General features: G+C 44.8%; 92 protein-coding genes and 1 tRNA gene (2 of these 93 running past the window's edge). 80 read left to right on the top strand and 13 right to left on the bottom strand.

What is annotated here, in order from left to right; all coding sequences use genetic code 11:
* From M1D71_RS20000 to M1D71_RS19865, 28 genes are all read left to right on the top strand, one after another.
* A protein-coding gene (locus M1D71_RS20000; RefSeq protein ID WP_458123366.1) for a DUF4062 domain-containing protein crosses the window boundary here: on the top strand, positions 1 to 849 show its 3' portion. The gene continues 171 nt to the left of window position 1, outside the view; the window shows 849 of its 1,020 coding nt (coding positions 172–1,020); the start codon falls outside the window, past its left edge; it ends in the stop codon at positions 847 to 849.
* 70 nt (positions 850 to 919) lie between these two features.
* A complete protein-coding gene (locus M1D71_RS19995) occupies positions 920 to 1,828 on the top strand; it encodes an AbiTii domain-containing protein (RefSeq protein ID WP_458123365.1) in 909 nt (302 codons plus the stop codon).
* Between the two features lie 242 nt (positions 1,829 to 2,070).
* A complete protein-coding gene (locus tag M1D71_RS19990; protein ID WP_458123364.1) occupies positions 2,071 to 2,913 on the top strand; it encodes a restriction endonuclease in 843 nt (280 codons plus the stop codon).
* Positions 2,914 to 3,193: 280 nt separating this feature from the next.
* Entirely contained in the window at positions 3,194 to 4,513 is a 1,320-nt protein-coding gene (locus tag M1D71_RS19985) for a phage portal protein (RefSeq protein ID WP_458123363.1), read from the top strand.
* 142 nt (positions 4,514 to 4,655) lie between these two features.
* Positions 4,656 to 5,651, top strand: a complete 996-nt coding sequence (locus tag M1D71_RS19980; protein ID WP_458123362.1) for a 3-oxoacyl-ACP reductase — start codon at positions 4,656 to 4,658, stop codon at positions 5,649 to 5,651.
* Positions 5,652 to 5,654: 3 nt separating this feature from the next.
* The gene (locus tag M1D71_RS19975) at positions 5,655 to 6,656 is read left to right on the top strand and encodes a hypothetical protein (protein ID WP_458123361.1); all 1,002 of its coding nucleotides are present in this window, start codon (positions 5,655 to 5,657) and stop codon (positions 6,654 to 6,656) included.
* Positions 6,657 to 6,708: 52 nt separating this feature from the next.
* Positions 6,709 to 7,131 (top strand): hypothetical protein, encoded by a 423-nt coding sequence (locus M1D71_RS19970; protein ID WP_458123360.1) that lies wholly within the window; start codon positions 6,709 to 6,711, stop codon positions 7,129 to 7,131.
* Positions 7,128 to 7,694: a hypothetical protein gene (locus M1D71_RS19965; RefSeq protein ID WP_458123359.1), complete on the top strand. Its 567-nt coding sequence runs from the start codon at positions 7,128 to 7,130 to the stop codon at positions 7,692 to 7,694. Before M1D71_RS19970 ends, M1D71_RS19965 begins: the two co-directional genes overlap by 4 nt.
* A gap of 10 nt (positions 7,695 to 7,704) precedes the next feature.
* Positions 7,705 to 8,280, top strand: coding sequence for a hypothetical protein (locus M1D71_RS19960; RefSeq protein ID WP_458123358.1), 576 nt, complete (start codon positions 7,705 to 7,707; stop codon positions 8,278 to 8,280).
* Positions 8,277 to 8,855, top strand: coding sequence for a hypothetical protein (locus tag M1D71_RS19955; protein ID WP_458123357.1), 579 nt, complete (start codon positions 8,277 to 8,279; stop codon positions 8,853 to 8,855). Before M1D71_RS19960 ends, M1D71_RS19955 begins: the two co-directional genes overlap by 4 nt.
* Entirely contained in the window at positions 8,852 to 9,286 is a 435-nt protein-coding gene (locus tag M1D71_RS19950; protein ID WP_458123356.1) for a hypothetical protein, read from the top strand. Before M1D71_RS19955 ends, M1D71_RS19950 begins: the two co-directional genes overlap by 4 nt.
* 9 nt (positions 9,287 to 9,295) lie before the next feature.
* Positions 9,296 to 9,502, top strand: coding sequence for a hypothetical protein (locus M1D71_RS19945; protein ID WP_145323030.1), 207 nt, complete (start codon positions 9,296 to 9,298; stop codon positions 9,500 to 9,502).
* A 27-nt stretch (positions 9,503 to 9,529) separates the two neighbouring features.
* A complete protein-coding gene (locus M1D71_RS19940; protein ID WP_127549675.1) occupies positions 9,530 to 10,315 on the top strand; it encodes a hypothetical protein in 786 nt (261 codons plus the stop codon).
* Between the two features lie 80 nt (positions 10,316 to 10,395).
* A complete protein-coding gene (locus M1D71_RS19935; protein ID WP_458123355.1) occupies positions 10,396 to 10,776 on the top strand; it encodes a hypothetical protein in 381 nt (126 codons plus the stop codon).
* The gene (locus tag M1D71_RS19930) at positions 10,715 to 11,065 is read left to right on the top strand and encodes a hypothetical protein (protein ID WP_458127383.1); all 351 of its coding nucleotides are present in this window, start codon (positions 10,715 to 10,717) and stop codon (positions 11,063 to 11,065) included. Before M1D71_RS19935 ends, M1D71_RS19930 begins: the two co-directional genes overlap by 62 nt.
* A 12-nt stretch (positions 11,066 to 11,077) precedes the next feature.
* Positions 11,078 to 17,980 carry an NlpC/P60 family protein gene (locus tag M1D71_RS19925; RefSeq protein WP_458123354.1) on the top strand — a complete coding sequence of 2,301 codons (6,903 nt, stop codon included), beginning with the start codon at positions 11,078 to 11,080 and terminating at the stop codon, positions 17,978 to 17,980.
* Positions 17,980 to 18,537 carry a phage tail domain-containing protein gene (locus tag M1D71_RS19920; RefSeq protein WP_458123353.1) on the top strand — a complete coding sequence of 186 codons (558 nt, stop codon included), beginning with the start codon at positions 17,980 to 17,982 and terminating at the stop codon, positions 18,535 to 18,537. The genes M1D71_RS19925 and M1D71_RS19920 overlap by 1 nt, the downstream gene beginning before the upstream one ends.
* Positions 18,538 to 18,541: 4 nt before the next feature.
* Complete coding sequence (locus tag M1D71_RS19915) at positions 18,542 to 18,979, top strand: phage tail fiber protein (RefSeq protein ID WP_458123352.1); 438 nt, start codon at positions 18,542 to 18,544, stop codon at positions 18,977 to 18,979.
* A 13-nt stretch (positions 18,980 to 18,992) separates the two neighbouring features.
* Entirely contained in the window at positions 18,993 to 20,789 is a 1,797-nt protein-coding gene (locus M1D71_RS19910; protein WP_458123351.1) for a tail fiber protein, read from the top strand.
* A gap of 5 nt (positions 20,790 to 20,794) precedes the next feature.
* Complete coding sequence (locus M1D71_RS19905) at positions 20,795 to 21,130, top strand: hypothetical protein (RefSeq protein WP_458123350.1); 336 nt, start codon at positions 20,795 to 20,797, stop codon at positions 21,128 to 21,130.
* Between the two features lie 58 nt (positions 21,131 to 21,188).
* A complete protein-coding gene (locus M1D71_RS19900) occupies positions 21,189 to 21,320 on the top strand; it encodes a hypothetical protein (protein WP_458123349.1) in 132 nt (43 codons plus the stop codon).
* 107 nt (positions 21,321 to 21,427) lie between these two features.
* Entirely contained in the window at positions 21,428 to 22,396 is a 969-nt protein-coding gene (locus M1D71_RS19895) for a tail fiber protein (RefSeq protein WP_458123348.1), read from the top strand.
* A gap of 11 nt (positions 22,397 to 22,407) precedes the next feature.
* Positions 22,408 to 22,662: a hypothetical protein gene (locus M1D71_RS19890; protein WP_458123347.1), complete on the top strand. Its 255-nt coding sequence runs from the start codon at positions 22,408 to 22,410 to the stop codon at positions 22,660 to 22,662.
* Positions 22,663 to 22,741: 79 nt separating this feature from the next.
* Positions 22,742 to 23,263, top strand: coding sequence for a phage distal tail protein (locus M1D71_RS19885; protein WP_458123346.1), 522 nt, complete (start codon positions 22,742 to 22,744; stop codon positions 23,261 to 23,263).
* A 12-nt stretch (positions 23,264 to 23,275) separates the two neighbouring features.
* Complete coding sequence (locus M1D71_RS19880) at positions 23,276 to 25,477, top strand: phage tail spike protein (RefSeq protein ID WP_458123345.1); 2,202 nt, start codon at positions 23,276 to 23,278, stop codon at positions 25,475 to 25,477.
* A gap of 41 nt (positions 25,478 to 25,518) precedes the next feature.
* Positions 25,519 to 26,073, top strand: coding sequence for a copper amine oxidase (locus M1D71_RS19875; protein WP_458123344.1), 555 nt, complete (start codon positions 25,519 to 25,521; stop codon positions 26,071 to 26,073).
* Positions 26,074 to 26,240: 167 nt separating this feature from the next.
* Positions 26,241 to 26,435, top strand: a complete 195-nt coding sequence (locus M1D71_RS19870; protein WP_458127303.1) for a hypothetical protein — start codon at positions 26,241 to 26,243, stop codon at positions 26,433 to 26,435.
* A gap of 38 nt (positions 26,436 to 26,473) precedes the next feature.
* A complete protein-coding gene (locus tag M1D71_RS19865) occupies positions 26,474 to 26,710 on the top strand; it encodes a hypothetical protein (protein WP_458123343.1) in 237 nt (78 codons plus the stop codon).
* Here the strand turns inward: M1D71_RS19865 and M1D71_RS19860 are convergent.
* Positions 26,683 to 27,234, bottom strand: a complete 552-nt coding sequence (locus tag M1D71_RS19860; RefSeq protein WP_341073445.1) for a DUF2441 domain-containing protein — start codon at positions 27,232 to 27,234, stop codon at positions 26,683 to 26,685. The genes M1D71_RS19865 and M1D71_RS19860 overlap by 28 nt on opposite strands.
* Positions 27,235 to 27,369: 135 nt before the next feature.
* On the opposite strand from M1D71_RS19860, the gene M1D71_RS19855 reads away from it, so the two are divergent.
* The 7 genes from M1D71_RS19855 to M1D71_RS19825 all read left to right on the top strand — a co-directional run bounded on the left by M1D71_RS19855 (position 27,370) and on the right by M1D71_RS19825 (position 32,786).
* Positions 27,370 to 27,660 carry a hypothetical protein gene (locus M1D71_RS19855; protein ID WP_341073444.1) on the top strand — a complete coding sequence of 97 codons (291 nt, stop codon included), beginning with the start codon at positions 27,370 to 27,372 and terminating at the stop codon, positions 27,658 to 27,660.
* Positions 27,661 to 27,663: 3 nt separating this feature from the next.
* Positions 27,664 to 27,933 (top strand): phage holin family protein, encoded by a 270-nt coding sequence (locus M1D71_RS19850; RefSeq protein WP_458123342.1) that lies wholly within the window; start codon positions 27,664 to 27,666, stop codon positions 27,931 to 27,933.
* Positions 27,930 to 28,787 carry an N-acetylmuramoyl-L-alanine amidase gene (locus M1D71_RS19845; RefSeq protein WP_458123341.1) on the top strand — a complete coding sequence of 286 codons (858 nt, stop codon included), beginning with the start codon at positions 27,930 to 27,932 and terminating at the stop codon, positions 28,785 to 28,787. The genes M1D71_RS19850 and M1D71_RS19845 overlap by 4 nt, the downstream gene beginning before the upstream one ends.
* 216 nt (positions 28,788 to 29,003) lie before the next feature.
* Complete coding sequence (locus tag M1D71_RS19840) at positions 29,004 to 30,221, top strand: hypothetical protein (protein ID WP_458123340.1); 1,218 nt, start codon at positions 29,004 to 29,006, stop codon at positions 30,219 to 30,221.
* Positions 30,175 to 30,834: a hypothetical protein gene (locus M1D71_RS19835; protein ID WP_458123339.1), complete on the top strand. Its 660-nt coding sequence runs from the start codon at positions 30,175 to 30,177 to the stop codon at positions 30,832 to 30,834. The genes M1D71_RS19840 and M1D71_RS19835 overlap by 47 nt, the downstream gene beginning before the upstream one ends.
* A 14-nt stretch (positions 30,835 to 30,848) precedes the next feature.
* The gene (locus tag M1D71_RS19830) at positions 30,849 to 31,346 is read left to right on the top strand and encodes an SLATT domain-containing protein (RefSeq protein ID WP_458123338.1); all 498 of its coding nucleotides are present in this window, start codon (positions 30,849 to 30,851) and stop codon (positions 31,344 to 31,346) included.
* A 450-nt stretch (positions 31,347 to 31,796) separates the two neighbouring features.
* Positions 31,797 to 32,786 carry an ETEC_3214 domain-containing protein gene (locus M1D71_RS19825; protein WP_458123337.1) on the top strand — a complete coding sequence of 330 codons (990 nt, stop codon included), beginning with the start codon at positions 31,797 to 31,799 and terminating at the stop codon, positions 32,784 to 32,786.
* Positions 32,787 to 32,898: 112 nt separating this feature from the next.
* Here M1D71_RS19825 and M1D71_RS19820 read toward each other — a convergent pair whose 3' ends face one another.
* The 4 genes from M1D71_RS19820 to M1D71_RS19805 all read right to left on the bottom strand — a co-directional run bounded on the left by M1D71_RS19820 (position 32,899) and on the right by M1D71_RS19805 (position 36,355).
* Positions 32,899 to 33,567: an SOS response-associated peptidase gene (locus tag M1D71_RS19820; RefSeq protein WP_341073433.1), complete on the bottom strand. Its 669-nt coding sequence runs from the start codon at positions 33,565 to 33,567 to the stop codon at positions 32,899 to 32,901.
* A gap of 36 nt (positions 33,568 to 33,603) precedes the next feature.
* Positions 33,604 to 34,461, bottom strand: a complete 858-nt coding sequence (locus M1D71_RS19815; RefSeq protein ID WP_458123336.1) for an ATP-dependent DNA ligase — start codon at positions 34,459 to 34,461, stop codon at positions 33,604 to 33,606.
* Positions 34,462 to 34,623: 162 nt separating this feature from the next.
* A complete protein-coding gene (locus M1D71_RS19810; protein WP_458127302.1) occupies positions 34,624 to 35,697 on the bottom strand; it encodes an undecaprenyldiphospho-muramoylpentapeptide beta-N-acetylglucosaminyltransferase in 1,074 nt (357 codons plus the stop codon).
* A 262-nt stretch (positions 35,698 to 35,959) separates the two neighbouring features.
* Positions 35,960 to 36,355, bottom strand: a complete 396-nt coding sequence (locus M1D71_RS19805; RefSeq protein ID WP_458123335.1) for a VOC family protein — start codon at positions 36,353 to 36,355, stop codon at positions 35,960 to 35,962.
* A 208-nt stretch (positions 36,356 to 36,563) separates the two neighbouring features.
* On the opposite strand from M1D71_RS19805, the gene M1D71_RS19800 reads away from it, so the two are divergent.
* From M1D71_RS19800 to M1D71_RS19790, 3 genes are read left to right on the top strand one after another with little or no spacing between them, the layout of a single operon-like run.
* Entirely contained in the window at positions 36,564 to 36,767 is a 204-nt protein-coding gene (locus M1D71_RS19800) for a hypothetical protein (RefSeq protein ID WP_458123334.1), read from the top strand.
* A gap of 2 nt (positions 36,768 to 36,769) precedes the next feature.
* Positions 36,770 to 37,063 (top strand): hypothetical protein, encoded by a 294-nt coding sequence (locus M1D71_RS19795; RefSeq protein ID WP_458123333.1) that lies wholly within the window; start codon positions 36,770 to 36,772, stop codon positions 37,061 to 37,063.
* A 13-nt stretch (positions 37,064 to 37,076) separates the two neighbouring features.
* On the top strand, positions 37,077 to 37,412 hold the full coding sequence (locus M1D71_RS19790; protein ID WP_145322973.1) for a YolD-like family protein: 336 nt from the start codon (positions 37,077 to 37,079) through the stop codon (positions 37,410 to 37,412).
* Between the two features lie 1,389 nt (positions 37,413 to 38,801).
* On the opposite strand, the gene M1D71_RS19785 is transcribed toward M1D71_RS19790, so the two are convergent.
* Entirely contained in the window at positions 38,802 to 38,975 is a 174-nt protein-coding gene (locus M1D71_RS19785; RefSeq protein ID WP_458123332.1) for a helix-turn-helix domain-containing protein, read from the bottom strand.
* Between the two features lie 418 nt (positions 38,976 to 39,393).
* Here M1D71_RS19785 and M1D71_RS19780 point away from each other — a divergent pair, with 418 nt between their 5' ends.
* The 11 genes from M1D71_RS19780 (at position 39,394) to M1D71_RS19730 (ending at position 85,543) form a co-directional block, all read left to right on the top strand.
* Positions 39,394 to 39,711 carry a PadR family transcriptional regulator gene (locus tag M1D71_RS19780; RefSeq protein ID WP_458123331.1) on the top strand — a complete coding sequence of 106 codons (318 nt, stop codon included), beginning with the start codon at positions 39,394 to 39,396 and terminating at the stop codon, positions 39,709 to 39,711.
* Entirely contained in the window at positions 39,708 to 40,268 is a 561-nt protein-coding gene (locus tag M1D71_RS19775; RefSeq protein WP_458123330.1) for an HAAS signaling domain-containing protein, read from the top strand. The genes M1D71_RS19780 and M1D71_RS19775 overlap by 4 nt, the downstream gene beginning before the upstream one ends.
* On the top strand, positions 40,258 to 41,043 hold the full coding sequence (locus tag M1D71_RS19770; RefSeq protein WP_458123329.1) for a DUF4097 family beta strand repeat-containing protein: 786 nt from the start codon (positions 40,258 to 40,260) through the stop codon (positions 41,041 to 41,043). The genes M1D71_RS19775 and M1D71_RS19770 overlap by 11 nt, the downstream gene beginning before the upstream one ends.
* Positions 41,044 to 41,066: 23 nt before the next feature.
* Entirely contained in the window at positions 41,067 to 41,843 is a 777-nt protein-coding gene (locus M1D71_RS19765; RefSeq protein WP_458123328.1) for an ABC transporter ATP-binding protein, read from the top strand.
* Between the two features lie 2 nt (positions 41,844 to 41,845).
* Positions 41,846 to 44,257 carry an FtsX-like permease family protein gene (locus M1D71_RS19760; protein WP_458123327.1) on the top strand — a complete coding sequence of 804 codons (2,412 nt, stop codon included), beginning with the start codon at positions 41,846 to 41,848 and terminating at the stop codon, positions 44,255 to 44,257.
* A gap of 362 nt (positions 44,258 to 44,619) precedes the next feature.
* Positions 44,620 to 45,843 carry an ACP S-malonyltransferase gene (fabD, locus tag M1D71_RS19755; protein ID WP_458123326.1) on the top strand — a complete coding sequence of 408 codons (1,224 nt, stop codon included), beginning with the start codon at positions 44,620 to 44,622 and terminating at the stop codon, positions 45,841 to 45,843.
* A gap of 55 nt (positions 45,844 to 45,898) precedes the next feature.
* Positions 45,899 to 61,759 carry an amino acid adenylation domain-containing protein gene (locus tag M1D71_RS19750; RefSeq protein ID WP_458123325.1) on the top strand — a complete coding sequence of 5,287 codons (15,861 nt, stop codon included), beginning with the start codon at positions 45,899 to 45,901 and terminating at the stop codon, positions 61,757 to 61,759.
* Between the two features lie 70 nt (positions 61,760 to 61,829).
* Positions 61,830 to 69,605, top strand: coding sequence for an amino acid adenylation domain-containing protein (locus M1D71_RS19745; protein WP_458123324.1), 7,776 nt, complete (start codon positions 61,830 to 61,832; stop codon positions 69,603 to 69,605).
* Between the two features lie 24 nt (positions 69,606 to 69,629).
* Positions 69,630 to 80,690 carry an amino acid adenylation domain-containing protein gene (locus tag M1D71_RS19740; RefSeq protein ID WP_458123323.1) on the top strand — a complete coding sequence of 3,687 codons (11,061 nt, stop codon included), beginning with the start codon at positions 69,630 to 69,632 and terminating at the stop codon, positions 80,688 to 80,690.
* The gene (locus M1D71_RS19735; RefSeq protein ID WP_458123322.1) at positions 80,687 to 81,967 is read left to right on the top strand and encodes an MFS transporter; all 1,281 of its coding nucleotides are present in this window, start codon (positions 80,687 to 80,689) and stop codon (positions 81,965 to 81,967) included. The genes M1D71_RS19740 and M1D71_RS19735 overlap by 4 nt, the downstream gene beginning before the upstream one ends.
* Positions 81,968 to 82,621: 654 nt before the next feature.
* Positions 82,622 to 85,543 (top strand): insulinase family protein, encoded by a 2,922-nt coding sequence (locus M1D71_RS19730; RefSeq protein ID WP_458123321.1) that lies wholly within the window; start codon positions 82,622 to 82,624, stop codon positions 85,541 to 85,543.
* Between the two features lie 155 nt (positions 85,544 to 85,698).
* Here the strand turns inward: M1D71_RS19730 and M1D71_RS19725 are convergent, their stop codons facing one another.
* Positions 85,699 to 86,406: a helix-turn-helix domain-containing protein gene (locus tag M1D71_RS19725; protein WP_458123320.1), complete on the bottom strand. Its 708-nt coding sequence runs from the start codon at positions 86,404 to 86,406 to the stop codon at positions 85,699 to 85,701.
* Between the two features lie 249 nt (positions 86,407 to 86,655).
* Here M1D71_RS19725 and M1D71_RS19720 point away from each other — a divergent pair, with 249 nt between their 5' ends.
* The 5 genes from M1D71_RS19720 to M1D71_RS19700 all read left to right on the top strand — a co-directional run bounded on the left by M1D71_RS19720 (position 86,656) and on the right by M1D71_RS19700 (position 90,212).
* Positions 86,656 to 87,876, top strand: coding sequence for a MalY/PatB family protein (locus tag M1D71_RS19720; protein ID WP_458123319.1), 1,221 nt, complete (start codon positions 86,656 to 86,658; stop codon positions 87,874 to 87,876).
* Positions 87,877 to 88,038: 162 nt separating this feature from the next.
* Positions 88,039 to 88,707: a uracil-DNA glycosylase gene (gene ung, locus M1D71_RS19715; protein ID WP_145322965.1), complete on the top strand. Its 669-nt coding sequence runs from the start codon at positions 88,039 to 88,041 to the stop codon at positions 88,705 to 88,707.
* A gap of 19 nt (positions 88,708 to 88,726) precedes the next feature.
* Positions 88,727 to 89,146: a hypothetical protein gene (locus M1D71_RS19710; RefSeq protein WP_017687369.1), complete on the top strand. Its 420-nt coding sequence runs from the start codon at positions 88,727 to 88,729 to the stop codon at positions 89,144 to 89,146.
* Between the two features lie 232 nt (positions 89,147 to 89,378).
* Entirely contained in the window at positions 89,379 to 89,957 is a 579-nt protein-coding gene (locus tag M1D71_RS19705) for an LOG family protein (RefSeq protein WP_458123318.1), read from the top strand.
* A 126-nt stretch (positions 89,958 to 90,083) separates the two neighbouring features.
* The gene (locus M1D71_RS19700; RefSeq protein ID WP_458123317.1) at positions 90,084 to 90,212 is read left to right on the top strand and encodes a YjcZ family sporulation protein; all 129 of its coding nucleotides are present in this window, start codon (positions 90,084 to 90,086) and stop codon (positions 90,210 to 90,212) included.
* Between the two features lie 216 nt (positions 90,213 to 90,428).
* Here the strand turns inward: M1D71_RS19700 and M1D71_RS19695 are convergent, their stop codons facing one another.
* Positions 90,429 to 90,695 carry a hypothetical protein gene (locus M1D71_RS19695; RefSeq protein WP_458123316.1) on the bottom strand — a complete coding sequence of 89 codons (267 nt, stop codon included), beginning with the start codon at positions 90,693 to 90,695 and terminating at the stop codon, positions 90,429 to 90,431.
* Positions 90,696 to 90,926: 231 nt separating this feature from the next.
* On the opposite strand from M1D71_RS19695, the gene M1D71_RS19690 reads away from it, so the two are divergent.
* The 9 genes from M1D71_RS19690 (at position 90,927) to M1D71_RS19650 (ending at position 99,227) form a co-directional block, all read left to right on the top strand.
* Complete coding sequence (locus tag M1D71_RS19690; protein WP_458123315.1) at positions 90,927 to 91,664, top strand: glycerophosphodiester phosphodiesterase; 738 nt, start codon at positions 90,927 to 90,929, stop codon at positions 91,662 to 91,664.
* A gap of 272 nt (positions 91,665 to 91,936) precedes the next feature.
* Entirely contained in the window at positions 91,937 to 92,992 is a 1,056-nt protein-coding gene (locus M1D71_RS19685) for a FecCD family ABC transporter permease (RefSeq protein WP_458123314.1), read from the top strand.
* A 2-nt stretch (positions 92,993 to 92,994) separates the two neighbouring features.
* The gene (locus tag M1D71_RS19680; protein WP_458123313.1) at positions 92,995 to 94,026 is read left to right on the top strand and encodes a FecCD family ABC transporter permease; all 1,032 of its coding nucleotides are present in this window, start codon (positions 92,995 to 92,997) and stop codon (positions 94,024 to 94,026) included.
* Positions 94,027 to 94,070: 44 nt separating this feature from the next.
* Complete coding sequence (locus M1D71_RS19675) at positions 94,071 to 95,786, top strand: ABC transporter ATP-binding protein (RefSeq protein ID WP_458123312.1); 1,716 nt, start codon at positions 94,071 to 94,073, stop codon at positions 95,784 to 95,786.
* Positions 95,787 to 96,018: 232 nt separating this feature from the next.
* Entirely contained in the window at positions 96,019 to 96,348 is a 330-nt protein-coding gene (locus tag M1D71_RS19670) for a hypothetical protein (protein WP_458123311.1), read from the top strand.
* Positions 96,349 to 96,471: 123 nt separating this feature from the next.
* Positions 96,472 to 97,053, top strand: a complete 582-nt coding sequence (locus M1D71_RS19665; RefSeq protein ID WP_458123310.1) for a DUF3221 domain-containing protein — start codon at positions 96,472 to 96,474, stop codon at positions 97,051 to 97,053.
* A 180-nt stretch (positions 97,054 to 97,233) separates the two neighbouring features.
* On the top strand, positions 97,234 to 98,319 hold the full coding sequence (locus tag M1D71_RS19660; RefSeq protein ID WP_458123309.1) for a DUF3626 domain-containing protein: 1,086 nt from the start codon (positions 97,234 to 97,236) through the stop codon (positions 98,317 to 98,319).
* A gap of 295 nt (positions 98,320 to 98,614) precedes the next feature.
* Positions 98,615 to 98,794 (top strand): ribbon-helix-helix domain-containing protein, encoded by a 180-nt coding sequence (locus M1D71_RS19655; protein WP_017687382.1) that lies wholly within the window; start codon positions 98,615 to 98,617, stop codon positions 98,792 to 98,794.
* Between the two features lie 139 nt (positions 98,795 to 98,933).
* A complete protein-coding gene (locus tag M1D71_RS19650) occupies positions 98,934 to 99,227 on the top strand; it encodes a DUF6809 family protein (protein ID WP_047843715.1) in 294 nt (97 codons plus the stop codon).
* A gap of 224 nt (positions 99,228 to 99,451) precedes the next feature.
* Here M1D71_RS19650 and M1D71_RS19645 read toward each other — a convergent pair whose 3' ends face one another.
* Complete coding sequence (locus tag M1D71_RS19645; protein WP_145322942.1) at positions 99,452 to 100,354, bottom strand: manganese catalase family protein; 903 nt, start codon at positions 100,352 to 100,354, stop codon at positions 99,452 to 99,454.
* Positions 100,355 to 100,860: 506 nt separating this feature from the next.
* Here M1D71_RS19645 and M1D71_RS19640 point away from each other — a divergent pair.
* From M1D71_RS19640 to M1D71_RS19630, 3 genes are all read left to right on the top strand, one after another.
* Complete coding sequence (locus tag M1D71_RS19640) at positions 100,861 to 101,181, top strand: DUF3889 domain-containing protein (RefSeq protein ID WP_458123308.1); 321 nt, start codon at positions 100,861 to 100,863, stop codon at positions 101,179 to 101,181.
* A 197-nt stretch (positions 101,182 to 101,378) separates the two neighbouring features.
* Positions 101,379 to 101,600: a hypothetical protein gene (locus M1D71_RS19635; RefSeq protein ID WP_145322936.1), complete on the top strand. Its 222-nt coding sequence runs from the start codon at positions 101,379 to 101,381 to the stop codon at positions 101,598 to 101,600.
* Positions 101,584 to 101,865 carry a hypothetical protein gene (locus M1D71_RS19630; RefSeq protein ID WP_458123307.1) on the top strand — a complete coding sequence of 94 codons (282 nt, stop codon included), beginning with the start codon at positions 101,584 to 101,586 and terminating at the stop codon, positions 101,863 to 101,865. Before M1D71_RS19635 ends, M1D71_RS19630 begins: the two co-directional genes overlap by 17 nt.
* A gap of 74 nt (positions 101,866 to 101,939) precedes the next feature.
* Here M1D71_RS19630 and M1D71_RS19625 read toward each other — a convergent pair whose 3' ends face one another.
* The 3 genes from M1D71_RS19625 to M1D71_RS19615 form a co-directional block, all read right to left on the bottom strand.
* Positions 101,940 to 102,176: a DUF3892 domain-containing protein gene (locus tag M1D71_RS19625; protein WP_458123306.1), complete on the bottom strand. Its 237-nt coding sequence runs from the start codon at positions 102,174 to 102,176 to the stop codon at positions 101,940 to 101,942.
* A gap of 112 nt (positions 102,177 to 102,288) precedes the next feature.
* Complete coding sequence (locus M1D71_RS19620) at positions 102,289 to 102,732, bottom strand: GNAT family N-acetyltransferase (protein WP_458127301.1); 444 nt, start codon at positions 102,730 to 102,732, stop codon at positions 102,289 to 102,291.
* Between the two features lie 239 nt (positions 102,733 to 102,971).
* On the bottom strand, positions 102,972 to 103,229 hold the full coding sequence (locus M1D71_RS19615; protein WP_458123305.1) for a hypothetical protein: 258 nt from the start codon (positions 103,227 to 103,229) through the stop codon (positions 102,972 to 102,974).
* Positions 103,230 to 103,433: 204 nt separating this feature from the next.
* Here M1D71_RS19615 and M1D71_RS19610 point away from each other — a divergent pair.
* The 13 genes from M1D71_RS19610 (at position 103,434) to M1D71_RS19550 (ending at position 112,926) form a co-directional block, all read left to right on the top strand.
* A tRNA-Val gene (locus tag M1D71_RS19610) sits at positions 103,434 to 103,505 on the top strand.
* Between the two features lie 227 nt (positions 103,506 to 103,732).
* Positions 103,733 to 105,343: a recombinase family protein gene (locus M1D71_RS19605; protein ID WP_458123304.1), complete on the top strand. Its 1,611-nt coding sequence runs from the start codon at positions 103,733 to 103,735 to the stop codon at positions 105,341 to 105,343.
* A 244-nt stretch (positions 105,344 to 105,587) separates the two neighbouring features.
* Positions 105,588 to 105,845: a hypothetical protein gene (locus tag M1D71_RS19600; RefSeq protein ID WP_458123303.1), complete on the top strand. Its 258-nt coding sequence runs from the start codon at positions 105,588 to 105,590 to the stop codon at positions 105,843 to 105,845.
* Between the two features lie 219 nt (positions 105,846 to 106,064).
* A complete protein-coding gene (locus tag M1D71_RS19595) occupies positions 106,065 to 106,652 on the top strand; it encodes a hypothetical protein (protein ID WP_458123302.1) in 588 nt (195 codons plus the stop codon).
* 5 nt (positions 106,653 to 106,657) lie between these two features.
* On the top strand, positions 106,658 to 107,806 hold the full coding sequence (locus M1D71_RS19590; RefSeq protein ID WP_458123301.1) for a M1 family aminopeptidase: 1,149 nt from the start codon (positions 106,658 to 106,660) through the stop codon (positions 107,804 to 107,806).
* Positions 107,807 to 108,144: 338 nt separating this feature from the next.
* Positions 108,145 to 108,402: a hypothetical protein gene (locus tag M1D71_RS19585; RefSeq protein WP_458123300.1), complete on the top strand. Its 258-nt coding sequence runs from the start codon at positions 108,145 to 108,147 to the stop codon at positions 108,400 to 108,402.
* 1 nt (position 108,403) lies between these two features.
* Positions 108,404 to 109,402, top strand: coding sequence for a hypothetical protein (locus M1D71_RS19580; RefSeq protein WP_458123299.1), 999 nt, complete (start codon positions 108,404 to 108,406; stop codon positions 109,400 to 109,402).
* A 2-nt stretch (positions 109,403 to 109,404) separates the two neighbouring features.
* Entirely contained in the window at positions 109,405 to 110,091 is a 687-nt protein-coding gene (locus tag M1D71_RS19575) for a hypothetical protein (protein WP_458123298.1), read from the top strand.
* A 31-nt stretch (positions 110,092 to 110,122) separates the two neighbouring features.
* Entirely contained in the window at positions 110,123 to 110,527 is a 405-nt protein-coding gene (locus M1D71_RS19570; RefSeq protein WP_458123297.1) for a GNAT family N-acetyltransferase, read from the top strand.
* 207 nt (positions 110,528 to 110,734) lie between these two features.
* Complete coding sequence (locus M1D71_RS19565; RefSeq protein WP_458123296.1) at positions 110,735 to 111,154, top strand: organic hydroperoxide resistance protein; 420 nt, start codon at positions 110,735 to 110,737, stop codon at positions 111,152 to 111,154.
* Positions 111,155 to 111,555: 401 nt separating this feature from the next.
* Positions 111,556 to 111,756, top strand: coding sequence for a hypothetical protein (locus M1D71_RS19560; protein ID WP_458123295.1), 201 nt, complete (start codon positions 111,556 to 111,558; stop codon positions 111,754 to 111,756).
* Between the two features lie 199 nt (positions 111,757 to 111,955).
* Positions 111,956 to 112,510: a copper amine oxidase gene (locus M1D71_RS19555; RefSeq protein ID WP_278298976.1), complete on the top strand. Its 555-nt coding sequence runs from the start codon at positions 111,956 to 111,958 to the stop codon at positions 112,508 to 112,510.
* A gap of 98 nt (positions 112,511 to 112,608) precedes the next feature.
* Complete coding sequence (locus M1D71_RS19550; protein WP_036614722.1) at positions 112,609 to 112,926, top strand: DUF1292 domain-containing protein; 318 nt, start codon at positions 112,609 to 112,611, stop codon at positions 112,924 to 112,926.
* A 206-nt stretch (positions 112,927 to 113,132) separates the two neighbouring features.
* On the opposite strand, the gene M1D71_RS19545 is transcribed toward M1D71_RS19550, so the two are convergent.
* On the bottom strand, positions 113,133 to 114,608 hold the full coding sequence (locus M1D71_RS19545; protein WP_458127300.1) for an aminotransferase class I/II-fold pyridoxal phosphate-dependent enzyme: 1,476 nt from the start codon (positions 114,606 to 114,608) through the stop codon (positions 113,133 to 113,135).
* Positions 114,609 to 114,785: 177 nt separating this feature from the next.
* Between M1D71_RS19545 and M1D71_RS19540 the strand changes: the two genes are divergently transcribed.
* Positions 114,786 to 115,343, top strand: the 5' portion of a protein-coding gene (locus M1D71_RS19540; RefSeq protein ID WP_458123294.1) for an MFS transporter. Its footprint extends 735 nt past the window's final position; only the first 558 of its 1,293 coding nucleotides appear in the window; its start codon is at positions 114,786 to 114,788; its stop codon lies beyond the right edge, outside the window.

The raw sequence follows: 115,343 nt of genomic DNA, 5'->3' as shown, positions 1-115,343 counted from the left end.
AGTGATTATTATATCTTAGTACTTGGTGGAAGATACGGTTCTATTGGACCTACTGGGATTAGTTATACCGAAATGGAGTATAGATACGCTCTGGAAATCGGAAAACCTATCATTTCTTTTATTCACAAGAACCCTCAAGAATTGCCTGCCAATAGAACAGAAGCTGAAAAGGAAGGCAGAGAGAAGTTAGCAGACTTTAGGGCGCTGTCACAAGAGAAACTAGTTAGATATTGGACTAATCCATCGGATTTGGGCTCGGTAGTATCAAGAAGTCTAACTAAACTAATAAAATCAAATCCAGCAGTTGGTTGGGTGAGGGCAGACTCAGTGTCAGATGATGGATCTGCTAAAGAAATACTAAGGTTAAAAACTGTGATAGATGATTTACAAGCTGAATTGAAAACAGTTAGAACAACTCCGCCAGTCGGAGTAGAAAACCTGTACCAAGGAAAAGATGAATTTGAGCTGGGATACACGTTTGTAGCAAGGAAAACCCCTAGTAGCGGTATTAGCAGATTGAGCGGAACATTAGAAGTGAGCTGGGACGAAATTTTCTATTATATCGGACCTATACTGTTGAATGAGTCGACTGAAGATGAAATGGCAAGAGCTTTGATTAAGCTTATTATTGATGAAGATGGAAAAAAAATAAGAGAGAGTAGTTCAATTAAAAATACATCAGTAAGTGTTAATTCGACTGACTTCCAAACTATTAAAATTCAATTGAGAGCACTTGGATTAATTGCAATGAGTTCGAAGCAGAGAAGTGTTAAAGATACCTCAACATATTGGATGCTTACGCCCTACGGTGACGAGTATTTAATGTCATTAAGAGCTCTGAAAAAATAAATTTCTGTATATTATAAAACTGAATGGTTGCTATAGTAACCATTATTATAGATTTGGAGTGGTACAAGCGATGTCAATTATATTAGAAATTCAAAAAGAAGCTCTTGATCCATCAATTCCAGTTTCAGTGTTACTAAGAAAATTCTATACAATATCAAGAAAGTTACATCTATCAGAACATGAGAAATGGGCTAATCTAGAGATGAATGGCTATAATCTTGACGGAAGTGTTTTGCCTGAATACAGAATGGTACATGGAGAGATCAAGGCTAAAAATCCTGCAATAGGCTATATACCGGCGTATCTTAGCCAAGGATTGGAGATTTTATCTCAAAGAAAAATATATAGTCCTCTAACTCAAATTGAGGATCAAATTAAATTAGGTGAGAGTGATAATGGAATTCTTGTATATAACTTTCCAACTGAAATTCAAAAGGTTGTGATGAAGGCAACAGGTCATGATTATCAAACTTCTCTCCATTTTCCTATTACTGAGTTACAAAAAATTGTAGCTAAGGTTAGGAATATTATTCTTGAATGGACAATACAGTTGGAGGAAAATGGAGTTTTGGGAGAAGGCATGACATTTAATAACAAGGAAAGAGAGCAAGCATCAAAATCTGGAGATATTATAATAAACACTATAGGGACAATGTATAATTCTCAAATTCAACAAAAGGCAGTAAATTCTTCACAAGAACTTACCTTATCAACAGAAGTTATTTCTCATGAGTTAAGCTCTATTCTTAAAGATATCAAAAAGTTATATGAAGAATTACAAGAGCAAGACACAAAAGAAGAGTTAAAAGCTGATATTGAGTCGCTGGAGGCACAGTTAAAATCACCAAAGCCTAAAAACGGAATAATTAAGGAAGGTTTGAAATCAGTTAGGAATATTGCTGAGGGAGTTACTGGTAGTTTAATTGCGACAGCTTTACAAGGGAATATCACTTCATTTATAAATAAAATTGGTGGATAAAATCCGTAGTAATAGTGAATAGAGTCAATGTTATTATAAATCCATAGAAGTATGATCAAAGAAAGAAGGTAAGGAAACATTTCCTGCCTTCTTTTTATAGGAGCGGATGCCTTTGTGTTTGCATTTGCTGAGATAGGTTAAATCCGGTCTTGCGTTTGGATAATCAGTAAATATTCAGATCAATAGTCCATAATAAATGATATAATCGCCTTATTCATTCATGGAAAAGGTGTGTGGTTAAAGTGACTGATAATCAAAATACTGAATATGAACTGTTTGCTAAAGAAATTTATGAAACATTGCATAAAGCTGAAGGTATAAACACAATTGATGTTAGACATAACATAAAGCTGATGGGTAGCTCTGGGTGTGAACATCAAATAGACGTATATTGGGAATTCGAAATGGTCGGATTAACGCACAGAGTTGCTATTGAATGTAAAAACTATACTAACAATGTTTCGATAGGTAAGATAAGAGATTTTTACGGCGTATTGTCTGATGTAGGGAATATACAAGGGATATTCGTTACAAAGAAGGGGTTTCAAAAAGGTGCAAAGCAATATGCTGATAGTAAAGGTATCAAATTGATTGAATTAAGATTTCCGGAGAGTGGAGATTGGGAAGGAAGGATTAAAGATATACACGTTGATATGACTATGTTGAAACTGGACGTAAAAGACATCTTAGTGAGTCCTGATGTTGACTGGATCAAAGAAAATTTGAATATGAAGAAAGGTGATAAATTTCAGATTTCATTAACAAAGGATACAATAATTCAAGATGAAATTGGAAATAAAGTGAATTCAGTTGATGAACTGTATAAAAAATTACCAAATTCAACTACGGTAGGAACTGGTTATGAATATGAGTATGTTTTTGATAATGGCTTTTTGATAAATGAAGCAGGGGTAAAATTTAAATTAAAAGGTTTTAAATTTATTTACGATGTAATCGTTTCAAGTACCACATCATTTGCGATTGAAGGGGATAAGGTTGCTAAAGCAATTCTGAAGGATGTTAAGTCGGGTGAGATAAGTTTCATTGATGTGAGCGGTAATGTGAAGAAGAGAAATCCGGAGTAAATTAGCATTAATCCAATGATATTATAAATCCATAGAAGTATAACAAAAGAGAGAAGGCAGGAAATTTATCCTGACCTTCTCTCTTTGTTCTATTACAAGTTCAACCATTCAGCTATCTCAAGACCCTTAAAATATTCTTCAATATATTCTAAGAAAGCTGGATAGTCAGTTAGAAACAAGTGCATAAGTTCGTTGTCAGTCATTTTCTTCACCTCCACTCTATAGTATGCGCCATTCTACATTTTTTTATTCCTAGTCTATTATGAAAGGAGGTAAATACTTGGGTATTAGAACATGGTTTATTAGTTGGTTGGAAGCGGGAAGGATGAAAAATGAACCTGATCGAATGACAGAGAGTTATCCTTTCCCATTCGGAGTAATGATGCGTAAAGGCAATAACCAGCCAGCACCTAAACGTACTCCTACAAACTTGCGAAAGCTTTCGGAATCTCCGATACCTAGAAGGGCAATCAATGTCATCAAAAACGGAATTACAAAGCTGAACTGGTCTGTGACAACTATTGATGAGAATGAAAGCGAGAAGTATCGCGAGTTATGCAAGATCATTGAACGATCTCTATTGAAGCCTAACCCAGGTGACACATTCCGTTCGTGGATTGAGCAGCTTGTGGAGGACATGCTTGTTTGCAGTGCGGGTTCATCTGAGATTCTTCGAGCAGGAGATCCACTCAGGCCGTTTAGGATGTATCCTGTTGATTCGTTCTCAGTAGATTTGTATCCGGAATGGGATGGTAAATCGACTTCGTACAGGTATGCTCAGAGGGTTAACGGTCAACATATCCATCTTAAATCTTCTGAACTGATGTATATACGTATGAATCCAAGGAGTAATACGCCATTTGGTCTTTCTCCACTTGAAGTGGTTTGGGAGTCAGCAGAAAGTTTTATTTCTGCTCATCGATCTGCAGGTAGGCAGACTTCAAATGCAGGCAGGCGTAAATTGATCAACTTGGGGAAGAATGCAGATGCCGTAGCAGTAAAAGCATTCCGATCTTATTGGGAAAACGAGGTCATGGGCAGGGGGATTGACCCAATCATTGGTGGTGAGAATCCGGGAGTTCTTGATCTTGGGGCTACTGATGACAAAGCCTTGTTCCTTGAATGGCAGCGTTTCTTGATTGAAATCGTGGCTATCTCCTTTGATATATCTCCCAAAAAGCTTGGACAAACTAAGGATGTTAATAGAAGCACCGCTGATAGCGAGGATGAAGACACAGAGGATACCGTCCAATCTATATCAGAGAATATTATCGAGCATATTAACAATCACATTATCGACGGTATTTTTGGCATGGGTGGCGTGCTTGAATTCAAGTTTCACTATGAAACGTCATTGAAGGATAGGAAGCTTAAAGCTGATATTGATGCAATCTATTTAGATCGTCGAGTCATAACGCCGGATGAGGTTCGTGATGAACAAGCTAAAAAAGCATTGCCGAATGGTCAAGGTGAAGTATTACTTGTTCCAGGCAAGACAACTGTAGTTAATCTGAATGACCTCGCTGGAGGACAACCGCAATCCAAAGAAGAAACCACCAGTAATCCTCCACCAAACACAACCGAAGAGGATGAACCTTAACACCGCTTAAACGAGCTGGTGTTTTTTTATTTTCACAGAGAGATGGTGAGCGAGAACTCCAATTTCGCGGGAGGGGGTGAGAAGTTAAATGCTCAAAACATTGAAATTGAGTAATCAACGGATGCGTGTACAGGACTTTAAATTGTCTGATGAAGGTGGGCATCCGAACAAAGTTCCTTTCAAGTGTGCACTATTTGCTGTCGATCAGCCGAGCGATGGATCACCGCATGGTGCTGGAGGAAAGAAGATCAGAATTTCATCAACCGTATGCGATCAATACCTACAAACGTTTGTAGGTATGGCGCTCAACATTGATTATGTAAACGGAATGGCAGACCACGATCCTCGTTTTAAGGTGGCCTTCATCGAAAAAGCATCACGGAGCATGGATGGATATGCATGGATAGAGGGTTTTATCTATGGCAAAGACTTTCCGGACGTGGTTGCAACCATCCGTTATTACAACGGGCTGGCTAAGGAATACAACTGGAGTGAATATCAATTCGGCGCATCTCTTGAAATGGAAGCATCTGTACAGAATGCATCCGATGACGAGAACGTGCTTGATGTGATGGAGTTCTGCGGCACTGGGGCTGCAATTCTATTCGCTGATGCAGCTGCTTATAAAACAACGAGCTTTGCAGCTCGAAATACAACAAAAGAACAGGGGGATGTCGAAATGACTCCGGAACAAGCGAAAGCGATGGAAGATGCTATGAAGACATTACAAGATAGTATGGCGACGATTACAGCCAGTGTGCAAAGTGTTGTGACAGAGGTCGGGTCTATTAAAACCGAAGTTACAAATATGAAGGCATCGAAGGAAGAGGATGAGCAAAAGACGGCAGAGGAACAAGCCGCTGCTGATCTGAAAGCAGCTCAAGACAAAGCAACTGCATTGGAGAAAGAACTAAAAGAGTTGAAGGCTGCGGCTACACCTCCTGGTGAGCCAGAACGAAAAACAATTAGCGCTACTTCATTGCTCTCGAAATATGGTGCTAACCTTTCTGGAAGCGAAGATGGGACTGATTATAAAACCTTCTGTGCTTCAGTTGATGCCCTGAACCTTTCGTCCTCTGAATCATTCAAATTAAAAATGCAGGCAAAAGCACAATTTGCCCAGAAAGAGAGCGTGTAATATATGAACAGCCGCGTAGGGCAAGCTCAATTCGTTGATATCGCAGCAGCTACTCAATTCCAAGGACCTGGTGCTCTGATTACGGATGATTATCAAAAAGAAATTACAGACATTCTTCGCCGGAAGTCGGTGTTGGATGGACGAATCAATTACGTACCAGCTACAGGTGATATCTCAACGTACTATGAACAAAACACTGTCAACGGTGGGGATTTCATCGACCCTCGTAATCCTTCGGCTACACCAACAAGCAATGAGCGCACGCCTCATGGTGTGAAGATCAAGGCTTTGACGAATCAGGTCAACTTCGGGCATTACGATGTCACTCTCGGACAACAGCAAAATAACTTCCCGGAACTGAAAGCCAAGGATCTCGATGACATGCTAAATGGTATTGCATTGACACATGGTAAAGCACTATGGCGTGGAAATGACACTGCTTTGGCTGTTCCTACCACTCGACAATACATGGGAATTCCAAGTCAGATCACAAATACGTTCATAGTAGGTGTTGGAGCATCAATTGTTGCTGCTATTCGCGCAAAGGTTGCCGCAATGGTAGGAAGTGAGAAATATGAAGTGCTACCGACAGCGATCTACATTCACCCAATCGGTCATTATCATATGACTGAAGAAGTACGTTTGGCTGTAGAAAGCGGAAAAATGTCTGATCCGTTTGGTAAAACAGTTGTGGCGGGTCTTGAGGTTCCCACTATCATGACAGCGGCTGGCTTGTTACCGATCATCCCTGAGCCGTTTATGCCTTCTAAAGCAAACGAGACTAACACAGGCAATACGGATTACGGTATCGCAATTGTTACCGAATCCATGATTGAGTATCACTATGTTGGCGAAAAGGGTATGTTCCTGTTCGAACTTGGAACAACAAGCAACCTGCTGGAACAATACGTTGGTGTGAAATATGGAGCACCGGTTGCTAAAGGTCCAAGTTACGCTCACGCGTACGGAACTATAGAACGTCCTACAATCGCTTCTGTAGGTTAATCAAGTTCAAGGCGGCCCAGAAGGGCCGTCTTACAGAAAGGAGAATGACTTCGTGGCAAAATCGAATTTGGACAGATTGAAGGATGCTATTTCTAATGCTATTGCACTGTTATCCCAAACGAAAGCCGGAGATGATCCGGGGCAGTATCCAATCGCTGCTGTTGAAGCTTTTCAAAGTGCCATTAAAGAAGCTGAATCATTGGTAGCAACTGATGGTGCTGAACCGAGTCAATTCGAAGTTGGAAATAACGTGCTGAATGAAGCACGAGAAGCTTTTATATCCAGTAAGGTTGTTGAACCGCCAAAAGAAGAAATACCGGATGTTGTTGAATTGACTTTGATCGGCACGCCAAGCCAGTGTAAAGGCTCGCATTCTATCCATTTCAACGGAGGGATTGTGACATTCCAGGAAGGAAAGACATTTGTTCCAAACGCACTAGGTAATACGCTCATCAAAGCTGGTTATGCGAAATGAGCCGTTACCTCGAAGTTACTGATATCGATTATGTTCCTGCCGGTGTCAAACTAACAGAACCTTTGATCATTCGTGCATCTGCCATTATTGACGGCAAGTGTAAGCGTGAGATTGGGGTAAAGGCATACACCGAGCGCATACGGCTCACTGATGCGCAACGAGGACACTTGTCCTATTACCCTGTTGTTGATGTGCTCAGCGCAAAAGGAAGACCTACACAGGGTGTTCTCGGGAATTTCTTCGGTTCTCCTAACTTCGAAACCATTGATGATCTAAGTATCATAGATGTGGACAAGGAGATCGGAACTGTCTGGTGTGGACATTCACCTTTTGGATCAGCCTACGAAGAGTTGGAAGTGAGCTACACAAGCGGGTGGGATATCATACCTGATAAAGTGAAGGTAGCTTGCGGGTTGCTCATTGGTCAGATGGCTACCAATCCTAATTCTAATGTGAAGTCGAAGAAGGATTTCGATTACAGCATTGAGTACTTTGGAAATAACATGATCACACCGGAGATTGCCGATTTGTTGTCGGAGTTCGAGCTTCGGTCATTTAGGTAGGTGAAGATAAATGTTCTATGAGTTCTCTCACCGTCACACTGCCTGTACAGTGGACGAAAATGAGGAATCGGTCATTCTGTCTCGTGAAACAAAAGCAACGACTGTAATGGGCAAAGAATACGTGTACAATGGGCTGTTTTCACCAGATTCAATGGTTGAAAGGGGCTCTTTGGTGCGGACGAGTGATTCTTTCTTAGTCCAGACAATCCGAAATACGGTTGATACGGACAAATACTGTTCTTTAATCAAAACGAACGTTACCGCGGAAGTTCAGCGGTACACGCAGGACTTTGATAAGAATGACAATCCAAAGGGCAAACCTGAGTTTACACCCGTTGCCGCGGATATCATTGGTTTCGCTCAACATGTCTCTGCTCAGCTGAGACAAGAAGAACCTGGTCTTCTATCTACAACTTCCCTTGTTCTTCTTTTGCAGACTAGTGTTGATGTCAGGGAACCGAGTGATCCGGCATTGGTAAGTCCAGACCGTATCGTGATTGCTGGTAAGAAATATCAAGTGGATGTGGTGGATCGGATCAAGTATCCGAATCTCCTACATATTCAGTTGTGCGAGGACAGGCGATGATTACCGGGTACGATGCAGAACGTGCAGCGAAGGACTTGGAAAACAAGTTGGCGGTTGAAATCAAAGGTCTGACGAAAATCGTTATGCTTACTGCTAAGACTGGTATCAGATATTACCCTGCTGTCAGAGAGAGTTTGGAAATGCAAATGACTTTGCTGGCGAACCAAATGATTTCAGGAGACATCACTGCTGATTACTGGCAAGCCTGGCTGGAACAGTTCGGTAAAGGATCACTTATGGCTGGACCGAGTCAAAACCCGGGTCTGGTAAGTTACATGAACAGTGAAGCATGGAACAAGCTGAGGTCAAAGGGTAGCCGGGTAGTTGTAGGCCGGGGTAGAGGTACTTACCGAGCTATCGACGGCACAATTAAAAAGTCCAAAGGCGGATACGCAGGTGTAGATTTGGAGGAGTTGGCAGAACGTGGGGACCTTGATCCTTCGTTCAAAGCCACTCCTCCTACTTATTTTATGCGTATTGCTCTTGAATCCAATCGTGATCGGATATTAAACGGGATTAGTCGTGTCATTACCGAGTTTCCATATCATCGTTACTTCAGGGAGGTGAAGGATTGAGCTTAAAATTGTTGGATGCTGTTCAGCATGCGCTGAAAGCTGACACGGAATTAATGGAAATGTTGTCTCTCGAATCCTCTTCACCTTCCAACGAAGTAGTGATGAGGTTTACAAAGGGGATGGAACCAGAAATCACGATCAGCAACGAAACAGTTCCTCATATTTGCCAATATGTGATGCCAGGGCGCTTTTCACGCAATCAGTTGGTGTTCGAGGGTAAATTCTGTCTGGACTTCTATGCAGGGACAGGTTATGCGGCGAAAGAGCTTTTTGAAAGATCATTTCAAGTGCTGCACGATAAACGTATTACAATGCCGGGCTGGGCCACATACCTCTGCGTATTAACGTATGATGCTGATTTTGCAACTGGAATACAAGGTGTCAAAGGGTATAAGGCCATTTTCGACGTGGACTATCTCCGAATGAATTGAGGTGAAAATATGTCTGAACAACAGCGCGAGGAAGTAGAGGGAAAACCTGAAGCTAAGGAAAAAATTCCTGAGCTTAAGAAGCTGACTCAAGAAAAAATTCGACTGGCAAAGAAACTTGGGCTGATAGACGGTCAGAAGCCTATTGAGGGATACAAAGAAACCGAAGATTACAAACGAATTGAAGAGATTGATATGCGGCTCTGGGAGCTTGTCTAATCAACTCTATACCTAAGGAGGATACACATGAGACCATTAGTATTTGACGGTGTTGGTACAGTTGTAGCAACAGATTTGGACGGGAAAGTGAAGTACGTTGAGGACAAGGTATCAAAGCTCACCTTGCAGCTTCAATTTGACTGGCAAGGGGTTATGGGTGGCGATAGTGGATATGCTTTCCACTACACGGCAGGGGATTTGCAAGACAAAGTAAGTATTGAAGTTCCTCGTTATTCTCCTGTGATTGCAGACATGTCTCAGGGTGCCACAACAAAGCGCAGCACTGCGATGGAGTTCGATGAGACGGAACAAGGTATACTGGGAACTGATGGCTACATGATCAAGGCTCCGGCAAAGTACTCAGGTACATTTATCGAAGAAAGTGATGAAGTGCATCTTGTTGATGCTGATACTGATGAGCGTACTCTTTTGACCCGCGCAGCGACTACACCAACAGATCAACAATACACGATCGATGCAACGGGGAAAATCGTATCTTCCGATGCGAATAAAGGAAAGGAAATTCTGGTCAGATATAAATGGACTAGAGAGGGCACAGAAACGGCATTTGATGGAACACGTCGTCCAGCTCCTTTTAAACTTACTCACCGTTTTGAGCTGCTTGATGACAAGTACGGAAAACCTGTTCCGGTCCAAGTGACTATCTTCAAAGCTCTGGGCGGTGGTACATTGGATGTGTCGCAAGAACGTAAAAAGGCAAACACGACTACGATTGACCTTCAAGTAATGGAGCCTGGGCGCTCAGCTGATAATCCAGAAGGCCATGCTATGACAATTAAGTTCGGAATTTAAACCTTAATCTCAACCCTGCCGGTACTCGGCGGGGTTCTTTTTTTGGTAAAAACTATATTTCAATTCAAAGGAGAATGAACATGAGTGAAGTTGAACAAGCAATTGAAACCCAAGAAGAGAAAACGTTGGACCAGACCTTGAACATTGGCAGCACCGTACGTTTGGCTGAGGGACTACAGAAGACAATTAAGGTCGGAACGATCAAGTTGATTCGGGAAGTTCGGCAGCAAGCGAAGAACCTCAAGGGTATTCGCTTTAGCTATGTAATTGGACGGGATGCCATTGAAGCAACGCAAGTTGGTGAGCAGGATATCCCAGCTATTGACTGTCCGGCTATTGAGCAGGCGTATCAAAAAGCCTTCGATCTGATTTTTGTAGAGGGCCTAACGGATGAAGAGTATGAACAAGTGGACATGGAGGGCATCCAGGCTTTGGATAACGTTTTGGATCGATTTCTATAAAGAATCTTTTCCTCCAGATCCTGATTCAGCTGACGATGATGAGGATCTGGGGGATGGTGAAGTAGATCAACCAGGAACGGACTGGATGGGTCTGTGGGCACTCTGTATCAGCAACGGAATATCAGATACAGAGTGGCCTAATATGACCATACCTAAAATCCGAGCACTCATGAATGAAAAACAACGTTCTCGTGAATTCGAAATTGTTCTTCATGGTGGTACGGTCGAAAACAAAAAGCCGAAGAAAGCAAAATACTTATCCGATCTTGGTTTCTTCCAGCCAAGGTAGGAAGGAGGCAATATGGCAGAGGGTACAAATAGAGATGTCGTTGCTGCGCGGATTAATTTAGATACAGGCAAAGTCCTTCAGTCTTTCAAAAATATCGATACTGGAGCGCGAGGAAACGCAGATGCATTTAAGGCCTTGAATGCTGAACTATCAACCGCTGAGAAATCATACAAGAATATAACTTCAGCAATGGATAAAATGGCTTTAAGTTCGGATCAGCGCCGTCAGAAGATAATAGCCGAATATGAAGCTCAACAAAAGCAAAAACTTGCTCAAACTGCTTTGCTCGGTGCAAAGGCTCAACAGATCGAGCAAACTAACCGCTTGATCGATGCTAAAATGCAGGCGCAGCAAGCCTTGATTAAGAGACGAAATCAACAGATCGAACAATCCGAACGCGAGCACCAGCAGAAGATGCAGATTCTGCAAAATCGTTCAGTTAAATCAGGTCAAGAGGCTGCGAAAGCAACCGGTACGGGTACAGACGAGCGCACACGGGAACGTGTCCTGCAAGAAGAACAGAAGATACGCACTGCTCTTACAGAACGGCAAAGGAAAGAAGAAGCTCTCAGGGAGAAAGTGCTAGCGGAGGAACAACGGATTCGGCAAGCGTTGTCCCAAACTGAACAACAGACCAAGCGCATGGGTACCACTATGGATGCTGTCTCTAAAAGCTGGATCGGTAAATTAGGTGACATGGCTACACATGCCGTTGTGTTCAACACAATGTATAAAGCAATGCATGAAGTCACACAGGCAATGCATGAGGGCTTGGTGGACATAGAGTCAAACATGGCCGGATACGTGCAGACCAATGAACACTATTTTGTTCATTTTGAAGATGGTACAAACAAAATGGTTATGGATACTCAAAAGCTAAACCGCGAAACAAAAGCCTTTATCCAAACTGCTCACGAGCTTGGATCTAACATTTTGGATGTCACGGAGTCAGCTCGTCTCTGGGGCCGTATGTACAAAGACGTTAACGTTGTACAAGAGCTAGTACGGCAATCCACAAAGCTATCTACTGTGGACATGGTAGAGCTTGAGGACGCAACCAAGTCTATGGAGTCGGTTATGTCCCAGTATGGGGTCCATATTACGAATGCGAATGAAGCTATGGTTATCGGTAATCGTGTTCTTGATTCCTGGTCCAAGGTAGCTCACGATACGATGGCCCCAGCTCGTGACCTGGGGGCTGCATTCCAACGGACAGGTAAAATCGCTGCGGAAACAGGTGTGTCATTTGACGTGATGAACGGATTGATCTCTGCCGGTGTTCGTAATACGGCGTTGTCTGGGGAAAACCTCGGTAACATGTGGAAAACAGTCCTAGGTACCATTCGAACAGATAAAGCGGTGGATGAGATTGAGCGTCTTGGTGTTAAAACCAAGGAGGTTGTAGACGGGGTTGAACAATGGCGTAAAGCGGAAGATATTCTATTGGATCTCTCGATCCAGGTAACAGACAAGAACTACGACCTGACTCAGTCATATGCAGATATCTCTCGTGGTGTTTATCAATATGCAAAACTGGCCGCGTCACTTAACGTTGGAGATATCTTGCTGGGTACTGCTGCTTCTATTGGCTCATCCGGCTCTACGATGCAGTATTTGACTGTTCAAATGGACACGATCCAGCGTAAGGCAGCTCAGACCAGAACTTCACTGCTTGAAATCTTTAACACAGCTGGCGAAGATGGATTGCGTCAGATGATTAAAGATGTGTTGGATGGAATTGACCAATTGCTAATTGGATTGACAAAAATACCTACAGGTGTCTATGCTGCCGCTGCTGGATTAAGCGGTCTGCTGTTGGCGTACAAAGCCCTTAGCGGACCTATTGCATCCGTTATAGCGGCTATTCAAGTTTTAAATGCTGCTAAAGCGCAACAAACGGTTTCGACGGTTACCAGCACAGCTGCAACAGCTGCTAATTCGGCTGCAAATACTGTGAATATCGTTTCAAGCGAAGGCGTAACCATCTCCACAGTTCAGCAAACTGCTGCAAGAGAAGCGCAAGCTGTAGCGACTACCACGGCAACGGTAGCAACCGGTGCATTGAGCAGGGCGCAGGCGGCGGCTACCGTTACTATGGCGGCAGCAACTGCTGGACTTTCTCTGTTGGTAGGTGCTATTGCTATTTTCGCAATGAAGAGTGGGGAAGCAGAAAAAGCAGAACGTGATCGGATTCAAATGATGAAGGACAATGATTCTGCGAGTCAACAAATGATTAGCCAGTATCAACGGCAGATTGACTTGTTGCCTAAGATGGTCAATGCACACAATTCCTTAAAAGCGATGATTGATGGTGGAACACTATCCACGAGTAAACAGGAGCAAGCAAAACGCCAACTGGAAGAAATATCTAAAGCGCTTGCGATGACTATAGGAAAAGAAGGACTAGCTCAACTTGAAGCTGCTGGGTTTACAGACGAGGCAACTCAAATACAGATCTCTGCTCTTAATACGTTGATTGACAAGCAACGAGAAGCTAGAAAGGCTGTATTGGAAGATCAAAGAAGTGGTCTACAAGACCAAATGAATGAAAATATCGCTGTCATTGAAAAAACGAAGGAGAAGATAGAGTCTCTTGAAAATAGTTTGATCGCAGGCGGCGTAGAATTTATGAAGAACATTTTCAGTTTCAAAAGTGTGGATGAATCATCCAATGAACTGGAGAATTTACAAAATAAACTTGATTCTTTAGAGACGAAAAATCGTGAGTTGGAAGCTTCCATAAGTGATGCAAATGTCCAAATGCAACAAATGACCGTAGAATCTGTCGAAGCCCAAAAGGAAACGGATGCATTAGCGGGGATAAACGGGAAGGCATCTGATACGATTGAAGAATTGACTGAAAAACTGGTTGAGCAGACGAAAGCTTTGAGAGAGTCCGTTCAAGCAAGTATTTCTTCAGTTTCTGAGCTGAACCAAGTTGCAGACACGCTCTCCAAAGGACAATCATTAAGTGCATCTTCTGTGGCAGACTTGATTCTAAAATATCCTGAATTGGCTTCCCAGATCCGGAAGACAACGGATGGATGGATATTTGAAGGACAAATTCTAGAAAAATTGCGACAAGCTAAAATTAAGAAAGCTATCGATGATCTGAAAGCGGAGAGGGATTCAACGCGCAGTGTGGCGCTGGAGAGTTTAAAACGAATCCAATTTTATGGGCAAGAGTTTGAGTCTATCTCAACCTTTGCTGAAGCTCGTGAAAAGATTAAAGACATTGAAAAAGAAATCACCGAAGAGCAGAAGAAGAATGCTTCTGAATTGAATAGCACGCAGCTTATGAATCAAGGCATAGCTAATTTTCTTCAACAAAAGGCCAATGAGCAGCTTGAAGCTAAAAAACAAAAACTTAATGAGTTAAATGATGTCGTTAAAAAGTATGCTGGTCAACTACAGTTGAGTAATGACCAGATCGAAGCCATGACTAAGCTTTTGGAAGATGACACTTACGGGGTAGAAGACAACAACAAGGCCAAGAAAGAAACCGTAGAAATTATGACGGAATTACAGAAGGCGATTGAAGGCTACAATAAGTCCTTGGAAAAATTGGATTCGCAACAGAAAAGAGTTGCGAAGTCGTCCAAAGAATACCTTGATATCCTAGCTCAGAAGCGTACAGCCCTACTGGAGGAACAGAAACTTTACGAACAAGGGTACAATGATCCAACCCAACTCGTGTCCTCTCAAACGGAGATTACGACAGGTGGCGGAACGTCATCAGACATTACAAGAATGCTGTCCACTGCTGTTGACTTGGCAAACTCTGGTGTGATGCGATACAAGAAAATAGGCGGTGAATTTACCGGTTCATTTGATGAATTCAAACAAAGAGCATACTCAGACTGTTCTCAGTTTGTGCAGGAGATGTTTGAAACGATCGGAGTACAGGTACCGCGTACAGCAGCTCAACAAGCCAAATCAGGAACTGCGGTATCAAAGAAAAATCTTCAAGTTGGAGATCTTGTGTTCTTCAATACGAATGGCAAAGATAACTCACATGTTGGTATTTATATGGGTGATAGCAAGTTTATTCAAATGGGGGAATCGGGGTTAAAGGTTTCGGATTTAAATAGCAGCTACTGGGCGCCGAAGTACAACGGAGCAACTCGTATTCCTGGGCTTTCGACAGATGCTGCCTACCCGACATCCACTAGTTCCCAAACAACTTCTGGCGGAGTCGCATATGCCGGTAAATACGCTTCTGAGATTAATGCTGCTGCTAATCAATTTAATGTTGACCCATACCTTGTCGCTGCTGTGATCCAACGCGAATCAACTTTTGGAGCTAAGGGCGTAACCAATGTCATGCAAGTCAATGGCATGAACAATGCGACAGTAAAACAGAGTATTGATGCAGGGACTAAGATGCTCTCCGAGTTACTGAAGAAATCTGGTGGAGATGTCGCCATGGCTCTGGGCGGATACAACATGGGATCGGGAATTATTGATTGGTTCAAAAAGTCTGGTGGATACAATAAAGCTGATATGGCCGCGTATTCAGAGAAATACAAGAAAGTTTATAAAAGCAATGTATACGGAGATGTAGGGTATGTTGATAAAGTATTGGCTGATTATTCTCCACAAAAGTCCAGTACAACTACACAACCTACACAGAAGCAATTGAAGGATGCAAAAAATACCGCTGATAGCGAACTGCTTCGGATTAGTGATGAACTTTATAACATTGATGTTTCAGAACTGGAGAGTAAACTCGGAATCAAAGATATGAAAATCTCTGACAAAGAGTTGTCTTTAAAACAATCCGAAGCACGGCAGAAGAACATGAAGAAAGACTCCCAAGAGTACAAAGCCGAATACGAGCTTCAATTGAAACTCAAAACTGAAATACAGAAACTGATGCAGGAGCAGCGTCAGATGATCGAACAATCCGGGCTGAAATCAGATGAGTTGACTAATAAGCGGCGAAGCCTGACTGAGAAAATTGGGGATGTGCAGTCCGAGAAAGAAGACATGAAGGATCAGTATGCCAGCGACCAATTTGATACCGCACAGGCCAATATGGAAGCGCGTGTTGAACGCATGCGTCAACAAGGCCGTTCCGAGATGGAAATGACCAAGACGCAACTTCAGTTTTATCAGGGACAACTCAAAAATACGGCCCTAACTGAGGAACAGCGTGTTGAATCAGCTAAACAAGTGTATGACTTGACGAACAAGGTTACGGATCTGAAATTTAAAAATTCAACGAATTGGATTGATAAACAAACAAATCAGATGGAACGTCAAGGTAAGTCTGAGGTTGAGATTTATCAAATGCAGGCCGAGGCTTACAACCGGATGCGAAACGATACCACGCTAAAAGCAGAACAACGAGCTGAAGCAGAGAAAATGTATCAAGATACTTCCAAGAAACTGATTTCGTCTAAGTACGAGTACTCGGAAAAGTGGATTAACAAAGAAGCTACGAAGATGGAAATGTCCGGTGCTCAAAAAGTTGACATCATGAAGTGGGAGCTTCAAGAGTTTCTGAAGATGCAAGCTGATAAGACGATGTCTTCTGAACAGCTGTGGGATCTAGAACAGAAAATATATAAGCAGCGTAATGATCTGGATAAGGAGTACTATTCTGCTGCTGAGAAACGAATTAATCACTTGAAGGCGATCGGTGAAATGACTACCGAACAAGAACTTGCCGAGTATATGAAACTTCAAGCTTCTTACCTGGTAGGAAGCGATCAACGGATGGATGCAGATGAGAAGGTCTACGATCTAAAGAAAAAACTTATGGACGAAATGACCAAGGCAGTATCTGAATCGGTAACTAAGCAGAAAAAGCTATTGGACAGCGCTCTGGATGAGGGAATCAAACGTATTCAGGCTGAGAAGGATGCGTTCATCTCAGCTCAAGAAGCCAAAATCAAAGCTATTGATGATCTGATTCAAGCCATGGAGCGAAGTAATGATCAGGATGACTATGAGAGACTGCGAGCAGAGAAAGTTGCTCGTCTTGAAAAGCTCCAGTCTGCTGTTGGTCCAGAAGGTATTGCTGAGCGAAAACAAGTCCAAAAAGACATTGAGGACCTGGATCGTGAACATGGTCGCAAGCTCGCCAAACAAGCGCTTGAGGATCAGAAAACGGCGTTGCAAGAGGAGAAAACAACTCGCGAAAAAGATTTTGACGATAAAGTTCAAGATGCTAAATCTCATTATGATAATCTCTCTTCCGCTTTTGATGAATTTTCTTCGAACAGTGAGCTGTCTGCCGAGAATTTGAAAAACATTCAGATTATGAAGGAGAGCGAGAAGAACGAAACGATACTCGGAATGCTTGATGCATTTGTTTTGGAATATCAGAGCCGTCTTGATCAGATTGCGGCGGCAAGTGCTTCACTTGGAGTGACTGATGTCTCTGGGGGAGCTTTGGCTCCAGGAACCGCCTCGAAGGACTCTGCATATCAAAAGGAAATTGATCTGTACACCTATAACGATAACAAGGATGCTTGGGATGCAGCTAAAGCCCGAGGTGATGCTGAAACCATGCGACTCCTTCAAGAACAAAACGATGCCATTCGTAAGAAGTATGGGATTGATAAAGATACAGGTAAACTCCAGCATTTTAGTGAAGGGGGAATAGTCAAAGGTCCTCGCGGTGCGGCTGTTCCAGTTATTGCGCACGCTGGCGAAGCTATTCTTAATGACCGACAACAGGATTCATTGTTTAATCTCCTAAACCTACGAATGCACAGACTAGACTTTACAATGCCTGAATTCTCAGTTCCTCAAGGTTCAAACGGAGTAAATCCGGAGAGAACCAGTAATCAATTCGTAATTAAATCAGGAGATACTTATATCGCGGACGAATCGGCTGCGAAGGTCTTCTGGAGTGAGCGCGATAATTTGATGCGGAGGATGCAGGCTAGAGGAGGTAAGGGATAATGATCAATGCTACTGCTGATGGGAAGTCCTTTCGTGATATCGGACTTGGCCTGAAGAAGCACAACATCCCGGTATTGCCACCGACGAGGGACTACAGTCTCGAAATTGCAGGGCGGGATGGAGAGATCGATTTTGGTAGCACATATGGCCCAAGAGTAATTAATCTGGAGTGTATCGTTATGGCAGACGATGCTACCCTTGACTATCACAGAAGAGTCGCCCAAGTGGCGGCTCTTTTTAATATCAAAAAAGGGGACATTGTACTCACGTTTGAGGATCTTCCGGGCAGAAGATATATCGGAAGGTATGCTGGGACGATGGATATTGAAAAGATTATTTTTGATGGGGAACTGACAATACCAATCAAAATGGGCAAACATCCCTTTCCGGAAAGCGATGAAAACATGCTGGAAGAAACTATTACTCATTCTCCAGAAAAGATCAAAGTAATTTCTTTGGGGGATGAACGCGCAAGTCCAGTGATTGTTTTAACCAACACAGGTTCCGCAACAATTCAAAAGTTCAAGATTCAGAATGAATACTTGTTAGAGGGGTGATCTGATGAACATTAGTAAATATCTAGCGACCAAACAACTGAATGTATCAGCAAGAGGGGAGAAATTCACTTTCCCAGATAGGCTATATGTCGCTCTTTATAATTCCGATCCTACCTGGAATGATACGGGGCAAGAGGTGTCCGGTGGAGGTTATGCCAGACAAGTGCTCACCTTTGCTGAACCGGCTCAGGTTACTGTCCAAGAGTTTCACCCAGTTACGGGGGTCTTGAGCAATATACAAAAGATGTCCATCAAATCTGCGGCAGATGTAGCTTTTGCAGTAGCGACAGCCAATTGGGGCATAGTTACACACTTTGGACTGCGGGACGCTGTTACAGGCGGTAACCTTTATTATTTCGGGACGCTCGAAACACCACGGAGCATTTTAAATAATGACATTTTCAAGTTTTTAACTGGCCAAGTGGAGATCCGGTTGAACTAAGGGGGTAAATACGATGATTGAAACAATGTATCCGGCAGCAGTCAACAGCAGGCAGACGGAGCTGGCGGAGGCTATTGACGATACTCAGACAAGTTTCACGGTACTGGATGGATCTGTTCTACCACCTGCGCCTAACCTGATCACGCTGGGGACCGATGAATCGGCTGAGACCATTAAGTATGAAGGGTTGAGTGGAAATACACTTACGGTGGTATCCAGAGGGTTTGAGGGTGTGGCTAAATCTTGGGTGGCTGGAACGAAAATGGCGAGATACTTCACCGCTTACGATCACGACACATTCCGAGTGAACATTACTGATCTGGACCAACGACTAGACAACATCCCTGCACCACAGGACGCATCTTTAACAGATAAGGGTATTGTCCAACTGTCTAAGTCAACGACAGGTGACAGGGATACCATAGCGGCTACGGAATCCGCAGTGGGTTCCGTGCAACAGCAAGTTGGTAACTTGGCCGACCTACAAACAACGGACAAGGACAACCTGGTTGATGCGCTCAACGAGGTTTTTCAGTCTGGCGTTGACGGGAAAAATCTCATTGAATCCGCCGTCATCGTCAAAGGGGGAACGGTAGCAGGGACTTCCCCACACTCTTTTATAGAACTTGCGGATGGGATTGGGACGATTGAAACTGCAACGGTGATTAACGGTCAACAAGAAGCAGTTGGTATTTTTAAGAGTAATATTCAGGCTAATGATCCGATTAAAACTCGTTATAACATAGAGCAAAAAAACGTAGCTACGAACTTTGCGAATAATGGTCAATCCGTTCGATTTAGCCCGGATAACAGATACATGGCTGTAAGTGTTATGAGCACCGGAATAACCATGTTCAAGAGAATAGGAGATGAGTATAGTCAAATACCGATTCCATCCATCTCCGAATCCACTAGATATATATCGTTTAGCCAAGATTCTAAATTCTTTGTGGTCCCGAGTCTGGGAGCTGTATCTTTAAGGATTTTTAAAATTGAAGAAGGGGATATGTTCACAGAAATCAAGGGTTTTATTATCCCAAGTGGTCGTTCTAATTACACAGACTTCAGTTCAGATGGTAAGTATTTAGCAGTTTCTTTGCTTGAAGATCCTTACATTGCAATATATAAAATTGAAGGAGATACGTTTACAAAACTAGCAAACCCTAGCGTACTACCGCCGAGCGGTGCTTATGGTATCTCCTTTACCCCAAATGCGGATTATCTTGCTGTAGCCCATGGAGGGAGCAATATTGCAAGTATATACAAGCGCAATGGGGATGTATTTACGAAGCTGGCTAACTTGCCTAGCTTGCCGGGGACCAACAATGGTTATGGATTGACCTTTAGTCACAGCGGTGATCACTTATTTATTGGCACTAGTGCTACTCCCGGACTTCTGTGGTATACACGGAATGGTGATTCATTCACTAAAGTGAACATATCCAGTCAGGCAACTAATGTAATTTATGATATAAGGTGTAGTCAAGATGATAGGTATATGGCTATTGCTATGTATAGCAGTCCATATATGAGTCTTTATGATTTGAAAAACGGCGGTTTTAGCAAGTACCCTAACCCGAGTGTTTTACCTACTGGTATTGGTTATGGAGTTGATTTTAGCCCAGACTCAAACTTTCTAGGGGTTGCTCACGGTGCGCTTCCTGCACTCACACTTTACGATACGCGTGATGGAGTTCATTTAAGTTCAAATGTAAGGAGTTCTATATCAGCTTCAGATATTGGACTAGGTTATGCAAAAGAAAGCGGGATTGCAGGGGAAGCTAAAAAAATAGTGAAGATATGGAGCTGATATAAATGAGTTTTTACATTCAAGTCGAGCAGCAAACTCAGATTATTCGAGACATCATCGAATACCCGTATGAGGGTTATCAAGAGGTAGACATCTCAACGCCGCTCCCGATTGGAATTAACGGAGGATACTATCGCTGGCAGGATGGACAACCTGTGTTGGATCAAGCCCTGAAAGATGAGGTAGACAAAGCCAACAAACCCATTGAATACGTAGAACTGGAACGCAGACTTGCTGCGTCAGAAGCTAGTTATGAGCAATTAGCCTCTGAGAGTAACGCCAATCAGTTAGCTCTCATGGAGCTTCACATGATGTTGCTTGGCGAGATGCCAGATGCGTAATAATCTCGCCAGGCTACTGATCCGTTGGGCTGTAGCACTCATGAGGGGAGGTGACACCATGTTAGCTGTATACGTAATGATGATTCATAAGGGCTTGATCAAGCTGGAGCAAGTGCCAACAGGAAGCCGTGAGAAAGTGGCTGCTGTGTTGGAAGTGGCAGAGATGGACCAAAACGGAAATATCGTGTAATAGGCGTTCCGACATCGGAGCGCTATTTTTATGACTGATTTCAGACCATTTAACAACTTATAAGCTAAATCGTATAGACCTAATAACAACAAAAGGAGGAATTAAACATGCCAATTGAAACGAAACGTTTAAAACTTCCCCTACCTTTGGGGAATGAAAGTGTAAGTCGTGTAGGAATCAATACGATCTTTGAGAAGATCGATGAGGGTGTTGCAACACGGGAAGATGTGGAAGAACTTCGCCAATTGGTCAACGAGATGGACATTCCTGATGCATCATTAACTCAGAAAGGTAAGGTGCAGCTGTCTAGCAAGACAGACGGAATGTCAGAGTCGGTGGCCGCGACAGAGAAAGCCGTTAAAGGAGCATACGACCGTGGCAGCGCTGGAATCACAGCAGCTCAAGTGGCACATGATATCATTAATAACAGAGATGGATTCGGGATAACCACCAGAATCAGCGTAAACAATTATGCAGTGACTCTTACGCCTGCACCAACCGCTCTTGTTGCTGGTTTAAGAGCTACCATCATGATAAATGAAACTAATACAAGCTATGTACATCTCGATGTCAATGGGCTCGGCGGAAGGAATATCTTAAAAACTGATGGGAGCCTCCTAAAAGCCAATGCACTCCGAGCAAACGCTGTATATTCGGTGGTTTACAATGGCGCAAATTTTATCTTACAGGGTGAAGGAGGTGAGTATGGTACAGCGGTAGCTGGTGATGTCAGAGCAGACAAAACAATAGGAACAGAATCTGGTATTGTAACTGGAACCATGCCCGCTGCTTACGGAAAAGTTCAGTCTGAGTTTTTAAGAACAAACGGTCTACCGAATGGCAGCTCTCAAGTCATCCCTGTTCCTGCTGGGAAGATTTATGTAGGTGTAGGAAGTGGGCAGTTCGCTAACTACGGATCTTTCATTCGGTTGATGGTCAATCCAGGTTATGTGTATAGAAACGATGTAGCGGCAACTATCGTATCCGCTCTTAGTGAAACATCAGCAACAATAAGTAATACTACAGGTTCCTACTCGTCTTTTGAATTATCATTATTAACACAATCAATTGTTTAGGAGGGTTTGTTATGTTATTAGAAAAATGGGTAAGAAATCGGTATAATATTGTAACATTTGAAATCGGATTTCCTGAACCGACTGAACATATTATGTGGGGGAATAAGCTAACAGGTACACATTTTAGTGTGTTCTCTCCAATTAAAATATTCTTAAAATTATTTGAAGGAAAAGTAGATATGGATGGATCTGATGAGGAGATTCTACAGCGAATTAAAGACGTGTTTCCAAATAATGAACAAGGATATAACGACTATATCATATAACGAGTGTACCTAGGTGGTTCGCTATTTTTATGCCCTCTGACCACACTAGAGGGCTTTTCATATCAAAGGAGGCGGGGCCGTGTTTAACAGAGGGGCTTTCAACCGTATGGCCTTTAACCGCCAAATATCCGTATTCGTCTTTGGTCGGGCAGTTGCTGACATATCAGGATCTACTGGAGCCGCTGCAACGATGGAAATGACGGGTTCGGCGGTTATGGATGTCAATGCGGGAGCGGCAGGGGATTTTGTCCGTGAAATCTCATTTGCGGCTGTTATGGATGTAGCTGCTGGCACCAAGGCGGATTTCATTCGAGAGATTACCAAACGAGCTGTAATGGATGTTGGTTTTGGAGCAGGCGCTAAAGGCAGTAGGTACCATGTGGAGTTCTTGGAATTCACAGGGCCGTTTAAACCAGGTGATCAAGTTATCATTGATGCTAATACGTATAAGATCACGCAAAACGGAGTGAATGCCTCACACTTGCTTGAAGGTGATTTCTTTGACTTAAATCTTGGAGAAAACAATCTCACATGGACAGACCCTGAAACAGGTAGAAACGTTCTGATTCGTGTTACACATAGAGACAAATTCCTGTACTAATTGAGGTGTGATATGCCTAACCCAACAATGAAAGTATTCGATAAGAACATCCGGCGTGTAGGTACGTTGGTTGATAGTTCAGATATACAAAGAAGAAGACGTATTAACAGTGATTACGAGGTAACATTTATGGTTCCAATGACCTCAGATGATTACCGTGAAAAAATAGCAATTAAAGGCCACGTTCAAGACGAACGTGGCCAATTTTATGTCATTCAGTCCCGGAGTCGGTCCCGTGAAGGTCGTAAACTCATGGCTTCAATCTATTGTAATCATGTCATGTTCAAACTTAACGACTTTAAGTTTCCCTATACTTCATACATCGACGAGGCTTATGGCGTACATCTCAACGAACTAACGGAGTTAATTACAAAAGCTACAGGCGGAAGATTTACATTCGTTATCCACGATACGTTTGATTTACATGACGTTAAGGATTTCGGACGGGGAACATGTCTGGAAGCTTTGAATAAGATTGTCGATATGTATGAATGTGAAGTTGAACCTGATAATTTCGTGATTAACCTCAAGAAGAGAATAGGATCAGACCACGGATTGCAGTACCGGCTTAAGAAGAATATCGTATCCAGCTCATTCAAAGACAAAGGGGAATCTCTTGTTACCCGGATGTTTGCTCAGATGAAAGATGGTAGGACATTCATCGGTATGGATGCGTCCTTACTGACGGATCTCGAAAGAAGCCTATTGTCGAGCATACCAGGAACAATTGTGGATGGTAAACTCACAGTCAACTACCTCATATCACCATTTGCACAGTACTGGGCCAGCGATTCGGTTCCATTTTATGATGGGGAGATCATCGAGCAGGATATTGAAGAAGCAGAGGACTTGCTGAAGGCTACACGTAAGGCGCTACTTGAGCAAGAGGTTGTTTCTCTGGAGGCAACCATATCCACGGCAGACTTGTTCAAAATCGACCACACAGAACCCAAGCCTCATTTGGGTGATGATGTCATGTGTATTGACCCTGATATGGGCATGAACCGATTGAAAGCTCGTATCACTGAACTTACAGAGTATCCATACAGTTTGGACAAGCATGCTGAACCGACGATCTCCAATATCAATTTAAGAGATTACGATGATATTATCAGTGATTTAGAACGAAATAAGAATATCACCAACAACCTATTTTCAAACGGGAAGATCCGGACGGATGTCTTTGAATCATTTGCCAAGCAAGCGGTCATTGACATCAACAACAGCAAGACTGAACTGATCTATCCACCAGAAGGCGGGATACTGGCTCAAGAGAAAACAAACCCATTGGAGCAAGTCAGGCTCACTTCTAAAGGAATTGGGATATCGACAGATGGCTGGAAATCGATACGTGCTGCCATTACAGCCAGAGGCGTTGTAGCTGAGCAAGTAATAGGTCAACTGGGTAACTTTGTCTCCATGTTGATCGGCAATGGTGAGGACATTGTACAGATCAATACAAACGGCATTGCAGCGGGGGCATCGTCATTTAATAGCGCACCCTTCAGACTAAATATGAAGGGCGATTTGATAGCGAATAGCTTAACAGCGAACTATGCCAATATTGAGTACTCCAATTTTAAAAACGGGGCCATCGTTGGTTCCTCAATAAATGTAGGCAACGGGATGTTCACAGTTACCTCGGGAGGGATCATGTCGGCTGTAGGAGCAAACTTCTCTGGATCAATTACAGCTTCCACTATTACAGGAACAAATATCAATGGTGGTACAATTACCGGTGCTTTAATTCGTACTGCTCAATCAGGAAGGCGTGTAGAGCTAGATTCCCAAGGATTGCGCTCTTATGATGCAGGAGGACGTACACGGATTCAGATAGCTACTACTGAGGATGCTACAGCTGCAGCGATTATTTGGAGAGATACTAACGGATCGTCCGTTGGAGAGATAAACTCTTATGAGTCTAGTGGACAGCTTTCTATTATTAGCAACAACTTGTTTCTGGGGTCGAATAATACAGGAAATCCGATTAGACTTTATGGGCGCGTTATTTTTGGAGGTTCAGTTACTGGACTCGTAGTTCCTATTGAGAATGTCTCTGGCTTGCAGTCTTTATTGTTTAATCTCCAATCTGACATAGGGGAGTTGACTAGAAGGTTTAATAACCATAGTCATAGCTTGACGCTTCCCACACATAACCACGGTCTACAAAATGCTACAAATTGGGGAGGAACCTTCCCAACCTCAACTCCGTAATGTATCATAATAGGTAAATTGCACCATTACGGAGGAAGACTATGAAAAAGATTGTATACATTGCTGGTGGTATTCTTATTGGTATTGTTTTTTCGACAGCAGGAGGGGCGTTTGCCGACACCATTAAAAGTGTGGTCGGTAAGAAAGTGACTGGAGAATACAACATTGTAGTGAATAATCAATCGTTGTCAGAAAAAGGGGCAGTAATTGATTCAAAAGCAAACGTACCAGCACGAGCATTATCTGAAGCACTAGGAGCTGAGGTCAAAGTGGAAGGAAGAACAATTTATATTACGTCCGATGGAATCGGAGGCCAAACGAGTAGTGATGCCATATCCGATCACTCATCTAACAAGTATGTAGGTGATACAAGAAGCAGTTTAGAAGAGCTGAAGAAAAGTATTCAAGATAAAATTTTGAGCCCTGCCTATGATGGGAAAAAGAAGTTAGAGGCGCAAATCGCTGAATTGAAATCTTTGAATGCAGATGATGCTACGACAAACTTGGAGAAACAATTGAGTCAGTATAATGCTGATATTAAAAAGTACGAAGCCGAAATAAAACTAATTGATGAAGTATTACTCACTGCTAAATAGAATAAGTCTCTGAGGGTCCGTTATCGACGGGCTCTTTTTTTGTTAGTGTGACTATAAATCCGTAGCCACACCGTAACAAAGATAAAAGATAATAAATCCATGAAGCCCTATTCCTTAATTGGAAGGGGCTTATTTTCGTATAGAGAGGAGGAAAGGTCTTGGCAAAGATGACACATAGACTACAAGTTGAACTGGATTTGAATAAACCGGTTGAAGAATTGACCCAGGTAATCTCTGCGGTTCTTAGCTCGCACCCACTTAATCAAAAAGAGATTCTGACAGCTTTAGATTTGGAGATCGGAAATGCACGGGCAGCGATTGAGATTCAAGAACAAAAAGAGAATACGGAAGCTATTGAATAGGGCAGGAAACATTTCCTGTACAAAGGGAGGTTTTTTGAGTGACAGATGAAGAACGAAAATCATTAAAAACTATGGAGAATGCTAAAGAGGCGGCAGAAAAATTGTTTGCGCACCTCTTCGCTAATTCAGATTATATGTTAAACGTTTCTATTACAAAGAAAGACAAATCATATGACCACGGAGTATATCGATGCGCTATAGGAGATGTCCCTGAGACAGGGATTACCCACCGTCATGAAATATCTCTTCACTCACCTACCATTAGTTCTGAGTAGGGAACTCTTTTTACAACTCTGATCGGAGACTTTATTAATAACTCGTATTGAGGATGATCGGAAGATTTTCCAGTCCAATAGTTCTCGGCATAATAAGCAGAAGTTAAAAACGAAGGTTTATCCATATCAGTTCCAAGCCAAGAAGCATCGAGTTTAACGAAATCGGAGTGTTCGAATTCAACTTCCCATACAGCAAACGATTCTTGATTTCCTAGCTTCTTAAACCAAAATCTAAGTTCTTTCATTGTTTCAGAGGCGAAGAATGATTGAAACCTTGAAGGCATGTGAGCATAATTCAACCTTCGTTCATACTCAAAGATGTTTTCTGTAAAGACATCTTGTATTTCTTCTCTTGTTTGAGGTTGTCGGGCGTAGTATGTATTTCCATGAAACGATAAACCATCAGGGTAACGTTCGTCCATTATTTCTTTTAGAACTCTGGGCTCGATATTAATATCACTCATCAAATTGATAACTTCGTTTTCTTTAAGCCGGTTGTAACGATCTATGTGATATGCAAGCAAAGAATGAACCTCCTTAGATTATGTATGTTACGGGAATTCTACACGAAGGGAAGGTTTTCCTTTTTAAATATTTTATCAGCCTTGGGTTGAGGAGCTACTTTCGTTTAAGCAGTTGAATTTGTAGGGGGAGTCGAAATGGATTGGATAGCAATCCTAGGTATTTTAGGAACGCTCAGCGGACTCATTTTAGGATGGGCAGGTCGATCAAGATCATACAGACAAGATATTATCCAAGAAGCAGGGGCTGATGCCTTGCAACGCGCAGACGTTGATTACATAAAGCGCGGCGTGGATGATATTCGGCTTGAACAAAGAGTCCAGGCACAGCGCGTAGATGCGCTTTCAGAACGGGTGACGCGGGTTGAAGAGTCGGCCAAGCAAGCCCATAAGCGTATTGACCGAAAAGAAGATATTGGAGGCGTATAGAATATGGACTGGAATACAGTGTTTTCATTAATTGATCCTAAGTTGTTTATTGTATTGGTTGCATGCTGGGTCCTTGGTATTGGCATAAAACGTATCCCGAAGATTCCGGACTGGACCATTGTTTTCATCGTGACTGCATTCGCTATTGTTATTACAAGTTGGACGCTTGGCTGGTCTCCCGAATCGCTTATCCAGGGAATATTGGTTGGAGCATTTGCGGTGTTCGGTAACCAGGTGATTAAGCAAGCGAAGAAAGGAACTGAACAGTCATGATCTCAAAGGGAAATTTCTTGCTGCTAGAGTCATCCGAATTTAAAGGGTGGCTCGACAAGCAGAAGATAACAAGGAGCATAGACAAGCTCCAGGTCCATCATACTGTTGCACCTAACTACACTACTCGTCAGGTGGTCAATGGAGTAGCGAAACAGGATGTATGGAAATGTCTTGAGGGAATGAGGACTTTCCATTTATCTCAGGGATGGTCCGGTACAGGGCAGAACATAACTGTACTTGAGGATGGACGTATCGCTATCAGTTTAGATCGGGATCTCAATAAAACGCCTGCTGGAATCAAGGGAGCAAATACAGGAGCTTTGTGTATAGAAATTATCGGAAACTTTGATCAAGGTGGAGACACGATGACAGCAATTCAGAAACAAGCTGTAATCCACCTATATGCTTGTCTCGCACTCAAACTAAACATACCTATTGATACATCCCATATTGTGTATCATGCCTGGTATACGGCATCTGGTGCATGGATCGGAGATTACAAAAAAGGTCAATCTAGCAAGACCTGTCCGGGTACAAACTTTTTCAGGAAGGGGAACACCAAAACGGCGGCAGAAAAAAGTTTTATTCCGGCAATAAAAACGGAAGTTGAACGCATGAAGAAAGGGGATGAAGAACCTGTGACAGCAGAAGAGAAGAAGCAAATGGACGAACTAAAGGTGACTGTTGAATCCCAAGCTAAATGGATTGCTGCTCAGAAGGCCAAGGAAAACATGGAATGTCCTAAATGGGCAGAAGAAGCTTTCGAGTATTACAAGAACTATATTAGTGATAAGACAGGGAGTTACGACTTTTGGCGTCTGTTGGTTGTGAATTTCAGGAAAGAAAAACAATAAAAATATTGCGAAGGCTCTTATTAAAAAAGAGTCTTTCTGATACATAAACTAGTTGACAATGGGAACATATGTTCTTTAATATATCAATAAAGTTAAGAAATCTGATTTTTTTAACGTACACTTCCAAAATTCAACAAAATAACCTAAAATAAAATCAACAATATATTTGACTGTATTGTATTTATTTTAAGTTAGTTGAATTGCAGGGGGATTCGTATGTTGACAGAGAGAACAATTAGGAATATTCATATTCTACATTGGGAACGTTTTTTTAGGGAATTTAATGTTCCTAATAGAACCGTTCGTATTAGGGCAGAGAGTGATAAATATACAAGTATTTTAAAAATTATAGGAGAGGAGCTAGCATCAGATAGTCCTAGTTTCTCAAAAGGAGCACTGGATAGATTTCTATTTGACCAATTGTTCTACGCTATTAGTGATCATCATTACTTGTACCAGACAAAGAGTCTCTTTTATGACAATAATATGGATAAGGATTCAACAGTTAGGCTATTGTTATCTGGCAGTTTACTGAAACTGAATCTAAATTTATTTGATTGGCCGGATGATAATACCCATACGATTAATGCCTGCACAACTAGACTTGAGTTTGATGAAAACGACCTTCTGGATGAGATACATGTCCTGATAAGGGTTGGAGAGATTTCTGGAGAATTTGGAAGGACTAATGTTTTTTGTGGTGTCGTCATATCTGTAAAAAGTAATACAATTATACTAAAGTTCAGACATGGTCAAGTAGTTCATTTGCCAGATAGCCAAATGAAAATCAACAAGGAACTTAAAAAGATATTGAATGGTGAGGGAAGGGACGGAAAACAGTTTGAAAACTTGAACCTACACGTTTCTTCTTTAAATGAATTTGATGTACAATCAACGATCTATAAACTGTTCAAAGACTTAAGTGAAGAAGCTGAAGAGAAACTTAATAATGAGCTTGACAGTTCTGTAGAAAGCAAAATTAGGACTTTTCTTGAACGTGATCTGCATATAGAATCAGAGGAAGAGAGTTTTAGCGAGTATATTGAGCAAATCAAAGCCGTTGTTTTTCAAGACATCAGTAGTAGAATGACGCATACATTATTTAAAAAAGGATGGGTGTTCAAATTTGTATTTAGAGAAGGAGATCACAGTAAGGCTTCATCTAATGCGGAAAAAAGATCACCCGTCTATAGTCACAAATCTTTCTGGCAATTAAAAGAGCTCATTCATTCTATTGAGGAATTGCAGGAAGCTGGCTTCCATTGGAATTTGAATGGCGTTGTAAGTGATAGTGAATTTGTTGACGTGAGATTAGAGTCCAAGAGCGGAACTTTACTAATGCACTATTATTACAATACTAGAAGCGTTAGAAAGGAGAAGGAAAATTATGTTATACGAAAAATTACTGAGCATCTATCAAGCAAAGAATCTTAATCTACAATTTGACGAATTCATGCTCGATAATCTTTTTGAACAAATAAAGTGGAGTATGAAACGAGGAAAAAGAAATCTCAGTCCATATAAATTTGCCAGCATGAGTGGTATTGAAACGAAGGCTGCTGTTACATTCTTTATGTGTTTTTCTGACCAGGAACTAGGAATTTTTGAATTAGAGTTTTTCATCGACTGCAATTCGAACAACTGTCAGGAGAGGATATATCTAACAAAAGAGATGCTAAGCAAACATGATAACATTATATACTGTGAGGGGTGTGCAAAATCTTTTAGTGTAGCAGAGGTATTAGATCAAGTTAAGGTTTACTTTCGTTTGAATGATACAGCGTGTATGTTGTGTAAGCAATCTGCTGTTCCTGACACGAAAAAGGCAGACCCCAATTCAATATATGATATCCTTAATGGGATGTCTGATAATTTAAAGTCGGTCTCCCCTTCATCTTCCAATAAAGCTATCGAGAAGGTGGTTGAAGGGGAGACCTTTGCTGAGTCAGTTTCATTGGAGACTATTGTGGAAATCAATCAGCAGAGCGATGTGCCAGTTCTAAAATATAATTTTTTGAGAGATATTGCAGACTACATTCATAGTTAATAAAGGGAAATTATATGAAAAATGAAAATTTGATTATTGCTGCCAAACTTGCGAAATTACAAGAGTTTATTGAAATTGATATGATTAGTGGAAAAAAATCTGGTATTAAGAATACAAAAAAATCGTTTAAATTCAAATGTATATCAGTTGTCTTATCAAGTTTGATAACTATTACGCTAGGTCTTACTTTGGACGACAAACTTGAATATAACGGACTTAATATTGTCATCAGTTTAAAGAATTGTGCAGTCGTTCTTAGTGCCATCCTTACAGGAATAAGTGCGTGGGATGCTTTTGCAAACTATACTTCGCGTTCTCAGCAAGAGAGTTCTATTGTAAATAAATTAAACATGTTATACAAAGATATTTCTCTATACCTTGAGGAAAATGAAGATTGTAAAGAATCTGAGTATGAGAACTTTAAATCTAGATATAACAAGATCCATGAAGATTATTCTCAAGATCGAGAGGCTCCCAAAAAGAAGGAACCCGAAAAAAAAGAAGATGTTTAATTCGTTAATAAGAAAAGATCTTGCCATGTCAGGCGAGATCTTTTCTTATTAACGAATTTTGCTGATAGAAGCGGCATTCAAGATTTGAACAAAGCAGTTACTTTACGCAATGTGACTCTTCCTGATATAGTAATAATTAACAACATGAATAGTCTATCAGACCTAGGTATATTTTTCTATAAAATAGTATGGGTGTGGAAAATGAATACATATCGAGTGTTGGAAACAAATGAAGAGTTCTTTGTCGCTGCTTTATCACAGATACATGTCTCTGTATGGCTTGTTCTACAGGATCGAGAGGTGATTATGGATTATGGAGGGTTATTAGAAGCATACAGTGATGTATCAGTAAAGATTGCTGGAAATCGATATTTTAGAGACAAGTTTGAGTTTAGAGCGCACATAGTAATTAACTATAATTGAAAACTGCATAAGGGAGAAAGTTATAAGATGGGCAAAGTGCAAGATTATTTGATGAAAATTATTTATTTGTTCTTAAAGATATCAGAATGGATAAAGAATAGAAATTTGTTGAGATGGTTACTTCAAAACAAAACAAAATTTTTTAATGCATTAGCTGTATTTGTTGCTATTCTTGGTGTAGGCTTAATCCAAATATTTAAACCGTACATAATGGACCTTTCAGTTGTAAGGGAAAAAATATATGAGGATAAATTACAAAAAGTTAAAATCGGGTATTCAAAGAAATATGTTGAAGATTCAATGGGCACTCCAGAAAGAGAACAAAAAATAGCTTGGTCAGATTCATACGGAAATGACCATTTAATAACAAGAACTGATTATATCAAAAAGGACTTTTTGTATACGGTTTTCTATAAAGATGATTTAAATGTTCTAGGGTACGGTCTAATATCAAGAAACAAAAATTTCAATCCAAGGTTACCCTCAAAAGAATCTCCAGGTCTTTTGAAAAAAAGCCAAAATAGTTATTTGAGTGAACATGGAGAGGTAAGATTTACAACATTTCACATAGGGACTAGGGGTGACGTTTCAGATTACGAAATGGATTTTGATTACGGTTCATTAAGTACTCAAGGGATAATAACTGGGTTTGGAGTTTCCGAATTTGGTTATCAACAACATAAGGATTCGCTTCCAATTTATATTATAAATTCCTTGTTCAATGCTCCCTTCACTGAGAACTTTTACGACAATAATGGCTTTTACAACTTGCTAGGCGATACCGCCAGAACATACACACAATTTAGCGAGGTCGAAAAAAGCAGAAGTATCGACCCGTCTGATGAAAATAGAAAGATGTTGATCCCAAATGTAGTTCTTGTTTTTGATGGAACAAGCGGTTACGGCTATACAGAAATCAATAATTTTGACATAGCCTTTGAATTTATAATTGATCAACTCAAGTTTGGTTTTTTGTATGAAAGAGGAGAGTTCAATAACATAACAGAGAGATTTTAATGAAACGGAAGTTTGAATTCAGCGAATTAGTGCAAGGTGATTTGATCAATTAATTAAACATATATAGCCAAACTTAAGAGCAGCAAAGTATCATCGCTGCTCTTTTGAATCTTTAGATTACCTCTTTAACTAGTCCCTCAGTGTTATTCCGTACATTACCAACTTCATTTGGTACCTCGTAAGCTCTCATTTCTGACGCTTGATATGGTTTAAGCAATTCAAGCAGGGACTGAACATCATTATCTCTTCCAAGCCATTCAGCCTCATCTTCAGGACGCAGAATCACCGGCATACGATTATGGATGTCTTCCATCAGACTGTTTGGTTCAGTAGTAATTATGGTACACGTGCTCAACTTGTTTCCGTCTGGATCTGTCCAGGTATCGTACAGACCTGCCAATGAAAATATGCTGTTGTCCTTCATCAGAATTCGCATAGGTGTCTTGGCTGTCCCTTCTTTACGCCACTCGAAAAATCCCGAACATGGGACGATGCAACGTTTGGACCCAACTAACCGTTTAAAGGCTGGCTTCTCTGCCAGCGTCTCGGACCGGGCGTTGATCATCTTGTTCCCGATCTTGTCATCCTTGGCCCAAACGGGTACCAGGCCCCATCGAAGCGAACCTAATCTGTTACCATGCTTGCTGCCGATAATTGTGGGAATGTATTGCATGGGTGCTGCATTGTAATTAGGTTTGTACTCAAAGCCATCAGCTATAGATGCATAGTACCTGTCCATTATGGCGTCTAAGGGATCAGTGATTGTAAATCTTCCGCACATACAAAGCACCTCCTGTATTGTCTTTACAATATATAATCACACAATAAATTGATCAAACACGGGAATACGAAGCAATCCGGATTTGGTCCAGTTGCGCATTTTTACTCTGGCCTGAATTCGGGGTTCAAGGTAAACGTTGTTCTTATCTTCACCCGTTATCAGCTGTTGGCAAACTCCACGAAATGCTTGCTTATGTTTTTGACTCGGGCCATGCTCAATAATCCCTACCGGGCGCATCTTGCCTGACGGATCTGGAACAGCAGCGAGCCATCCAAACTCAGATTTCTTGTATCCTGTGATGAACACATCGGCGTAGGACCAGTTAATAACCTTCAACCACTCTCTGGACCGCCTGCTAACGTACTGGCTGTCTTTGCGCTTGCCAACTACACCTTCCATACCCATAGTTTCTATCTGAGAGTACAACTCTTCTCCGGCGCCTTCTATATGTGGAACAATGCCAAAGGAGGGAGAGGGTAAGGTAATACTGTGTAGAATAGCTTTACGCTCCAGGAGAGGTAGTTTGCGTAAGTCCTTACCCTTGTAATGAAGGATATCAAATATTGCAAACGTAGCAGGCAGCATACGAGTGAGTTGTTGTATCTTACTATCCTGTTTAGTGCTGAAGCGGCTCATGACTGCTTCGAAATCGTTCAATCCTGTTGTCGGATCGGCGCACGCTACTTCACCATCTAATATGATGTCTGAGTCAAACGGCAACTGTAATTCTGGGTACTGACGAGTGCAGTCGTTGTTGTGACGTGTATATAACCGGACGTTACCGGACTGTTGCGAATATATAAGACGGTGACCATCTACTTTCGGTTCAAAAATAAAATCCGAATGCGAGAACGGTCCCGGTGCTGTTTCTAATAACATTGGGCTGATAAACATAAAAACACCTCACCTCATTATAGCGTTTTGCCATAAAGAGTAGAGGTGGTAAGTTTTAGAGAAGCAGATCGTATTGTTCTTCTTTTTTCTTGGTATTATTGAGCTATCGTTTCCCGTTAGTTGAACGCATTCAAGCTATTATAGAAATCTCTTATTTATAATTTAGTTCTTCTTCGCAGTTTCAATAAGAAGATTGTAGATAATATTTACAGCATCATTACGTTCGAAAGAGTTCATATTTTCAATATACTGTTCTTTATTTTCTGATAAATCATTAACACTAGCAATCAAGCTATCAGTGTTCAATTGTTCTTCATGTAGCACTTTGCAGTAACCTTTGCTTTCAAAAGAACCTGCATTTAGAAGTTGATCTCCTCTACTTTGTTCCTTAGTTAAAGGTATCAAAATCATTGGTTTCTTTAAAGATAAAAACTCAAAAATTGAATTAGAGCCAGCTCGTGAGATTACAATATCGCACATGGCTAATATATCTGGTAATTCTTCATTTATATACTCATATTCACGGTACTCAGAATTTGAAATTGAAGAATCAAGATGTCCTTTTCCACAAAGATGAATGACTCGAAATCTTTTTGTTAATTGAGTTAATGATTCTCTAACTACATGATTAATTTTCCGTGATCCTAAACTCCCTCCCATTATTAGTATTGTAGGCTTTTTATTATTAGAAAACCCCAAGAATGCCCGTCCACGTTCTGCATTTCCCTTCGTTAATTCTTCTCTAAGAACGGGTCCTACATAATAACATTTATGATCCTTAAAGGCAGAAGCTGTTTCAGGAAAAGTAGTGCATATCAGATTAGCAAACGGACTGGCTAGCTTGTTGGCTAAACCTGGAGTTAAATCAGATTCATGTATGATAACTGGAATTTTGTTCAACCATGCACCAATGACAACTGGTACAGAAACAAAACCACCTTTAGAGAACACAATATTTGGCTGCTGCTTCTTTAGAAGTTGATATGCTTGAAAAATTCCTTTCACCACTTTAAATGGGTCCTTTACGTTCTTCCAATCTAGATACCGTCGTAGCTTCCCTGTAGAGATTGAATGGTATTTTACATTAAAGTTAGATGTGATTAGTTGCCTTTCAATACCATCCACTGAACCAATATATTCGGCTACCCAGCCTGAACGGATAAATTCAGGAATCAAAGCAATATTGACTGTTACATGTCCTGCAGATCCACCGCCAGTAAAAATTACTTTTTTTATTTTAACCACCTACCGTTGTTGTTTTAGTTCATTATACTCGATGCACTTTCTTTATATCTCAAGTGTTTTTAACTCGCAAGTTCAATTGAACATAAGCAATCGATCACATTCATCGGCTACCAGTCACATGGTTTTATCTTAATATTCCTTTGGCTATTTAAACTAACCTGCCCGTTAGCTGAACAAAAGCAGCCGATCACATGGGTCAGCTGCATTCTTGGCATTGTGGAGTTAACATTTTCTGTTAGCTTAGACAGCTGTCTTAAAAGATTAACTCACAATCTTTATGCTCCCATACATCAAATAAGTTTCCATCTAGATCTTCAAAAACAAAAAACTTGCCGTAAATGCCTTCATTGCTAATTGGTCTAGTTGTAACTCCATCCAATGTTAGTCTCATGTGTAATGATTCGATATCATCTGTAAAAAATGTTACAACCCACCTTGGCCGTCCATTTACTTCAAAAACCGCTCTTGTATCATTATCAGATTCAATTAAATCAATTATTGGGCGGTTATCCCTGAATAAACTTATATAATTCCCTCTATCGTTTCTGATGTTAAAACCAAAGTGACTGACGAACCATTCTCCAGATTTTTTTGCATTTTTAACTGGAATTACATTATATGCGATTCCTAAAATACTCCCATTTACCATACTACTCAGCCCCTGTCATAAATTCGTCTCCAAATTAATTCAAGGTTGCTATTGCATTATCCTGCCCGTTAGCTTAATGATCGATTTTGGATAAATGCAGATAATATCTAGTCTTTCGACTGGGTATTTTTTTCTGTTGAATATCGAACGTATATTCGCATATAATAGCTAAAAGCAAACAAACGTTCTTATTATTGGAGGGATGAGCATGCCAGTGAAATACTTGGGTTGGTTAGTTGAAATCATTTATGAAGATCAAAGCGGAAAGATCACGAAACGCCGTATCCAGGTCAAAAGCATCCGATCCGGAATGATCAGAGCTGATGATCTATTGTCGGGGCAGCCACGGACCTTTAAGGAATCCGGTTTACTGGCATGCAATCCGATCATGACGACAGCACAGGGGGCATAAACATGTTGACTGATTACGAACGGAAAGTACTAAGGATCTTGTTTAATTACAGTAGCGGCCGCAGACGCTTACCAACGATCCATGAACTTACGGTTAAGACGGGGAAGGGGAAGCAGGATGTTATGGCTGCTCTTGATGGTCTAATTAAATCGGAGTACATAAATTGGGAAGATAAATCAGACAGCAGAAATCTTGTTATCCTGGAAGGCTGGGAACGAGAATCGGAAAAGCCTAAGCTACCCAAGGCACCGCCATTGGTACAGCAGAATGATTTAAGTTACTGGACCCAATATTAAGGAGGCGTTTATTATGGCAAGCAAATTGACGGCGAACGGTGTATACGAGGGATCTCGTATCATTTTACCTGAACATCGTGAAGCATACCTGGCTCAAGAAGCGTTACAAAGGCGACGCGGGAAGCCAGCCTTGGACGAACAAGAAATGCAGCTCATTGAAGAAGCGATCCTGGAATCTTACAAAGAATGCCGCTCTGTTACGTTGACGGTATTTAACCCATTTGATGATGAAATCATGCGGGGCGTTGTGACATCGATCGATAAGCCAAACAGAAGAATCAAACTTGTACGCGGTGATGAGGATTACAGTTGGCCGAGGATAGAAGAGATAATTTCAGCATCAATATAAGATTTAGAATAAATAAAATCCGTCAGGAAAGCACCTGTCGGATTTTTTATTATCCATAAATCATCCCAAAAACAACTCTACAAACTACCTCCAATGCCTACTGTATGTATTAAAATCAGACTTGTATTCGACAATTTAGTAAATCATTAACAAGAATATGTGTTCTGTGTAAGCTGTAAGATTTATCTATAATACAAAGTCAATTCATAGTTTAACGAAGTAGAAATATGTAAAGTTTTACCTTCAGGACGTTCGACACATTGCGACACCATATGTCATAGAAAAAAGGTATTATTTACATATCTGTTTTAGAACAAATTGTTCTAAATTTTCCGGGGGAGTGCGGTAACACCGCCTCATGCACGCTTTACTTTGTACTCATATAGATCTTCCCATTTACAACCCAATAACAGCACGGCAGTATACATATCTTCAGGCAGCATCACACGGGTATTGTTACAAAAATGGGATATCATTCGCTGGGATCGTCCAGATCGATTAGCATACTCGGTCTGAGTTAAACCCTTTGCGTTAATGAGTTCAAGAAGCCTACATCTCCCTCGAGAGATTTCCACTTATTGACCTCCAGTAGCCAGTATTCCCACGATTATAACACTGGAAAGCTCTGGGGGTAAACTGAAACTAAGGGGCGTTCACCATGCGATCACACCAAATTGATGTTCATCAGACGCTTACTCAAGAAGCAGCTAAAACCCTTGCGCAGGTTTTAGTTTCTGCGCAAGGGATAAAAACTCCTGTTCTAGTAAAAGTGGTCTCGCCGTCTTTAGATCACACAGTTTTGCTTGAATAAATCAGGGGACGGGCTGGGGACGAATTGGGGGCAGACTGTAGGTCAACCCATAGAAACCAGTCCAAATGAGAACAACACACGAACAGCTTGAAGCCTTGTTATTACTATATTTTAGCCTGTCGTTCCATTTCAGACCAATCAAAACTCATGTCTTAAAATCCTGCGGTAGGTGACTACCGTACCGGTTCGATCCCGGTCCTCGGCATCACGCAATAAATCACGGTTGCATCAACGCTAAATGAACGTAACGTAAAGTACATGCCAATCCTGCGTACTTGAGTCACCATGTTTAGCTGAGGCACAAGACTTAAGCACTTCCGTTCTATACGAATGGAAGTGTTTTTTGTTTTGGCGAGAATTACGAAAGTTAGCGTAGATAATCGTGGGAGGAGGGTACCGCGGTTCCTCGATTATAAGCGTGCTGAGGGGTTAGCCGAGCCAGACGCAGAGCGACTATACGTGGCACGCGGGACGGCTTTATTCGGAAGTATCCGAGCGCTTGGTCAACGGCAGATAGACTTGCGGATGCGACCTTCGAGTATCTGGCGGAAGATAGACGCGTTGCTCTTGTTCGGCGGTCAGAAAGGGCCGACGTCCAATAGGTGGTTCGAGTCGCAAACATGGATTCCCTCTTTGCGATAGGCGTTGATGTAATTGTAGACGGTTGAAAGTGAACGTCCGATGATCTTGCTGATGTCCTTATTGGACACGCCATGAAGATCAAGCAAGATCGTTTGATATCTTTCGTGCATTCGCAAGTCCTTGTTCGTTTTGATGGTTGTCTTCAGCCCCAAAATTTCAGGATTGTTCGGTCTTCATTATGGAATTTCGGTATTCACTTGTCGTATCTCACGGGTTCATAGGGGAATGATTTTTACGTTGTACGACATTGCTTCCGCTGTCCAGAATATTATTCCAATCGCTAATTGCCGGTGTGGTGCCTATGACTAGGAGATTCGGGGAGGTACTCCCTTTTCTAGACCCGAAAAAACTACTCATGTTAAGGGTCCTGAATTATGAAATTGTAACGTAAGTTAACCTGTACCCAGAAAATGGAGTCAAAGGGAAAATTATTAACAGGTACCTTGCAATAAACAGTAGCAGGTGGTAATATTTGTATTAACAGCTACTGTTTATTGCTCAGTACTAAATAAAGCGTGGTGAAAAATTATGAATGTTCAATTCAAGAAGGGTGTGTTGGAGCTTTGTGTTCTTGTTTTAACATCAAAAAAGGACCGTTACGGATATGAGTTAGTGGAACAAATATCGCAAAAATTTGAAATAGCGGAAGGAACCATCTATCCGTTGTTAAGAAGGCTGGCTTCGGAAGGATTATTTTCAACCTATTTATCCGAATCGGATGAGGGGCCTCCCCGCAAATACTATACGATTACCCATGAGGGAAGGAAAGTTATGAACAAAATGATTGAAGAATGGAATACTTTTGCCGTAGGAGTGCAGGAAATGATTGGGGAGGGATCGGATTGAATAAAGAAGGCTATCTAAATGAATTGGCACAGTATCTGAAGCTGCTTCCTCCTGAGGAATTTACTGATATTATGGCTGAATTCAGGGAACATTTTGAGTTTGCCAAATTAAGCGGACGGTCTGAAGCAGAGGTGATCTCCAAGCTGGGAAATCCCCGATTGGTTGCTCGTGAAGTACTGACCCAGTCTCAAATTGAAAAGGCGGATAAATCGCCTACGCTCTTAAGCGTAACTAGAGCAGTTATGGCAACAGTGAGTTTAGGATTGTTTAACTTAATTATCGTTATGCTGCCATTTGTCGCCTCTTTAGCTATCATTGCCGGGGTATTCGGCTTTGCGATTTTCTTAATCATTTCGCCGATCTTGTTCATTATTCAGAATCAGTCGGTCACGTTTTTGTTCAATGATATTTTTCTTATGCTTGTCTTGGTCGGTGGAGGAATTTTGATAGTCATTGGAGCATTAAAGTTTACCCGGATTTATTACAATCTTGTTATCAGGTATCTGAAATATAATTTGAAAGTCATAAAAAAGGATGTGACCTATATTGAAAAATAGATTCCGGAACTTAACCAGACTTGCCCTTCTACTGATCGTTATCGGAGCAATTGGAAATGTAGTGCTGTATATGTTAGGAAAGTCGCCATTTAATTTGGGTGAGATTTCTGCTGAACAAAATGTTCGGATGGACCAGACAACAAACGTCCTTATCCATACTGAAACAGGGACGGTAGATGTGGTGTCAATTAAGGGACATGAAATCAAGGCAACTTTGGAGGGAAAGACAACAAAGCAGACGCTGAATGATTACCGGTTGGATATCAATCAGGATCAGGGACAAACCAGAATTGAAGTTGTTCAGGACAGCAAATTCCGTTTCTTTGATATTTATACGAACCTTAAACTCACGATAGGGATTCCTGAAACCCAGTTAAACCAGCTGGAGGTTGTGACTGACACAGGAAATATTTATGTAGACTCCGTCTTGGCGAGCGAATATCGGATGATAAGCGACACGGGTTCTATAAAGATGGATATAAAAGAGGGGGTAATAAACGCAGAATCAAATACGGGAGCAATCACGGCTTCTCTTGTTCACATAAGTCAAAATATCCGTGCTACATCTGATACGGGAGATATTATCATCCAAACAGTTGAAGCTCCCCAAGCGCTCCGTACCAAATTCTCTGCGGACTCTGGAACAATTAAGGTGACACTGCCGAATTATCAGGATGGTTACATCGGTGAGGGAGGGCCATTGGTAGAACTTATCTCTGACACCGGCGATCTTAAGATCGAACAGTCTTCAGGCGAACATCAGGAAGAAAAATAAGATTAATTTTAGGGGGAATCCTTTTGATAACACAAAATTTCAGGAAAGAAACTTTAATCAAGACTGTTGATTTATGCAAAGTCTATTCCTCGGGAAATGAACAGTTTCTCGCAGCTAAAAGTATTAATCTTGAAGTATACAAAGGTGACTTTACAGTTATTATGGGCAGTTCGGGCTCGGGTAAATCTACGTTATTATACCTCCTCAGCGGCCTGGATGGAATCACTTCCGGAGAAGTGATCTTCAAAGGAGAACGAATTGATGAATATTCAGAAAAGGAAATTACGGATTTCAGGTCCAACAAAATCGGCTATGTGTATCAATCGATCAATTTGATTCCTGATTTCACATTGCTTGAAAATGTTGCTTTCCCGGGGTACGTGGCTGGCCGCAGCAAAAAGGATGTGAATAAACAAGCATTAGATCTGTTGAATAGGATAGGGATCGGGGCTCAAGCCGAACGCCTGCCATCCCAAGTATCTGGGGGCCAACAGCAGAGAGCAGCTATTGCCAGAGCCTTGATCAATTCCCCGGAAGTGATTTTTGCGGATGAGCCAACAGGGGCATTAAGTCAGGAGCAAGGTGCAGTTATTTTGGATCTTTTGACCGAGATGAACCAGAATGCTCAATCGATCGTTATGGTGACGCATGATATAAAAGCTGCATGCAGGGCGGACCGGTTAGTTTTGGTCAAAGACGGAAACATCGAAGGGATTTTGGAACTGGGCAAATATTCACCGGATGAATTGAAAGCAAGAGAAAACCAAATATTCATTTTTATGTCAGGTAAGGAGGGGTAGGGATGTATGCAGCATGGAAACTATGTTGGACGAACCTGAAGCATAAAAAAGTACAAAACAGCTTCATTGCAATCATCATCATGCTTGCAGCTCTACTCCTTTCGACGGCTGTGTCGGTTCTGAACAACACAAATCGTATGTATGAGAGTATGCATGATCAGTCCCACGGCGCCCATCAAATATTGCGGATGGAGAACGGCATCCATGACCCGATTCAGGTACACAATTGGTGGGAGAAGCAAAAAGGCGTCATGGTTTCGGATTTAATGCGGTACCGTTATCTGTCTAGTATGTCTCACGCTGGAGAAGAGATCCCTAATGTTGACTTATTCATGATGGATACGCCAAGCGGTCCTTTTCCCGTCGACCGGCTGCAGTTTGTGGAAGGAGAAGAAAAAAGTACACCGGAAGCAGGAAGCGCCTGGATTCCCACCTCTCTGGCTTACCCCAATGATATTCATGTTGGGGATCCGATTGAATTTAAGACGGACGAAGGGGTTATCCGGTTGAACGTTGAGGCCGTCGTCGTGGATATTTCATACTGTTCGCCATTTGCTACGAGCGGGAGAATCTGGCTGAATCATCAGGATTATAATCAAAATATGACCACATTGCCGGGCGACGATAAGTATATGACCGGATTGCGATTTGATGACTACAGCCAAAACAGGGCCTACTGGGAAAGGTTTGAACAGTCTCTCGGGACCCCCTATCTGGAATCGGTTAAAGACTTCGACAGCTTGTCTTCGTATTATATGATTGCGAACCAGGTCATCAGTTTCATTATGATATTTCTTGCAGTCGTCATGATCTCTGTTGCCCTTTTCACCTTGGGGTTCACGATTTCCGATGCCATTATTTCCAGCTACAGAACGATCGGGATTATAAAATCCGTCGGATTATCTTCCCGCAAAGTAATTATGGCTTATGTAGCGCAATATACCTTCTTGGCGCTCGTTTCGGTCATCCCGGGGATTCTGGTCAGCAATATCCTCTCCGGTACAATTGTTGCAAATTCCATGGCTTATCTCAACACAGGGTCATCAAGTATGAATGGGCTGTATTCAGTAACAGGCATTTGGACTGGCGTGGCTGTAGTAGCGGTTATCTTCCTCTCTGCCCTGCTGTTCTCTAATAAGGCGCGTAGTGTCGAGCCCGCACAAGCCGTTCGTTATGGCATGTCGGAGAAGACGTATTCCCAAAAATCAGGAGGGAATGGAACATGGAAACGTAAGCTTCTCCAGATAGGCGCTCTTCCGACTTCTATGATTATCGGGCTAAGAAGCGTCACGAAAAATATTCGGGGTTCGCTGCTGATTGTTCTGATATCGGCTTTGTCCACCTCTGTACTCGTTTTTGGTTTCCTGTTTGTATACAGTATTTCTTCCATACATGGAACCATTGCCAAATGGGGCTATGATTCGGCCGATCTGTCCGTAAGAATTGATAATCCAGCCAAATTGACCTTTGAACAGCTTAAAGAAGAGGTTCTTTCGGATCCGAGGGTTGAGAATTACTCGCGTTACGGGGATGCAAATGCGGTATTGCCGATGCCTCTGGAGCCTGGGGTTAAAACGAAACAGGATACGATGGGGATATTACTGACGGTGGCCGAGGGGAACTATGATGAAATAGGCTATGAAAATGTGGAGGGACATAACCCTGTTGCTGACAATGAAATCTCAGTCGGTGTGAATGTTGCAAGAACTCTGGGCATCAAGTCAGGCGATTCACTGGACATTTACATTGAGGGTGAAAAACATACTCTGACAGTCACCGGGATTTACCAGGCGATCGCGAACATGTCCAATACGGGGCGAATTACCGCTGACGTCATAAGAAAAAGTAATCCAGACTATGGAAGTGCGATGAACACAACATTTGTTAATCTGTATGAGGGAGCTTCAGTTGATCAATTCGTGAATGAGTTGAATCAGCAATATGGAAGTGTAATCTGGATAGCAAGTCAGGCTACGCTGGTTGATGAGGTGTTCTCCCAGGCTGTCACGATTATCGTACTGCCAATGTCGGTCATGGCGCTGTTGTTTATCGTCATTACGTTTGTTATCATATACAGTATTTGCCGAATTAACATGAAGAAAGAGAGCCGTACCTACGGAATTTACAAGTCAATCGGTATGACATCCCGTCAAATCCGTTTGTCGGAAACCACTGGAATCCTGGTCGTATCGGCGATCGGTGCGCTGGTCGGAATTCCGTTAGGTTTAGTAGGACTCCCCCCTCTGCTTAACTTCATTTTGGCCGATTACGGAATTGTTGAAGTTCCACTGATTATGAACGGTGGAGGGATAGCCTTGATGATACCTCTAAGCGTCATCGCTGCTGGTCTAGGTTGTTGGGCAGCATCCAAATCTATTCAAACTACATCTCCTCGACTTTTGACGATGGATTAATAGAAAAAGGGATGTCTCAAAAAAAGCCATGAAATGGCTGCTTGAGACATCCTTCTTTTTTTGAAGAGAGAGTACGTAAAATTGAGGTGAAACGCTCCGTCTTCCTCCGCCAGGTAATATATCTACTTTCAGGACAGTCTCTTTTTAAGCCAAAAACTTACTTGACATGGAAATAAATTGTACTGTATTGTAATTTTATGCTTAAATTACAGCTACATCCTATTTTTTTAAGCATAACTCGAAAATCACTTCTTCTTTTATCAACCACAAATCGACATCTTTCATCAAAATCTCCCAACTTAGAGTATTTTTCATACCGCTTTAATAGTTTTAAAACAAAATACACGAATCGAGGTCTGCTTATGCCAACTACGGCATTTTTGTTTCCGGGTCAGGGATCACAATATGTCGGTATGGGAAGAAAGCTGTACGATGAATTTACTATAGCAAAGCGTTGCTTCGAAGAAGCAAACGATACGCTGGGTTTCAATCTTACTGAAATGTGTTTTGAAGGCAGCCATTCACAGCTTATGCAGACGATGAATACACAACCGGCCATATTGGCAGTAAGCGTCATTGCCTTCGAAATCGGCAGGAGGGAATTGGGTTGGGAACCAGATTTTATGGCCGGACACAGTCTTGGCGAATATTCCGCACTTGTATGCAGCGGTGTGCTATCTTTGCGGGACGGGCTCGGGATTGTAAGGAAGCGGGGGATGTTAATGCAAGCTGCGCATTCTTCCGACATTGGAGCGATGGCCGCTGTGACGCATGCTGCTTCTGATCAACTGGAGGAGTTTTGTCGTCAAGCTAGTAACGACACATCACAAGTTGTTATTGCTTGTTATAACTCTTTGAACCAACATGTGCTTGCCGGTCATCGAATAGCTGTACAATCGGTGGTTCATCGGCTGCAAGCGCAATTTCCGGATATAAGCGTAAAATATTTAAATGTTAGCGCCCCCTTTCATAGTCCATTGATGCAATCAGCGGCGGAGCAATTGGCCGTTGAACTGGAGAGGATTGAGACCAGGGACGCCCGGTGGCCGGTCATATCGAACGTGACGGCAAGACCATATGGGCGGCAAGAACTACTTCCGCTTCTTTACCGCCAAATGACCCAACCGGTTCGCTGGTTGGAAACGATGCATTATCTGAACAGTCAAGGAGTCAGCCGAACGGTGGAAGTCGGGCCACGCCAGATATTGACACACCTAATGAAGGGCACCTATCCCGCGGTTCAGACTTGCCAATTTGATCATCCTAAGCAATTGGAGGAGCTGCGCGCATGGTTTGACAGAAGCGAGAATAATCGTGAAGCCGTCATCGCCAGCATTCGAGAATCTTTGACAGCCGCTATCATTGCGCGAAATCGGAATAATGATGCCATAGCGTTCAGTGCCGGCGTAATTCTGCCCATCCAACAAATCAGGGATTTGATCGAAAAGTTGTGTGATAATAATCCTTCGGATTTTACACAAACGCTAAATCGGATTAAAAGTCTGTTGCAGTCAGTACTGTTCACCAAACAATTACCGCTGGAAGAACAAATGAAAATCACTGACAAGTTACCGGCAATGGATTAGGAAGCCGCACTAAAGCCGCTCTAATGAATTTCATCATTTTTTTGGGGGGAACAACGTGTACACAAAGCAATTTACAAGCCTGGTTGATGTAATGAAAGAAAGAGGGAACACAGCGGATCGGGGAATCATTTTTATTGAAGGGGACGATCAAGAGAATCAGCTTACATATAAGGAGCTCTATGAAGAAGCCTGCGGATTTTTAGGCTACCTTCAAAAGCAGGGAGTGGAGACAGGGCAGGAGGTTGTGTTTCAAATAGACGACAATCGCCACTTTATTATCGCTTTTTGGAGCTGTATCCTTGGCGGTATCATTCCTGTCCCGGTCAGCACTGGGAACAATGACGAACATAAGAGCAAAGTATTTCGTATTTGGAATATACTGAATCGCCCTTACCTGCTTGCAAACTCGAAAATTTTGAAAAATTTGGAAGAGTTTGCGGTGAAGAGCGAACAGACCGAATTATTCGACAAGCTTCGCGGCAGGGTATCACTTCTTGACGACAATTCAGTATTCTCACGGGCATTCTCTCCCCAAATCCATAGTCCACATCCCGAAGATATTGCTTTTATTCAATTTTCATCAGGTTCGACGGGAGATCCCAAAGGGGTTATACTGACCCATCGCAATCTGATCTATAACGTTAACGGTATTATAAACAGAACTAAAACCACCTCTGAAGACTCCTATTTGCAGTGGATGCCTCTGACTCATGATATGGGAATGATATGCAACCACTTGACACCTCTGACAACCAACTCGGATCAATATATTATTCCAACATCCTTATTTATAAGACAACCCGCACTATGGATCAAAAAAGCAAGCGAGCATCAGGTTGCTGTCATCTCCTCTCCGAATTTCGGCTATAAATACTTACTGCAATTTTTCAAACCGGAAAAAGCTGAGAATTGGGATTTATCAAATATCCGCCTGATTTATAACGGAGCAGAGCCGATTTCAACCGAGCTGTGTTATGAGTTTCTGGACACCTTTGCCCCTTACGGTCTAAAACGGACTGCTATGTGTACTGTTTATGGGCTTGCCGAAGCTTCTGTAGGCGTTGCTATACCTCCGATCGAAGATGAATTTGTGACCGTATTTGTCGACCGCCGTCATCTTAATATTGGGGAACAGGTTATTGAAGTTGATCAAGAGTTACCCTATGCGCTGTCCTTTGTCGAAGTAGGTTACCCGATCGACTACTGCCAGTTGAGGATCTGTGATGAGGACGATACAGAGTCCATGAACGGTACCATAGGCCATATACATATCAGGGGGGATAACGTCACCAAAGGATACTACAATAACCCGGAAGCAACCCGGGAGCTATTGACACCGGACGGATGGGTTAGAACCGGGGATTTGGGATTCCTCCGTAACGGTCAGTTAGTCGTCACCGGACGGGCGAAGGATATTATTTTTGTGAACGGGCAGAACGTATACCCTCATGATCTGGAGCGAATCGCCGAGGAAGTAGACGGTGTGGAGCTTGGCCGAGTAGCCGCATGTGGGATTTACAACACAGATAAGAAAAAGGAAGAAATTGTTTTATTTGTTGTCTCCAAAAGAAAGATAGAGAAGTTTTATCCGATCGCGCTAAAGCTAAAGCGGCTTTTGAACGAGCGGGGAGGCTGGGAAATTGCGGATGTGGTTCCGACCAAGCGAATGCCAAAAACGACCAGCGGAAAGATACAGCGGTATGTGCTTGCCCAACAGTATCAGAATGGCGAGTTTACCGAGGTTTTACAGGAATTGAAGAGTATGTTCTCAGCAGAAAAAAAGGAATTGGGGGACGAGCAGCAAGAGTCTTTCCATCCAAGAAGTTCGCAATTGGAAATCGAGTGTGATATCCAGCGTATCTGCCGCGAAGTACTCGGGAAAGACGAGATCGGTGTTCGGGACAGTTACTTCGAGATGGGAGTAAACTCCCTCCATATGGCGCAAATGGCTGACCGGATCGAGAATAGGTTTTCGGTCAAACTAGCAGTTGCAGATTTGTTCGCTAATCCGACGATTCATGACTTGGCCAAATTCCTGAAGTCGGAACCAACTTTATCCCATCAACCGGAGCAAAATGGAATTGATTCATCGAAACAGGATCATGATATCGCGATTATCGGGATGTCACTTCATTTGCCTGGTGCGGCAACGGTTCAGGAGTATTGGGGAAATTTGATGGAAGGCCGCCATCATATCGGAGAATTGCAGGGTGATCGGCGGGAAGATGCCAAAGATTATTTATCCGTGATGGGGCTGGATGTCGAAGAACCCGACTTTAGAACCGGAGGATATTTAGAGGAAATTGATAAATTCGATTATACATTTTTCAAAATTACCCCTAATGAAGCCAAGTTAATGGACCCGAATCAAAGGTTGTTTACTCAGCAAGCCTGGAAAACACTGGAGGACGCAGGGTATGCCGGAGGCAAGCTGCGCGGCCGGAAGGTCGGGGTGTACGCCGGTTATTCAAAAGTGGGATATGACTACGAACGCCTGATTTCCAAAGCACAGCCGGACCAGATATCAAATTATATCGTCGGAAACTTGCCCTCCGTTTTAGCCAGCCGCATCGCGTATTTTCTTGATTTTAAGGGTCCGGCGATAACCGTAGACACGGCATGTTCTTCTTCCTTGGTCGCTGTTCATATGGCGTGTCAGGCGATTCGCTCTGGCGAATGCGAGATGGCGCTGGCTGGCGGGGTCAGAACTTCCATACTTCCCTTGTCTTTAGGGCTGGATATGGAATCCAGGGACGGTTATACCCGCGCCTTCGATTCGGATTCGGACGGAACGGGCGTGAGCGAAGGGGTGGCATCCGTGTTGTTGAAGCCTCTGACTCAAGCGCTCCGTGACGGAGACCAAGTATATGCTGTCATTAAGGGCAGCGCGGTGAATCAGGATGGAACGACGGTAGGAATTACGGCGCCCAACCCTGCTTCCCAGAGTGAAGTGATCCGAGCAGCCTGGGAGGATGCGGGCGTGGATCCAGCAACACTTACGTTTATCGAAGCTCACGGAACGGGGACGAAGCTGGGCGATCCAGTCGAGTTTTCAGCATTAGAAAAAGCATTTGCCGGATATACAGATAAGAAGCAGTTTTGTGCACTGGGCTCTGTGAAGGCAAATATTGGACACACTTTTGAAGCGTCTGGCATCGCTGGTCTGATTAAATCGGTTCTGATGCTTAAGCACCGACAAAATCCGCCGCTGCTCCATTTCAGAGAGCCAAACAAAAATATAAATTTAGAGCATTCCCCTTTTTATATTAATTCCGAGCCCGCTGCATTTGATTCAACAGAGCAGCTGCTTCGCTGCGGAATCAGTTCCTTCGGATTCAGTGGAACGAACTGCCATGTGGTTATGGAGGAATTCGTTGATCCAAGAGCGGAAACAGCGGAACAAGAGGATGGACGCCCCCATTTGTTCACCCTATCTGCCAAAAGTGAAGGCGCTCTTCAGGAGCTGCTCCGCAATCATGTGGACCATTTGAACTTATATCCGAACCAGACCTTATCCGATATTTGCTGCACGGCAAGCACAGGGAGGGCTCATCTTGAGTATCGCATCGCATTCGTCTGCCGCTCACGTGAAGAATTAACCCGTAAACTGACAGATCTTGCTGAGAACAAAGGACAGCAGGGAATATTTCGAGGTGTATATCGGATCGTTTCCGAGTCAAACCAGGAACTCGGGAGGGGAGAAATCACTGAGGAAGAATTACACCGAATCAATGAAGAAGCAGCCGCGATGATATTGGACCTCGCTTCCACGACGCCAGAGAGCCGGGGGTGGGAGCTTGAACGGTTATGCGAGCTGTACGTTCAGGGCGCGCGGATCGAATGGGACAAGCTCTATTCCGGGAGAAAGGTTCCCTTGCCGCTGTATCCTTTTGAGCGTAAGCGCTGCTGGATCGAAATTGATCGAAGCGATTATCGAAAGGAGGAAGGACAAACGGACTCTCAGCAAAGGGAATTAATGACACCAACCGCTGAAGCTTCCCATTTGTCGGCTGATGTAGAGAAAACAGTGAAGAAAATGATCGGTGATGCCTCAGGATTGGACGTGACTGAGATAGACAGCTCCGCCCACTTCCTTGAAATGGGACTGGATTCCATCATGCTTGTCCGGATTCGTAGGGAAATTGAACATATTTATCTGCTGGATATCGCGATTGAAAGGTTTTTCGACTCGATCACCAATGTCCACACTTTAACCCGATATATTATCGAAAATGCAAATTTGAAACCGGCTGTGGCTTCGGCTCCTAAGGAAGTCCCGAACCAAGAGGAAGAGTCTCAGAAGCAAGCGGTGCTTCAGGAAGCAGAAGATCAGCGACTTCAGGCTTCAGCGACTGTTTCCGCGGAGATGAAGGATTGCATATCTCCGCCGGTTACGGGAGTCTCGGCATTGGAGCGGATTTTTACCCAGCAGATAGAGCTGATGACCCTTCAACAGCAAAATGTGAATGATATTCTCGGCAGGCAGTTGGAGCTTTTAAGCGGCAGCGGGGCAAAGATGAGCGGAACTGAGGGAGACGGGCGGGATTTTGACGTTTTGCCGGGTGGATACAAGCGGGGAGAGAAAGAAAAGGGGGGACCAGACGGCCTGAGCACAGCCAATCTGTCGAACTCTGTATCCTCTCCTGATTCCTGCGCTACTCTCGAATCGGCCGAAGTGTTTCAGGCCGATCCTGCCCTTCGGGTTATGCCAACCGGCAGCGGTGGGCAGGCGCCTAAGCCATTTATTCCCTATCAGCCGATGGTGATTGGAGAGGACGGAGATTTTACAGAGCAGCAGAAAGAACATCTGAATAAGTTTTTTGCGGAATATACAAGACGTACAGAAGGGTCTAAAACATATGCGCAGCGGACGCGGTATGTCCATGCAAACAACCGTAATGTACCGGGATTCCGTTCCTATTGGAAAGAAGCAATTTATCCGATCGTAGCCGAGCGTTCTTCGGGTTCAAGGATGTGGGACGTGGATGGCAACGAATATATTGATTTGACAATGGGCTTCGGAGTAAATCTGCTCGGGCATAATCCGGAATTTCTCGTTTCAGAGATGAAAGAGCAATCCTCTTCTTCTCTGCCGCCGTTAGGCCCGATGTCTGATCTGGCTGGCGATGTAGCGAAAAGAATTAGCCGGATTACGGGCATGGAACGCGTGGCTTTCTACAACTCCGGAACAGAAGCTGTAATGGTTGCACTACGTACGGTGAGAGCTGCGACGGGACGCTCGAAGGTCGTCATTTTTTCCGGCTCCTATCACGGTACATTCGACGGCGTGTTAGGGGTATCCCATCCGGATTCCGATGTTGCCGCGTACCCGATGGCACCTGGCATCCAGGCAAATTTTGTTCGAGACGTTATCGTGCTGAACTACAATAAGCCTGAATCGTTGGAACTAATCCGCAAGTATGGCCATGAGTTGGCGGCGGTGCTCGTCGAGCCCGTGCAGAGTCGTCGACCGGACCTGCAGCCGCGCCAATTTTTGCAGCAGCTCCGGGAGATCACCTCCGAATCGGGGACGGCGCTTATTTTTGACGAAGTCATCACGGGGTTCCGAATCGGCCTGGCAGGCGCTCAAGCCTGGTTTGGCGTGAAAGCCGATCTGGTGGTGTATGGAAAAGTGGTCGGGGGAGGTCTGCCTATCGGGATCGTGGCCGGGAAAGGAGATTTCATGGACCCGATCGACGGCGGGAAGTGGAACTTTGGAGATATCTCCTATCCGTCAAAGGCCGATCGTAAAACCTTTGTCGGAGGCACGTTCTGCACTCACCCGCTCACGATGCGAGTGGCTCTAAAAACGATCGACTATTTGGAGTCTCAAGGCCACGCATTGTACGACGAGTTGAATAGTAAAACAGATTATCTCGTGCAATCATTGAATGCCTTCTTCAAAGAGCGGAAAGTTCCGATTTATATGGTGAATTTCGGATCTTTATTCCGCTTCGTTTCCTTCGGAGATATCGAGCTGTTCTTCTATCATTTGAACCACAGAGGACTTTATGTGTGGGAAGGGCGTAATTGCTTCATGTCCACGGCCCATACCTATGAAGATATTAATACGATCATTCACATCGTAAAAGAGACCGTGAGCGATTTACAGCGCGGCGGCTTTCTGCCAGGAGACCCACCTCCGGACGATGACGGCGGAGGAGGAAAGCGGGTCAAGTTGTCCAATGAGCAAAAACAGCTTTGGATTTCCTCCGTTACAGGCGGACCAGCTTCCGCTTCGTTGAATGAATCCGTATTGCTTCGAATGAAGGGTGCTTTAAATATTGATGCGTTACGGCAGGCGGTCAACTTACTGATCCGCAGGCACGAGGCCCTGCGCACGGTCATTGATGCCAGCGGCGAATACCAAGAGATTCTGCCCGAGGCCCAAGCACCGTTGAAGGTGCAGGATATGCGCGGTGATTTGGCTGATAGTAGTAAGGATAATCTGGATCGCTGGCTGGCGGCGGACGCTTCCGAATCAATCAGTTTGCAAACCGGGCAGTCGTTGTTTCGGATTACCGTGTTGCAAATGGACGATGAGGAATACATTTTGGCATTTTCCTTCCATCATATCGTCATTGACGGTTGGTCCATCGCCATATTTGCAGGCGAGCTGGAAGAGGCTTATTCAGCGGTCTGCGAAAAACGGATACCGCAGCTGCCGCAGCCGGTCCAATTTCGCGAATATTTGCAATGGCAGGAACAAAAACTTCATCAACCGGATGCCGGCGAGGCTGCGGTGTTCTGGTCGGCCCAATGCAGCCAGCTAGTTCCAACCTTACAGCTGCCTTCGATTCACGGATACATTAGAAAAAAGATGTTCAATGGCGGCAGGCATACTCTAGTGCTGGACCGGGATGAGACGAAGAGGTTAAGAGCGCTCAGCATTCGTAGTAAGAACAGTATTTTCATTACCATGCTGGCTGCTTACAGTTTGTTTTTATATCGGCTCACCTATCAAAGACAAATTATCGTCAGCATTCCAACGGCAGGACAATCCCACATGGGGGAGACCCACCTGATCGGAAATTGTGTGAATCTGCTTCCTATATATATGGAGCTGAATGGCAGTGAATCGATCACTGACTACTTAGGTGCCGTAAAGGAAGTCATGCAGCGGGTGGACCGGCATCAAAGTTATTCGCTCGCAAGCCTGATGGAGCACATGCCTGAAGTGCATATACCGAATTTGAATATGATGTTCAATATGGACCGGCCTGTTCGTCAACTGAACTTTAGTGGATTAGAAACCGAGCTTCTTCCGTACCCTGTTCGCCATTTGCATTATGATTTGTTTCTTAATGTAACGGAAATCAATCAAGAGTTGAGGTTGGATTTCGATTTCAGCACTGATTTATTCGAACCGGAAGTTATGAAGATTTGGGCGGAAAGTTACCGACATCTATTACTTTCCATGACGCAAGATTCCTCTATGAGTGTATCGCAGTTGTCGCTGAGTACCGAAGAGCATACGCATGCGCTGACGCAGTTCCGGAATAAACATGAGGGAAAGTATATTCTTGATTCGCAGCGGAAACCGGCTCCGATAGGTTCCATCGGCGAACTGCATACCTTGAATTTAGAGAACGATGCAATGATACCTTCGGGACAGCTCGCGATGATTGTTCCTTCCGGGGCGATGATCATGTGTGGGGATGCTGACCGCTGGGCGGAAATTCGCGGATACCGCATCAACTTGACACAGTTGGAAGCCGAGCTGATGAAGCTGGAAAGCTTGAAACAGGCTCAAGTGGCTGTTAGGAGAATAAAATGTCATCACGCATCCACAAGACTTGCGGCGTATATTGCATCTCAGATCCCGATCGATGTTTCGCGTGTCCGAGTGGAGATGGACGAACGTCTGGCCGAGTATGCAATTCCTGCTGATGTGGCGGTACTGGAATCGTTCCAGCGATTGGATGACGGGTCCATCGACGAAAATGCACTATCCGGTCTGGATATGTTTTCGCAAGATCAGGAGCCGTTAAATGAGACGGAGTCCAGCATTGCTGAGATCTGGAACGAACTTTTGGGGACCGAGCATGTTGGTGCTAACGATCATTTTTTTAACATTGGCGGCAACTCTTTGAAAGCGACAGTCATGCTGTCGCGAATATACCGGGAGTTTGGTATTCAAATTCCAATTGGCCAGTGGTTCCAGCAGCCGACGGTTCGCCAGTTATCCGGGTTGTTGAACGGGCATGCGGAGGAATCATACGATCTGATTCCGGTACAGCCTCAGCAGGAGTACTATGGAATATCCGCGTCCCAGAAGCGGATTTATATATTGGAGCAGCTTGAGGCGAACAGTCTTATCCACAATATCCCGGGTCAGATCCATCTTGCGGGTGAGCTGGATCCGGACCGGTTAATTGCTGCTCTTGGGCAAATTGTGGACAGACATCGGGTGTTTCGAACGTCTTTTGAAATTCGGGGCCAGGAAATTGTGCAGAGAATCGGTGATCCGGTTGTGCTGGACGTTCCGTACTCGGAACTGTCTTCTGAGGAAACAACAGATGACCGGTTTCGAAATTTCGTAAAGCCGTTTGATTTGACCCAAGCGCCGCTTTTCAGGGCAGAGCTTGTCAAACTGTCCGATGCTGAATCTCTGCTGTTAGTAGATATGCATCATTTGATTTCAGATGGTTATTCCATGGCCGTATTTATGAAAGAGCTAGTAGGATTGTATCAAGGACATGCACTGCCAGAGCTTAGAGCACAATACACGGACTTCGCTGTCTGGCAGAATCAAACGGTTAACGAACAACATGTGAGAGAGCAGGAAGCTTACTGGCTTAATGAATTTGCAGGAGAGCTGCCCACTCTGAATATGCCAATGGACTATCCCCGGCCTGGACAACGGAGCGTGGAGGGGGAACGGCTAACCTCCTGCTTGGACGAAGGATTGACGAAAAGACTTCGCCGATTGGCCGCGGATACGGGCACCACGTTGTACATGGTTATGCTTACCGCTTATAAAGTACTGTTGCATAAATATTCCTGCCAGGATGACCTTGTTGTTGGCACTCCGGTTTCGGGGCGTATTCATCCCGACATCGAGCCGCTGATTGGTGTGTTTATCAATACTGTTGCAATCCGTAGTTATCCGGCCAAAGACAAGACGTTTGCCGAGTATTTGGAGGAAGTTCGGCACAGCAGCATCGGAGCATTCGAAAATCAAAGTTATCCCTTTGAAATGCTGGTGGAAAAACTCAATATCCGGAGAGACCCCAGCCGCAATCCGTTGTTCGATGTTATGTTTATTTTTCAAAATATGGAATTGGAGGGTGTATATGGAGCGGGAGTGACATTTAAGCCGGAAGAGAAAAATCCCGGTGTGTCCCCCTATGATCTGACGCTTAGCGCTGAGGACTGGAATGAGGAATCGTTAACCTTAAACTTTGACTACAGCAAGAAATTGTTCAAGCATGAAAAGGCAGAGCGGATGCTCGTGCATTATGTGAATATTCTAAATGCCGTAGCGGATCAATCTGCATTGACTCTATCGGAGATTGATATTTTATCCGCGGAGGAGCGTCAACAACTGCTGTTTGAATTTAATGCAGCCGAGCTTCTTTATGACAAGCAGTTGACAATCGATGAGTTGATCCGGCGGCAGGCAGAACGTGCTCCTGATGAGGTTGCGGTGATTTGGGAGGATAAGTCTTATACCTACAGCGAACTGGATGCGAAGTCGGACCAGCTCGCGGCTGCGCTTCGGCAAAAAGGGGTGCTGCCCGGAACGATTGCCGGGGTAATGGTTACCCGATCGATTCATATGATCGTGGCTTTGCTTGGCGTATTAAAAGCGGGAGCCGCTTACCTGCCGATTGATCCGGAATATCCGGTGCAGCGGATTGAGTATATGCTGGTTGACAGCGGTGCGCAAATTTTGCTGACCGAGCAAGGTCTGAACGTCCAAGTGGAATGCAGTGTCGCAACGATCAACATGCACGATGAGAGCTTGTATCGGGGTATAACACCGGAAGATATTGCCTCTTCACCAGTTCATACATCCGATCACAATGCGTACGTTATATATACCTCGGGCTCTACGGGAAATCCCAAGGGAGTCATGATATCACACCGGGCAGTCCATAACTTTATCGAAGCTACGACCAAGGAGATCGCATTCTCCCCCGGCAAGAGCATACTGTGCCTGACGACGGTTTCTTTCGACATTTTTGTTCTCGAAACATGGGTGCCTTTAACCAAAGGGCTCACTGTCGTCATCGCAGGAGAGTCGGACCAGCGGGATCCCTTAGCGCTCAACCGTTTGATCACGAAACATCATGTGCAAATGCTCCAAATGACGCCTTCCCGTTTGAAAATGCTCCTGGGCGGTGACCCGGACATGACATTTCTGAGCAGTGTGACCGACATTATGCTCGGCGGAGAACCCCTCCCGATTTATTTTTTACACCGACTTCAGGAGGTTTCCGGTTTAAACATATTTAATATGTACGGTCCGACAGAAACGACGGTATGGTCCTGTATCAGTGACTTGACGAAGAAGGAAATAGTAGATATCGGTACACCGATTAGCAATACACAGATTTATTTACTGGATGCCAACGATATGCTGGTTCCGATCGGGCTGCCCGGGGAGCTGTGCATCGGAGGAGATGGATTGGCCGAAGGCTACTGGCAGCGCGACGATTTGACGAATCAGAAATTTGTCGACAATCCGCAAGTCCGGGGCCAAAGAATGTACCGGACCGGAGATTTGGCTAAATGGCGGGAGGATGGATGCCTCGAATATATAGGCAGAATGGACTTTCAGGTTAAAATCCGTGGGTACCGGATTGAGCTCGAAGAAATTGAGGCAGCGATGATTCGTCAGCTTACGGTAAAGGAATCCGTCGTGGTGGCCAAACAGGACAACCAAGGGAATTCCTACCTCTGCGCTTATTACGTTCCGCAAGCGGGAAGTGAACTGGGCTCGATTCGGGAAAGCCTGCTCAAGTCGCTACCTGAATATATGGTGCCTTCCTACTTTATACCGCTGGAGCAGATGCCGTTGACGCTAAACGGAAAAATCGACAAAACAGCAATGCCTGAGCTGGAAGTGAGTGCACTTACTTTGGAGTCTTATACGCCTCCGGAAAATGCAATCGAAGAGCGACTGGTTCTGATTTGGGAAGAAGAACTGGGCCTTGAGCAAGTCGGCATTCATGATAATTTCTTTGAACGGGGTGGCCACTCCCTGAAAGCGACGATCATGATCGCCAGAATGAACAAAGAATGGGATGTGGGAATATCGGTGGGGGAATTTTTCCATCATCCTACGGTACGAGGATTAGCGAGGTTGATTCAGCATGGCAACCATCGTACGTTTGATGAAATTCCCGTTGCGGAAACTCGCAGCCATTACGCATTGTCAGCGGCGCAAAGACGTCTGTTTATCCTTGAACAATTGAATGGGGCCAGCACGGCATATAACATGACGGCAGCCTTTGAGATCGAGGGAGATCTGGATATTGGAAAGCTGGAGACTAGTTTCCGTACCATGATACAAAGACATGAAGCGTTCCGCACCTCCTTCCGGACGGTCGACGGGGAGCCAGTGCAGACCATTCATCCTGAGGTTGAATTTGCCATCGAACTTGCCGAATGCATGGACGATGCTGATTTAAATTGGCTTTCCAAGAGATTCATCATGCCTTTCGATCTAAGCAAGGCTCCATTATTTAGGGCATGTCTGGCAAAAAAGGATGCAAACTGTTATGTGCTGCTGATTGACATGCACCATATCATTTCGGACGGTTCTTCCATTGAAGTGTTCATAGAGGAATTTAATACGCTGTACAGCGGCGGTGAACTGCCGGAGCTTCGAATTCAATATAAAGATTATGCCGCCTGGTATAACGAGCATCTGCATGAGGGATTGTTTGAGGATGATAAGCAATACTGGCTCAAGCAATTTGCCATAGAGCCTCCAGTATTGAGTATGCCGACCGACTTTCCTCGTCCGCAATACCAAAGTAATGAGGGGGCAAAGCTTGAAGCTTCTGTTGGTTCGGAGCTGACAGCTCAATTGCAGCAGTTAGCGCTCGAAACGGGGACAACTGTCTATATGATTTTACTTGCCGGGTATAGCATCCTCCTATCAAAATACGCCGGACAAGAGGACATCATTGTAGGAACGGCGTCAGCCGGAAGAGATCATGCTGATCTGCGCAAGGTGATGGGCGTATTCATCAACACACTGGCGATTCGAACCAGGCCGGAGGGCCGGAAGAGCTTCCGCGAGTATTTGATGGAAGTCAAAGACATATGCCTGAACGCTTATGAACATCAGCAGTTTCCGTTTGAGAGCTTGGTAGAGGCATTGTCGATTCCGAGAGACTTGAGCCGAAGCCCATTGTTCGACGTGATGCTGACGATGCAGAATGCAGACGAAGACGACTTTCAAGTGAAAGGTCTGGCAGTCAAACCTTATGCGCTGGAGCAGAACTCATCCAAGTTTGATATCTCTCTGCTGGTCAAACTGACCGGGGATAATATTCTTTTGGAATTCGTCTACAGCACAGCTTTGTTTACTGCTGATACACTGGAACGGTTTGCTCAGTTATTGGTCCATGTGCTTCACACGTGTGCGAACAGGCCGGAGCTGGAGCTGGCCAAGCTCTCCCTGCTGTCGAGTGAGGAGAAGACAAACGGTTCGCATAGGCTGATGCTCCAAGATACCGAGGCTGCGATGAAACCGGCTTTCGGCACAATGATTGAATGGTTCGAGTCGACCGCAAAACGGATGCCGAATCAGACGGCGCTTGTCTGCGGAGAGGATCGATGGAGCTTTTCCGAACTAAATGGAAAAGCCAATCGGTTGGCAAAAATGCTGCTGGAGAACGGTTTCGGAGAAGGCAACCGCATTGCCGGGATTATGATGGAGAACCGGCCCGAAACGATAGCCGCCCTGCTTGCTGTTTTCAAAGCGGGAGGCACGTATTTACCGATTGATCCCGAGTTCCCTCAGGAACGAATCAAGTACATGTTGGCGGATTGCGGCGCCCAGTTCCTACTGACCTATGCTGCGGATCTGCTTGCGGCTGACACTGCGGGGCAGTTATTCCTTCTAGATCATCTCAAAGCGACAGATGGTCTGGAGAAGAATTTGAATATTCCGGTGAAAGAAGACGACTTGGCCTATTTGATCTATACCTCCGGGACAACGGGGACACCTAAAGGCGTTATGATCGAGCAGCGCAATTTGGTCAATTATGTGCACTGGTTTGTGACGAGTCAACGAATCGATGGCACAGACAAAACAATGCTGCTTTCCTCGCCCGGGTTTGATTTGTGCTATACCGCGCTGTATCCGGCGTTAGCGGGCGGCTGCGAGCTGCACTTGCTCGACCGACACGATTATGTGGACCCGGCTTTTGTACTGGACTACATGTCATTGAACGGCATTACATTTATTAAAGCGACGCCGTCTCTGTTTCACATTTTGGCGAATCATGAACGGTTTGATACGGAAGGGCTGTTGAACTCGCTGGAACTGATCGTTCTTGGAGGCGAGAAAATAAGGATACAGGACGTTAAACGATATTTTGAACGGTATCCGTACACCAGATTCGTAAACCACTACGGACCTACGGAAGCCACGATCGGATGTATTGCTCATCCATTCGACCGGGATTCGTTCGAGGAATTCAGCAGTCAGCCGGTGATTGGGCAGCCAATCTTTCATATAGAAGCACATATTATGGATAATCATGGAAACTTGTTACCGGATGGAATACCAGGTGAGTTGGTGATCGCCGGGCGGGGGGTTGGACGCGGATATTTGGGACAGCCAGATCTTACGAACGAAAAGTTCATCTCCCATCCCCTCCATCCTGAACAACGTCTGTATAAAACGGGAGACCGGGCTAAGCGATTGCCGAATGGCAGCATTGAGTTCATCGGCAGAGTCGACCATCAAACCAAAATCCGTGGTTACCGGGTAGAGCTTGCTGAAATCGAGTTTCAGCTTGCGGCTCATCCGGATGTGCAGGAGGCCGTAGTTACCGTGAAGGAAGACGACAACGGCAGCAAATACGTTTGTACCTATCTGGTTACTACTCAAGTGCTGACAGCGCAGGATATGAGAAACTATTTAGGGGCCAGACTGCCGGCATATATGCTGCCTTCTGCTTATGTTTTCCTTGACCACATGCCGCTCAATGAGAACGGCAAGGTGAACTTCAAAGCGCTTCCCGATCCGGTCATGGAAGTCAAGCCTTTCGGAGAAGACTCGACTCCAATAAACGAAATTGAGGAAGTGATGCTGCGTGTATGGGAGGAAACGTTGGGCGTACAAGGTATAGGAACGGATCATAACTTCTTTGAATGCGGCGGCGATTCCATCAAGGCACTGCAGGTATCTTCACGATTAACAGCTTACAGTCTGCGGATGGAAATGAGGGATCTGTTCAAACATCCGACAATCCGGGAATTGAGCAGATACGTACAGACGCTGACTGTCAAAACCAGTCAGGAGCCGGTGACGGGAGAGGTGGGCTTGACTCCGATTCAATATCGGCTGTTCGAACAGAAATGGGAGTATGTCCATCATTACAATCATTCAGTCATGCTGCACAGGCCGGAAGGCTTTGTTCCGGGGTTGGTCGCCGAGGCGTTCGATCGTCTGGTGGAGCACCACGACGCACTGCGGATGAGGTTTGGCTTGGAGGATCACAGGATCGTTCAGTTCAATCAAGGGTTGGAAGAAGAGGAGTATTACAAGCTGAATGTGATCGATCTCAAAGGAACTGCAAACACTGTGGCCGAAATCGAGCGGCAATCTGCCAAACTGCAGACGGAATTGAATATTGAACAGGGACCGCTTATCCGACTGGCGATCTATCATACAACTGCCGGAGATTATCTGTTAGTTATCATTCATCATCTGGTCGTTGACGGGGTGTCCTGGCGGTTCATTCTGGAGGACTTCTCCACTGCCTACAAGCAATTGATTGAACAATCGGAGGTGATTCTCCCGGACAAAACGGATTCCTTCAAAGCATGGTCGGAGAAGCTGAGAAAGTATTCCGTAAGCTCGTCACTATTACAAGAAACAGGATACTGGAGTGCAGTCGAGCGGACTTCCGTCACCGAGCTTCCCGTCGACCATTCGATTTCTTCGAATCAGGCAGGGGATCACGCAGTTCAGAAGCTGACATTGGACACCAGTGTTACCCGTAGCCTATTAACAGATGCTCATCATGCCTACAGTACGGAGATACAAGATCTTCTTCTTGCGGCTCTGAGCCGCACGCTGAAAGAGTGGGCAGGTTCCGGTAATATACTGATCCAATTGGAAGGGCATGGCCGGGAGGACGTAATAAAAGGGGTCAATGTGTCGAGGACGGTAGGTTGGTTCACATCCCTGTTCCCGTTCGTGCTCGGACAGGAAGGGGCGGACGATCTTGCCGAATTGATCAAGAGAACCAAGGATGAGTTGCGAAGAGTACCGGGTAAAGGGTTGGGCTACGAAATCATGAAATATTTGACCTTCCATGACCCGACCTCCGAACTTTCACTGGATTACCTGCTCAAACCGGAGCTTGTCTTCAATTACCTTGGGCAGTTTGACCAGGAAGCAGCGCGGACGGCGGTGTTCCAAGTGTCCGACATTTCGACTGGACCCGAGGTTGGACCGCAGGTTCAGAAGGGATATAAGCTGGAATTGAATGCCATGGTCGCCAACGGTCAATTCAGTATGGAAATAAACTACAACAAGTATCAATATCATCAGGAAACGATTCAGTGGCTCGCTAAGCGGTTTGGAGAACATCTTGAACAAATTGTCCAACACTGCTGCCGTAAGGAAGTTAAGGAAATGACACCGACCGACTTCCAGTACAACAAACTTTCGCAAAAACAATTGGATGCCATTTCTCGCAAGTTGAAGGAGAAGCTGTAGTCCTGCCGTAGGTGGAAGCTGCCGGATTGGTGGCAATTCGGCAGCCAAAGTAGATGGGGAGTGTGTGACATTGAGCAATCATGAAATTGATAAAATATACCCGCTTACGCCGACTCAAGAAGGAATTTTGTTCCATTCCTTATTAGAACCCGACTCTGAAGCGTACTTTGAGCATGTTTCCTTCACGATTCAAGGGATGCTATCACTTCCAACAATGAAGCGCAGTTTTACAACCTTGGTAGAACGTTATGATGTATTGAGGACGGTATTTATATATACGGAAGTGGAGCAGCCCTTACAAATCGTTTTGAACCAATGCGAGCCCGAAATAAGCTTTGAGGACATTTCGACCTGTCCGAAGGAAGAACAGCCGAGGCTCATCGAGATGGTTCAAGCACGGGACCTGGAGCGAAAGTTCGATTTAGAGACAGGCCCGCTCTTCCGCATGACTGTGTTCAAACTGGATAAGGATGTCTACAAAGTCGTCTGGAGATTCCATCATATCATTATGGACGGCTGGTGTATGGGGATCCTTGCCCAAGATTTGTTCCAAATTTATGAGGCTTTGGAGAGTGCTTCCCCGCTACGATTGGCTCCGGTATATCCTTATAGCGATTATATAAGGTGGCTCGGGGAGCAAGACCAGAAGAATGCTCTGCAATACTGGAGCCAATACCTTGAGGATTACGAATTGCGGGCGACGGTCCCATCCCTGGGGGGAGGGGATGATCGAAAAGGGTTCGATCATCGCAAATACCATTTTAAATGGGATGAAGATACAACTCGGCGCCTGAAAACGCTGGCCGTCAAACATCAGGTGACGTTAAGCACGGTGTTCCACGCGATTTGGGGTGTATTGTTGCAGCGTTATAACGACAGCGAGGATGTTGTATTTGGTTCGGTCGTATCAGGCAGGCCGCCAGAATTGCCTGGTATCGAGAGCATGGTGGGACTGTTTATTAATACGGTTCCTTTACGAATCAGAAGCTATGAGGACACCTCATTCCAAGAGCTGCTTGCCCAAGTGAATGATTCCATGCTGGAAGCGAACCGGTATAACTATGTTTCATTGGCGGAAATCCAGTCAAAAACAGTACTCAAAAATCAACTGATCGACCATATTCTCGTTTTTGAGAATTATCCGCTGGAGACGATGGGCGGCGATGAAGGCAGATTGTCGATCGTCGACAGTGAAATGGTGGAACATACCAATTACAATCTGGACGTGACCGTGTTCCCGGAACAGGAACTCGAAGTGTTGTTCACCTATAACGGATTTCTCTATGACGAGCATTTTCTGCACAACTTGGAAGGGCACTTGAAGCAAATCGTGAACATTGTATTGGGCAATGATGGTGTGTATTTGCGGGATATCGAGATCATCTCTCAACAGGAAAAGCGGGTCATTCTGACCGACTTTAACAACACGGAAAAGGAATTCAGGCTTGACAAGCCTGCGCATGAACTATTCGAAGAGCAAGCACGACGTCACCCGGAAAAAGTTGCACTTCGCTATCAGGAGGAATACCTGACTTACGATCAGTTGAACCGAAAAGCGAATCGCTTGGCATGCATATTCAGACAGTTCGGGCTTGAAAAGGGTGATTTTGCAGCGGTGATGCTGGACCGTTCACCGCTTATGGTAGCGAGCATACTCGCCATTTGGAAACTTGGAGGGGCTTATATACCTGTCGATCCTCAATATCCACAGGAGAGGAAGTCGGGGATCGTTGCCGATTCGGATGCCAGAATCGTTGTTGCATTATCCGGACACGTGGAGGATGAGCTGAAAGCACGTTATCCAGGCCGGTTTGCGGAGTTGGACAACCTTGTACCTCCCGAGGGTGAAGAGGCCGAAAGCAATATCTGCGTCCCGGTAGAAATGAACGACTTGGCCTATACACTCTTTACTTCCGGTTCGACGGGAAAACCGAAAGGAGTCTTGATTGAGCACCTGGGGATGCTGAACCATATTTGGGCTGAAGCGCATGATCTTCATTTATCTGATGATATTGTGTTCGCCCAGACGGCAAATCACTGCTTTGATATTTCGGTATGGCAATTATTCGGTGCATTGGTACTTGGCGGGACCACGGTTATCTATCCAGAGGAACTGATTCTTTCACCCGAGCGGTTCATCCATCAGCTCATCCGGGATCGGGTAACCCTTCTTGAAGTCGTTCCTTCGTATTTGAGTGTACTTTTGGATATCGTTAAGGCACGTTCTCTTCGTTTTGAATCTCTGCAGCATTTGATGATTACAGGGGAGGCCGTCACGCCTGCGCTGGCTGCACGCTGGTTTGAGCTTTGCCCCGGAATCAAAATGGTTAACGCGTACGGTCCGGCGGAGGCATCGGATGATATTTGCCAGTATGTCATGGATTGTTCACCTGAAAATAAGGGATATATCCCGGTCGGAAAACCGTTGTCCAATATTCGAATGTATATTGTTAACAAGCAATCCCAACTGTGTCCGATTGGAATCATTGGCGAAATTTGTGTAGCAGGAATTGCAGTAGGAAGAGGTTATCTTAATGATCCGGAACAGACTTCAAAAGGGTTTATGGAGGATCCGTTTGCTTCCCGGCCAGGCGTTCGATTGTATAGAACTGGAGATTTGGGCAGATGGCTTCCTGACGGTAATGTCGAGTTCATCGGCCGCAAGGATCAACAGATCAAAATCAGGGGATTCCGGATCGAGCTCGGAGAAATCGAGCACCGGTTAAGCGAGCACGAACAAATTCGGGAAGCAGCAGTGCTTGTCAAGGGAGGGGCCGAGAAATACTTATGCGCGTATTACACGGCTTATGTCGATCTGACGGCATCCGAATTGAAGGAGTATCTGGTCGCCTGTTTGCCGGATTATATGGTTCCTACAATCTTTATACAACTGGAGGATATGCCGCATAATGCCAATGGGAAAATTAACCGAAGCCGGTTACCTGAACCTGTCATCGAGCGTAATGAGGGCGAATTTGTGCCTGCACGCAATGATACGGAGGAGGCCTTAGTTTCCATTTGGACTGAGATTCTGGAAGTGAAGAGGGTAAGCATAGAAGATAATTTCTTCAGTTTAGGCGGACATTCACTAAAAGCAACGATCCTTGTTTCCCGTATTCAAGGGGAGCTTGGTGTTGACGTAACCGTGAGGGACATTTTCGAGTATCCGACCGCTGCTCTTTTGGCGGAGCGACTCCGGGAAATGAACGGAGATGTGTACTATGAAGAGTCCATTTCACCGGCACCTGCCGATGACGCTTATCCAGTGAGTCCGGCGCAAAAAAGAATATATGTGCTACATACGCTAGAGGAGTCGGAATCAACGGCATATAACATGCCGTTCGCCTACCAAGTTCAAGGCCGTTTGGATTCCGCGCGCTTACAACATATTATCAATCGGTTGATTGACCGTCATGAGGTATTTCGAACGTCGTTCCGGTTTGTTGACGGGGAGCTGGTCCAGATCATTCATCCCGAAGCGTACTGTAAGCTTGAAGAGGTAGAAATGACTGGTGCGGGTAAGGAGCAAATCGATGAACAAATCAAGTCGTTTATACGCCCGTTTACTTTGGAAGAAGCACCGCTCTTGCGGATTCAATGGCTTCATACCGGACAGGCCGCAGGTGTGCTTTTGATCGATATGCACCACATTATTTCCGACGGTTTGTCGGGAGTCATTCTACTGGAAGAACTGGAGCGGATGTATAACGACAACGATCTGCTGCCGCTTGACATCCACTATAAGGATTATGCCTTCTGGTTGAATGAACGGCTCGGCGGGGAAGAGATGCAAAGCCATGAATCTTATTGGCTGGAGCATTTCCGTGGTGAACTGCCTCTATTAAACCTCCCGCTGGATTACCGTAGACCGGCCGTGCAGAGCTTTAACGGCAAGACGTTGCAGCTTTCGCTGTGCTCGGAGCTTGCCGGATCGCTTCAGAAGATGTCTCAGGACATGGGCGTAACTTTGTTTTCCGTGATGTTAGGTGCTTACTGCACCCTGTTATCGAAATATAGCGGTCAGGAGGAAATTATAGTCGGAACGCCAGCCGCCGGGCGTAATCATCGGGACGTACAGCACATGCTGGGGATGTTTATCAACACAGTGGCGCTTCGCAATTTTCCGGAACAGCATAAGACGTTTCGCGAGTTTGTCAGGGAGGTTATGGATCACACGTTATCAGCAATCCATCATCAGGATTTCCCTTTCGAGCGGTTGGTGGAGCTGCTTGATCTGAATCGTGACACAAGCCGAAATCCGCTTTTTGACACCATGTTTAATTTGACGGACCGCGAGAAACCGGAAGTTGCTATAGGCGATCTGCTCCTCACTCCATATGAGCTGAAGACCGACATCTCCAAGTTCGACTTGATGCTGGATGTTTATGCGGATCATACCGAGATCTCCCTTGATTTGCAGTACAACACCGATTTGTTTTCAGATTTCACCGCACAACAAATGGGCCGCCACTACTTGCAGATCCTCCATAACCTTGTAACGGCTCCCGATATATCGCTGGGAAGCGTGGAGCTGCTCAGTTTGGAAGAGCGCAAGGAAATAATGAGTTGGGGCCGGGGACAAAAGGCAGCCTATGACTTCAATCTGAGTGTTTCTCAACGCTTTGAGCGTTTCGCGTATGAACAGCCGGATTCGCCGGCAGTGAAATTCGCTGGGGGAGTATGGAACTACGCCGAACTCAATGCTAAAGCCAACCGGATTGGCCGTTACCTTCAAAGGAGTTTGGGTGATCTGCCGGAGGAAGCGATTGCTGCAGTGATGTTAGAGCGCTCCCCCGAATTTATTCAAAGCGTGCTCGGCATCTGGAAGGCGGGAGGCGCCTATGTTCCGATCGATCCGGAGTATGGAGTAAAGCGCAAAACGGGTATTTTGGAGGATTCCGGTGCACGAGTTCTTATAACCCGCTCGGAATATATCCGGGATGGGTTGGAAGAGCAATATGACGGGGTGATTCTTTGCCTTGACTTGGTGCTGGAGGAAATTGAGAAGGAAAGCCCGGTGAATATCGGGAAACTGCAGGGTGCGGACAGTCTGGCATATATATTGTTTACCTCTGGCTCGACCGGAAAGCCCAAAGGCGTAATGATCGAGCATCGGGGTTTATTGAATCACATCCTTGCCGAAGCCGATGCTCTTGCTCTGGATCATCGTCTGGTCTTTGCCCAGAACGCCAATATCTGTTTCGATATTTCGGTATGGCAATGCTTTGGTGCTCTTGCATTGGGCGGGACGACCGCGGTGTATCCACAAGATATGGTACTTGAAGCAGAACGTTTCCTGGAGGCAATTACCGCCGATCGCGTGACGCTTTTGGAAGTGGTCCCATCTTATTTGACAGTCATGCTGGATGTGCTGGAACAGAAAGGGATAAAACTAGACTTTCTAGGTCACTTAATGCTTACGGGAGAAACCATAAAGCCGGATTTGGCTCGGAGATGGTTGAACCTGTATCCAGGAATTCCAATCGTAAATGCGTACGGACCTGCGGAAGCTGCCGATGATATCAGCCAGCTTGTGATCCACGACTTGCCTAAGGAGACAGACTTCGTCCCGATTGGTAAACCGCTGGCGAATTTAAATTTGTATGTGGTCGATAACCAAATGAAACTTTGTCCGGCAGGCGTTTACGGAGAAATTTGTGTATCTGGTGCGGGTGTAGGGCGTGGATATATCCATGATCCGAAAAGAACGGACCAGTCCTTCGGGAAAGATCCATTTGCTCCTTGTATCCCGGAATCGGGTGATATCCCTCGTCTGTACAAGACCGGTGATTTAGGGCGCTGGCGGCATGACGGAAATCTGGAGTTTCTCGGACGTAAAGATTTTCAGGTCAAAATCAGAGGCTACCGCATTGAGCTGGAGGAAATCGAAGTTTGTATTATGCAATCCCCACATATCAAGCAGACGATTGTATTGGCTAGAGAAGATGATACCGGAAGCAAATATTTGTGTGCATATCTGGTTCTGGAGCCTTCTGCGCAAGACAGCGAAGAGAATTGTCTCTTGGAGTTAAAAGATGAATTGGCAGCAGCATTGCCCGGCTATATGATACCGTCCCACTTTATCATTCTTGCAGACATGCCGCTTTTGATCAGCGGGAAGATCAACAGGGATGCACTGCCAGCTCCCGAACGCAGCGCGGCGTCGAGTGGGAATTATACGGAGCCCCGTAATGAAGTGGAGCAAATCCTGGTGACGATTTGGGAAGAGGTTCTCAGCGTCCACAAGATCGGGATCGATCATAATTTCTTTGAGCTCGGGGGGGATTCGATTCGAGCCATTCAAATTTCTTCGAAGCTGAGCAATCAAGGTTATAAGTTGAAAATGAAGGATCTGTTCCAAAATCCGGAGATTCGGAAGCTGTCCAAATATATTCAGGCGGACCACCGCGAAATTGATCAGGGGCCGGTCGAGGGATTTGTGAAGCTTACTCCAATTCAGCAGTGGTTCTTTGAATGCGGATTCTCACCGGCAAATCACTGGAACCAGGCTGTCGTTCTGCATAAGCGTGAAGGATTCGATGCGGACCTGTTAAGGGAGGTCTTCACCGGGCTGATCCGTCATCATGATGCGTTAAGAATGGTTTTTAAATGCGAGGAAGGATTATGGATGCAGTATAACAGGGGGGAGAACATTCGGGTGGAGCACCCGTGGTTCGAACTTTTCATCAAGACAATGGCCGACGGGGATGATGGCCGGATTGAGATGGCCCGAATCATTGATGAGCTGCATGGCAGTCTCGATTTGGAAAACGGACCTTTGGTTAAGGCGGGATTATTCAAGACAAGCCAGGGTGATCATTTGGCGATCATTATTCACCATTTGATCATTGACGGTATTTCCTGGCGCATTTTATTCGAGGATTTGACGCTTGCGTATCATCAAGCAGAGCGGGGCGAACCTATCGCGCTGCCGTCCAAGACGGATTCCTTCCAAACGTGGGCGAACCGATTAACGGAATATGCAAACAGTGAAATGCTGCAGAAAGAGAAGTCCTACTGGCGACAAATCGAATCGCAGAACATTAAGGTCCTGCCCAAGTCTGGCCTTTTTGAGGGCACTGCAACAGTCTCGGATAACATGTCGTATTCCTTTAAGCTGTCTGCAGCCGAAACCGGGCAGCTTCTCGGTAAAGTGCATAAGGCCTACAATACGGAAATCAACGACATTCTGCTCGCTGCATTGGGACGGGCCGTAAGGGAATGGACCAACGAGGAAAATGTTTTGATCTGTCTTGAAGGACATGGCAGGGAAGACATCATGAAGAACGTGAATATCAGCAGAACGGTCGGTTGGTTTACTTCCATTTATCCAGTCGTATTGAACATCCCGGGTTCAGCGGATATATCCTACCACATCAAATCAGTCAAAGAGAACTTACGTCGCATTCCGAACAAGGGTATTGGCTACGGAATCCTGAAATACCTTGGTGAGAATCGACTTGAGGACGAGCTGCAATTCCGGCTGGAGCCTGAAATTAAGTTTAACTACCTGGGGCAATTCGATAACGATGTGAATACAGAGCTGTTCGGTGCTTCCGACGTGCCATACGGTCAAACCGTTAACCCGGAAGCTGAAAGGGAAGTGGCTTTGAATATTACGGGCCTTGTGGAAGATGGCTGTCTGACGATGTCGATCGACTATAATCTTGCGGAATATACAGGAACGGAAATCAGCCTCCTGGGCGGCCGTTTTAAGACACAGTTGATGGAAATAATCAAGCATTGCATGGAAAAAGAGACTCAGGAACTGACGCCTTCCGATGTGGGGGGAGACGATTTGTCCATTGAAGAGCTGGAAGCCATTATGGATTTTTATAACCAATAAAAATGAATTTAGGGAGAGATGGTCTTGAGCGATAAGCTGACTATTGCGGGGGTATACAACTTAACACCGATGCAAGAAGGAATGCTGTTTCATTCCTATTTGAACCCGGATTCCGCCGCATACTTCGAACAGTTTTCCTGCACCGTCTCGGGAAGGCTGGATGCCTTGATATTGGAAAAAAGTTTTAATGTCCTGATCGACAAATATGATGTGCTTAGGCTTAATTTCATCCATGAGAACACAAAAAATCCAAAGCAGGTTGTATTCAAAAAGCGCGTGATGCCAGTATTTTATGAGGACCTGTCGCCGTTTGGCGAAATGGAGCAGGAGCAGTATATCCGCCGCTATATCCAAGAGGACCAGAAGAAGGGGTTCGACCTGGCCAAGGATGTGCTGCTTCGTGCGGCCATGCTGCAAACCGGTGATCTCAGTTATAAGCTGATTTGGAGCTATCATCATATCATTCTGGACGGTTGGTGTTTAAAAACAATCGTTCAGGAATTGTTTGACGTCTACAAATTGCTCAGCCAGGGTACGTTTTCATCGGTGGAAGAGGCGCCGCCTTTCTCCCGATACATTCAGTGGCTGGACGGGCAGAACCGTGAAGAAGCTCGAAGTTACTGGGCCGGATATTTGGAAGGCTACGAATCAGATATTGATCTGCCCTCCTTTGGCATGAACACCCAGGTAGGCCCGAATGGATATGGTCGCAGGGAGGTACGGCAAGGAGAGCAAGCCGTTCAAGTGGACCGTACCTACAAAATAAGCCAGGAAACGACGCAAGGGCTGGAGCATCTGGCCAAAAGTCATCAAGTGACTTTAAATACGGTGCTCCAGTCGGCCTGGGGCTTGTTAATGGGCCGCTATAACGGAACCGAGGATGTGGTTTTCGGTACCGTCACCTCCGGCCGACCGGCTGAAGTGGAGGAGGTCGAGAACATGGTCGGGCTGTTCATCAATACGGTCCCGATCCGGATCGCCTTCCAAGGCGGGATGCCGTTCTCTGCATTAATCCGGGAGGTCCAGCAGTCCTCCTTAGAAACACAGAGCTACGACTTTTATCCGCTAGCTGAGATTCAATCCCTGACTTCCAAGAAGCAGCATCTGATCTCTCATATTTATGCCTTTCAAAATTATCCGGTGAGTGCGGACCCTCTAGATGAAGGAGAAGAAGCGTTTGCAATTACTGAGCTTGAAGATTTTGAGCAGACGCATTATGACTTTAACCTCATTCTTATGCCGAACGCTGGGCTCGAAGTCAAATTTAAATATAACTCGGCCCGATATGTCCAGGCCGCAATGGATCGTTTGTTCCGGAATTTTGAGCAAGTGCTCGATCAGGTCAGCCGGAACGCAGACATCCTGATTCAGCATATTTCAGTCATTACAGACGACGAGAAACAGCAAATCCTGCACCAATTCAACACCGTTGGCGAATATCCGAGGGATCAAACGATCGTGCAGCTGTTCGAGCGTCAGGCCGGGATGATACCGGGAAACATCGCTATCGTGAATAAGGAACGCAAACTGACTTATGCGGAGTTGAATGCGCGGGCTGATCGTCTGGCATCCCGACTGAGAAGAAAGGGTGTTGTTCCAGACAGCGTCGTGGGCTTGATCGGCGACCGTTCAATGGAGACGGTAGTGGGTATGCTGGGTATTTTAAAGGCTGGTGGCGCCTATTTGCCTATTGATCCGGAATACCCGGAAGATCGCATTGCCTTTATGTTGAGGGATAGTCAGACGAGATGGATCGTTACGCCGGAGTGTTATGCGGACAAGCATATGGACGGAGTCGAATCCATCATTCTGGATCGGGAAGAGGATGAATATTCTTCAACTATGATAGAGGACCGTGCACTCGATGCGGAAAAAATTCTTACGCCCTCAAACCTGGCCTATGTGATGTATACCTCCGGTTCGACGGGACGTCCCAAAGGGGTGATGATCGAACATCATAATGTGGTACGGCTGGTCCAAAACAGCAACTATGTCCCTTTTGAACCAGGAGACCGCTTTTTGCAAACCGGAGCTCCTGTATTCGATGCCTGCACATTTGAGATTTGGGGGGCGCTTCTAAACGGCCTGGAACTGTATATCATCGACAAGGACTCGATTCTGGATGCGCAGCTGTTGGGAGAAGCGATTCGTGAATACCGTATTACAACCATGTGGCTCACTTCTCCCTTGTTCAATCAGTTGTCTCAATTGGATCCGACGTTATTCCGTCCCCTTCGCTTCTTGATCGTCGGGGGGGATACCCTTTCCCCTAAGCATATTCGGCTTGTGGCGGACCAATGCCACAATACGACGATCATTAACGGGTATGGGCCGACTGAAAATACGACGTTTTCCTGCTGCTACACGATCCGCTCGTTCGAGGAAACAAGGATTCCGATCGGCGGACCGATCGCCCATTCTACTGCTTACATCGTCGATTTATACGGGCATCTGTGCCCCGTCGGTGTTCCGGGAGAACTGTGGGTTGGCGGTGATGGCGTCGGGCGCGGATACATAAACAATCTGTCCCTGACTTCGGAGAAGTTTACTGCAAGTCCTTTTATCGAGGGAGAACGGATTTATCGTACGGGGGACCTGGTAACCTGGCTCCCGGACGGAAGCATCGATTTTATTGGCCGGTTGGACAATCAGGTGAAAATACGCGGTTTCCGCATCGAAACCGGGGAAATCGAAAGCCGGATTCAGATGCATGTAAGCGTGAAGGAGGCTGTAGTCACAGTAAGAGACAAGGGTGACGGTCTGAAATCATTATGTGCTTATGTGGTTGGTGCGGAAAATCTCGATGCGACAAGTATGAAACGGTATCTTTTGAATGATCTGCCTGATTATATGGTACCTGTTCATTGGATATTTATGGATCAACTACCGCTTACTCCGAACGGCAAAGTTCACCTGCAGGCCTTGCCGGAGCCCGTGGAGGCTAATGCTCTGGGTAACGAAGCGTTTGTTGCACCTCGGAACGAAACGGAGCAAAAGCTGGCGGACATTTGGAGCGCTGTACTGGCCATTCCTTCGATCGGGGCGAATGACCATTTCTTTGAGCTTGGCGGTCATTCCCTGACAGCGTTAAAGTTGGTCACGGAAATGAAAAAGCAATTTGAGATCCAACTCCCTTTAAGCGATATATTCCAGACGCCGATTCTGGCAGAGATGGCGGCGAGGATCAACAGGAACGAAGATGAGGAATTTGTTGGGATCGAGCCAGCTCCCCTGGCTGAGTTCTATCCAGTGTCCTCTGCGCAAAAGCGCCTGTATGTTTTGAATAGTATGGCAGGAATTACAACAGCGTATAATATGCCGTTTGTCCTGCAAATCGAGGGTAAGCTTGATGTCGACCGGCTGGAACAGTCTTTTCAAATCTTGATTTCCCGCCACGATTCTTTACGAACCTCTTTTGCGTCTTTGCATGGGGAACCCGTTCAGGTGGTGCATGAGAACGTACCCTTTGCTTTAAAGGAACTGGAGTCTCATCCTCGTGAGGATATTGAGAAAACCGTCGATCGATTCGTAGTTCCGTTCGACCTCGGAAGCGCACCTTTGCTGCGGGCGGGACTATCTACAATAAGGGAAGAATGCTGTCTTCTGATCATTGATATCCATCATATCGTCGCCGACGGTGTCTCCATCGGAATCATCGTTCAAGAATTCTGCAAATTGTATAACAGCCTGGGTAAAGAAGCAGATGCAAAAACTCATGCAGGGCATTCGGTTCGACGTGTTCAATATAAAGACTTTGCCGTTTGGCAAAGGAAACAGTCCGGCTCCAGAGAGCAGCAGGAGCAGGAGCATTACTGGCTTAATCAATTTGCCGAAGAGCCACCCGTGCTTAATTGGTTGACTGATTATCCACGACCGCAGATTCAGAGTTTTGAAGGAGCTTTTTCCTCAGTGAATCTCGATGAAGAGTTGACCTCCCGGTTGAAACAGCTGGCCAATGAAACGGGAGCCACCTTGTATATGGTTATGATGGCTGCTTACAGCATATTGCTTTCCAAATATGCCTCCCAAGAGGATATTGTGATTGGATCTCCGACAATGGGCAGAACTCATGCAGACGTGCTTCAAACGGTAGGTATGTTCGTCAACACGCTTGCTTTGCGTGTAAAACCGGAAGGAATAAAAACGTTCGATCAATTCCTGTGCGAAGTGAAACAAACGACGCTTCAGGCTTTCGAGCACCAGGACTATCCATACGAGGAGCTTATCGAGAAGCTTGGACTCAGACGTGACTTAAGCCGTAACCCGCTGTTCGACACGGTGTTTACGCTTCAGAACCTCGGTATTGAAGAGTTGGCTTTAGACGGACTTACCGTACGTTCCCGTTCCTGGGACGGACAGATGTCGAAGTTTGATTTGACATTGACGGTAACGGAAAATGACCGGGGAATGTCCATCGAAGCGGAGTATGCTGCGAAGCTGTTTAAAGCCGGGACGATCGAGCGCCTGATGACGCACTACATTGAGGTTTTAAGGTCAGTGGTTGTTAGCAGACATATCAAGCTGGAAGATATAGAACTGCTGCCGCCGGAGGAGCGGAGCTGGATTCTGGAACAATTCAACGGTTCGAAAAAGGACTTTGCCCATAACCGGACCGCTTATGAGTTGTTTGCAGAACAGGTCAAGCGTACACCGGACCATACTGCCCTCGTCTTTAAAAACCAGCGGCTGACATACCGTGAACTGGAGGAACAAACAAGCCGTCTTGCTTACGTTCTGCTGGAAAAGGGTGTGAAACCCGGGGGGATCACGGCAATCATGGTCGAACATTCGGTCGAAATGATTGTGGCAGTGCTTGCAGTATTACAAACGGGGGCGGCATATCTCCCGATTGACCATGAGTACCCTGCTGATCGTATTACTTACATTCTGGAGGATAGCAAGGCTGACTTGCTGCTGACGAAAAACGGGCTGGCACAATCGAAAGGTTTGAGTCTCCCCTGGATCGATGTAGAGGAAGTGCTGATGCCAAACAGTGAGCTTCATATACAGAAGCCGTTCTCGATGCCAAAGGGTTCGTCCGCCGACTTGGCCTATGTGATCTACACATCAGGGTCTACGGGGAAACCGAAAGGCGTGATGATCGAACACCGCTCTCTGCTCAATATGACCGGATGGTATCAATCGTATTACAGGCTGACGCCTGAGGACAAAAGTACCAAATACGCCGGATTCGGCTTTGATGCCTCTGTGTGGGAGATATTCCCATCACTCTTGTCGGGTGGTGAGCTTCATATTATCCCGGAGGAAATCCGATACGATGTGCCGCGATTGGCGGATTACTACAACGAACAGGGTATCACTGTCAGCTTTCTGCCGACGGCCGTCTGCGAGCAATTCACCCAGATCCAGAACGATTCCCTGCGTGTGCTGCTTACCGGTGGAGATAAGCTCAAGTCTTATCATCCCGGATCCTATGAACTGGTAAATAATTATGGACCTACGGAAAATACCATCGTGACGGCGGCTTTCAAGGTGAATGGCGAATACGATAACATTCCGATCGGCAGCCCGATTGACAACGTAAGGGTGTATATCCTTGACAGAAATGATAAGCTCCTTCCGATCGGCATTTCCGGTGAACTGTGTATTGCCGGAGAAAGTCTGGCACGGGGGTACATGAACCGGGACGATTTGACGGCGGAGAAGTTTACCGCCGATCCGTTTCAAACCGGTGAAAGAATGTATAGAACAGGTGATCTGGCTAGGTGGCTCCCTGATGGAAACCTGGAGTATCTAGGCCGGATGGACGAGCAGGTCAAAATACGCGGTTACCGCATCGAGCTTGGAGAAGTGGAGAATGTCCTGCTCAAACAGGAGGGCGTTGCTGAGGCTATCGTTGCTGTGGTACAAAATCCGAAGCAGGAAACAGAGTTGTGCGCTTATATTACGACATCCCGTAATATTGCCGTCCGCGAGATTCGGGGATGTCTGGCGCGGGAGCTGCCGGAATACATGATCCCTGTTCACTACGTGGAATTGAACAAAATCCCGCTGACCTCCAACGGAAAGGTGGATCGCCGCGCGCTTCCGCAACCGGACTTTGCATCCGCTGAAGCAGATAATTATGTGCCACCGCGCGGTGTGACGGAACGAAAGCTGGCCGAAATATGGTCGGAGGTCCTTGGAGCGGCCCCGATAGGAGCATACAGCCATTTCTTTGAACTGGGCGGGCATTCACTCAAAGCGGCAGCGCTGGCGTCCCATATCAAGGAAGTCTTCCAGATTGACTTTCCATTAAGCAATATTTTTCAACATCCTGCGATGGAACAGATGGCTGAGGCGATCGACGCTTTGGAACAAACAAGCTATTCCTTGATCGCAAAGGTGCCGGAAAGAGAGCATTATCCGGTGTCGTCAGCACAGAAGCGCTTGCTGATTCTCAATGAGCTTGTAGGGACGGGGACGGCTTATAATATGCCTTTTGTTTTACAGCTAACGGGGGAGCTGGACCGTGCACGGCTGAAGCAGGCATTCACTACCCTCATTCGCAGGCATGAAGCATTCAGGACCTCGTTTCGGTTCGTGGAAGGAGAGCTGATGCAAATGGTGCATCGCGACGTTTCTTTCTCCATCCGGGAGCTTGAGGCACCGGAAAATCCAGACCATATTGCGGAAATCATAGAGCGGTTCGTTGAACCTTTCTCCTTGCAAAAGGCCCCGCTAATGCGCGTGGGCCTGGCAAACTTGGGGGATGACAGGCACATTCTGATCATTGATATGCATCATATCGTTTCGGATGGAGGATCGATCCGCCTTCTTGTCGAGGAACTGAACTTGCTATATAGCGGCCAAGAGCTGGATGATACCTCATCACGCATCGAATATAAGGATTATGCGGCATGGCAAAGTGAAATGCTTCAATCGGAAGCCTACGCGAAGCAAGAACAGTATTGGCTGGAGCGTTTTGCAGGAGAGCTGCCCGCTCTAAACCTTCCGGCAGATTATCCACGGCCGCAAATCCAAAGCTTTGAAGGCGATGCTTTCTCTATTGCGATCGGCAGTGAATTAAGCTCTCGGATTCTTGGGGCGGCTGCCCGGACTGGAACTACGTTATACATGTTCCTATTGGCTGCATACAACATTCTTTTGTCTAAATACGCCAACCAAGAGGACATTATCGTAGGCACACCGACCTCCGGTCGACTGCAAAAGGAATTGGAAAGTGTCATCGGTATGTTCGTCAATACGCTGGCGATTCGAAATCAGCCGGAAGGAAGCAAACGGTTCTTCGACTTTTTGGAGGAAGTTAAAAAGCATTCGCTGCAAGCATTCGAGAACCAGATGGTCCAATATGAGGATTTGCTCGAAAGGCTGAATGTACGGCGGGATGTCAGCCGAAATCCGTTGTTTGATACTATGTTTGCCGTCGATAACGTCGGCGTCGGGGAAATTCAGCTTGGTGAACTTCTTATAGAGCCGTATGACTTCGACAACGGAACATCCAAATTCGACCTGATGGTTACGGCAGCAGAAGAGGAGGGGCAAATTCGCCTGGATGTAGAATATGCCCGGAAGCTGTTCCTTAAAGATACGGTGGAGCGGATGATGGCGCATTATCTTCAAATTCTTGAAGCTGTGACGACAGATGTGGAGATCCGGCTATCCGACATCCATATGCTGACGGAAGAAGAACGGGGTCAGATCATTGGAGACTTCAACAACACGAAAACCGAGTATCCCCATCAAACCATTCATGAACTGTTCGAGGAGCAAGTGGATAAGCATACAGAGAGCATCGCGCTGGCTTGCGATGGTATCAAACTGACATATGGCGAACTGAATGCCAAAGCAAACCAGCTTGCGGCACTGCTGCGAGAGAAGGGCGTAGGTCCTGAACGGGTCGTTGCCATCATGGGTGACCGTACGCTGGAAATGATTATCGGGATGCTCGCCATTCTAAAAGCGGGAGGTGCTTATCTTCCGATCGATCCTGACTATCCGCGTGACCGGGTGGAGTATTTCTTCAAAAACAGCGGTGCCAAATGGCTGCTTGCCCGGAGCTGCTTTGCAGATCGGGCTGCCTGCGGTGCGGAAGTCATCTTGATGGATCATCGGCAGCTCTGTGACGAGAGTGCCCCGAACCTGCTGAATAAGACGGGCACCGACAATCTCGCCTATGTAATGTATACATCGGGATCTACCGGACTTCCTAAGGGCGTTATGGTAGAGCATCTGGGCGTTTCCAGATTGGTCAAGAATACCAACTATGTTCGATTCAGCACTGAAGACCGGGTCTTGCAAACGGCGGCACCTGTATTCGATGTCAGTGTATTTGATATATGGGGAGCGCTGCTGAACGGAGCGAGGCTGTACCTGGTCGACAAACTTACGCTGCTGGATCCGGTCCTCTTTGAATCCGCGCTTCAGCAGCATGACATTACGACTTTGTGGTTAACGTCGCCGCTGTTTACACAATTTGCCCAACACAAGCCAAACATGTTCCGCAACGTAAGCTATTTGATTGTCGGTGGAGATGTTCTCTCCCCGAAACATATTCAGCAGGTAAGAGAGCAATCCGGTCCGTTAACCATGGTCAACGGGTACGGACCTACGGAGAATACAACCTTTTCCTGCTGCTTCGTCATCGATAAGGCATACGGTAATAGCGTGCCAATTGGGCCGCCGATCAGCAACTCCACGGCCTATATTGTCGATAAATACGGGAATTTGAATCCGGTAGGTGTCCCCGGCGAGCTTTGGGTAGGGGGAGACGGCGTGGCTCGGGGATATATAAATAATGAAGAATTGTCGGCTCAGAAATTTTTCTCCAATCCGTTTGTTCCAGGCGAGCGGGTATACCGGACCGGGGACGCCGCCAAATGGCTCCCAGACGGCTCTATCGAGTTTATCGGCAGAATGGACAATCAGGTGAAAATTCGGGGGTTCCGGATCGAGACAGGTGAGGTCGAGAATATACTGCTCAGTCATCCTTCCGTGAAAGAAGCCGTCATCCTTGTCAAGCAGGCCGGAGAGTCGCAGGATAATAAGATCCTTTGCGGTTATGTTGTGGCGGAGGTTGAATTGACCATACAGTCGCTAAAGGAGTTTATGGGACAGCAGCTCCCCGACTACATGATACCGACCGTAATCCTATTTATGGATCAGCTTCCACTCAACGTGAATGGCAAAGTTGACCGAAAAGCGCTCCCCGAGCCGGATTATGATGTAACCGAGGCCGAATATACTCCGCCAAGGAATGAGGCGGAAGCTGTAATAGTGCAGGTCTGGTCGGAAGTGCTGGGATTGGAACGGATTGGTGTCCACAACAATTTCTTTGAAATCGGGGGACATTCATTAAAGGCCATGCAGGTGGTTTCAAAGCTGGCTAATCTCGGCTTCGAACTGAGTATAAATCAGGTGTTCTCCCATCAGACTCCTGCCGAGCTGGCGGATTCTACGGTACGTTCTGTAACGGTGGAATCCGAGCAGCGCCTTACAGATATTCCCACTGCGGAACAATGGCTTGGGGAACGCTTGGAACGCACATGCAGCTGGAAAACTTATTCCGTTGACGGCGAGGAATTCATGGTCGTCCACATTTCAGGAATGGATGAGGGACTGAAACGGAGAGCAGAGAACTTGATTGCTGAACACCTGGACGAGAAGATTCAACCGCACTTCATTGCGGATGCTTCGAGCGTGCTGATTCCGACATCAGAACGGAATTGGAGCAGGCAAGAACTGAACGACCAATTGGGCTTGCGGCAGACGAATGGCGCAGACTGGGTAGCAACGGTGATGAATTCGATCTCACGGAAGCAGAAGGCGTACGCCAAAGGCATTACAAACCAGACGGTGGTCAAGGAGTATGATATTTCGCCTTCTCAAACGTACCATTTCAAGTATAAAGATGTATCGGGAACCATGGTTAAATTCGGGAAAGTAATTCAGCCTGAGTTATTGGAACGAGCCTTGCAGCGAATTGTGTCTGTCGAGGAAGTCATGCGCAGTGTTCTCATCGAAGACACTGAAACGGAAACCGTACGTTGGCGATTGCATGAAAGCCCGGACCAGCTAGAGCTGCCAACTTTAGATATTTCCGGTTTCGAACCGGAGTCGCAAAGGGATATTCTGCGGGCGCTTATGAAGAATTTTTTCATCAGGCCGTATACGAACAGCGATCCATTGATGTACCGGGTGCTGCTGGTCAAGCAAAACGTAAAGGAATATGTCCTGCTGCTCCCGTTCTCACATACGATTTTCGATTACATGAGTAATGAAATTCTTCGTAATCGAGTAATCCATGAATATGAATCACTCAGCCAAGGGAGAGTTGACGAAACAAAAAAAAGCCGTACCTTTACGGATTTTGCCGACCAGATTCGCAGAGGCCCGGAAGGGATCTCGGCAGCAAGTTTTAACGAGCTTTACAATATTCCGTCATTTGAAGCCGCTGCTAGGGAAATCGCCGTCAGTATGTATCGGCGCAGCGATTTGGATCCGGCAAAGATTACGGTTCTCCATTATAGCGTCCCATTTGATATGGAATTATCGCAAACGCTGGATGCAGAGTTTAAATGGAAGACAGCTTTGGGGATATGCGCTGCGTTTTTCGGAACGTACTTCGGTAAGTCACAGATTCCGTTGTGGATGACGCATTTTGGCAGACAGTACCGTGATCAGTCTTATTTCGATATTGTCGGTGAATGCATAGATTATATTCCGCTGTTGTTAGACTGCGGAGAAGAAATGGACAGGCAGACCGAGTCGATCAAAGAGATGCTGAAATCTGCCTCCGAGCATAACATTCATTTTGCGAATCTGGTGTACAACGAATCGATTGATCCAGCCTTTATGGATGCGGCGCGGCGGTTGGCCGCAGCCCATCGGGAGATGCCGATCAATTTCAACTATTTGGGTGAACTCGGCACGGATACGAATTTGGATTACCTGGAGGAAGATGGTGTGAACTGCGATGAACCGAACCGGATCTTATGCATGGCGTGGCACCAAGGGAACCAGATTTACATGACGCTTGTGATTCCTGTGGAAGAGAATCCGCATTCTCTTCGCAGCATACTGGATGAAGCCGCACGGAAGGTTATAAAGGGTGTAAAAATATGAGAAACTCAACCAATATTATCGTTTTCAGTCTAAGTAGGTTAATTACCGAACTGGGAACATCCATCTTTCGCTTTGCACTCAGTCTGTATGTTTTGGATCTCACCGGTTCATCGAGTATGTTCGCTTTAGTGTTGAGTTTTACCTATATTCCGGGCATATTCGTCAATATTATCGCTGGGGTGTTCGTTGACCGCAGCCGTAGTAAAAAAAGGATTATGGTCGTCTGTGATTTTCTTTGCGGAATCTCAATTCTAATGCTTATGTTCATGTTTCAATCTTTTCATGACAGCATTTGGCTGTTCGTTGTTTATGCTATGATCTTGAGCGCTCTTCAAGCGCTCTTTACCCTGACGGTAAACTCATCCGTTCCCAATATTGTCTCACCGGAAAAGGTTCCGATGGTCAATTCCAGCACCCAGAGCATCGGTGCTCTAGTTAGTATACTGGGACCGGTGATCGGTGCAGTAGCTTACAGCAAATTTGGGCTGGAGTATATCTTTTTGATCGAGGGAGCCGCGTTCATTCTCTCCGGGTTTTTGAATTTGCTATTGAAATTCTCGCCCCGCAAAGAGGAGATCGGGGAAGCAAAGCCTTATTTTGAAAGTGTAAAAGAAGTGTACAAATATATTCGCCGCCGGGCTGCAATCAAATATCTGCTGATGATTTTTGTTTTTATTAACTTTGTAATTGTTCCAGCAGTTTCCCTTATCCTGCCCTTTATCGTTTATCAAGCGCTCGATATGACGCCACAGCAATTGTCATTTATCGAAGCGGCGCTGGCGGCAGGCATAATTATCGGGGCCGTAATTGTGTCGGTACCGGCCATCAACCGCTTTATTACCAACAAAATCTTCATTCTAATTCAGTTTCAGGCGTTGATGATTGTCCTATGGATGTTCCCCCAGTGGCCCATCTTTGAAACAAGCACAAAGGTCGTGCTTATGATAGGTTTCATGATCGTCTTGATGTTTACCGGAATACTTAACACCATGGGCAATATTCCAATGCTTTCTTATGTTCAACTTTATATACCTGAGCGAATAAGAGCGAGCGTTTTGGGGGTGGTGAACACAGTAATAACGATCGCTGTGCCTCTAGGAATGGGAGTATACGGTGCACTTCTGGAAGTTGTAGACTGGTACTATATCACACTGGTTTCCGGTGCCGGTTTGCTTGTGGTCGGCATCCTGGCTTATCGTAACCGCGATCTCAGAGAGTTTTTTACCCAAGGCAGCGAGCCTGAGCCTTTAAGAGTTGTGGAAACACACGAGGCCTGACAATTTCTATTGAAGTTGCAAAAGAGGAAAAGGGGAAATGTAAGATGAATACGTTCGAAAGAATTTTATTCCTTCATATTCGGAGCATCCTTCAACCTCAACTTTACGCCCGATATTCCCGTAGTGTAGAAAAGGCACTAAGAGGACCGCGGTAGGCGACTACCGTACCGGTTCGATCCCGGTCCTCGGCATCTTAAAGAAAAGATCGTATGACGCTTGTTAATCAAGCTGCATGCGATCTTTTTTTATGTTCTTTTATATGAATGGAATGTCATGATCCACTACTTCACCATGCAGCTCATAAACACAAACGCTGCATAATACATATCAGAAAGTGGATTCGACGGTCTTTTTATGAAGAGACGGGACAATGGTGTATACTATCCGTAGGCATATATTACCTTTACCTTGCTGAACGATATAAGTTCAACTACACATTTACACGATAACGGAGAGGACGGAAATAACCTGAAGAAGCGAAGCGTGCGCCTTTATCCCCGGATTTTCCCTTTCAAAAGGGAATCAAAAAATCTGGGGATAACAGCGATCGGAAGGTTGTTCTGTCATCGGAGTGCCCGTGTAAATAAGCATATTTGAACTTATGTAAAGTCACAAAACCAATAAAACAATCTTATGGACGGAGGACTCAAGTTTATGTTGAAACAGCTTAAGCCATACAAGGTGTTACAGGAGCGCAGAATCGAAGAACTGAAATCGGATGCGTATCTGTTGGAACACCAGAAATCCGGAGCCAAAATTGTACTTTTGTCCAATCAGGACGACAACAAAGTATTCAGTATCGGTTTCCGCACACCTCCGGAAGACAATACAGGGGTAGCCCATATTCTTGAACACTCCGTGCTCTGCGGGTCCAAGAAATTTCCGGCCAAGGATTCTTTTGTTGAGTTGTTGAAAGGTTCATTGAATACATTCCTTAACGCCATGACGTATCCCGATAAGACGATCTACCCGATCGCGAGTCGTAATGATCATGACTTCCATAACCTGATGGATATATATCTGGATGCGGTATTGAATACGAATATTTATGAGAATGAAAAGATATTTCTGCAGGAAGGTTGGAATTACAACCTGACCTCTGCCGACGATGAGTTAACCTATAACGGAGTTGTATATAACGAGATGAAGGGTGCCTTTTCTTCACCGGAACGAATGGTGCGCAGAGAAGTGTTAAACTCCCTTTTCCCGGATACAACGTACTCCTCCGAGTCTGGCGGATTCCCGGAAGCTATTCTGGATCTGACCTATCAGGGGCTACTGGATTTCCACACGAGATACTATCATCCGTCCAACAGTTACATCTATTTGTACGGCGATATGGATATGGAAGAGAAGCTGCAATGGCTGGATGAGAACTATCTGAGTGCATATGATCGAATCGAGATTGATTCTGCTATTCAACTCCAGCCTGCCTTTGCAGAGCGGGTGGATACGGTCAAGACCTACTCTGCGGGAAGTACGGAATCGGAAGTGGATAACAGCTTCTTGACCTACAATGCGGTGATCGGCACAAGTCTGGATAAGGAACTGAACATTTCGTTTCAAATTCTGCTATACGCACTGCTGAACGCTCCGGGAGCGGTATTGAAGCAGGCATTGCTGGATAAGGGCATTGCCAAGGATGTCTACGGTTCGTATGATGACAGTCTGTATCAGCCTGTATTCACGGTTGGACTGAAGAAGAGCAACTTGGCGAGCAAAGAGGATTTCCTGGGAACGGTAAAAGAAGTGCTTGAACGTGTGGTGAAAGAAGGCTTCGATCCTAAAGCACTGCTTGCAGGGATTAACTCATATGAGTTCAATCATAGAGAAGCAGACTACGGCAGAATGCCGAAGGGCCTGATCTACGGATTCTCTTCCCTGCAAAGTTGGTTGTACGATGAGGAAGCACCTTTCACACATCTGGAAGCCAATGACGTATTTGCTGAACTGCGGACAAAAATGAACGAAGGTTACTTCGAACAACTGATAGAGAAGTATATATTGCAAAACACACACACTTCCTTTGTGGCGCTTACCCCGGATAAGGGGCTGAACTCACGAAAGGAGGAAGCGTTGAAAGAACGTCTGAAAACTATTCAGGCCGGTCTTAGTAAGGAAGAAGTTCAGACGTTGATTCAGAAAACGGAAGCACTCGCCGAATATCAGAATACACCTTCAACCAAAGAGCAGCAGCAGGTCATTCCGACGTTATCGATCGAAGATATCGAACCAAAAGCCTCTACGTTGCATCAAACGGTGAACGAGGTCGATGGCACAACCATTCTGCATCATAACCTCTACACGAACGGAATTGGTTATCTGAGACTGTTGTTTGATATCAAAGAAGTTCCACGTCATCTCCTGCCGTATGCAGGATTGCTGAAAAATGTATTGGGCTACGTGGACACTCAAAACTACTCGTTCAATGAACTGTCCAATGAGATCCATATCCATTCAGGCGGTATTCATAGCGGGATTGGATCTTATGCTAACGCGCATAAGCACAATGAATTCAAGGCGACCTATGAGTTCAACGCGAAAGTGTTGTATGACAAGCTTGGATTTGCCTTTGACATGATCAAAGAAATTGTGTTCACATCCCGATTTGATAATTCGAAGCGATTGTACGAGATCATCTCCCAGATGAAAGGCAATCTGCAACGTAATCTGATCAATAGCGGACATTCTGCGGGAATTGGCCGGTCTTCGTCCAAACATTCAGCGGTTGCGGATTTCAGAGAAGCTGTGAGTGGCATTGCCTTTTACCAGTGGCTTGAAGATCTTCAAGCGAACTTTGAGACAAGAAAAGAAGAGTTATCTTCCAGCCTGCAAGAGTTGACAGGGTATATTTTCAGACCGGAAAACTTGCTTGTTAGTTATACTGCCGATGAGCAGGGATATGAGGGACTGGAGCAACAGGTATCCGATCTGAAAGCGAAGCTGTTCACACATGCGGTTGCCAAGGAAGAGTTTACGTTCACACCTGCTACTCATAAGGAAGGATTCCGATCCCCATCTGAGGTACAGTATGTCGTGCAAACGGGTAATTATATTGACAAAGGATATCAATACACGGGTTCACTCCGGGTTTTGCAGGGGATTCTGTCTCTGGATTACTTGTGGACCAATATCCGTGCCAAAGGCGGAGCCTATGGTTGCATGTCAGGCTTTAGACGCAATGGAGACAGTTACGTTGCATCGTACCGAGATCCGAACCTGGATAAAACGTACAAAGTATATGAAGAAATGCCGCAATATCTGAACGATTTCCGGGCAGACGAGCGGGAAATGACGCGTTATATCATTGGTGCAATTCAGGATCTCGATACGCCGAGAACGCCTTATGGCGAAGGAGCATTCTCTCTGGAGTGTTATCTGTCCAATGTGACTGAAGCAGACCTGCAGAAGGAACGTGACGAAGTATTAAGCACCAAGGAAAGCGACATTATCGGTTTTGCCGGACTCGTATCCGCTATACTTGAACAGCAACAGCGCTGCGTGATTGGGAATGAGAACAAGATTGAGGAACAGAAGCAAATGTTTGACGAGACGCTTGATTTAATTAAAAATTAAACGTTTAGTCTCGCCGATCCACAGATCCCCGATCCAATAGGCGTCAAATGCGAAAGGCACTTGTATGAGCTGGTATGAACAGCTTATCAAGTGCCTTTTTTCTATAAAAAGGGCCTATCCCCATCCCATATGAAATGAATGATCCGCCTCGTTGTTCAGGTGACCGCGAGCATATTGTATATTTTCAACGTTCGCAGATCTTCCTTTGAGATTTTCAATTCATGATATAACTCCTGATTCTCAGGCAGCGGAGTTCTGGAGAATAGCATTTTGAGCGCAATAGGCATGAAAGGTCGGAAGGAGACACCTGCCATCAGTCCCCACTTTTTCTCCGACTCTTGAAAAGATGCCAAAATATTAATATATAGATTCTCCAGCGGCGTGGCCTGATTCTTCAAAATCAGCGTGGTCAGTGTATCATAATGCTCGGTGTGGCCCCAATACATATTCTCGCACTCCTGGTAGTTCTCGAAGTCCTTCACATTCATATACATCACGGTGCGATAACGGTTGGCATCCGACTGAGCCATCATGTCAATGACACAACGAATGAGACTGTTGTTACGCCCATCATAGAAATAAGAATAGAAACGGGTGGAGTTTTTGAAAAAGCTGGATGGGACCGCATTCATCAGGGGAGAAGCATGCCTTGGCTCTTGGTACAAGAGTTGCTCCACCTGAATGTTGAGCGCATCTGCAATATGATGTAACGTGACCAGATCGAGTGAAATATCTCCGCTCTCATATTTGGATAGTGTGCCCTTGCTCTTGAAGATCTGATCCGCAAGCTGTTGAATGGTCAGTCCCCGCCACTTCCGAAAGTTTCGTATTTTCTTGCCGACTTCCTGATTGATATTGTTCATAACCGGTTCTCCTTATGCCATGTTTCTTGAGAGTACGTGAAAAAGATGAAAGTCATTCAGAAAAATGATGCTATATGAGAAATATATCACTTTTTCACGGAAATACCTATTTTGGAGAAACAATAATCTTGATTTGTTTCGTCTGAATAGATTCTATTGCATTTGATGCAATTACTGCGTCATGGAATAATAGAGGCAAACGACATGAACCGACAACGGAAAAGAAGAGCAGACAGAGGAGCAGAAGCTATGAAATATAACTTTGATGAGATTATAGATCGTACAGGTACGAATGCCATGAATACGGATGGTTTCCGTCAATATATTTTTAAAGCGACAGAAGATATGACATTTCCATTCAAGGACGAAGAATTCATTCGCATGTGGATTGCGGATATGGAGTTTGCCACACCTCCCGAGATTCTGGATGCAGTCAAACAGCGACTGGATCGTAGAATCATGGGTTACTCCCAAGTGTTCGATCCGGCATACTATGAAGCTGTCTCGAATTGGATGAGAAGGTATTATGATTGGTCCTTCCCCAAGGAGCACTTGGAGACCTCAAATGGAATCATTCCGGCTTTATATGAACTGGTGGAATATATCTGTCAATCGGATGAGAAAGTACTGATCGTGACACCTTCTTATGGTTTTTTCAAGTCAGCTGCGGAGCATAATGATCTTGAACTGGTGTGTTCGGATATGATCAACGAACAGGGGCGTTACTCGATTGATTTCGAGGATTTTGAAGCCAAGGCGAAGGATGAGAAGGTAAGGGTATGTATTTTCTGTAACCCGCATAATCCGTCTGGACGTGTCTGGACAACGGAAGAGCTGCAACGTGTGGGCGAGATCTGCCTGAGTAACAACGTATGGGTCATCTCGGATGAAATCCACTGTGATCTGCTTCGGACTGGCAAGAAACATACACCACTCGCTAAGCTGTTCCCGGATACGGATCGAATCATTACATGTATGTCCCCGAGCAAAACATTCAACATGGCTGGTCTGATGTTCTCTAATGTCATTATTCCGAATAAGGCACTTCGAGACACCTGGCAGGCGCGCCATTATGGTTTCAAAAACCCGCTGAGCATCGCTGCCACTCAGGCTGCTTACGAAACGGGTGATGAATGGCTGACAGAATTAAAATGTTACCTGGATGCCAATTTTGTCTACGTAGAACAGTATGTGAAGCAACATCTGCCACTGGCCGTCTTTCACATCCCGGAAGCCACATATCTGGCCTGGATTGATATCTCGGCATATGCTCCCAAGCATGTAAGTCTATCTTTATTCTTCGCTGAGCAAGCGGGTGTGTTGCTCGAAGATGGTCATATGTTTGTAGCGAATGGAGAGGGTTGTATTCGGTTGAATCTGGCTTGTCCCCTTTCTGTCCTTCAGGAAGGGTTACGGAGAATTAGCAGTGTGCTTGTAAAAGAAGTCGAAGAGGTACCCATTCAAGTGTAAAGTCACCCATCCCCTGATGCGCGATTCTGGCCTGCTGTCCCCGGTTATGTTAAAATGGTGGATAGTCTACGAGTCGCATGACATGCGGCTCTCAGAATGAAGAGCCTCGTAGTAGTTGGGCAGCACGAATCTGCATTCATCAGGGGAAAGGAGTCTATACATATGTTTGGAAACGACTGGGACAAGGTGCTTCAGGAAGAAACGGAAGCCGAATATTTCAACAAGATTCGTTACACACTCGCTGCCGAGTATAAAACGCAGACGGTCTTTCCGCCCAAAGAAGACCTGTTCTCCGCATTGAAGCTGACTCCGTATCATCAGGTTAAGGCTGTAATTATTGGTCAAGACCCTTATCACGGAGCGGGTCAAGCCCACGGATTAAGCTTTTCGGTTAGACCCGGAGTTCGCGTACCGCCTTCTCTGAAAAATATATATAAGGAACTTCAGGCCGATCTGGACCTGCCGATTCCGAATCATGGATCTTTGGTCCATTGGGCGCAGCAGGGAGTCCTGCTATTAAATGCCGTTCTGACGGTCCGTGAAGGTCAGCCTAACTCGCATCAAGCACTGGGGTGGCAGACATTTACGGATGCTGTAATTCGTGCGCTGAATGAACGTTCAGAGCCAATGGTATTTATGCTATGGGGCAGTCATGCCCAGAAGAAAGGTGCTTTTATTAACAGGGACAAGCACCTGGTACTGGAATCTACACACCCCAGTCCGCTGGCTGCGCATCGTGGATTCCTCGGCAGTCGTCCCTTTTCCAAAGCCAATGATTTCTTGACCTCCAAAGGTATTGAACCGATCGATTGGAAGATACCTGAAAACTAGACAGATGGAGGTGAGAACATTGCGACATTGGATAGGACGAAAAGTAGCGGTATATCGTGCGACAGGCATACGGGAGCCATTGAAAGGAACGCTGGTCGAGTGGGATGAAGAAGCGGAATGTGTACGGATCGGACCGAAACGGATCAAGGTATCGTTTGACAATATCGCAATGATCAGACCTCTTCCTGAAGAGAGTCTCCCTTTAAAGAAAGCACGTTCTGAAGTGCACAAGGTTGGATATGTGATGAAAAAGGCGATTCAGTTCGAAAATGCCATCTATTTCAAATCACAGGTTATGATCTGGCGCCGGGCCAAAATTGTAGCATTATCCACGACGATTCTGCGTCATGACGAGGATCAGGTTGAACTTGCAGATGGCCGGGTGCTTCGTAAAGACAAGCATATGTTTGTCGTTCGTTCACGCCGTGGGATACGTTAGTACCACGAAGATTTAATATTCATTTCATGCAAAGATCATACGGATTTAATGTTCGGTCTGTATATTAGGTAGTAACAACCCCTTCTAAATTGATATGTATTGAAATGGGAGCCCGGCCGGCTGCAAACGGCCGGGTATTTTTTTGTCCATTGGTTCTGTTAACCTGTTGTACATACCCATAACATTCATGTTATATATTATTAAAATAGATCATGAGAAGGAGTGAAACTCATTGAAACGTATATGTGTTTTTGCAGGCTCTAACCCGGGAAATCATCCCGATTATACAGAGAAGGCTGTTCAACTGGGCAAACACATTGCCGATCGCGGATATGCACTAGTCTATGGTGGTTCTTGCATGGGCTTGATGGGTGCAGTTGCCGATGCAGCTCTTAAGCAAGGTGGAGAAGTGATCGGTGTCATGCCTACCGAATTGTTCCGGGGTGAGGTTGTTCATGGAGGGCTTACACAGCTGATTGAAGTGGGAACCATGCATGAACGGAAGGCTACAATGGCGGAATTATCCGATGGATTCATTGCACTTCCCGGAGGCATGGGTACATTTGAAGAACTATTTGAGGTACTGTGTTGGGCACAGATTGGCATTCATCGCAAGCCTGTGGGCTTATTGAATGTCAACGGATATTATGGCCCGCTGATGAAGATGGTAGAACATAGCGTACAGGAAGGGTTCTCCAACACGTCACATCTTAGTCTGTGGAGCCTGGAATCCGATCCAGCTGAACTGCTCAACCAGATGTCGTCCTATATTCCGGCAGAGTTGACCCAGAAGTGGTCACAGCTGAACTGACAGTGAGTGTACAAAAATAGGGAGCTGTAGCCAATCGCTTCTGAGGAGAATTTTCGATCTGCCCAAGCAAGTCACGCTATTGGACATAGTCTATAGTGTACTTTAGTGAAGAGGGGAGTGTCACTCATGAGCGAATTCAAAGGCACAGGTTACGGTTACGGCGGAGGCTTGAGTGGTGGAGCATGGACATCGACAGGCGCAATTCTGGTGTTGTTCATTCTGTTGGTTATCATCTCTCGCACATTCGTTCTCTAATTCGGCCAATATTCCGAGACGGGAATAGCGTTGCAGGGGCAGCGTCCGAACAAAAAATGACCTTTCCAAAGAGACGCCGGTATATGCTGGCGTTTCAGGGGAACGGTTTTTTGACGTTTTCTGTATAAGCGAATGAAAAAGCAAAAACCTGCCCCTGAATAATATCGTCAGAAGCAGGAGAGAGCCTCCTTAGTTAATCGCTGCTTATCAAGCAGCTTACACCACAACAGCAGTTTGATCCGGATTACTTAACGATTTCCAGGCGATATATAGCCCGATGGCGGCCGCAATTAAGGAAAGTATAGCTGCAACAATAGCCAGCTGATCCAGTGTGTTGGGTGAACTGGAGTTAAACGAACGCTGATTAGCCGTCTTGCCGGATTTGTTTTTGATATGGACAGATGATCTGGAATGCCTGGAAGCCGACTGTAATTGGGATGTGCGAGGGCGTGTAGGTGTCGATTTTTTCTTTGAGGAGTTCAATAGTCAACCTCCTTATAACGGAGTGCAGTGCTTCCATCGTTCATACTATGTTATGTCGATTTCCAGATTGAGTTCGCAAAAATGAGTGAATCCCCAGCCCGTTGGATGTTCAACTATATAGCTTCCATTGGCGGAGTAGTCATGTAATTAAACGCTCTGTTAATACAGGTCTAACAAACGGTGTTTATAGTGAGGATCATAGAGTTAATGTTGAACGCAGGAGGCGCTGGAATGAGGAACATGGAGATTATTGCCCATCGCGGCGCATCTGCCGTATGCCCTGAGAATACGATGAGTGCTTTTGAACGAAGTCTGGAACTTGGAGCGACAGGTATTGAAACCGATGTACAGATGACGCGTGATGGCAGATTGGTGCTAATTCATGATGAGACGTTAAGCCGAACTGCGGGTGTGGAAGGTTGGGTTAAGGATACAACCTATGATGAATTGCGCACACGGGATGCTGGTTCCTGGTTTCATGCCGATTTTGCCGGGGAACGTATTCCTTCTCTGGAGGAGCTATTCAAGCTGGTACAGGGGAAAGGCACCCTGCTTAATCTGGAATTAAAAAATGGTATTGTGAGTTACAAGGGAATGGAAGAGAAGATTATACAGGCAATCCGGGATTGGAAGCTGGAGCAACAGGTCGTCCTGTCCAGTTTCAACCATGCTTCACTGGTGAGATGTAAGCGTCTTGCCCCGGAGATTCGTACAGCGCTTCTATATATGGAAAAGTTGTATCGTCCCTATGACTATGCCGCCAAACTTGAAGCTTCTGGTCTTCATCCCTACAAGCTGGCAGTTACACACGAAGATATTGCTGCAGCACTGGCACATGGTGTTGTAACCTATCCATTCACGGTGAATGATCCTGCGGAGATGCAGGCCATGATTGACATGGGTGTACAAGGAATCATTACCGATGTTCCGGATGTTCTGGCATCCTTAATTTCGGTACATGCCCGATAATCAAGTTTGTGTTTTACATGTGTCTACATAAGCAATGACTAGGCTACGTTCGAGCTTTTTGGCTCCGCGTAGCCTTTTTGCGTGCAAATTTGTGTGCAAATCTTCATATATGCAATAAACATGTCCCATTTGTCCATTGCCAGAGACCGTGGATTCACTTACAATGATCTATGGTAATGAGAATCAATATCATTAAAGTTCGGTATTTATAGAGAGGTGATTGTTATGTACATAGGTTTGAGCAGCTCTACTCATAACGAGGGTGGACGCGTATGAGTTCAAAAGCTTCACCAGCAAATCATAATCCGGAATCCCCCACAGCGAAGATACATACTCGTCCGTGGGCAGCCACACTTATTCTTACAGGGGGAATTTTATTACTCGCTCTGGGTATGGCTTTATCCATTTCTTTTGGTGCTGCTGATATTAAACTTGGTGTAGTCTGGAAGGCTATTTTCGACTTTAATCCTGAACTGACTCCGCATCAGATCATATGGGAGATTCGGTTACCGCGTATTCTTGGCGGAGCAATGGTAGGTGCCTGCTTCGCTGTAGCTGGTGCGATCATGCAAGGCATGACCCGTAACCCGCTGGCCGATTCCGGTCTGCTTGGGCTGAATGCGGGTGCTGGATTTGCACTTGCGATCTGTTTTGCCTTTTTCCCGGGCTTGCCATTTATGTACATCATTATGTATTCCTTCATTGGGGCTGGGCTTGGGGTCCTGTTGGTGTATGGTTTTGGTGCAGCTTCCAAATCGGGTCTAACTCCTCTACGCCTTGTCCTTGCAGGTGCTGCTGTATCAGCCATGTTGTCTGCACTCAGTGAAGGGATTGCATTGTATTTCAGAATTGGACAAGATCTGGCTTTCTGGACAGCTGGCGGTGTAGCCGGAACGAAGTGGTCTCAATTGGAGGTTATGTTCCCATGGGTACTCGCGGCACTGATCGCAGGTCTTCTCATCTCCCGTTCCATTACTTTGCTTAGCCTCGGAGAAGATATTGCTGTTGGCTTAGGCCAACGTACGGGTCTGATTAAGCTCGTGGGCCTGATTGTTGTACTAATACTCGCAGGTACGGCCGTGTCCGTCGTGGGTGCGGTTGGTTTTGTTGGACTCATTATCCCCCACCTTACGCGAAAGTTGGTTGGGGTAGATTATCGTTGGATTATTCCATGTTCCGCAGTAATGGGCAGTCTGTTGCTTGTATTTGCGGATCTGGCTGCACGTATGATTAACCCGCCTTACGAGACGCCAATTGGCGCATTGGTTGCCCTTATTGGGGTACCATTCTTCCTCTATCTGGCGCGGAAAGAAAGGAGGACTCTGTAACGATGGAATCCTCAACAATAGTTGGAGCAGAGCGCAAAAAGAGAGCCAAGAGTACGATAGTCCTCATTGTGCTTGCCCTATTAATTATTACGGCTTTTGTGGTGAGTATGAACACAGGTTTTACCAAGCTTTCGCCGCTTGAGGTGATGCGTACCCTGTTTGGCGGAGGCACGGCGAAACAGGAGTTAATCCTGTTTGAATTCCGTCTGCCGCGTATTGTGATTTCGGTAATGGTCGGTGCCGGACTCGCGTTATCTGGTTGTATTTTGCAGGGGGTATCTCGTAATGCGCTGGCAGATCCGGGTATCCTCGGGATTAATGCAGGTGCTGGACTGGTTGTCATGCTTTTCGTTTCCTTCTTCCCGACAACGACAGCAGCGCCGGTATTTCTGTTGCCAATTCTGGCACTGATCGGTTCGGGTTTTGCTGCATTTCTGATCTACGTACTCTCTTACAAAAAAGGAGAGGGCATTCTGCCTACTCGTATGTTGCTTACGGGGATCGGGGTAGCGGCGGGAATTAGCTCTGCCATGATCGTGCTTACATTGCGGCTTAGCCCGGAAAAGTATCAATTCGTAGCTACCTGGATGGCTGGCAGCATCTGGGGTTCGAACTGGAAATTTGTAACCGCATTACTGCCGTTTCTGATCATTCTTGTACCGCTTGTCCTGTATAAGGCGCGTGTACTGAACGTGTTGAATCTGGGTGACCAGACTGCAAGTGGACTCGGGACTCCGGTTGAGCGTGAGCGGTTGATTCTGCTTGCGGCTGCCGTAGGGCTTGCGGGCTCATGTGTATCTGTGAGTGGGGGGATCGGTTTTGTCGGTCTGATCGGACCTCATTTGGCGCGTCGTCTGGTGGGTCCAAAACATCAGTTCCTGTTACCCGCATCTGCGCTGATCGGTTCATTGCTCGTGCTGGTTGCAGATACGCTGGGCCGTGTCATACTACAGCCTTCGGAGATACCTGCGGGTATCCTGGTTGCCATTATTGGAGCGCCATACTTCCTGTACCTCTTAAGCAAGACGAAATAGAACGTAATCATCATGGTGTGGTTGCATAAGGAGGACATTAGTCCATGCTTCGCCGTTTCTTTGCCTATTACAGGCCTTACAAAAAGCTCTTTATTCTTGACTTTAGCTGTGCGATTCTGGTCGCGCTGCTGGAGCTGGTTTTTCCACTGGCAGTCAACCGGGTAGTCGATGATCTGCTGCCAGGCGGCCGCTGGGATTGGATTCTATGGGCGTGTCTGGCATTGCTGGGCATCTACTTATTGAATTCATTTCTGAACTTCGTGGTTACCTATTGGGGACACAAGCTGGGCATTAACATTGAGACGGATATGCGTAAAAGTCTGTTTAATCATGTGCAGAAGTTATCGTTCCGTTTCTTCGATAATACGAAAACAGGACACCTCGTGTCCCGTATGACTAACGATCTAATGGATATCGGTGAGATTGCCCATCATGGTCCAGAGGATGTTTTTATCGCGGTGATGACACTGATTGGTGCATTCAGCATCATGATGAGCATTAATGGCAATCTGGCCGTGTTAACTTTTATCATTGTACCGCTGATTATTTATCTGTCGCTCTACTTTGGCAGTAAAATGTCCAAGGCATTCAGTCGAATGTTCGGGGATATAGCGGACTTCAACGCTCGCGTTGAGAACAATATTACAGGTATTCGTGTTGTTCAGGCTTTTGCTAATGAAGAGCATGAAAAAGCACAATTCGCTGTAAACAACGGTCGTTTCCGTCAGACCAAACTAATCGCATACAAAATCATGGCCTGGAACTCCTCTGTCAGTTATATGCTGATGAAGCTGGTATCCCTCTTTGTCCTGGTATGCGGAACGTGGTTTGTCATTAATGGCAGTATGACCTACGGTCAGTTCATTGCATTTATTATGTTGTCCAATGTGTTCCTGACACCGATCCAGAAGATTAACTCGGTTATCGAGACGTATCCCAAAGGGATTGCAGGCTTCAAACGGTATACGGAGCTTCTCGATATGGAACCGGATGTGGAGGATCGTCCAGGAGCTGTCAGGGTATCACACTTGCGTGGGGATATTCGTTATGAACAAGTGACCTTCGGTTATTCGGATCAGGAGCCTGTTCTCAAGGGTATCGATCTAAACGTGCATGCAGGTGAAACGGTGGCCCTTGTCGGTCCATCGGGTGCAGGGAAAACAACGTTGTGCAGTCTGCTGCCAAGGTTCTATGATGTGCTGGAAGGTCGCATCACGATCGATGGCCAGGAGATACAGAGCATGACGCTGGACTCCTTACGCAGTCATATCGGTATTGTACAACAGGATGTATTCCTCTTCGATGGAACCATTCGGGAGAATATTGCCTACGGCAAGCTGGATGCATCCGAAGAAGAAATCTGGATGGCCGCCAGACGTGCACAGATGGAACCCTTGATTCAATCGATGCCGGAAGGGCTAGATACGTTAATTGGTGAACGTGGTGTGAAACTGTCCGGCGGACAGAAACAGCGTTTGTCCATTGCCCGTATGTTCCTGAAAAACCCACCGATTCTGATCTTGGACGAAGCAACATCTGCTCTGGATACAGAAACGGAAGCAGCGATTCAGCAATCCCTTGCTGAGCTGTCCGAGGGCCGGACGACGTTAGTCATCGCCCACAGGCTGGCTACGATCAAAAATGCAGACCGCATTATTGTCGTTGCTGAACAAGGTATTACCGAGCAGGGGCGCCATGAAGAATTACTCGCAGCAGGTGGGGTGTACAGCCGCCTTCACTATGCACAGTTTGGCGCGTAACGTATCCGACGTGGATATAACAATGTAAATACGAGAAGTAACGCCATCGTTCATGACTTGGAAGGAGTCAGGACGGTGGCGTTTTTTTCTTTTTTCATGATCAAGTGTGGGTCAGGGGTACTGTGCTCTTATCTGCCTGTGATCATGGATATGGAAACGGGTAATATAGTAAAGAGAACGCTTAACGTGTAAGATATGTTCATCATCTTGCAAGATGTAGGAGGTACACGATATGCAGTTGAACGATATGCTGAAGATTCTTATAACCTGTCTATTATTTATTCTGATTTGGTGGCTTCTGACTCAAGGGATTCGCAAACTTTCTAGTACTCGTGCGGGGTCCGGTTTCCGACGCTGGGGTGGATGGTCCATTGGACTTTTCATTGTTGGCGCCGTGCCACTCGGTTTTTCGCTATACACAGAGATCTTTGATAAGCGTCTGGATGCTAACATCGGGTTGGGGCTTGCCATGTTTTTTGTATGGGCTTATTGTGTGATCTTGTTGTGTGCGGCGTTGGTGGTATGGGGAAGGTATGTGTACAAAAGGGATATAAAGAAATGAATATTTGGTTTGATCGTGCTGAGCCCGTCAGGAAGTTAAGGGTGAACTAAAGGCTATATTCGCAACAATAACATGACATGGAACGTTAAATTTAGAAAGAGGTTATTAAAGGGGGATTTACATATGTCCAATCTTCGTCGAGTCCTCATATTGCTCTCAATCCTAATCGTATGCCTTACTGGATGTTCAGGACATATCGAGTGCAACTCTGTGCAGGCTCAAGCCAATGCACCAAGTGAAGATGGATTCACTGGTTATGTGGTTGAACGCAAAGACAATTCCATTCTTGTTGTTGATCCTGCATATGAGGATTTTAGTTCCAATGGAGGAAAGAGTCGGTATTATCCGGCAAAATGGTTCTCCAATGCGCCTGATCCGCAGATCGGCTCCTATGTTGAAGTCTGGACGGATGGAGGCCCGGAAAATCAACCCTATCCTGGGCAGGCCAGAGCAGAAAAGATAGCGGTATCTTGTCCAGTGGCACCGGATGGTGCGCACATGACGGATGCGGATGCGATTCGTAGCGGACTGCATTCACTTGATACAGAGAACATGCATATTCCCGTCATAGAGGACACACGGTTTGATGCAGATACAGGGACATGGACCATTCAGATGCGAGATGCGAATGCAGCGAATGAAGGGCAAATAGTTCATGTGACCGTGAAGGATGAGGAGAAGGTTAAGACACAAGGCGGAGAATAAGGGGTTCATAGCTTTATGATGGTGGGGGAATGCGCGTTGCACATGAATATGATTCAAATTGAAAGAAATGATGTGGATTAGATTCATTGCAAGCTATCATGAATTTTGAACCGCCTGTAAGTTCCCTTACTGTCCATCATGTATTATGATTTTATAAAAATGGAAAGGAATCTTCTGCTTATGGAATTATCAAGGTCTCAGCAATTAGCTCAAGAGCATGTAACCAATTATGCAAGAAGCCGAAAAAATGAGGCGGAGCAAACCATTAGGGAAATTCTTCGTATGTCCAACATCGAGCTTAATACATTTGAAGATGCTATCACTAAACTAAAATCTCATGCAAGTATCGCGTTACACTTTCACCCAGATCGATTAGATCCGAATATGAAAAGCGTGGCTGAAGCACTACTTGAGCAAGGAGTTTATAAAAGTCAATTTGAAACTTTTTTATCGAATGGAAGTGTATCCGCATTTTCAGGCGGTGAACGTGACGTTTGGGAGAATAAAATGTTTGGCGGAGCGTACCAAATAAATGGCTCAACCAATAGCGAACGTCCCAAGTATGGGACACTCAATGTCATGTTACATCCCGATGGACCTGCTCCGCGTTTTGGATCATGTTATTTCCTTTTATCCACTGAGGTCTCTCAACGTTGCACGTATACATATTTGGATTCTCATCAAGAACCTGAGGAAAAGGGAACGTATGAGGAATTTGACCTCATTTTGGCTGCTCTCATGAGGGATGTATTCTATAGTAATTTTGCCATTGGTGAAAGAAATCTAACGGTTCAAAAGTTAATTGACCATATGCACGTCAATCTTGAGAAACCATTCCAAAATCCATCAAACCAAGAGCCAAACCGAAATCTGGACCATTATATCGAAGCGCAGGTTCATGGTGACATTTCCCTTGAAAAAGATGTAAAGATGCTTGTTGCCGACCCATCATTAAAAGGCACCCATACAGGAAGAATCTTAGAGCAGATATGTTTAAAGTATTCAATTGATCTCCACTGGCACATGGGCTTTACACTATTAGTTAATGACGTTCCTATGGATTTTCGAGGTCCTTCGATGCCTTCACTAGCCAAGAGAATTGCAAAAAGTGATTTGATTGCTGCAAATATCATTGGTTCTGCAGCTATGGACTTGAAACGAAACCCAAGCCATTGGAGCGATAGAGGAACCTACAAAGAAGTTCTACAAGAGTTAAAATTACTCTGGCATGTCTTAGTGAGATATGGAAAGCCAATGGAAGAGTGAAAACATTTTCGAAATTAAAAATATTGAATATGGAGTGATAACAATGCTAAAATACCAAATTCTTTTTCCTACTTGTTTGCGTATTTCCTGAAGTTTAAATTGTTACTCCATAATAGTATTCTAACGACCTTGAGTGCCTAGCCGTTCAAGGTTTTTTTATCATTCAAACGGATTACTGACTATAGATTTATCTATGAATCTGTTGTGACAAAAACGAACGTATGTTTTACAAATAAGTTGACTTTTTGTCCTGACAATAATATATTATTGTCAGGACAAAAAAAGAGGTGAAGCAATGTCCGCCAAAAAGATGGGGCGGCCTAAATCTGACAAACCCAAAAGCAGAACGATTGAAATACGTGTTGATGAGGAAATTATGAACAAGCTCGATATTTCGGCTGAGAAGCTGAATACGAATCGATCAGACATCGTTCGCAAAGGGATTGAGAAGATTTACGACGAGCTCCAAAAATAAAAAGGAAGCAGCGCTAGTCCCACGAAGAACACGCTGCTTCCTATACCGCAATCACTTGAATGAGCGACTGCATAAATATCCTACCATGTGTAGAACGTTCATTCAAGTGAGGTGCGAATTGATATACAGGAGGATGCACATGAATTCGATATTAGAAGCATTATATAATGGACGACTTCGACCGGATGAGATGATGATGCCGACACATCCTGAATACCAAGCGTTAGGGCGGCAGATTGCAGCTCTGACAGAGCAATGGAAGAATCGTTTGAGCGAGAATGAATTTCTTGAGCTTGAACAGTTATTTGACTTGTGTGGCAGATGTGAGGGCATGCATACGGAAGCAGCGTTTGCACAAGGTTTTCGTCTGGGTGCCAACATGCTAATTGAAGTCATGAGTCAGCGGGAGGAATCGGTGTTGGAGTTTAACTAAGTTTAACGATGTGAACAGAGATCCGGTTTACTTTTACAGCTAAATTCTCAGGAAATGACGTGCATACAACATACTCATTTTGCACCATAAAATTGTATCATAAATTTAGTATAACAAAGCCCTCCAACCCTCTCTGCATTCAGCAGCAGGGTTGGAGGGCTTTACTTAAACATAGAGTTAAAAAATCTATATATAGGTAAAGAACCTGTTAAACAAATTGTTCCTTAATCCGCAATATTCCCCGCCATCTTCAGACGGCGAGCAATTTCCTTGAAGTCTTCCTGAGAGATGCCTGGTGCGAATTCTTCCTCCACTGCCGGAGCTTCCGGAATCGGGAATCCCTGAGGTATGCCTTGGATAACCTCCAAAGGTTGTCCATCTTCGGGGTGCGTTCCTTTCCAGATCTGATCGATGGCATTAAAGTCTTTATCACTATAGGTATACAGCTTGGTGTGTACCCCTTTTTCCTCATATTTACGAGCTTCATTGAAAGCCTTATTATCCAGTGAAGGAATCGGAATCAGTTTGGTCACATTTACGCCGGTTGCAATTTCGATTGCTTTTGCATAGGCAACCACGTGCACTCCGCCACGTACAAGCAGAAAACCGACGACTTCGCGGGCTGCCGGGTGATCTGTCATTTCATATACTTTCATTTTATGCGTACGTGCACCACATTCGAGGAAGAAGTTATGCAGCAGATCCTCGACCAGATTACCGCTATTGAAGACATTCGCACCGGTCCACGGATTACCCATGGAGTCGAAAGGCATTGCTCCTTGTGCTCCTGCCAGGAAGTGATAGGACAGACGAGCATCCTTCACGGAACCGAGGGGGGTATTGTCGGGTTCTTTGTATTCGGTTGATCCTCTAAGGCATTTGTTAATACCATGAGACACCAGCTCAACATGACCTAATTCTTCGGCTGTAATACTCATGACGAGGTCATAGAAGGGCTTCAACTTTTCTTTGGAGCGAAAATTAAACGATTGATAGAGGTAGTTGTTCAACGTTGACATTTCTCCGAATTTGCCACCGAGCAATTCTTGTATGGCTGCTGCTGCATTCGGATCTGGCTTTTCGACATTAGGAATCTCAATCAGGATTTCATCCAAGCGTTTGAACATATAGGGATAACCTCCTCGAATGTGGTGTTACAGATCTTGTGGGGATTCAGATCGTGAAGTCACTCTGTCATGGCTCATTACACGGCTATTACCTTTTTTAAACATAAAATCAACCAAATGGGACTTAAGTATTGCATATCACATGCCTCATCTCGTCCAAAAATAGCGCGGATTTTGATGTTTCTAATGATTCTGATGTACATAAGCAGCGGGACTATCACGGCATATGTCGCTACGAACGAGGCTCAGGTGGACGAACAAACGAGGAAGTTACTTGAGAAAAAATACGGGTTGGAACGTCCTGAGGAGAGACAGACATAACAACACTTATTTTCAGGTGACTGGGGTATTAGCTTCCAGACTGGGCCTCCTGATTCGTTTGACCGACTTGTGCATGTAGTTCCCTTTTCCTTAAGGCCACTGGCCTGGATCTTTCGTTTATTCGGGTAAAATAAAACTCATACGGGCAATATAACAGAAACATATTGTCCCAAGGAGTGAGTGAAATGAGAATGCTCATCGTTACCGTCATGGCGGTAGTCCTGAGTTTAGCCGGAATCACGTCAGGAACAGGTGCCGCCATCCCGGATTATGCGAAATGGGGAATTATTGCGGTCAAAGAAACACAAACCAAGTACAATGTGGATATATTGGACTACAAGCATATCGGTCGGACATCTCTCACAGCAGATGAATCACGAGAACAGTTTAAGTTGTGGGTTCGTGCTAAGGATGGTAAGCAATTCGCAGTCTATGTCAATGTTGACTTTAATCCGTCCACGCAGCAATTGAAAAAAGTACAATTTTCGGAATCGGATCGACATTGATTCGGCACAGGACTTGGTGACAATAAGTCATGTTTTTACATTAGCTATACCATTAGTAGGACCAGACTGCCTTAATCTCTAAGGTGACAGTCTGGTCTTTTATTTATGTATAAAAACCTTTTTTTACTATTGAATAAAGAACTTATGTTCGCATATAATAAGAAATACAAACAAACGTTCTTATCGGAGGGATGATCATGCTAGGAAAATATATTGGCCAGATGGTGGAGCTTGTCTACATGGATCGTGCTGGACAGATTACGCAGCGACAGATTCGCATAAATAGTGTACGTGGCGGGATGATTAGGGCCTCAGCAGGAAAAGAAGGCTCGCCCCGAACATTCTTGGAACAAGGTATTCTGGCATGGCGTCCTGTTACGGATATGAATGGGGAGGTAAAGTATGCTGAACGACTTTGAACGCAAAATTTTGCGAATTATGGTGAACTATGCAGGACAACGGCGCCGACTACCACGTATGGATGAACTGGAGAACAAGACCGGACGAAGCAAAGCATTCATTCATGAGTCATTGCTGGAGCTTGAACGTACGGGGCATATCGCTTGGAATAACCATTCCACTCTCGAAGGGATACAGATTTTGCAGGCTTGGGAACAGGCACAACAGCCGATTCGCAAAAGCCAGCCTTCCGGGGACTCCGTAAAATATTTTACGGACTACTAGTATAAATAAGAAACGCCAACCCGGATAACCGGATCGGCGCTTACTGTGTCACACGTACGACGTGTGTATCTATTTTAGAAATGGGGGAGTTGGTCCAGGTTGTTGGTTGGGTCGCCGTCGGCATCGCCGCGAATGTACATTTCTCCATCCTTGCCTTTAAATACATTCACGCCGGCAATAGCCCCAGCTTGTGCTTCTGCAAGTGCCTGTTGATAATCCAGCACGCGTCCTGCTGAAGTCTGAAAAGCTGTCAGGTCACCATCGCCGTTTTTCTGTACTGCTGTGAAACTCTCGCGTGTCGTTTGATCCATGATGTCACACTCTCCTTATATGACGAGATAGGAATCTGTTTACCTGATTAGCCTATCCGAATTCCTCGGAAGTATGCACCATGTGGTGATAAGACCTGCCTAGGCCGAGGTTTTACAGACTCTTTCTCATACGAACATGCAATATATCTGCATCATAAAATGGTTCTTCCGAAATCACTTCATAACCTAGTTTCTCATAGAATTTCTGTGCCTGACATTGAGCATCGAGTACGGAATAGGATAAGCCGAGTTCACGTGCCCGTTCCTCCATCGCGAGCAGAAGCACACGTCCATAACCGAATGAACGATGAGACTCAAGCACCGCGATCCGCTGCATTTTGGCAGTATCCTTACTGTAATAGATCAGACGTCCCGTGGCCACAGCCTGTCCATCTGTACTTAATAATACATGATGCACATCCGGACTGATGACATCGTATTGATCAATCTCAATCTCGGCAGGCACCTGTTGCTCAATCACAAAAACGTGATGGCGAATCCCCAAGGCTTGCTCCAGTTGTTCTTTCGTCGTTACATAACTAATCTCAGCTGCCAATTCCATTCCTTCTTTCTGCTCTTGCGCGACATATCAGACTGAATTATACAAAAAAATGCTTTTCCTGTATAGTTAAGTCTGGGACATATTGGGAGAGGAGGGGCTAGTGATGGGCATGGCAGGCATCATGGTAATTACATTGCTCATGTCGGCGGGAATGATTACTCTGTTGTATTATGTGACCAAGAAAGCATACTCACGCAAGTGGGATGAAGATGAGTAATTCCTCTGTTTACTCTTCATGGCAAGACTTCGCTGCTTCCTCCCGGAGAATATACATCCTGAATCACAGATTTGGAGTATACGTCCAGCCAGACAGGCAGAGATTCGCCATTTTCATTGGGCTGTTGTAATTGTTGGAATTGTACCGTATGTTCATCTCTCTCTAAGCTGCAACCGGTAACGGTTGTAATCAGAACGATAAGCACAACAAAGGGGAGGAAGCATTTTGTAAATATATATTTATCGTGGTCCCGGCGTTTTGTTTTGTTTCTCATGGGGAATTCACCTCGTTGCAGAAATGGTAATCTTTCCTTTATTGTGCTCCATTTCAGGTGATTTATAACCAAATAAATTATTGACAATGAACACGGTTACTTGATATGATACTGTTACTTGATTGGGAAACAATTATATATCATGATCTGTTAGCTCAGCTGAATATAGTAGTATGATCGTGATTGATACATTTTAATTATTACAGGGCGATAGCTCAGCGGGAGAGCATTATCTTGACAGGGTAAGGGTCGTGGGTTCGATCCCCACTCGTCCTATTCAAAAAACCGAAAGCAATTCCTTTTGAGATATCTCAAGAGAGTTGCTCTCGGTTTCTTTCATTCCAAAAATAATAATAAATTTTATGGCTACCTGCATGACTATGTGTAGGTAGTTTTGTTGCGGAAAATCAGGGAAAATGGTACAATTTGGATGTTGTTTATATGGTGAAAGTAGTAATGGATACTGGAAAAAATAACACAGAAAAAGATATGGTGGTGGAAAAATGGTGCAAATTAAACGGGTGGCAACTCTGTATCGTGTATCTACAAAAGGGCAGTTAGATGGAAATGATATACCAATGCAACAACGATCATGTAGAGGGATGATTGAAAAGAAGGATGGTTGGAAACTGGTAAAAGAATATACAGAAAAAGGTGTATCCGGTTTCAAAGTATCCGCTTCTAATCGTGACGTGATCCAACAGGCTAAAGAGGACGCAGAAAATGGCTTGTTCGATGTATTGTTAGTCTTTATGTTTGATAGGCTTGGGAGAAAAGAGGATGAATCTCCCTTTGTTCTTGAATGGTTTGTAAACAAAGGGGTCGAAATGTGGTCTGTAATAGAAGGTCAACAAAAAATTGAAGCACACACAGATCGGATGGTCAATTATTTAAGGTTTTGGCAGTCAAGCGATGAAAGTAGAAAGACCTCTGACCGCGTCAACGAAAAACATATGCAGATGGTCGAAGATGGTGTTTTCAGGGGAGGGGGTATCCCCTACGGTTATAAAAGTGTTGATTCAGGTAATCTAAATAAAAAAGGGAAAGCACTGCATAAACTAGACAAGCACGAAGAAGAGTCAAAGATCGTACATAAAATATTCCGATTAGTTCTCGAAGAAGGATATGGACAATTAAGAATAGCTAAACTTCTAAATGAAGAAAATGTCCCGACAAGAAAAGCAAAGCAATGGGGGGCTCCAACTGTAAATGTCATACTTAAGAATCCAATTTACAAAGGAGTGATGAGATACAGAACAGAAAAGGGAGACGAAATATTCTCAAAACAGATCCCTGAATTAATAATAGTTTCAGAAGAGGAATGGAAGACTGTACAGGAAATAAGAGAGAAAAAGAACCCCAAGAATTACCAAAAAGGCGAAGCGTCCATTCCGATGAGCACTAAAGGGAGTTTGCTTTTAACTGGGATAGCCAGATGTGGTTGTTGTAACTCTAGATTGACATCGACTACTTTTGTAAATAAATACAAAGCAGCAAGTGGAGAAATTATTAAATACAATCAGAATAAAAGTTATCGTTGTAGTGGGAAATTGCAAGGGAAAACTGACTGTAACGGACAGGCAACCTTTTCTTCAAAGAAAGTAGAGAGGCAAGTCTTGGAGAGAGTGGATATATACTTAGGTCAACTTAGCACCATAGATTTTCAATCAGAAATTGAATCAATAAAACAGAATGTTTCTAATGAAGAAGAGGAGAAAATTAAAAAACTGCAAAGTATACTGGAAGGGCACTATGACGAGCTTGCGGCATTAAACGCTGAAGTTCCAAAAGCTATCATGGGGAAGAGCGCCTTCAAGCCAGAAATGCTCAATGGTCTTATTGAGAAAAAAGATAACGAAATTCAGAAAACTTCGGAAGATATCAAAGGAATAGAGAAATTATTAGCTTTTAAAAAAATGGAGTTATCAGAGATGGAGACTCTAAAAGATTACCTTCCAGTTTGGAAGGATGTATTTAGAAAAGCTTCTACAGAAAAGAAGAAAATGATGTTAAGTACATTGCTAGAGGTGGTCTATATCAGTAAAGATAAAATATTGGTTGAAATCAAGGGTAGGATAAAAGAATTACTCGGGTCATCTATTCAGAGAGAGTAAGGAAACGAAGAACTCACGTTTAGAGAAAAATAGGTCAGTGGTTCGAGCCCACTACAGATCATACACGAGAAGCCTTACGATGTAAGGCTTCTTTCTTTTTTTACATACATGAATACGATTTACAATTGTTTCATTATTCTCTCCTCTTATTAAACAAAATTTAAATCGAACATAAATTCAACGTAAGGTTCGTCTTCTATACTTGGTTCTGAGATCAACATAGAATACGAAGAGGAGAGAACTTATGAATTATTCAAGTCCCTTTACATCAAAGATAGCCAGAGTAGGGATCGCAAGTACACTGGCCTTATTGCTGGCAACGAGTCCACTTGGGAACATGAATTATACTGCGGCTCAGGCAGCGCCCACATCTGGAACTGTAGAATCTGCTGTACATAACACACAGAAAGATACCCTAGAGCAGACCCCGATTCAATACGAGATCCAGGCTCGGCTCAATGAGAAAGACATGACCCTGCAGGGTAACGAAAGGATAACTTAGCGTAACACAAGCAAGGATACACTTCAGCAGTTGGTCCTCCATACTTATGCTGATGCGAACTTGACGAAGTCTACACAGGCGACCATGTTTCAACAAGACAATGAAATGATCAGCACAAATAATCCAGATAAGAAACCCGAAGATTTCCTTGGAGGGATGGATATTCAGGGCATAACAATAAATGACCAATCGCTGGATTTCCACAAGGAAAACCAAGTGTTGAGCGTACAGTTGAAAGAGCCCGTTCAACCAGGCGAATCTGTAGTATTCCAGCTGGAATTCCAGCTGAACATTCCATATGGATCGCAGCGAATTTCCTACTACAAGGATATGATTAATGGTGCACACTGGTTTCCGGTGATGTCTGTCTACGACGAAGTTAAGCATCAGTGGAACAAGGCACCCTATAGTCGAACATTTGAGAGCGATTATTACACCTCATCGGACTTCGATGTTCAATTAAATATTCCTGATGAGTATCAGGTAGCCATGCCGGGTATGCTCACCACTCGAGAAAGTACAGAATATGGACGTAAAGTTGTCTCTGCTGTAGCGAAGAATACAAGAGAATTTGTTTTCTTTGCCAGTCCAAACCTTCAAGTGGAGAGCGTTACCCGTAACGGTCTGACGGTGGAATATTATTATTCCAACGATGATCCTTCCAAGAAAGAGATGGTTGACCGGTATATTAATCGGCATTCAAGGTTATTGATTTTTATAGTGAGAAATATGGGGAATATCCCTATCCCGAGTTCCGAATCGTCGAGACGCATGTACAAGGCGTCGCTGTGGAGTATGCAAGGCTAATTCAGATGGGACAGATTCAAAGCGGTGTTGTTCCAGAAAAAGATACAACATTTGTTCATGAAATAGCACATCAGTGGTTCCATGCATTGATCGGTAATAATTCGGAGACAGAATCCTTCCTGGATGAAGGATTTGCTGATTTCTCCATGGTGTATTTTGCCGAGAAACAGGGAGACAAGCTAAATGGTTTCAGATCCATACAGTTTGATACTACGCCCGTAGATATGACCATTGCGTCAACAAACGATGAGGCAGGAGATTTGGCCGGTCTGGTCTATTACCAAAAGGGAAGACAAGCGATCTATCAGCTTTACCGTTCCGTCGGTGAAGAGAAATTTGATGAGTTGATGAAGACATATTTCAAACGCTACGTGTACCAAAATGCAACGGTAGAGGGGCTGCTTCATACCATTGAAGATGTGCTCGGTAAAGAAGTACGTTCAGAAATGCAGATGGCCCTATATCAGCCTAACTTTGTCTTAAAGCAGGAATATCAATTATCACAAGAAGAGACCGCGGCCTATGTGCATGACATCTTACAACTACAGTATCAGACTGTCATGGGTATGATCCCTGATCTGCCTGATGAAGTGATGAATCGATTGATGGACAAAATCCTTCAGGGGGAGGAGTTAACTATTGTGCTCAGCGATCAGGTGAGCAAGCTTGCAGCTAAACAGCAGGAAGATATGGTTCATCAGTTGACCGGATTCCTTGATATGAGCGGTGTGAAATACGACGTTATACGGGATCGCAAGGAACTGAAGCAAAAGATGAAAAAAGAGATCGGCAACAGCAACCTTATTGTAATTGGCAACGCGAAGTCAAACGGTCTGGTGCAGGCTTTAAAATCCAGCATGATCGATCGGGCGAAACAGACAGGTTTTCCTTGGAAGAATACTATGAATGAACCTCTCGCTGCTGGTGCATATGTGATCAAACATCCCTATAACCAGAATCGATTGATGCTTCACTATTTCTGGAATGAGGATCATCTGAGTGATGCGGCATATGAACCTTTTAAGCTGAAAATACAGGAGTCTATCGGATTCACTAACGATTTTTACCAATACTATCTATTGGATAACCAAGGCAAGGAGAAATCCAATAAAAAAATAGTGAATCCCATATCTTCATTGTTTGCGGAGCAATAAGTCAGTGGCTTTAGAAACGTGAAGAAAGCATCTCTTGTGACACCACGAAAAGACTTGTTTAAGAGAACATCTATATTGCAGTTTCTTCCTCTAATCAGGTTAGCCAATTCTTATTGGTTAGCCTGTTTAGTCATGTTTAACAAAAGCAAAACGATGGTTGCACAACTCACTCCCCTCTAAAGGAAAGCTATAACCTCAAAAAGTCTAAAAGGGATAAAATTTTATGTTGTTTCGCAAACCAGTCTTTGAATATTAGGCCTTAAAATGGGCATGATGCTTTAACAGAAAGGCAACTTCATGAATATACTTATCGTGAGAAAACAATAGGAGGGATTAATATGAAGGATCAACATTATCCGGGCATGCCATGGAAAGGGACAGTCACTGATCACAACGGTAAGGAAAGTAAAGGAATCAACAAAATGAAAGCGTATTCATATATTACAGGCATTCGCTCTATCATTCGTGTTATTCAGGGGCCAGCTGCGAATGAGGGTAATGTTGTTGATTCCTCATATCTACTAAAAGGCACATTGGAATTAGTATACTTCTCTCCATTGGACATTGTCACCCTGCACGTAAAGGAGGTTGTGTAACATGTCAATGGTTGAAAAAAATATCCAGGCAGAACTGACTGCTAATGTCACAGCCAACAGTGTCACTTCGCCTTACGATTATTGCGATGCAGAATCCCGACTGATGCACACGCCTCAATTTGATAAAAAAATGGACAATCCTATGTATACCGCTGCAATGGCGGGACTTCAATCGATCTATTGGTTTCGGGCGATCAAGGTAAAAGGGCTTATCCCCGATGCCAAGGCTGATTATTATGCCACGTATTCTACTAATCATAATCATATCGGAGGAATTGGACTAGCCTACTCGAACAGCCCGACAGGACCATGGACGAAACATGGACAGGTATATCTGGATACTGTGGTTGGGAATTCGACGGAAACTCCATTTGTAATCTGGAACGATGTTGAACAATTATTCTTCATGTATTATCAACAAAACGGGCTGGGGATTAATCAATCAACCGCACTTGCGACATCTGTGGACATGATCAATTGGACAAGAGTAGGTTTGATTTTGGATAAACCTCCTGGTTTTCCGGGTGATGGGCATACCGGATACTTCTCATGCTTCAGAAATGGCGGCAAATGGATCGGTTTCTCGGTTATGGGCGGGGGTGACTTTGGCCGTAAATGTATCTGGCATTCTCATGACGGGCGCTGCTGGTTAGCTGATCCCAGACCATTATTGGGTGGTAATGATGCCACTTTAACTGCGGCAGAGAACATTTCGAGATCCAATGCTGGTGTATTTATGTATAAAGGAAGCATGTGGTGGCTAGGCATGTTGTCAGCTTATGCTTCAGGTGGGGCTGCGACCGTAGCCCGGCCTGCGATCGCCAGGATCAGCGCAGACTTTCGACAGCTGCTGGATAAACCTTCAGATATACATTTTCCGGCATTGACCTGGGAAACGACGAACATGCAATCCATGATGGTGTCTGTTATGGACGGTGTAGTGTACGTGTATTACAATACCGATCATAATATCGGTGTAGCCTATTCGGTGGGGGTGTAGAGATGGTTATACGTGATGCAGCGGGTCAGATCGTCCCCTTCGGCAAGGTCCACAAACAGCTTGTGGCCGATTTCCTTCACGGAACGTTACCGGACTGGCTTGAGGTGGTGGGTACACCAACGTTTGAGCCTTTGCCTGATAGAGGAACCATTACAGTCACAACAGCGGCAACGGCAGGAGCATCCGCAGAGTTGAAAATGAAGCATCTGATTGATAGCTCGAAAGTAACCGCTATTGCGTTCACCTTGGAAGCGCTACAATTGAACGGGAATATTGGTATCTCGGTTCAGGTCGGCATTAAATCAAAGGATAGCAAAGCAGGAATCACCTTTTTTCAGAACGTCAATCAGAAGTATGGTATGGTTCGTGCCTATAAAGCAGACGGAACGTACACCGATTTCAAGCAAAACATGGTGTTCTTCACCACACATGGCGTAGCAGGAGATGAGGCACAGAACCGTAAAAATCTCACTGTGCTGCTCTGTACCGGATTACAGTTCTCAGCTGGGTTCGAGAGACCGTCTGTATGGCTTGGTGCAGATGACCAATACGGCGGTGTTGCTGCTGATCTCAGCGGTGGACTGTTCCAACATGGAAACCTGCAATGTCTGTTAAAATTGACAACAAGCCCGGCAGAGGCGAAGTATTTCAAATGTGCACAGGTGAAGGTCGATATCTGGAGTAACTGATTGGTTAGACAGGTTAGGGAGGCATTTGACGATGAACACGATATATTATTCAGCAGAATCACTTGAAAATGTTGAGCAGTTACTAACTTTATATGAAGCTTTGGGATGGAACTCGCTGAACCTAACCCTTGATGAGTTGGAGCGTATGTGCAGACAGAGCTGGTATGCATTATATGCGTATGACCAACAGCGCTTGGTCGGTATGGGGCGCGTAATATCCGATGGGGTCATCACAGGCATCATATGTGGAGTAGGTATTCTGCCTGACTACCAATCCCGAGGAATCGGTAAGGAGTTGTTAACACGAATCATTGAACATTGTGAGAAAAATAAGGTGATTCCACAATTGATGTGCACCGAAGGTTTGGCAACCTACTACGAAAAACTCGGATTTGAGAGATTTACGATTGGAATGACGAAGAGAATAAAGCGATAAAAGCTGTTCGTGAGTATAAATATGTATGATCTGTCCTAACGATAAAAAGTATATTTAGAAGTCGCTATGTAAGCGGCTTCTTTTTTTTTTGTTTCAAATAATAATTTACAAACACAATCAAATTGTGTACAATCAAATTGTTAGCAAAACAAAAAACAAGAAATCATGTTTAACCAATAAAATTAAATTCGAAAAGGAGTCTTACACATGAAAACATTATATGAAACTACAGTAATTAATACAGGTGGTCGTCAAGGAATCGTACAATCTCCAGATAACGTGTTTATGTTGGATGTCGCTGCCCCCCCTGAACTTGGAGGCGAGGTAACGACGGCTACGAATCCGGAGCAGCTGTTTGCAGCAGGGTATAGTGCTTGTTTTAACTCCGCGCTGGAGTTCCAATTGAAGAAACACAAAGTTGAAATTGAAAGAAGTACCGTAGCTGCAACCGTAATGTTGGTGACGGACTCTGAGGATAATGGCGTGAAGCTTCAAGTAGATTTGGAAGTTAAAATTCTCGGTCTGGATGAGGAGACAGCACAGAAGTTTGTGAAACTTGCCCATGACTACTGCCCATATTCCAAAGGAATCAAAGGGAACGTGAATGTTAACGTGGAACTGGCGTAAACATTGATACTATGTATAGTTGATTAGAAACCTCCGAGAAATCGGAGGTTTTTTTTGGTATTTTCTGCAGAAGAATCAAATTCTCCCTCTAATATGGGTTATAATGGTGTAAGGATTAAACAAAGCTGCTGAAAGGGGAATGTACTTATGATGGATTTTAGCAAACCACCCCATGGCTCTGAGACTGATACCCACCGTCAGCGTCATCAGGAAAATGAACAGAAATACCTGTCCGGAGGGAAGAGCATCTGGTATGAAATTAGTAATTGGCTCATTCTAGCAGGCATCCTTCTAGTCATATTCTTATTATTTAAATACGTTTTCTAAATAGACACACAACCGGGCGAATCCCCATATGATGCATTACATCAGTAAGCACTTGGGGAAATGGGGAATCCGGGATGGCAAAGGCAAAAGGAAAGAAAGCTCCCGCGCTGAAGAGTGACAAAATTCGTGTGTCCATGAAGTTGGTCACTTCGGATGTATGCGAGAGATGTAAAACACCATGTACACGAGGAATGGAGTACGCTGCACGGATGAGAATTGAAGGGGCTGTAGGTAAAGGTGTTCCCTGTATACTGACCCGCCATACTTCTTCGTAACTCTTCATGTAATCCCGTATATATAACAATAATAGGATAGGGGCATCCTTTAATGAGGATTGCCTCTTTTTGCGTATTCCAATGGGTGGAAAAAATGTTGGATAAAAAATGAAAAATGATGAAAAACAGCGCAACTTTGTGGATGAATCTGCAGTATAAATGTACAACAGCTAGCAGCAGGGGAGGGAATATTGACGGGATGAAATGGAAACGAATATTGCTGTGTGTCACGGTATTCTCCTTGCTCGGCGGGTCTTTATTGTTTGCGGATTCGGTGAACGAGAAGATTCGAGTTCTCATTAACGGCAAGGAAGCAGCTGACGGAGGTTACCTCATTGATGGAACGACCTATGTACCTGTAAGGGAAGCCGGAGGCGTCGTCAAATGGGATAGCAGTAACAAGAGAGTAACGGTGATTAAACCGAATGTACATATTTTTCTCTTCAAGGGAGACACTGTATTTGGTAACGTTAACGTGGGTAAACTGAAATTCAATGTATTTTCACAAGTGGACAGTTTAACAGCAGATGTAGCTGCCGTGAAAGTAACCATCACCAATCCAAGCGGTCAGGTGAAGGATATCCAGTCACAGGAGCTTACAACGCAGAAGGATAATTTCTGGTTCCGCACATATGATTTTACGTATGATTTCAGTCGTGCTGGCAAGTACCAAGTCGGTTTTCATATTAAAGAAAATGCAAACAGTAACTACGTCCTGGTAGCGGAGAAAATCATTACAGCGCTGAACGATTGAAGCGAAAGTAACGCTGCCCTTTTAAATTGACCTGGCTCAATGAACATGTTACGATATGCAAGGTTACACAATTTCTATTTAAAAAGCGAGGTATTTCAATGAGCGATCACACACATGAACACGGCGATGGCTGCGGATGCGGGCAAGACCACGACCACGACCACGAGCATGAAGAAGTCCTTCTCACATTAACAGACGAGAACGGCCAGGACGTGGAAATGGTTTTGGTGGAGACGTTTGACGTGGAGAAGCATGTTTATGCGCTCCTGCTGGAACGTAACAATCCTGAAGCTGACGGCATCATCCTGCGTATGGAAGAAGAAGACGAGGAAATGGTGCTCTACAATATTGAAGACGAAGAAGAGTGGAACCGCGTTGAAGCGGCTTACAACGAACTCGTTGCATCACAAGAATAGTCAATCTTTTGGAACATAGCATGAAGGCTCCTTGATTTCAAGGGGCCTTTTGTTTGTTTTCAAGAGGTATTCGAGCATTATCAAGCCCGTATGGTCAGAAAAATAGACGGAAAAATGCAAACTTGCTTGTCTCATAAAATAAAAAAGGACCAAGCTTAAGGCTTGGTCCTTCAAGTTCATTCCATTCACAGGGTAATGGAGTTGTTTTAGAAAATGGCATCGGCTTCCACGATCACTTTAACGTTGGTTACGCTGCGATCTTCGGGCCCTTTGACAGGTAATCCAACTTCGACATGGTCGATGATATAATCGATGTTCTCTTGGGTAATAACCTCACCCGGTAACAGGATTGGAATTCCTGGCGGATAGACATAGATGAATTCCGAAATAATACGTCCTGCGGATTCCTTGAATGGAATCACTTCGGTATCACCATAGAATGCATCCCGTGGAGTCAGCATCAACTGTGGAATATCCGGAACTTTAACCACCAGTTCATGCGCCGGGTTCACTTGATAATAGGTACGGGAGAGATCCTGCAAAGCGTTCAGCAAGATATCCACGCTGTCATCCGTATCTCCTGGGGTGATGAGACACAGAATATTGTACATATCACTAAGTTCGACCTCGATGTTGTAATGTTCGCGCAGCCAGTTCTCTGTCTCATATCCTGTGATGCCCAGATGGCGGACATGGATCGTTACTTTGGTGGGATCATAATTGAAGGTAGCTTCTGTACCCAGCAGCTCTTTGCCGAAGCAATATAGTCCGTCCATATCGTTAATCGAACGTCTGGCGAAATCAGCCAATTCAATCGCCTTTTGAGCAATTTCACGACCGTTGAGGGCCAGATTACGTCTGGATGTGTCGAGTGAAGCGAGCAAAATATATGAAGTTGATGTTGAAGTGAGAAGGCTCAGGATCGTCTGTACACGCTGTGGATTCACGAACCCGTTCTTCGTGTTCAGGTTGAGTACAGAGCTCTGCGTCATGGAGCCACCAAGCTTGTGAACACTGGTTGCAGCCATATCGGCACCTGCTGCCATCGCTGACAACGGCAGATCCTCATGGAAATGAATGAGTACGCCATGTGCTTCATCCACAAGCACAGGGACTTGATAGCTGTGTGCCAGTTCGACAATCTCTTTCAGATCGGTTACCACACCGTAATAGGTCGGGTTAATCACCAGCAATGCCTTGGCATCCGGATGACGTTCAAGTGCGCGGCGGATAGACTGTGTGGTCACTCCATGGTCAATGCCCAGATTGGCATCTTGGGAAGGAGAGACAAATACGGGCTTCGCGCCTGAGAAAATAATGGCGGACAGAACCGATTTATGCACATTACGGGGCACAATAATTTTGTCACCCGGTGAGCATACAGACAGAATCATGGTCATGATGGCACTGCTTGTGCCTTGTACACTAAAATAGGTATAATCGGCTCCGAAGGCATCTGCTGCCAGGATCTGTGCTTCCTGAATGACACCGGTTGGCTGATGCAAGTCATCCAGCGGTGCGATGTTAATCAAATCTATGGAGAAGGCATTATCGCCAATAAATTCACGGAATTCAGTATCCGCTCCCAATCCTTTTTTATGGCCCGGAATATGAAACTGTACCGGATTGAGTGCCGCATGATTTTTTAAAGCGGTAAACAGCGGCGTACGGTGGTGATTCATCAGTGCTGTCACAACCCTTCCTAATAAAATTGGTAAACAAAGTTGAGTATAGCAAATTAAGAACCGAATGCAAGCAGTATAATCGACAATTTTTTAAATTGCCGAGATTTGGTCACATTCCCCAGGGTTACACTATGGATAGGGGATAGGCAAATGAACGCCGAAAGGGGAAAAAGAATGCAAACCGATACGAAACCAGCCAAAATTTTGCGATCACCATTTTTTATCGCGATGTGGCTGACACTTTTTCTAATTGAAATTATCAAAGGGGCCCTGTTGGTAGCTGTTCTGCCCGTGTATATGGACAATATTCTGGGACTATCCGCTGGTGTCATCGGTGTGGCGTTTGCTCTTCAATATCTGGGAGATAATCTGTTCCGGGCACCTTCCGGCTGGGCAGCAGAACGGATCGGATTCCGTGCAACGATGGTCACAGCACTAATCTGTACCTTAATCGCTGTAATTATGATCCTTTTTCTTAAAAGTGCCTTTGGACTGGCCATGGCCTGTCTGATCCTTGGCATTGGTACGTCACCGCTTTGGCCTTGCGCCATGACAGGGGTAACTGCGATGTCAGGCCCGCAGAACAAGAATGGTACAGCGATGGGTGCACTGGAGATGGCTGCTCTGGGCGGAACCGGGCTTGGACCAGTAGGCATGAACTGGTTGCTGGAGCGTACACATCATGATTATCGAACCATATTCCTCGTGCTGATGGGGTGTGCCATACTGGTT

The sequence above is a fragment of the Paenibacillus sp. Z3-2 genome, from assembly GCF_054161325.1.
The sequence above is the reverse complement of the archived record's forward strand: the minus strand, read 5'-3'. Positions and strand labels throughout refer to the sequence as shown.

Bases quoted from the DNA above. Each gene is read 5' to 3' on its own strand.
- M1D71_RS19605 (WP_458123304.1), top strand. From the start codon at position 103,733: ATGGTGCAAATTAAACGGGTGGCAACTCTGTATCGTGTATCTACAAAA.
- M1D71_RS19680 (WP_458123313.1), top strand. From the start codon at position 92,995: ATGGAATCCTCAACAATAGTTGGAGCAGAGCGCAAAAAGAGAGCCAAG.
- M1D71_RS19940 (WP_127549675.1), top strand. From the start codon at position 9,530: ATGAGACCATTAGTATTTGACGGTGTTGGTACAGTTGTAGCAACAGAT.
- M1D71_RS19875 (WP_458123344.1), top strand. From the start codon at position 25,519: ATGAAAAAGATTGTATACATTGCTGGTGGTATTCTTATTGGTATTGTT.
- M1D71_RS19690 (WP_458123315.1), top strand. From the start codon at position 90,927: ATGAGGAACATGGAGATTATTGCCCATCGCGGCGCATCTGCCGTATGC.
- M1D71_RS19915 (WP_458123352.1), top strand. From the start codon at position 18,542: ATGAACATTAGTAAATATCTAGCGACCAAACAACTGAATGTATCAGCA.
- M1D71_RS19570 (WP_458123297.1), top strand. From the start codon at position 110,123: ATGAACACGATATATTATTCAGCAGAATCACTTGAAAATGTTGAGCAG.
- M1D71_RS19975 (WP_458123361.1), top strand. From the start codon at position 5,655: ATGAACAGCCGCGTAGGGCAAGCTCAATTCGTTGATATCGCAGCAGCT.
- M1D71_RS19700 (WP_458123317.1), top strand. From the start codon at position 90,084: ATGAGCGAATTCAAAGGCACAGGTTACGGTTACGGCGGAGGCTTGAGT.
- M1D71_RS19640 (WP_458123308.1), top strand. From the start codon at position 100,861: ATGAGAATGCTCATCGTTACCGTCATGGCGGTAGTCCTGAGTTTAGCC.
- M1D71_RS19820 (WP_341073433.1), bottom strand. From the start codon at position 33,567: ATGTGCGGAAGATTTACAATCACTGATCCCTTAGACGCCATAATGGAC.
- M1D71_RS19825 (WP_458123337.1), top strand. From the start codon at position 31,797: ATGGGCAAAGTGCAAGATTATTTGATGAAAATTATTTATTTGTTCTTA.
- M1D71_RS19650 (WP_047843715.1), top strand. From the start codon at position 98,934: ATGAATTCGATATTAGAAGCATTATATAATGGACGACTTCGACCGGAT.
- M1D71_RS19780 (WP_458123331.1), top strand. From the start codon at position 39,394: ATGAATGTTCAATTCAAGAAGGGTGTGTTGGAGCTTTGTGTTCTTGTT.
- M1D71_RS19685 (WP_458123314.1), top strand. From the start codon at position 91,937: ATGAGTTCAAAAGCTTCACCAGCAAATCATAATCCGGAATCCCCCACA.
- M1D71_RS19565 (WP_458123296.1), top strand. From the start codon at position 110,735: ATGAAAACATTATATGAAACTACAGTAATTAATACAGGTGGTCGTCAA.
- M1D71_RS19670 (WP_458123311.1), top strand. From the start codon at position 96,019: ATGCAGTTGAACGATATGCTGAAGATTCTTATAACCTGTCTATTATTT.
- M1D71_RS19660 (WP_458123309.1), top strand. From the start codon at position 97,234: ATGGAATTATCAAGGTCTCAGCAATTAGCTCAAGAGCATGTAACCAAT.
- M1D71_RS19830 (WP_458123338.1), top strand. From the start codon at position 30,849: ATGAAAAATGAAAATTTGATTATTGCTGCCAAACTTGCGAAATTACAA.
- M1D71_RS19735 (WP_458123322.1), top strand. From the start codon at position 80,687: ATGAGAAACTCAACCAATATTATCGTTTTCAGTCTAAGTAGGTTAATT.
- M1D71_RS19625 (WP_458123306.1), bottom strand. From the start codon at position 102,176: ATGGATCAAACGACACGCGAGAGTTTCACAGCAGTACAGAAAAACGGC.
- M1D71_RS19575 (WP_458123298.1), top strand. From the start codon at position 109,405: ATGGTTATACGTGATGCAGCGGGTCAGATCGTCCCCTTCGGCAAGGTC.
- M1D71_RS19635 (WP_145322936.1), top strand. From the start codon at position 101,379: ATGCTAGGAAAATATATTGGCCAGATGGTGGAGCTTGTCTACATGGAT.
- M1D71_RS19920 (WP_458123353.1), top strand. From the start codon at position 17,980: ATGATCAATGCTACTGCTGATGGGAAGTCCTTTCGTGATATCGGACTT.
- M1D71_RS19615 (WP_458123305.1), bottom strand. From the start codon at position 103,229: ATGAGAAACAAAACAAAACGCCGGGACCACGATAAATATATATTTACA.
- M1D71_RS19665 (WP_458123310.1), top strand. From the start codon at position 96,472: ATGTCCAATCTTCGTCGAGTCCTCATATTGCTCTCAATCCTAATCGTA.
- M1D71_RS19900 (WP_458123349.1), top strand. From the start codon at position 21,189: ATGTTAGCTGTATACGTAATGATGATTCATAAGGGCTTGATCAAGCTG.
- M1D71_RS19800 (WP_458123334.1), top strand. From the start codon at position 36,564: ATGCCAGTGAAATACTTGGGTTGGTTAGTTGAAATCATTTATGAAGAT.
- fabD (WP_458123326.1), top strand. From the start codon at position 44,620: ATGCCAACTACGGCATTTTTGTTTCCGGGTCAGGGATCACAATATGTC.
- M1D71_RS19760 (WP_458123327.1), top strand. From the start codon at position 41,846: ATGTATGCAGCATGGAAACTATGTTGGACGAACCTGAAGCATAAAAAA.
- M1D71_RS19630 (WP_458123307.1), top strand. From the start codon at position 101,584: ATGCTGAACGACTTTGAACGCAAAATTTTGCGAATTATGGTGAACTAT.
- M1D71_RS19805 (WP_458123335.1), bottom strand. From the start codon at position 36,355: ATGGTAAATGGGAGTATTTTAGGAATCGCATATAATGTAATTCCAGTT.
- M1D71_RS19600 (WP_458123303.1), top strand. From the start codon at position 105,588: ATGAATTATTCAAGTCCCTTTACATCAAAGATAGCCAGAGTAGGGATC.
- M1D71_RS19560 (WP_458123295.1), top strand. From the start codon at position 111,556: ATGGCAAAGGCAAAAGGAAAGAAAGCTCCCGCGCTGAAGAGTGACAAA.
- M1D71_RS19850 (WP_458123342.1), top strand. From the start codon at position 27,664: ATGGACTGGAATACAGTGTTTTCATTAATTGATCCTAAGTTGTTTATT.
- M1D71_RS19645 (WP_145322942.1), bottom strand. From the start codon at position 100,354: ATGTTCAAACGCTTGGATGAAATCCTGATTGAGATTCCTAATGTCGAA.
- M1D71_RS19840 (WP_458123340.1), top strand. From the start codon at position 29,004: ATGTTGACAGAGAGAACAATTAGGAATATTCATATTCTACATTGGGAA.
- M1D71_RS19675 (WP_458123312.1), top strand. From the start codon at position 94,071: ATGCTTCGCCGTTTCTTTGCCTATTACAGGCCTTACAAAAAGCTCTTT.
- M1D71_RS19845 (WP_458123341.1), top strand. From the start codon at position 27,930: ATGATCTCAAAGGGAAATTTCTTGCTGCTAGAGTCATCCGAATTTAAA.
- M1D71_RS19725 (WP_458123320.1), bottom strand. From the start codon at position 86,406: ATGAACAATATCAATCAGGAAGTCGGCAAGAAAATACGAAACTTTCGG.
- M1D71_RS19720 (WP_458123319.1), top strand. From the start codon at position 86,656: ATGAAATATAACTTTGATGAGATTATAGATCGTACAGGTACGAATGCC.
- M1D71_RS19910 (WP_458123351.1), top strand. From the start codon at position 18,993: ATGATTGAAACAATGTATCCGGCAGCAGTCAACAGCAGGCAGACGGAG.
- M1D71_RS19955 (WP_458123357.1), top strand. From the start codon at position 8,277: ATGATTACCGGGTACGATGCAGAACGTGCAGCGAAGGACTTGGAAAAC.
- M1D71_RS19795 (WP_458123333.1), top strand. From the start codon at position 36,770: ATGTTGACTGATTACGAACGGAAAGTACTAAGGATCTTGTTTAATTAC.
- M1D71_RS19835 (WP_458123339.1), top strand. From the start codon at position 30,175: ATGTTATACGAAAAATTACTGAGCATCTATCAAGCAAAGAATCTTAAT.
- M1D71_RS19965 (WP_458123359.1), top strand. From the start codon at position 7,128: ATGAGCCGTTACCTCGAAGTTACTGATATCGATTATGTTCCTGCCGGT.
- ung (WP_145322965.1), top strand. From the start codon at position 88,039: ATGTTTGGAAACGACTGGGACAAGGTGCTTCAGGAAGAAACGGAAGCC.
- M1D71_RS19925 (WP_458123354.1), top strand. From the start codon at position 11,078: ATGGCAGAGGGTACAAATAGAGATGTCGTTGCTGCGCGGATTAATTTA.
- M1D71_RS19790 (WP_145322973.1), top strand. From the start codon at position 37,077: ATGGCAAGCAAATTGACGGCGAACGGTGTATACGAGGGATCTCGTATC.
- M1D71_RS19930 (WP_458127383.1), top strand. From the start codon at position 10,715: ATGAACAAGTGGACATGGAGGGCATCCAGGCTTTGGATAACGTTTTGG.
- M1D71_RS19585 (WP_458123300.1), top strand. From the start codon at position 108,145: ATGAAGGATCAACATTATCCGGGCATGCCATGGAAAGGGACAGTCACT.
- M1D71_RS19580 (WP_458123299.1), top strand. From the start codon at position 108,404: ATGTCAATGGTTGAAAAAAATATCCAGGCAGAACTGACTGCTAATGTC.
- M1D71_RS19995 (WP_458123365.1), top strand. From the start codon at position 920: ATGTCAATTATATTAGAAATTCAAAAAGAAGCTCTTGATCCATCAATT.
- M1D71_RS19545 (WP_458127300.1), bottom strand. From the start codon at position 114,608: ATGAATCACCACCGTACGCCGCTGTTTACCGCTTTAAAAAATCATGCG.
- M1D71_RS19945 (WP_145323030.1), top strand. From the start codon at position 9,296: ATGTCTGAACAACAGCGCGAGGAAGTAGAGGGAAAACCTGAAGCTAAG.
- M1D71_RS19960 (WP_458123358.1), top strand. From the start codon at position 7,705: ATGTTCTATGAGTTCTCTCACCGTCACACTGCCTGTACAGTGGACGAA.
- M1D71_RS19655 (WP_017687382.1), top strand. From the start codon at position 98,615: ATGTCCGCCAAAAAGATGGGGCGGCCTAAATCTGACAAACCCAAAAGC.
- M1D71_RS19590 (WP_458123301.1), top strand. From the start codon at position 106,658: ATGGGACAGATTCAAAGCGGTGTTGTTCCAGAAAAAGATACAACATTT.
- M1D71_RS19555 (WP_278298976.1), top strand. From the start codon at position 111,956: ATGAAATGGAAACGAATATTGCTGTGTGTCACGGTATTCTCCTTGCTC.
- M1D71_RS19870 (WP_458127303.1), top strand. From the start codon at position 26,241: ATGACACATAGACTACAAGTTGAACTGGATTTGAATAAACCGGTTGAA.
- M1D71_RS19730 (WP_458123321.1), top strand. From the start codon at position 82,622: ATGTTGAAACAGCTTAAGCCATACAAGGTGTTACAGGAGCGCAGAATC.
- M1D71_RS19935 (WP_458123355.1), top strand. From the start codon at position 10,396: ATGAGTGAAGTTGAACAAGCAATTGAAACCCAAGAAGAGAAAACGTTG.
- M1D71_RS19905 (WP_458123350.1), top strand. From the start codon at position 20,795: ATGAGTTTTTACATTCAAGTCGAGCAGCAAACTCAGATTATTCGAGAC.
- M1D71_RS19890 (WP_458123347.1), top strand. From the start codon at position 22,408: ATGTTATTAGAAAAATGGGTAAGAAATCGGTATAATATTGTAACATTT.
- M1D71_RS19815 (WP_458123336.1), bottom strand. From the start codon at position 34,461: ATGTTTATCAGCCCAATGTTATTAGAAACAGCACCGGGACCGTTCTCG.
- M1D71_RS19855 (WP_341073444.1), top strand. From the start codon at position 27,370: ATGGATTGGATAGCAATCCTAGGTATTTTAGGAACGCTCAGCGGACTC.
- M1D71_RS19785 (WP_458123332.1), bottom strand. From the start codon at position 38,975: ATGCACGAAAGATATCAAACGATCTTGCTTGATCTTCATGGCGTGTCC.
- M1D71_RS19895 (WP_458123348.1), top strand. From the start codon at position 21,428: ATGCCAATTGAAACGAAACGTTTAAAACTTCCCCTACCTTTGGGGAAT.
- M1D71_RS19550 (WP_036614722.1), top strand. From the start codon at position 112,609: ATGAGCGATCACACACATGAACACGGCGATGGCTGCGGATGCGGGCAA.
- M1D71_RS19880 (WP_458123345.1), top strand. From the start codon at position 23,276: ATGCCTAACCCAACAATGAAAGTATTCGATAAGAACATCCGGCGTGTA.